At 71.9% G+C, this 114,166-nt stretch carries 100 protein-coding genes, 2 tRNA genes and 1 pseudogene; 76 read left to right on the top strand and 27 right to left on the bottom strand.

Going from position 1 to position 114,166, the window contains the following annotated elements; translation table 11 throughout:
- The first annotated feature begins 101 nt into the window (after nt 1-101).
- Nucleotides 102-578: a hypothetical protein gene (locus tag F8O02_RS04970; protein ID WP_158036141.1), complete on the top strand. Its 477-nt coding sequence runs from the start codon at nt 102-104 to the stop codon at nt 576-578.
- Between the two features lie 543 nt (nt 579-1,121).
- On the opposite strand, the gene F8O02_RS04965 is transcribed toward F8O02_RS04970, so the two are convergent.
- Both F8O02_RS04965 and F8O02_RS04960 read right to left on the bottom strand, forming a co-directional pair.
- Nucleotides 1,122-1,364: a hypothetical protein gene (locus F8O02_RS04965; RefSeq protein ID WP_158036140.1), complete on the bottom strand. Its 243-nt coding sequence runs from the start codon at nt 1,362-1,364 to the stop codon at nt 1,122-1,124.
- Between the two features lie 168 nt (nt 1,365-1,532).
- Nucleotides 1,533-1,604: transfer RNA gene (locus tag F8O02_RS04960), tRNA-Gln, on the bottom strand.
- Between the two features lie 118 nt (nt 1,605-1,722).
- On the opposite strand from F8O02_RS04960, the gene F8O02_RS04955 reads away from it, so the two are divergent.
- Nucleotides 1,723-2,802, top strand: a complete 1,080-nt coding sequence (locus tag F8O02_RS04955) for a 3-methyladenine DNA glycosylase (RefSeq protein WP_225734120.1) — start codon at nt 1,723-1,725, stop codon at nt 2,800-2,802.
- On the opposite strand, the gene F8O02_RS04950 is transcribed toward F8O02_RS04955, so the two are convergent.
- Nucleotides 2,763-3,497 carry a VIT1/CCC1 transporter family protein gene (locus F8O02_RS04950; RefSeq protein ID WP_158036139.1) on the bottom strand — a complete coding sequence of 245 codons (735 nt, stop codon included), beginning with the start codon at nt 3,495-3,497 and terminating at the stop codon, nt 2,763-2,765. The two genes, F8O02_RS04955 and F8O02_RS04950, sit on opposite strands and share 40 nt — an antisense overlap.
- Nucleotides 3,498-3,874: 377 nt before the next feature.
- Here F8O02_RS04950 and F8O02_RS04945 point away from each other — a divergent pair, with 377 nt between their 5' ends.
- The 3 genes from F8O02_RS04945 (at nt 3,875) to F8O02_RS04935 (ending at nt 5,256) form a co-directional block, all read left to right on the top strand.
- Nucleotides 3,875-4,747, top strand: a complete 873-nt coding sequence (locus F8O02_RS04945) for a glycosyltransferase (protein ID WP_158036138.1) — start codon at nt 3,875-3,877, stop codon at nt 4,745-4,747.
- Between the two features lie 56 nt (nt 4,748-4,803).
- On the top strand, nt 4,804-5,082 hold the full coding sequence (locus tag F8O02_RS04940) for a metal-sensitive transcriptional regulator (protein ID WP_158036137.1): 279 nt from the start codon (nt 4,804-4,806) through the stop codon (nt 5,080-5,082).
- 98 nt (nt 5,083-5,180) lie between these two features.
- Nucleotides 5,181-5,256, top strand: a tRNA-Glu gene (locus F8O02_RS04935).
- 168 nt (nt 5,257-5,424) lie between these two features.
- Here the strand turns inward: F8O02_RS04935 and F8O02_RS04930 are convergent.
- Nucleotides 5,425-6,201 carry a potassium channel family protein gene (locus tag F8O02_RS04930; protein ID WP_158036136.1) on the bottom strand — a complete coding sequence of 259 codons (777 nt, stop codon included), beginning with the start codon at nt 6,199-6,201 and terminating at the stop codon, nt 5,425-5,427.
- Between the two features lie 222 nt (nt 6,202-6,423).
- Between F8O02_RS04930 and rarD the strand changes: the two genes are divergently transcribed.
- Complete coding sequence (gene rarD, locus F8O02_RS04925; RefSeq protein WP_179416346.1) at nt 6,424-7,470, top strand: EamA family transporter RarD; 1,047 nt, start codon at nt 6,424-6,426, stop codon at nt 7,468-7,470.
- A 3-nt stretch (nt 7,471-7,473) separates the two neighbouring features.
- Here rarD and F8O02_RS04920 read toward each other — a convergent pair whose 3' ends face one another.
- Nucleotides 7,474-8,994, bottom strand: a complete 1,521-nt coding sequence (locus F8O02_RS04920) for a helix-turn-helix domain-containing protein (protein ID WP_158036134.1) — start codon at nt 8,992-8,994, stop codon at nt 7,474-7,476.
- Nucleotides 8,995-9,172: 178 nt separating this feature from the next.
- Between F8O02_RS04920 and gabT the strand changes: the two genes are divergently transcribed.
- The 3 genes from gabT to F8O02_RS04905 all read left to right on the top strand — a co-directional run bounded on the left by gabT (nt 9,173) and on the right by F8O02_RS04905 (nt 12,985).
- The gene (gabT, locus tag F8O02_RS04915) at nt 9,173-10,519 is read left to right on the top strand and encodes a 4-aminobutyrate--2-oxoglutarate transaminase (RefSeq protein WP_158036133.1); all 1,347 of its coding nucleotides are present in this window, start codon (nt 9,173-9,175) and stop codon (nt 10,517-10,519) included.
- A 488-nt stretch (nt 10,520-11,007) separates the two neighbouring features.
- Nucleotides 11,008-12,606: an amino acid permease gene (locus F8O02_RS04910; RefSeq protein ID WP_158036132.1), complete on the top strand. Its 1,599-nt coding sequence runs from the start codon at nt 11,008-11,010 to the stop codon at nt 12,604-12,606.
- A 10-nt stretch (nt 12,607-12,616) separates the two neighbouring features.
- Nucleotides 12,617-12,985 carry an FKBP-type peptidyl-prolyl cis-trans isomerase gene (locus F8O02_RS04905; protein WP_158036131.1) on the top strand — a complete coding sequence of 123 codons (369 nt, stop codon included), beginning with the start codon at nt 12,617-12,619 and terminating at the stop codon, nt 12,983-12,985.
- A 182-nt stretch (nt 12,986-13,167) separates the two neighbouring features.
- On the opposite strand, the gene F8O02_RS04900 is transcribed toward F8O02_RS04905, so the two are convergent.
- Genes F8O02_RS04900 through F8O02_RS04890 form a run of 3 tightly spaced genes read right to left on the bottom strand, consistent with a single transcriptional unit; the run spans nt 13,168 to nt 15,575 of the window.
- Nucleotides 13,168-13,821 (bottom strand): trimeric intracellular cation channel family protein, encoded by a 654-nt coding sequence (locus tag F8O02_RS04900; protein WP_158036130.1) that lies wholly within the window; start codon nt 13,819-13,821, stop codon nt 13,168-13,170.
- Nucleotides 13,822-14,268, bottom strand: a complete 447-nt coding sequence (sufU, locus tag F8O02_RS04895) for a Fe-S cluster assembly sulfur transfer protein SufU (RefSeq protein WP_158036129.1) — start codon at nt 14,266-14,268, stop codon at nt 13,822-13,824.
- Nucleotides 14,265-15,575: an aminotransferase class V-fold PLP-dependent enzyme gene (locus F8O02_RS04890; RefSeq protein ID WP_158036128.1), complete on the bottom strand. Its 1,311-nt coding sequence runs from the start codon at nt 15,573-15,575 to the stop codon at nt 14,265-14,267. Before F8O02_RS04890 ends, sufU begins: the two co-directional genes overlap by 4 nt.
- A 311-nt stretch (nt 15,576-15,886) precedes the next feature.
- On the opposite strand from F8O02_RS04890, the gene F8O02_RS04885 reads away from it, so the two are divergent.
- The 3 genes from F8O02_RS04885 (at nt 15,887) to F8O02_RS04875 (ending at nt 18,699) form a co-directional block, all read left to right on the top strand.
- On the top strand, nt 15,887-16,795 hold the full coding sequence (locus F8O02_RS04885; RefSeq protein ID WP_158036127.1) for a MetQ/NlpA family ABC transporter substrate-binding protein: 909 nt from the start codon (nt 15,887-15,889) through the stop codon (nt 16,793-16,795).
- A gap of 208 nt (nt 16,796-17,003) precedes the next feature.
- The gene (locus F8O02_RS04880) at nt 17,004-18,032 is read left to right on the top strand and encodes a methionine ABC transporter ATP-binding protein (protein WP_158036126.1); all 1,029 of its coding nucleotides are present in this window, start codon (nt 17,004-17,006) and stop codon (nt 18,030-18,032) included.
- Between the two features lies 1 nt (nt 18,033).
- Nucleotides 18,034-18,699 (top strand): methionine ABC transporter permease, encoded by a 666-nt coding sequence (locus F8O02_RS04875; RefSeq protein WP_158036125.1) that lies wholly within the window; start codon nt 18,034-18,036, stop codon nt 18,697-18,699.
- Nucleotides 18,700-18,715: 16 nt separating this feature from the next.
- Here F8O02_RS04875 and F8O02_RS04870 read toward each other — a convergent pair whose 3' ends face one another.
- Nucleotides 18,716-19,234 carry a Rho termination factor N-terminal domain-containing protein gene (locus F8O02_RS04870; protein WP_158036124.1) on the bottom strand — a complete coding sequence of 173 codons (519 nt, stop codon included), beginning with the start codon at nt 19,232-19,234 and terminating at the stop codon, nt 18,716-18,718.
- A 142-nt stretch (nt 19,235-19,376) separates the two neighbouring features.
- Complete coding sequence (locus F8O02_RS04865) at nt 19,377-20,390, bottom strand: bile acid:sodium symporter family protein (protein WP_158036123.1); 1,014 nt, start codon at nt 20,388-20,390, stop codon at nt 19,377-19,379.
- A gap of 385 nt (nt 20,391-20,775) precedes the next feature.
- Here F8O02_RS04865 and F8O02_RS04860 point away from each other — a divergent pair, with 385 nt between their 5' ends.
- From F8O02_RS04860 to F8O02_RS04850, 3 genes are all read left to right on the top strand, one after another.
- The gene (locus tag F8O02_RS04860) at nt 20,776-21,084 is read left to right on the top strand and encodes a chorismate mutase (protein ID WP_158036122.1); all 309 of its coding nucleotides are present in this window, start codon (nt 20,776-20,778) and stop codon (nt 21,082-21,084) included.
- A gap of 2 nt (nt 21,085-21,086) precedes the next feature.
- Nucleotides 21,087-22,562, top strand: coding sequence for a cardiolipin synthase (gene cls, locus F8O02_RS04855; protein WP_158036121.1), 1,476 nt, complete (start codon nt 21,087-21,089; stop codon nt 22,560-22,562).
- A gap of 237 nt (nt 22,563-22,799) precedes the next feature.
- On the top strand, nt 22,800-24,134 hold the full coding sequence (locus tag F8O02_RS04850) for a cation:dicarboxylate symporter family transporter (protein ID WP_158036120.1): 1,335 nt from the start codon (nt 22,800-22,802) through the stop codon (nt 24,132-24,134).
- Between the two features lie 121 nt (nt 24,135-24,255).
- Here F8O02_RS04850 and poxB read toward each other — a convergent pair whose 3' ends face one another.
- Nucleotides 24,256-25,983: a ubiquinone-dependent pyruvate dehydrogenase gene (gene poxB, locus F8O02_RS04845; RefSeq protein ID WP_158036119.1), complete on the bottom strand. Its 1,728-nt coding sequence runs from the start codon at nt 25,981-25,983 to the stop codon at nt 24,256-24,258.
- 347 nt (nt 25,984-26,330) lie between these two features.
- Here poxB and F8O02_RS04840 point away from each other — a divergent pair, with 347 nt between their 5' ends.
- The 6 genes from F8O02_RS04840 to F8O02_RS04815 all read left to right on the top strand — a co-directional run bounded on the left by F8O02_RS04840 (nt 26,331) and on the right by F8O02_RS04815 (nt 32,505).
- Entirely contained in the window at nt 26,331-27,347 is a 1,017-nt protein-coding gene (locus F8O02_RS04840; RefSeq protein WP_158036118.1) for a TerC family protein, read from the top strand.
- A gap of 174 nt (nt 27,348-27,521) precedes the next feature.
- On the top strand, nt 27,522-29,051 hold the full coding sequence (gene leuC, locus F8O02_RS04835; protein WP_158036117.1) for a 3-isopropylmalate dehydratase large subunit: 1,530 nt from the start codon (nt 27,522-27,524) through the stop codon (nt 29,049-29,051).
- Nucleotides 29,051-29,650 (top strand): 3-isopropylmalate dehydratase small subunit, encoded by a 600-nt coding sequence (gene leuD / locus F8O02_RS04830; protein ID WP_158036116.1) that lies wholly within the window; start codon nt 29,051-29,053, stop codon nt 29,648-29,650. The genes leuC and leuD overlap by 1 nt, the downstream gene beginning before the upstream one ends.
- 1 nt (nt 29,651) lies before the next feature.
- Entirely contained in the window at nt 29,652-30,395 is a 744-nt protein-coding gene (locus F8O02_RS04825) for a lysophospholipid acyltransferase family protein (protein WP_225734119.1), read from the top strand.
- A complete protein-coding gene (locus F8O02_RS04820) occupies nt 30,392-31,420 on the top strand; it encodes an NAD(P)H-dependent glycerol-3-phosphate dehydrogenase (protein WP_158036115.1) in 1,029 nt (342 codons plus the stop codon). Before F8O02_RS04825 ends, F8O02_RS04820 begins: the two co-directional genes overlap by 4 nt.
- Nucleotides 31,417-32,505 (top strand): D-alanine--D-alanine ligase family protein, encoded by a 1,089-nt coding sequence (locus F8O02_RS04815; RefSeq protein ID WP_158036114.1) that lies wholly within the window; start codon nt 31,417-31,419, stop codon nt 32,503-32,505. The genes F8O02_RS04820 and F8O02_RS04815 overlap by 4 nt, the downstream gene beginning before the upstream one ends.
- A gap of 60 nt (nt 32,506-32,565) precedes the next feature.
- On the opposite strand, the gene F8O02_RS04810 is transcribed toward F8O02_RS04815, so the two are convergent.
- Both F8O02_RS04810 and F8O02_RS04805 read right to left on the bottom strand, forming a co-directional pair.
- Nucleotides 32,566-33,066 (bottom strand): DUF3515 family protein, encoded by a 501-nt coding sequence (locus tag F8O02_RS04810; protein ID WP_158036113.1) that lies wholly within the window; start codon nt 33,064-33,066, stop codon nt 32,566-32,568.
- Nucleotides 33,063-33,719: an RsmD family RNA methyltransferase gene (locus F8O02_RS04805; protein ID WP_158036112.1), complete on the bottom strand. Its 657-nt coding sequence runs from the start codon at nt 33,717-33,719 to the stop codon at nt 33,063-33,065. Before F8O02_RS04805 ends, F8O02_RS04810 begins: the two co-directional genes overlap by 4 nt.
- 102 nt (nt 33,720-33,821) lie before the next feature.
- Between F8O02_RS04805 and F8O02_RS04800 the strand changes: the two genes are divergently transcribed.
- From F8O02_RS04800 to acs, 7 genes and pseudogenes are all read left to right on the top strand, one after another.
- Nucleotides 33,822-36,254 carry an ATP-dependent DNA helicase RecG gene (locus F8O02_RS04800; protein WP_179416345.1) on the top strand — a complete coding sequence of 811 codons (2,433 nt, stop codon included), beginning with the start codon at nt 33,822-33,824 and terminating at the stop codon, nt 36,252-36,254.
- A 607-nt stretch (nt 36,255-36,861) separates the two neighbouring features.
- The gene (locus F8O02_RS04795; RefSeq protein WP_158036111.1) at nt 36,862-37,674 is read left to right on the top strand and encodes an ATP-binding cassette domain-containing protein; all 813 of its coding nucleotides are present in this window, start codon (nt 36,862-36,864) and stop codon (nt 37,672-37,674) included.
- Nucleotides 37,675-37,795: 121 nt separating this feature from the next.
- Nucleotides 37,796-40,309, top strand: coding sequence for a YhgE/Pip domain-containing protein (locus F8O02_RS04790; RefSeq protein ID WP_158036110.1), 2,514 nt, complete (start codon nt 37,796-37,798; stop codon nt 40,307-40,309).
- A 235-nt stretch (nt 40,310-40,544) separates the two neighbouring features.
- Complete coding sequence (locus F8O02_RS04785) at nt 40,545-41,201, top strand: TetR/AcrR family transcriptional regulator (RefSeq protein ID WP_158036109.1); 657 nt, start codon at nt 40,545-40,547, stop codon at nt 41,199-41,201.
- Between the two features lie 385 nt (nt 41,202-41,586).
- Nucleotides 41,587-42,051: pseudogene (gene coaD / locus F8O02_RS09190) on the top strand (pantetheine-phosphate adenylyltransferase); the annotation flags it as partial.
- A 230-nt stretch (nt 42,052-42,281) separates the two neighbouring features.
- Nucleotides 42,282-43,520, top strand: a complete 1,239-nt coding sequence (gene dinB / locus F8O02_RS04775) for a DNA polymerase IV (RefSeq protein WP_158036107.1) — start codon at nt 42,282-42,284, stop codon at nt 43,518-43,520.
- Between the two features lie 153 nt (nt 43,521-43,673).
- Nucleotides 43,674-45,686, top strand: a complete 2,013-nt coding sequence (acs, locus tag F8O02_RS04770; protein WP_158036106.1) for an acetate--CoA ligase — start codon at nt 43,674-43,676, stop codon at nt 45,684-45,686.
- 154 nt (nt 45,687-45,840) lie between these two features.
- Here the strand turns inward: acs and F8O02_RS04765 are convergent, their stop codons facing one another.
- The gene (locus tag F8O02_RS04765) at nt 45,841-47,049 is read right to left on the bottom strand and encodes a cobalamin-independent methionine synthase II family protein (RefSeq protein WP_158036105.1); all 1,209 of its coding nucleotides are present in this window, start codon (nt 47,047-47,049) and stop codon (nt 45,841-45,843) included.
- 23 nt (nt 47,050-47,072) lie between these two features.
- Between F8O02_RS04765 and F8O02_RS04760 the strand changes: the two genes are divergently transcribed.
- The 7 genes from F8O02_RS04760 to ftsY all read left to right on the top strand — a co-directional run bounded on the left by F8O02_RS04760 (nt 47,073) and on the right by ftsY (nt 55,680).
- The gene (locus F8O02_RS04760) at nt 47,073-47,630 is read left to right on the top strand and encodes a YceD family protein (RefSeq protein ID WP_158036104.1); all 558 of its coding nucleotides are present in this window, start codon (nt 47,073-47,075) and stop codon (nt 47,628-47,630) included.
- A gap of 6 nt (nt 47,631-47,636) precedes the next feature.
- Nucleotides 47,637-47,840 (top strand): 50S ribosomal protein L32, encoded by a 204-nt coding sequence (gene rpmF / locus F8O02_RS04755; RefSeq protein WP_158036103.1) that lies wholly within the window; start codon nt 47,637-47,639, stop codon nt 47,838-47,840.
- Between the two features lie 7 nt (nt 47,841-47,847).
- Nucleotides 47,848-48,594, top strand: a complete 747-nt coding sequence (rnc, locus tag F8O02_RS04750; RefSeq protein WP_158036102.1) for a ribonuclease III — start codon at nt 47,848-47,850, stop codon at nt 48,592-48,594.
- The gene (locus F8O02_RS04745; RefSeq protein WP_158036101.1) at nt 48,587-49,738 is read left to right on the top strand and encodes a DNA-formamidopyrimidine glycosylase family protein; all 1,152 of its coding nucleotides are present in this window, start codon (nt 48,587-48,589) and stop codon (nt 49,736-49,738) included. The genes rnc and F8O02_RS04745 overlap by 8 nt, the downstream gene beginning before the upstream one ends.
- Entirely contained in the window at nt 49,735-50,955 is a 1,221-nt protein-coding gene (locus F8O02_RS04740) for a TIGR00730 family Rossman fold protein (RefSeq protein ID WP_225734118.1), read from the top strand. Before F8O02_RS04745 ends, F8O02_RS04740 begins: the two co-directional genes overlap by 4 nt.
- A 190-nt stretch (nt 50,956-51,145) precedes the next feature.
- Entirely contained in the window at nt 51,146-54,781 is a 3,636-nt protein-coding gene (smc, locus tag F8O02_RS04735; protein ID WP_158036100.1) for a chromosome segregation protein SMC, read from the top strand.
- Nucleotides 54,778-55,680: a signal recognition particle-docking protein FtsY gene (ftsY, locus tag F8O02_RS04730; RefSeq protein ID WP_158036099.1), complete on the top strand. Its 903-nt coding sequence runs from the start codon at nt 54,778-54,780 to the stop codon at nt 55,678-55,680. Before smc ends, ftsY begins: the two co-directional genes overlap by 4 nt.
- An 88-nt stretch (nt 55,681-55,768) precedes the next feature.
- Here the strand turns inward: ftsY and F8O02_RS04725 are convergent, their stop codons facing one another.
- Nucleotides 55,769-56,701 carry an HhH-GPD family protein gene (locus F8O02_RS04725; protein WP_158036296.1) on the bottom strand — a complete coding sequence of 311 codons (933 nt, stop codon included), beginning with the start codon at nt 56,699-56,701 and terminating at the stop codon, nt 55,769-55,771.
- A 430-nt stretch (nt 56,702-57,131) separates the two neighbouring features.
- Between F8O02_RS04725 and F8O02_RS04720 the strand changes: the two genes are divergently transcribed.
- Both F8O02_RS04720 and ffh read left to right on the top strand, forming a co-directional pair.
- Complete coding sequence (locus tag F8O02_RS04720; protein WP_218859806.1) at nt 57,132-58,172, top strand: 6-phosphofructokinase; 1,041 nt, start codon at nt 57,132-57,134, stop codon at nt 58,170-58,172.
- A 680-nt stretch (nt 58,173-58,852) separates the two neighbouring features.
- The gene (ffh, locus tag F8O02_RS04715; protein ID WP_158036098.1) at nt 58,853-60,463 is read left to right on the top strand and encodes a signal recognition particle protein; all 1,611 of its coding nucleotides are present in this window, start codon (nt 58,853-58,855) and stop codon (nt 60,461-60,463) included.
- A 33-nt stretch (nt 60,464-60,496) separates the two neighbouring features.
- Here the strand turns inward: ffh and F8O02_RS04710 are convergent, their stop codons facing one another.
- Nucleotides 60,497-61,630: a glutamate--cysteine ligase gene (locus tag F8O02_RS04710; RefSeq protein ID WP_158036097.1), complete on the bottom strand. Its 1,134-nt coding sequence runs from the start codon at nt 61,628-61,630 to the stop codon at nt 60,497-60,499.
- Between the two features lie 313 nt (nt 61,631-61,943).
- Here F8O02_RS04710 and rpsP point away from each other — a divergent pair, with 313 nt between their 5' ends.
- The 12 genes from rpsP to F8O02_RS04650 all read left to right on the top strand — a co-directional run bounded on the left by rpsP (nt 61,944) and on the right by F8O02_RS04650 (nt 71,161).
- A complete protein-coding gene (gene rpsP / locus F8O02_RS04705; protein ID WP_158036096.1) occupies nt 61,944-62,348 on the top strand; it encodes a 30S ribosomal protein S16 in 405 nt (134 codons plus the stop codon).
- Between the two features lie 2 nt (nt 62,349-62,350).
- Nucleotides 62,351-62,590, top strand: a complete 240-nt coding sequence (locus F8O02_RS04700; RefSeq protein WP_158036095.1) for a KH domain-containing protein — start codon at nt 62,351-62,353, stop codon at nt 62,588-62,590.
- Nucleotides 62,590-63,207 carry a ribosome maturation factor RimM gene (rimM, locus tag F8O02_RS04695; RefSeq protein WP_158036094.1) on the top strand — a complete coding sequence of 206 codons (618 nt, stop codon included), beginning with the start codon at nt 62,590-62,592 and terminating at the stop codon, nt 63,205-63,207. The genes F8O02_RS04700 and rimM overlap by 1 nt, the downstream gene beginning before the upstream one ends.
- 8 nt (nt 63,208-63,215) lie before the next feature.
- Nucleotides 63,216-63,902 carry a tRNA (guanosine(37)-N1)-methyltransferase TrmD gene (trmD, locus tag F8O02_RS04690; protein ID WP_158036294.1) on the top strand — a complete coding sequence of 229 codons (687 nt, stop codon included), beginning with the start codon at nt 63,216-63,218 and terminating at the stop codon, nt 63,900-63,902.
- Nucleotides 63,903-64,174: 272 nt separating this feature from the next.
- On the top strand, nt 64,175-64,519 hold the full coding sequence (gene rplS, locus F8O02_RS04685) for a 50S ribosomal protein L19 (protein ID WP_158036093.1): 345 nt from the start codon (nt 64,175-64,177) through the stop codon (nt 64,517-64,519).
- A gap of 179 nt (nt 64,520-64,698) precedes the next feature.
- Nucleotides 64,699-65,556 (top strand): signal peptidase I, encoded by an 858-nt coding sequence (gene lepB / locus F8O02_RS04680; protein ID WP_225734117.1) that lies wholly within the window; start codon nt 64,699-64,701, stop codon nt 65,554-65,556.
- Nucleotides 65,553-66,194 carry a ribonuclease HII gene (locus tag F8O02_RS04675; protein ID WP_158036092.1) on the top strand — a complete coding sequence of 214 codons (642 nt, stop codon included), beginning with the start codon at nt 65,553-65,555 and terminating at the stop codon, nt 66,192-66,194. Before lepB ends, F8O02_RS04675 begins: the two co-directional genes overlap by 4 nt.
- 13 nt (nt 66,195-66,207) lie before the next feature.
- The gene (locus tag F8O02_RS04670) at nt 66,208-66,534 is read left to right on the top strand and encodes a DUF2469 family protein (RefSeq protein ID WP_158036091.1); all 327 of its coding nucleotides are present in this window, start codon (nt 66,208-66,210) and stop codon (nt 66,532-66,534) included.
- Between the two features lie 151 nt (nt 66,535-66,685).
- Nucleotides 66,686-67,120, top strand: coding sequence for a YraN family protein (locus tag F8O02_RS04665; RefSeq protein ID WP_158036090.1), 435 nt, complete (start codon nt 66,686-66,688; stop codon nt 67,118-67,120).
- Nucleotides 67,120-68,697 carry a YifB family Mg chelatase-like AAA ATPase gene (locus tag F8O02_RS04660; protein ID WP_158036089.1) on the top strand — a complete coding sequence of 526 codons (1,578 nt, stop codon included), beginning with the start codon at nt 67,120-67,122 and terminating at the stop codon, nt 68,695-68,697. Before F8O02_RS04665 ends, F8O02_RS04660 begins: the two co-directional genes overlap by 1 nt.
- Nucleotides 68,694-69,977, top strand: coding sequence for a DNA-processing protein DprA (dprA, locus tag F8O02_RS04655; RefSeq protein ID WP_158036088.1), 1,284 nt, complete (start codon nt 68,694-68,696; stop codon nt 69,975-69,977). The genes F8O02_RS04660 and dprA overlap by 4 nt, the downstream gene beginning before the upstream one ends.
- A gap of 242 nt (nt 69,978-70,219) precedes the next feature.
- Nucleotides 70,220-71,161 carry a tyrosine recombinase XerC gene (locus F8O02_RS04650; RefSeq protein WP_318655771.1) on the top strand — a complete coding sequence of 314 codons (942 nt, stop codon included), beginning with the start codon at nt 70,220-70,222 and terminating at the stop codon, nt 71,159-71,161.
- A gap of 215 nt (nt 71,162-71,376) precedes the next feature.
- On the opposite strand, the gene F8O02_RS04645 is transcribed toward F8O02_RS04650, so the two are convergent.
- Nucleotides 71,377-72,099, bottom strand: a complete 723-nt coding sequence (locus tag F8O02_RS04645) for a M23 family metallopeptidase (RefSeq protein WP_225734115.1) — start codon at nt 72,097-72,099, stop codon at nt 71,377-71,379.
- Between the two features lie 421 nt (nt 72,100-72,520).
- Here F8O02_RS04645 and rpsB point away from each other — a divergent pair, with 421 nt between their 5' ends.
- The 9 genes from rpsB (at nt 72,521) to F8O02_RS04600 (ending at nt 79,396) form a co-directional block, all read left to right on the top strand.
- The gene (gene rpsB, locus F8O02_RS04640; protein WP_158036086.1) at nt 72,521-73,372 is read left to right on the top strand and encodes a 30S ribosomal protein S2; all 852 of its coding nucleotides are present in this window, start codon (nt 72,521-72,523) and stop codon (nt 73,370-73,372) included.
- A 39-nt stretch (nt 73,373-73,411) separates the two neighbouring features.
- Nucleotides 73,412-74,239: a translation elongation factor Ts gene (tsf, locus tag F8O02_RS04635; RefSeq protein ID WP_158036085.1), complete on the top strand. Its 828-nt coding sequence runs from the start codon at nt 73,412-73,414 to the stop codon at nt 74,237-74,239.
- 98 nt (nt 74,240-74,337) lie between these two features.
- A complete protein-coding gene (pyrH, locus tag F8O02_RS04630) occupies nt 74,338-75,129 on the top strand; it encodes a UMP kinase (RefSeq protein WP_179416344.1) in 792 nt (263 codons plus the stop codon).
- 58 nt (nt 75,130-75,187) lie between these two features.
- Nucleotides 75,188-75,742, top strand: a complete 555-nt coding sequence (gene frr, locus F8O02_RS04625) for a ribosome recycling factor (protein ID WP_158036083.1) — start codon at nt 75,188-75,190, stop codon at nt 75,740-75,742.
- 19 nt (nt 75,743-75,761) lie between these two features.
- Nucleotides 75,762-76,670, top strand: coding sequence for a phosphatidate cytidylyltransferase (locus F8O02_RS04620; protein ID WP_158036082.1), 909 nt, complete (start codon nt 75,762-75,764; stop codon nt 76,668-76,670).
- Between the two features lie 34 nt (nt 76,671-76,704).
- Complete coding sequence (locus tag F8O02_RS04615) at nt 76,705-77,244, top strand: DivIVA domain-containing protein (RefSeq protein ID WP_158036081.1); 540 nt, start codon at nt 76,705-76,707, stop codon at nt 77,242-77,244.
- Between the two features lie 191 nt (nt 77,245-77,435).
- Nucleotides 77,436-78,038, top strand: a complete 603-nt coding sequence (locus F8O02_RS09350) for a transglycosylase family protein (RefSeq protein ID WP_158036080.1) — start codon at nt 77,436-77,438, stop codon at nt 78,036-78,038.
- A complete protein-coding gene (locus F8O02_RS09180) occupies nt 78,035-78,667 on the top strand; it encodes an aggregation-promoting factor C-terminal-like domain-containing protein (RefSeq protein WP_225734114.1) in 633 nt (210 codons plus the stop codon). Before F8O02_RS09350 ends, F8O02_RS09180 begins: the two co-directional genes overlap by 4 nt.
- A 9-nt stretch (nt 78,668-78,676) precedes the next feature.
- A complete protein-coding gene (locus F8O02_RS04600) occupies nt 78,677-79,396 on the top strand; it encodes an alpha/beta hydrolase (protein ID WP_158036079.1) in 720 nt (239 codons plus the stop codon).
- Between the two features lie 94 nt (nt 79,397-79,490).
- On the opposite strand, the gene F8O02_RS04595 is transcribed toward F8O02_RS04600, so the two are convergent.
- Nucleotides 79,491-80,732, bottom strand: a complete 1,242-nt coding sequence (locus tag F8O02_RS04595) for an AI-2E family transporter (RefSeq protein WP_158036078.1) — start codon at nt 80,730-80,732, stop codon at nt 79,491-79,493.
- Between the two features lie 235 nt (nt 80,733-80,967).
- On the opposite strand from F8O02_RS04595, the gene F8O02_RS04590 reads away from it, so the two are divergent.
- The 6 genes from F8O02_RS04590 (at nt 80,968) to F8O02_RS09175 (ending at nt 88,696) form a co-directional block, all read left to right on the top strand.
- Nucleotides 80,968-82,830, top strand: a complete 1,863-nt coding sequence (locus F8O02_RS04590; protein WP_158036077.1) for a hypothetical protein — start codon at nt 80,968-80,970, stop codon at nt 82,828-82,830.
- Nucleotides 82,831-83,751: a tetratricopeptide repeat protein gene (locus F8O02_RS04585; RefSeq protein WP_158036076.1), complete on the top strand. Its 921-nt coding sequence runs from the start codon at nt 82,831-82,833 to the stop codon at nt 83,749-83,751.
- A 16-nt stretch (nt 83,752-83,767) separates the two neighbouring features.
- Nucleotides 83,768-85,000 carry a cysteine desulfurase family protein gene (locus tag F8O02_RS04580; RefSeq protein WP_158036075.1) on the top strand — a complete coding sequence of 411 codons (1,233 nt, stop codon included), beginning with the start codon at nt 83,768-83,770 and terminating at the stop codon, nt 84,998-85,000.
- Nucleotides 85,001-85,231: 231 nt separating this feature from the next.
- Nucleotides 85,232-86,365 (top strand): tRNA 2-thiouridine(34) synthase MnmA, encoded by a 1,134-nt coding sequence (mnmA, locus tag F8O02_RS04575; RefSeq protein WP_158036074.1) that lies wholly within the window; start codon nt 85,232-85,234, stop codon nt 86,363-86,365.
- Nucleotides 86,355-87,680: a M18 family aminopeptidase gene (locus F8O02_RS04570; protein WP_158036073.1), complete on the top strand. Its 1,326-nt coding sequence runs from the start codon at nt 86,355-86,357 to the stop codon at nt 87,678-87,680. Before mnmA ends, F8O02_RS04570 begins: the two co-directional genes overlap by 11 nt.
- Nucleotides 87,677-88,696, top strand: a complete 1,020-nt coding sequence (locus F8O02_RS09175) for an ADP-dependent NAD(P)H-hydrate dehydratase (RefSeq protein ID WP_225734113.1) — start codon at nt 87,677-87,679, stop codon at nt 88,694-88,696. Before F8O02_RS04570 ends, F8O02_RS09175 begins: the two co-directional genes overlap by 4 nt.
- Here F8O02_RS09175 and F8O02_RS04560 read toward each other — a convergent pair.
- The 4 genes from F8O02_RS04560 to aroA form a co-directional block, all read right to left on the bottom strand.
- A complete protein-coding gene (locus tag F8O02_RS04560; RefSeq protein ID WP_158036072.1) occupies nt 88,669-89,865 on the bottom strand; it encodes a DUF4192 family protein in 1,197 nt (398 codons plus the stop codon). The genes F8O02_RS09175 and F8O02_RS04560 overlap by 28 nt on opposite strands.
- A 153-nt stretch (nt 89,866-90,018) precedes the next feature.
- On the bottom strand, nt 90,019-90,804 hold the full coding sequence (locus F8O02_RS04555; protein ID WP_158036071.1) for an inositol monophosphatase family protein: 786 nt from the start codon (nt 90,802-90,804) through the stop codon (nt 90,019-90,021).
- Between the two features lie 151 nt (nt 90,805-90,955).
- A complete protein-coding gene (gene rsgA, locus F8O02_RS04550; protein WP_158036070.1) occupies nt 90,956-91,951 on the bottom strand; it encodes a ribosome small subunit-dependent GTPase A in 996 nt (331 codons plus the stop codon).
- Nucleotides 91,951-93,396: a 3-phosphoshikimate 1-carboxyvinyltransferase gene (aroA, locus tag F8O02_RS04545; protein ID WP_158036069.1), complete on the bottom strand. Its 1,446-nt coding sequence runs from the start codon at nt 93,394-93,396 to the stop codon at nt 91,951-91,953. Before aroA ends, rsgA begins: the two co-directional genes overlap by 1 nt.
- A 140-nt stretch (nt 93,397-93,536) precedes the next feature.
- On the opposite strand from aroA, the gene F8O02_RS04540 reads away from it, so the two are divergent.
- Nucleotides 93,537-94,331, top strand: a complete 795-nt coding sequence (locus tag F8O02_RS04540; RefSeq protein ID WP_404821178.1) for a sigma-70 family RNA polymerase sigma factor — start codon at nt 93,537-93,539, stop codon at nt 94,329-94,331.
- Between the two features lie 2 nt (nt 94,332-94,333).
- Nucleotides 94,334-94,591 carry a zf-HC2 domain-containing protein gene (locus F8O02_RS04535; RefSeq protein ID WP_158036067.1) on the top strand — a complete coding sequence of 86 codons (258 nt, stop codon included), beginning with the start codon at nt 94,334-94,336 and terminating at the stop codon, nt 94,589-94,591.
- A gap of 251 nt (nt 94,592-94,842) precedes the next feature.
- Here F8O02_RS04535 and F8O02_RS04530 read toward each other — a convergent pair whose 3' ends face one another.
- Nucleotides 94,843-98,682 carry a multifunctional oxoglutarate decarboxylase/oxoglutarate dehydrogenase thiamine pyrophosphate-binding subunit/dihydrolipoyllysine-residue succinyltransferase subunit gene (locus tag F8O02_RS04530; protein ID WP_158036066.1) on the bottom strand — a complete coding sequence of 1,280 codons (3,840 nt, stop codon included), beginning with the start codon at nt 98,680-98,682 and terminating at the stop codon, nt 94,843-94,845.
- A 193-nt stretch (nt 98,683-98,875) separates the two neighbouring features.
- Here F8O02_RS04530 and guaB1 point away from each other — a divergent pair, with 193 nt between their 5' ends.
- The 8 genes from guaB1 to F8O02_RS04490 all read left to right on the top strand — a co-directional run bounded on the left by guaB1 (nt 98,876) and on the right by F8O02_RS04490 (nt 107,979).
- Entirely contained in the window at nt 98,876-100,315 is a 1,440-nt protein-coding gene (gene guaB1, locus F8O02_RS04525) for a GMP reductase (RefSeq protein ID WP_158036065.1), read from the top strand.
- A gap of 4 nt (nt 100,316-100,319) precedes the next feature.
- Complete coding sequence (locus tag F8O02_RS04520) at nt 100,320-101,660, top strand: hemolysin family protein (RefSeq protein WP_158036064.1); 1,341 nt, start codon at nt 100,320-100,322, stop codon at nt 101,658-101,660.
- Complete coding sequence (locus F8O02_RS04515) at nt 101,657-102,790, top strand: hemolysin family protein (protein WP_158036063.1); 1,134 nt, start codon at nt 101,657-101,659, stop codon at nt 102,788-102,790. The genes F8O02_RS04520 and F8O02_RS04515 overlap by 4 nt, the downstream gene beginning before the upstream one ends.
- A gap of 107 nt (nt 102,791-102,897) precedes the next feature.
- Nucleotides 102,898-103,191 carry an Asp-tRNA(Asn)/Glu-tRNA(Gln) amidotransferase subunit GatC gene (gene gatC / locus F8O02_RS04510; protein WP_158036062.1) on the top strand — a complete coding sequence of 98 codons (294 nt, stop codon included), beginning with the start codon at nt 102,898-102,900 and terminating at the stop codon, nt 103,189-103,191.
- 87 nt (nt 103,192-103,278) lie between these two features.
- Complete coding sequence (gene gatA / locus F8O02_RS04505) at nt 103,279-104,835, top strand: Asp-tRNA(Asn)/Glu-tRNA(Gln) amidotransferase subunit GatA (protein ID WP_158036061.1); 1,557 nt, start codon at nt 103,279-103,281, stop codon at nt 104,833-104,835.
- A complete protein-coding gene (gene gatB / locus F8O02_RS04500) occupies nt 104,832-106,328 on the top strand; it encodes an Asp-tRNA(Asn)/Glu-tRNA(Gln) amidotransferase subunit GatB (protein WP_158036060.1) in 1,497 nt (498 codons plus the stop codon). Before gatA ends, gatB begins: the two co-directional genes overlap by 4 nt.
- A complete protein-coding gene (locus F8O02_RS04495) occupies nt 106,325-106,990 on the top strand; it encodes an NUDIX hydrolase (RefSeq protein ID WP_158036059.1) in 666 nt (221 codons plus the stop codon). The genes gatB and F8O02_RS04495 overlap by 4 nt, the downstream gene beginning before the upstream one ends.
- 206 nt (nt 106,991-107,196) lie before the next feature.
- On the top strand, nt 107,197-107,979 hold the full coding sequence (locus F8O02_RS04490) for an L-threonylcarbamoyladenylate synthase (RefSeq protein ID WP_158036058.1): 783 nt from the start codon (nt 107,197-107,199) through the stop codon (nt 107,977-107,979).
- 96 nt (nt 107,980-108,075) lie between these two features.
- Here F8O02_RS04490 and F8O02_RS04485 read toward each other — a convergent pair whose 3' ends face one another.
- A complete protein-coding gene (locus tag F8O02_RS04485) occupies nt 108,076-109,344 on the bottom strand; it encodes a class I SAM-dependent methyltransferase (protein ID WP_158036057.1) in 1,269 nt (422 codons plus the stop codon).
- Nucleotides 109,345-109,406: 62 nt separating this feature from the next.
- Between F8O02_RS04485 and F8O02_RS04480 the strand changes: the two genes are divergently transcribed.
- Nucleotides 109,407-110,216: a DsbA family protein gene (locus tag F8O02_RS04480; protein ID WP_158036056.1), complete on the top strand. Its 810-nt coding sequence runs from the start codon at nt 109,407-109,409 to the stop codon at nt 110,214-110,216.
- On the opposite strand, the gene F8O02_RS04475 is transcribed toward F8O02_RS04480, so the two are convergent.
- Entirely contained in the window at nt 110,167-111,012 is an 846-nt protein-coding gene (locus F8O02_RS04475; protein ID WP_158036055.1) for a cytochrome c biogenesis CcdA family protein, read from the bottom strand. The genes F8O02_RS04480 and F8O02_RS04475 overlap by 50 nt on opposite strands.
- A gap of 309 nt (nt 111,013-111,321) precedes the next feature.
- On the opposite strand from F8O02_RS04475, the gene F8O02_RS04470 reads away from it, so the two are divergent.
- On the top strand, nt 111,322-112,524 hold the full coding sequence (locus F8O02_RS04470; RefSeq protein WP_225734112.1) for a DNA recombination protein RmuC: 1,203 nt from the start codon (nt 111,322-111,324) through the stop codon (nt 112,522-112,524).
- A 69-nt stretch (nt 112,525-112,593) separates the two neighbouring features.
- Here the strand turns inward: F8O02_RS04470 and F8O02_RS04465 are convergent, their stop codons facing one another.
- Together F8O02_RS04465 and F8O02_RS04460 are read right to left on the bottom strand one after the other, a co-directional pair.
- Nucleotides 112,594-113,010 carry a thioredoxin family protein gene (locus F8O02_RS04465; RefSeq protein ID WP_158036053.1) on the bottom strand — a complete coding sequence of 139 codons (417 nt, stop codon included), beginning with the start codon at nt 113,008-113,010 and terminating at the stop codon, nt 112,594-112,596.
- A gap of 175 nt (nt 113,011-113,185) precedes the next feature.
- Entirely contained in the window at nt 113,186-114,121 is a 936-nt protein-coding gene (locus F8O02_RS04460) for a patatin-like phospholipase family protein (protein ID WP_158036052.1), read from the bottom strand.
- Between the last annotated feature and the right edge of the window lie 45 nt (nt 114,122-114,166).

Genomic DNA, 114,166 nt, shown 5'->3' with positions numbered 1-114,166 from the left:
CGCAACACCGGTTGATACCGATGTGTATTGGTATGCGGCTGTCTGCCGCGCACAGGTCGGGTGGGGCATTCCGCCCTGCCATGATGAGGAGAGGAGACCCCATGAGGGAGTTCCTGGAGGCCGGACAGGCTTCCACGGCTGCACATCGTCCGTTCGAGCTGAGGCTTGCTGACGGGTCGGAGATCCGTGCGGACACGATCGCCGAGCTGATCGGCGGGATCATCGAGGGGTATGAGGACGCCGGTGACGACACCGACGCCCTTGAGGCCCGGGTGTCGTATGCCGAGGATCATGCGAGCACCATGCAGGGGATCACCCTGTTGGAGCTCGCCAGTGACGGGGCGCAGGAGGGACTGTCAGAGGATGACCGTCTGTTCCTGCTGACGCCGAAGGATCAGCCGGTCGGCGGCCACTATGACGGGCCGGTGGATCTGGTGCTGACGACTACCCATTATGAGCCGTTCACTGATGACGAGCGGCCGACGGGTCGGATCGTGTGGCTTGACCCGGAGACGGAGACGTCGTTCGTGAACACGCTGGCCGCCGCGTCGGGGATGCAGTTCACCACCCGCGAGTAGTTCGCATACAGGGTGTTCATGACACCCGGTGAGCTGTTCGTGTTCTCTGCCGTCGGCGGGGTCGTCGTGAGCGGGGTGCTGTTCCTCGTGTTCTCGGCGTGCGCCGGCGGCCTGCTCGTGCTCGTCCGGGCCTGCTGCAGCACGACCCGTTGCGCTTGCCTCTGCCCACGGTGACGGAGTGGATCCCGTGCTTGGCTGCACATCCGCCAGATATGCCGCTCCGATGCCCGATGCCCGATGCCCGATGCCCGGCGGCTGCGAGCTCGTCGGCGATCAGCCGGTACCTGCACTCACGGATCGTCGGCGTGCACGTCGTATGCGGCGTTGGCCGGGTGGGCGTCGTCCCAGTCCTGCCGTGGCACCGGTGATGCCAGCCATTGGCGGTAGCCCTGTTCCGTGATTCTCAGCGCCCGGCGCGTCACCGCGACCGGCACCCGAACACACACGGGTACCGGTCGCGGCCAGTTCTTGGAGGAGCGGGTAGATCATTCTGGGCGTCTCAGGTTCGCCTGCGAGAGGTACGCTGCCGCCTGGAGCAAGACCTCAGTTCTCATCCAGCTCGCGGATTCGCTTCAACGTTTGCGCGTTCGCTCTCGTGGCCTCGGGGTCACCACCACTGGTGGGCAGGCTGTGAGCTGCCAGCTGGGCTTCACCCCAGGCCTGCAAAGCAGACGTCGAGACACTCGAATCCGCGCACACCTGCTTCTGCGGGATCCCCGACTCGACAAGCCCCACGGCGTCCCGCTCGAACTCATCGCTGAAATGATTCCTCGGCAGGATCAACATCCTCCTGCACGGCCCGAAAGCCAGGCAATCCTCAAGTCGACCAAAGCCGCAGCAGACCCGCCGTTGGCCCCACCGGCGGCGCGTTCCAGACATGAAAAGGCCCCGGGAACATCCGCTCACCGGGGTTTCAAGAACATGAGACGGGCCGCTTCCTGAACAGCCCTGCTGCTGGGGTACCTGGACTCGAACCAAGAATAACGGTACCAGAAACCGTCGTGTTGCCAATTACACCATACCCCAAAGGGTGCCATCGACCGCGTCGCCGTGATCGCTGAACCAAGAAACAACGATAGGCCATTCCGCGGCTGAGCACAACTCATGCGTGTCGCCGCCGTGGCCGCCCGGCTAGGATGACCGCGTGTCCACTCCGCAGCGTCCTGACCGGTCCTCCTCGGCCCATGCGGGCCGGGCCGTGCTCCCGTCGTCGACGAGGGGCCGGGTGACCGGCGTGACGCCCCCTTCGGCCGGTGCCACGGCCGAAGCACACCAGATCGTCACGCCGCGCACGCGGTTCGACGAGATCCGGCTGCCTGCCGCGGTCTGGCAGGCCCGGGCCCGGGCACACCGTGAGCGCGCCGACGCGATGACCGCCGGGTGGCGGGCGCGTCGTGCGACGGGCGAGCGTGACGAGGTGGAGGACTTCCTGTTCACCTACTACTCGTACCGGCCGTCGCTGCTGCGGCGATGGCACCCGGGCGCGGGGGTCGTGCTCAAGGACGCCGCGGGTGCACCGCAGGCCGGCTGGCGCTGGTACCGCACGGACGCGAACGGGGACGTGCGCGTGGACGTGGCCGGCTGGCTCGCGCACCGCGGCGACGCGATCGACTTCATCGCCGGGCTGCTCGCCCGCACGCTCGCCCGGCCGCCCCGGCTCGGCTGCTCGTGCCTGCACGAGTGGGCGATGGTCTATGGGCTCGATCAGGCACAGCAGCGGCACACCCGGCTGCCGCTGCGGCTGGGGCATGCGGAGACCGATCGGGTCGTCGAGCGCAGCCATATCGTCTGCTCGCACTATGACGCGTTCCGGTTCTTCACCCCTGCGGCCCGGCCGCGGAACGCACTGCAGCCGACTCGGGCGGCCCAGCCCGAGCTCGAGCAACCGGGCTGCCTGCACGCGAACATGGATCTCTACAAGTGGGCGATGAAGCTCGGCCCGATCGTCCCGGGCGAGCTGCTGCTCGACACGTTCGCGCTGGCTCGAGAGCTTCGCGACCTCGACATGCAGGCCTCGCCGTACGACGTGCGCCAGTTCGGGCTCGAGCCGGTGGCGGTGGAGACCGTGGCCGGGCGGCGCGAGTTCGCCGAGCGGCAGCAGGCGTTCGCCGATCGGGCGAACACGCTGCGACGGCGGATGCTGGATGCGATCGGGAGGGCGCGGGCTGTGGTCGGCGGGATGGGTCAGGCGGTCTCGACGCCGATGAGCGCGCCGACGATGTAGGTCACCCCGACGGCGATCATGCCGAGCAGCAGCTGGCGCACCGCTCCGCGCAGCCAGCCGCGCCCTGAGACCTTCGCGGCGAGACCGCCGGCGACCAGCAGGCCGACGCAGCCGGCGGCGAGGCCGGTCCACAGCGTCCCCACGCCGAGCAGATAAGGGAGGATCGGCACGATCGCCCCCATCGAGAAGAACAGGAACGACAGCATGCCTGCGGCCACGGGTGAGGGGCGCTCGTCCGGGTCGATGCCGAGCTCCTGCGTGAGATGGATGTGGACGGTGCGAGTCGAGACGCCTGAGCCGTGGATCTCGGCGACGGCCTGGCGGGCGGTCTGCTCGCTCATGCCCATCTGCTGGAACTCGTGGGCGAGCTCCGCCTGCTCGCCGGCGGGATTGCGACGCTGGGCGGCGATCTCGACGGCGACCTCCTTGTCCAGCTGCTCGTTCTGCGACCGCACCGAGGTGAACTCGCCGAGCGCCATCGAGAACGCGCCTGAGAGCAGGCCGCTGACGCCGGTCAGCAGCACCACGTGGTTCGATGCCCCCGCTGCGCCGATCCCGGTGACCAGGCCGATGTTCGACACCAGCCCGTCCATCGCGCCGAACACGGAGGCGCGCAGCCAGCCGCCGCTCACGTTCGCGTGCGTGTGGTCGTAGGTGTGCGGGTCGGCCGGGTCGACCGTCACGTGCTGGGACATCGGGTCTCCTCTCGGATGAAGTGCGACCGCGAGCCCGATCGGCTCGGGGGCAGGCGTTCGTCGTCGCTGTCGGGGGCATCCGATCCCGGGCGCGCTGCGTCGATCCGGGCCACTGTAGAACCGCGTCCGGGGGTCACACCACCGTCGGGATGCCGTTCGAGCGGGGCATCATCGTCGTTCGGGCGGGATGTCTCGATGGTGCGGCTATCCGAACACATCCCGGGCCGAGGGTGGCTGCACGTCGCGCGGTGGGGTGCGTCACGGTGGCGGGCGCGCTCGATCGGAGGTCACGATTGCGTTGCGAAGCGGGGGTGGGGCCCCGTGCGCGCGCCGGATGTCGGTCTATGGTGGGAGGCGACTGATCGAAAGGACTATCCGTGACCGTTGAGGTTGCTGACAGGCTTCCGAGTGTGTCGCTCGTCATTCCCGCGTACAACGAAGAGGAGCGCATCGCCGCCTGCCTCACCGCGGCGACCGAGCAGACGCAGCCGATCGACGAGATCATCGTCGTCGACAACAGCAGCACCGATGACACCGCCGCCATCGTGCGCCGCTTCCAGCGCGAGCACCCGGACGCCTCGGTGCGCCTGATCGCCCAGAATGCGCGGCAGGGGGTCATCCCCACTCGAGACGCCGGGTTTGACGCGGCCCGCGGAGAGGTGATCGGCCGCATTGACGCCGACTCGCTGCTCGCTCCGGAGTGGGCCCGGCACGTGCGGCATCGCTTCCGCGACCAGCACATCGACGCACTGACCGGCCCGGTCATGTACTACGACATGCCCTTCCGCCGCTTCGGGCTGAAGGCCGACGATCGACTGCGGAAGCTGCTGATGCGACTTAACCGTGAGTACCGGTTCGTCTTCGGCAGCAACATGGCTCTGCGGGCGAGCGCCTGGCGGGACATCCGCGACGAGGTCTGCCAGGACGAGGACGACCTCTTCCATGAGGACATCGACCTGTCGATCCACCTGGCCGAGCACCACTTGTTCGTCGGCTACGAGCCGAACATGGTCTGCGGGATCTCGGCTCGTCGGCTCGACGCGCGGTTCCGAGACTACAGCGACTACGTCCAGCGGTTCCGGCGCACCTATCGCGCCCACCGGTGCAACCGGCACCTCGAGACGGTGCCGCAGGCGGTGCTGTACATGATCTACCCGTCGCTGCACGGGCTACGGCATCTGCGCGGCCGGCACGGCGATCAGCCCCTGTGCGCGCTGCCAGAGCGGGTGCCCGTGCTCAGCGGGCGCTAGCCGGGGTCTCGCGATGGAGCGACTCCGCTCGGGAGGCGCCCGCCTAGGATGAGACCATGATCGAGGACATCAAGCGGCGCGCGCTGCACCGGGTGCGGATCCTGGAGGGGCAGCTGCGCGCGATCGAGCGGCAGATCGAGCAGGAGGACTACTGCGTCGACATCGTCACGCAGTCTCTCGCCGTGCAGCGCTCGCTGGCCTCGCTCAACTCTCTGCTCGTCGAGAATCACCTGCGCACCCATGTGCCGCACATGCTGCAGGCCGGGGGAGAGGAGCGCGAGCAGGCGATCGAGGAGCTCGTGCGGCTGTACGGTCTGAAGGGCCGCGGCGACTGAGCCGCGGCGACCGGAGAGGTGCGACACGCCCGAGATCCCACCCCGGATTGCCTGTCTGTGGTGCTCCTGTGTCATACTCAATGAGTTGCGTTCGTCGCGGCCCCATCGTCTAGCGGCCTAGGACATCGCCCTCTCACGGCGGTAACGCGGGTTCAAATCCCGCTGGGGTCACCAACCGGCCTCGTGCTCCACCGAGCACGAGGCCTTCTTCGTGTCCGGGGCGCGCCAGCCCAGCACGTCCGGGCGGTCCCGCCCCGCGGGGCCGGGCGCGCTCGCCGTCACACGCCGGCCGGATGATCATCGTCGCCCGTGCCAGCGTCGGACGGGCGGAGACCGCCGCGATCAGTCCCGAGCGGCCTCTCCGGCGTGGCCGGAGGGCTGCGCGGCGCGTCGCTCGGCGTGGTCGAGTCGCTCCGCCATCCGCTCCTGGACGGTCAGCAGCCGGTCGATGCGCCCCTCCAGCTCGCGGATCTGCGCCCGCGTCGCCGCCTGGTGCGCCTCGTCCGACTCGCGCACCCGGTCGATGATCCAGGAGGCGAGGGTGCCGGTGACGACGCCGATGAGGATGATGCCGCCGGCCATCAGCCCGATCGCGATCAGCCGGCCGTCGAACGTGGCCGGGGCGAGGTCGCCGTAGCCGACGGTCGTGATCGTCACGCACGTCCACCACACGGCGTTGGGGAACGTCTGGATCGACGAGCCCGGCGCCTCGCGCTCCGCGTCGAGGATGGCCAGCGAGCCGACGAGGACCATCATGAGCACGCCGGTGGCCGCGTAGGCGATGATGCGGCCGCGCAGCGTGCGGCCGACGGAGGCCTGCAGCGCGCGCAGCAGCAGGAGCGGCCGCACGAGCCGCAGCGGCTGGAGGACGGGCAGCACGACCAGGGCGAGATCGAACAGGTGGGTGAGGAACCAGTGTCCCCGGGGGCGTGCGAGCCACAGCGAGACCAGGTAGTCGGCGATGAACAGCGCCCAGGCGACGTTCATGACGATTGACGGCACTGTGTCCGCCGCTCCGTGCGGGTCACCGAGCACCTCCCACGCGTAGGCCGCGAGAAAGGCCACGGCGCCCACGACGAGCGGCCAGACGGTGAGCCGGTGCCAGCGTTCGAGCGTCATCCGCCCAATCTACCCGCGTGGGGAGCGGCGGTCGGACGACGATCGAAGCCGCACAGCGGGGGGTGGTGTTTCCGCCGTGTTACAGCGGTGTTACGATCGCTCACGTGCCGCTGGGGACAGTCGCCTCCGGAAGGCTCAGGCGCGCAGTGCGCCGACCGTCGTCCGCCGCCTCGCACGGCACGGAAGGCGGCACTCATCGAGGCCCGTGGGAGGTCTTTCACCGTGCGCGGGAACAGCACCATCGGCGTCATCGCGTCGCTCACCGCATCCGTGCTCTTCGGCGGCATCTCGCTGCTGGCGGGGATGCTCACCGGGCTGACGGCCGAGCAGGTGACCGCATGGCGGGTCGTCTGGGTCGTGCTCGTCGTCGCGCTCGCCTTCACGCTCACCCGCACCTGGGACGAGGTGGGCGTGATCCTGCGTCGGCTCGCCGCCCGGCCGGCGCTCATCGCGGTGCTGCTGGGGTGCGCGGGGATGATGGCGCTGCAGCTGTGGGTGTTCATGTGGGGGCCGATGCACGGACACGCCCTCGACGTCTCCCTCGGCTACTTCCTGATGCCGCTCGTGGTGGTGGGGATCGGGCGGCTCGTGTTCCACGACGAGCTCGACGGCTGGCAGATCGCCGCCATCGTGCTGGCGACCGTCGGCGTCATCGCCGACGTCATCGCCACCCGCAGCCTCGCCTGGCCGACCGCGCTGGTGGGACTCGGGTATCCGGCGTACTTCGCCGTGCGCCGCTGGTTCCGACTGGACGGGATCGCCGTGTTCTGGCTCGAGGTGCTCCTGCTGCTGCCCGCGGGGGCCGCCCTCGTGGCGCAGAGGCCGGTGCTCGCGGTGCTCGCCGCCGTCGGCACCCCCGAGTGGTGGGCGTTCGTCGGGCTCGGCGTGCTCAGTGGCGTGGCGATGCTCAGCTACATCCTCGCCAGCGGCCGGCTGACCCTCACCCTGTTCGGGCTGCTGAGCTATCTGGAGCCGGTGCTCGTGCTCCTCGCGGCCCTGGTGCTCGGCGAGCGGCCGGCACCGACCCAGCTGCTCGTGTTCGCGCCGATCGTCGTGGCGCTCGCGCTGCTCGCGGTCTCCGGGGTGCGCACGCACCGTCGTCTGGCCACGGTGCATGTCCCGGCGGCGGACGAGGTGCCGGGGATGCAGCCGGTGACCGCGCCGATCATGGTCGTCGACCCGCGGCCCCGCACCGGCGCCATCACACTGTCCGAGCCGGGGAGGGCGCGCTCCGGCGCCGACGGCGGCCTCGCAGCGGCCGAGCGCTGACCGTCAGCGCTGGTCGTCGATCGCATTGAGGGCTAGCCAGATCTTCGTGCGGTTCTCGAAGCTGTCCAGATCCATGTCCAGCAGCGTCGCCGCCCTGGCGATCCGGTTGCGCACCGTGTGCCGGTGCACGCCGAGTCGCTGTGCGGTGGCCTCCGCCTGGCCGTTCGTCTGCAGCCACACCCGCAGGGTCTCGCGCAGCTGCGCGCCCTCGGCCCGGCTGCGCTCGTCGAGCGGGGCGAGCAGCTGCGCGGCGATCACGGAGAGCATCGACCCACGCAGCAGGTTGTGCCAGCCGGAGTCGGCGACCGCCTCGTAGCGCACCACCTCGGGGGCGACGGTCGTCTCGGCCACCTGCCGTGCCTCGTCGACGAGCCGGCCGAGCGGAAGCGCGGCGCTCGTCCGCGAGACCCCTGCGCGCACCGCGTGCGAGCGGCACAGGCTCACCGCCTCGGTGAGCCGGGGGCGGGCCGCCACGATGACGGCGCGGTCGTCCAGCATCCCCCAGAACACACCGGGGGTGCGCTGCAGACGATCGAGCTGTCCGACGAGGGGCTCCGGCGGGGTGATGACGTGGATGACGGCGCGCTCCTCGTTCGGGATCCGCTCGTTCCACAGGCGCCGGGCGATGCGGTTCGCGGCGGGCAGGTCCCCGGCCGCGGCGACGCTGATCACCCCGCCGCGCACGGCGTGGCGCTGCAGGGCCAGGATGCGATTGAACTCCAGCGAGATCCCGGCGAACGCGAGCACGGACTGCACCACGTCGAGCTGCACGCCGTCGAGTCGCCCCACCCCGCTGAGGACGAGTAGGCCCGACACACTCGGCGGCGCCCCGATCGTCTGGACGATGAACTCGCTGCCGTCGACGTCCACACGGGCGGCCGAGCGGGTGCCCGTGCGGATCAGCCGGTCGATGGCACCGGAGAGCTCGTGCAGCTGCGTCTCGCCGAGCCGGGTCTGCCGGGAGACGTCGCGCAGCTCGCCGGCGCCGTCGAAGACCGCCACGCCGCAGCCGAGCTGGCTGGAGAGCTCGTCGAGCACCGCGCCGAGATCGCTGGAGCGCATCGCCGCCCGCGAGATCGCCCGCTGCGCGTCGAGGCCCCAGCGCACATGCTGCTGACGTTCCTGCTCCTGCAGATCGTCGACGCTGCGGATGACTTTGATGAACGGCACGTGGTAGGGGATCTCCACCAGCGGCAGCCGATGGTCCGCGCACGCGTGCGCCAGCTCGGGCGGGCACTCCCGCCAGGTGAGCCCGGTGCCGAGGCCCAGCCCGATCAGCTCCCCGTCGCACAGACGGGAGACATAGGCGTCGAAGTCGAAATCCCGGGCCTGGAACTGCGCGCCGTCGGTGAGCAGCAGCTGGCTCGGGGGCAGGAAGCGCATCGGGTCGACGAGGCTGGACGCGTAGACCCAGTCGATCGGTGCATCCAGCCGACGAGTGGTCTCCTCGCCGCTCTCGTCGCCGACGATCACGGTCAGGTCGAGCTCTTTCATGCCGATGAGGCGGCGCAGCGAGACAGACATGGCCAGATTGTACAGTCAGGTTTCGCTGAATGTCCCTCAGGTACATGCGAACCAGGTGGTGTGGCGCCGTACTGTCGGTGCAGGCGAGTCGTCGTCGCACCCGCCCGCGTCCAGGCCCGGCTGCCCCGTTCCCTGCAGCCTCCGACTGGCGGTCATCGTTCGCATGAGGAGAGACACCATGACTGATCAGAGCATCCCCGTCGGCGGCCCGTCGCTGCCGCAGCGGCTGAACCTCGTCACCGAGATCCCCGGCCCGAAGTCCCGCGCCCTGCAGGCACGCAAGGAGGCCGCGGTCAGCGCCGGTGTGGGCGTGATGCTCCCGGCGTACGCGGTCGCCGCGGGCGGCGGCGTGATCGTCGACGTCGACGGCAACAGCCTCATCGACTTCGCCTCCGGCATCGCCGTCACCGGCGTCGGCAACTCGGCCCCGGAGGTCGTGGAGGCCGTCCAGAAGCAGGTCGCCCAGTTCACCCACACCTCGTTCGCCACCGTGCCGTACGAGGGATACGTCGAGGTCTGCGAGCGGCTCAACAAGCTGACCCCCGGTGACTTCGAGAAGCGCACCGCGCTGTTCAACTCGGGCTCCGAGGCCGTCGAGAACGCCGTGAAGTTCGCCCGCAACTACACCGGCAAGGACGCCATCGTCGCCTTCGACCACGCGTTCCACGGCCGCACGAACCTCACCATGGGCCTCACCGCCAAGGCGATGCCCTACAAGCGGCACTTCGGGCCGTTCGCCAACGAGCTGTACCGCGTGCCGGGCTCGTACCCCTACCGTGACGGGCTCACCGGCCCGGAGGCCGCGAAGCGCACGATCTCGATGATCGAGACGCAGATCGGCGCCGACTCCGTCGCCGCGATCCTGCTCGAGCCCATCCAGGGCGAGGGCGGCTTCATCGTGCCGGCCGAGGGCTACATCCCCGCCCTCGTGCAGTGGGCCCACGAGAACGACGTGCTGTTCATCGCCGACGAGGTGCAGGCGGGCATCGCCCGCACCGGGCGCATGTTCGCCATGGAGTACGAGGGTGTCGTGGCCGACCTGGTCACCACGGCCAAGGCGATCGGCGGTGGCCTGCCGCTGTCGGCCGTGACCGGCCGCGCCGAGATCATGGACCACCCGCAGGCCGGCGGCATCGGCGGCACCTACGGTGGCAACCCGGCCGCGGTGGCGGCCTCGGCGGCCACGCTCGACAAGGTCGTGCGCGAGGACCTCGCGTCGCAGGCCCTGCACATCGGCGAGATCATCACCAAGCGGATGACGGAGCTGCAGCAGGCGGATCCGCGCGTCGGCGAGGTGCGCGGGCGCGGCGCCATGCAGGCCATCGAGATCGTCGACCCGGCGACAAGGGAGCCGGACGCGGAGCTGACCGCGAAGGTCGCCGACTACGCGCACAAGCACGGCGTCGTCGTGCTCACCGCGGGCACCTACGGCAACGTGATCCGCTTCCTCACACCGCTCGTCATCTCCGACGAGCTGCTGGAGCAGGGGCTGGCGATCATCGCCGACGGCTTCAAGGCGAACTGACCGGAACGACCTGGCGCGGATGGTCCGGTCTGGGCTGACCGACCGCGTCACCACACACGGGCCCGGTGCGGAGTGGACTCCCGCACCGGGCCCGTTCTCCGTGCGGGTGCGGTCCGGGCGGCCGAGTGACTCGGTTCCGGGGCGGCGTCATCCGGCTGAGACCTTCCCACCCCATCTGCGGGCGCAGGCGCACGGGAGACCCCCGGAGTGGACATTCCGTCCATGGAATGGCCCGTTCGGCCATGGTCGGAAACACGGCGTTCACACCACATGGGCCTAGGCTGGCGCCGATCGCCTCGTTCGAGGATGGCATGACCTGCCCTCCCGAACCCGGTGACCTGCGAGATCGCGTCCCCGGCGCGTCCACTCGCGTGCGCGGCGACCCCGTGGCGGCCATAGCGTCCGGCCGGTGCCCGCGACCGTCGAACCGCTCCCGCGGCGACGCCATGGCGGCGTCATGACCGGGAGACGACCCAGTGAGGAGTCCCATGTCCAGCTCGAAGCCCGACGCGTCGAAGAGCGCGCCCCCGACCGAGACGGTGTTCACCGTCGGCGCCCGCGATCACACCTCGGAGGAGGCCCCGCGGCTCGCGCACACGCTCAAGCCCCGCCACCTGTCGATGATCGCACTCGGCGGCATCATCGGCGCCGGGCTGCTCGTCGCGTCCAGCAGCGCGATCGAGGCCGCCGGACCCGGCGTGCTCATCTCGTACGGTCTCGCCGGCGTCGTCATCGTGCTCGTCATGCGGATGCTCGGCGAGATGGCCTCGGCGAGCCCGGACACCGGGTCGTTCTCCGCCTACGCCACGAAGTTCATCGGCCCCTGGGCGGGGCTGTCGATCGGCTGGCTGTACTGGTGGTTCTGGGTCGTGACCGTGGGCGTGGAGGCCACCGCGGCCTCGAGGATCATCACGAAGTACGTCGACATGCCCCAGTGGGTGCCGGCGCTCGTGCTCACGCTCTTCTTCCTCGGCCTGAACCTCGTGTCGGTCAAGAGCTTCGGCGAGATGGAGTTCTGGTTCGCCGGCATCAAGATCGTCGCGATCTCGCTGTTCATCGTCTTCGGCGTGCTGTTGCTCGCCCACGTCATCCCCAGTGAGCACCAGGGCGTCGACTACGCCGCCGAGGGCGGGCTGCTGCCCAACGGCATCGAGGGCGTGTTCATCGCGCTGCTGCCCGTGATCTTCTCCATGTTCGGCGCCGAGGTGGCCACGGTCGCCGCCGGCGAGTCGGAGAACCCGGCCCACGCCGTCCGCAAGGCCGTCAACACCGTGGTGTGGCGCATCATGCTGTTCTACATCGGCTCGATCGCGATCATCGTGCTGCTGCTGCCGCACAGCGCCGTCGAGGTGGGTGTGAGCCCCTTCGTGAGCGCGCTGACCTACGTGGGCATCCCGGGCACCGATACGATCATGGACATCGTGGTGCTGACCGCCATGCTCTCCACCCTGAACGCGTCGCTGTACACCGCTTCCCGCATGGCGTTCTCGCTGGCCGGCCGCGGCGAGGCCCCGCGCAGCTTCCGCCGGGTGAACGGCCACAACACACCGTACGTCGCGATCCTCGCCTCGGCCAGCGTCGGCCTCATCTCCGTGGTGCTCAACTACGCGATGCCGAAGGCCGTGTTCAACCTGCTGGTGAACTCCACCGGCGCGGTCGCCATCTTCGTGTGGCTCGTGATCGCCGTCTCGGAGCTGCGCAGCCGGAAGATGCTGGCCGCCCAGGGTATCGTGCCCGGCCGTGACCGGGGCACGATCCGCATGTGGGGCTTCCCATGGATCACCTGGCTCGTCATCATCAGCCTCGTCGCCCTGCTCGTGTACATGACGTTCAACCGCGACCCCGAGATCCGCGTGCAGCTGTACCTGAGCCTCGTGGTCGCCGGCGTCTCCGTCGTCGCCGGGGTCATCGTGCAGCGCCGGCAGCACCGGAGCGCGGCCGCCGAGCAGGTCGACCTCGGGGCCGCGGCCGCCGACGAGATCGCCGAGACCGCGGACCCCGGGCTGTACGCCGAGGATCTCGCCGAGGCCGAGGCGGACGCCGCGGAGCGCCACGCGGACGATGCCGCTGACCGCCACGACCGGTAGGCTGGCCGTCATGACCGAACTGACCAGACCAGAGATCGACTTCCCCAGCGGGCCCGCCCCGGACGCGCTCGACATCGAGGACCTCGTCGTCGGCGACGGCGCGGAGGCCACGCCCGGTGCCACCGTCGAGGTGCACTACCTCGGCGTGGGGTGGGAGTCCGGCGAGGAGTTCGACTCCTCCTGGAGCCGCGGCGAGTCGATCACGTTCCCGCTGCGCGGGCTGATCAAGGGGTGGCAGATGGGCATCCCCGGCATGCGGGTCGGCGGGCGCCGGCAGCTCGTGGTGCCGCCGCACCTCGCCTACGGGCCGGCCGGCAGCGGGCATCCGCTCGCCGGACAGACCCTGATCTTCGTGATCGACCTGCTCGACGTGAGGTGATCGTCAGAACGCGCTGACCGGACGGCGCCGCACCCCGGGGTGCGGCGCCGTCCATCGTCTGCACGGGGCCTGCACGGATACCCGGCCGTCGCCTCGTCCGCGTCGTGACATGTGTGCCGCAGCCCGGGCCGCCCGGACCGGGGACATGAGGAGACCATGCGCCGGCGGTCGGGCTCCCGAGCTCAGAGCTCGTCGGCGATCGAAGTGTGCGGCTGCACGCGCAGCCGGGCCTTCGGCAGGCTCCAGCCCCGCCAGATCGCCACCACCCGGATCACGGCGATCGTGAGCACCGCGACGGCGGTCGCGGTCAGGTCGCCCGCGCCGGTCACGTGCAGCGCCCAGTAGACGACCGCGCCGACGAACGACGCGGCCGCGTAGATCTCGCGCACGAGCAGCACCGGCGGCGACTGCGCGACGAGCAGGTCGCGGATGATCTCGCCGGTGACCCCGGTGAGCACCGCGACGATCCAGACGGCCAGTGGGGTCGCGTCCGCCGCGATCGCGGCCTTCGCCCCGATGACCGAGACGATCGCGAGCCCCGCGATGTCAGTCATCTCGAGCAGCCAGCGGGGGATCGCGACGAACCGCACGATCACGAACGCCGTCGTGGCCACGGTGAGCACGGTGGGCAGGATGACCTGGTCGTGCATCCAGTACACCGGGGTGTTGCCGAGCAGTGTCTCGCGCAGTGTCCCGCCGCCCACCGCGCACAGCAGGCCGACGAGCAGGGCGCCGAAGAAGTCGAGCTCCACCCGCGCGGCGGCGAGCACGCCGCTGACGGCGAAGGAGCTGATGCCGACCAGGTAGACGATGCGGATGATCGCGTCCGCGTCCATTCAGGCCTCAGCCCTGTGCAGTGCGTCCTCCAGCGCCACCCAGCCGAGCATCGCGCACTTGACCCGCATCACATATCGACTCACCCCGCCCAGCGCGACGGCGTCGCCGAACCGCTCCGGGTCCGGCTCCTCGGCGCCGCGGGAGTGCATCACCCGCCGGAACTCCGCGATGAGCTCGAGCGCCTCGGCGACGGTGCGTCCCTCGAGCAGGTCGGTCATCAGGGAGGCGCTCGCCATCGAGATCGAGCAGCCGTCCCCCTCCCAGCCGATCGCGGCGATCCTGCCGTCATCGTCGAGCCGCACGCCGAGCGTCAGCTCGTCGCCGCAGGTGGGGTTGACCTGGTGGGAGTGCCCCGACCAGCCTCCCTCGCCGTAGCGGTCGCCGCCGCGGCGCTCCCTGGCCTCCTCGAGGATGACCGTCTGGTAGAGATCCTGCAGCCCGCTCATCGCGCGACCCCGAAGAACCCGCGCACGTCGGCGAGCGCGTTCAGGAACGCGTCCACCTCGGCCTCGGTGCTGTACAGGTACACGCTCGCCCGGGTCGAGGCGGTGACGCCGAAGCGGCGGTGCAGCGGCTGCGCGCAGTGGTGACCGACGCGCACGGCGATGCCGCGGTCGTCGAGGAACTGGCCGACGTCGTGGGCGTGCACGCCGGCCACGTCCACGGCGGCCATGCCCGCGCGCGCCACCCCTGGCCGAGGGCCGAGCAGCCGCACCCCCGGGATCTCGGTGACACCCCGGGCGAGCCGCTGGCCGAGCCGGTGCTCCCACGCGGCGATGCGCGCCATCCCGATGTGCTGCAGGTAGTCGACGGCGGCGCCGAGCCCGACCGCCTGGGCGACCGGCTGCGTGCCCGCCTCGAAGCGGGTGGGGGCCGGCATGAAGTCGGTGCGCTCCATCGTCACGGTCTGGATCATCGACCCGCCTGTGATGAACGGTGGCAGGGCGTCGAACATCTCGCGGCGCCCGTACAGTGCGCCGATGCCGGTGGGGCCGAGCATCTTGTGCCCGCTGAACGCGGCGAAGTCGACGTCGAGCGCGTGCAGGTCGAGCGGCAGGTGCGGGGCCGACTGGCAGGCGTCGAGCACGACGACCGCGCCCGCCGCGCGGCCGAGCCGCACGAGCTCGGCGACCGGGTTGATCGTGCCGAGCACGTTCGACACGTGGGTGAACGCGAGCACGCGGGTGCGCTCGCCGATCAGGTCGCGTGCCGCGGCGAGGTCCAGCTCGCCCTCGTCGGTCAGCGGGATCCACCGCAGCGTCGCGCCGGTGTGCGCGGCGACCTCCTGCCAGGGCACCAGGTTCGCGTGGTGCTCCATCTCGGTGATCACGATCTCGTCGCCCGGGCGCAGCGCGAACCGGCGGGCGGCCTCGCCGCCGCGGCCGGCGGTGGCGTTGATGAAGCCGTACGCGACGACGTTGAGCGCCTCGGTGGCGTTCTTCGTCCAGGCGATCTCGTCGTCATCGGCGCCGACGAACGCCGCGACCCGGTGGCGGGCCGCCTCGAACAGCTCGGTCGACTCGCCGGCGAGCGTGTGGGCGCCACGGTGCACGGCGGCGTTGCGCATCTCGTCGAACTCCTGCACCGCGTCCAGCACGCTGATCGGCCGCTGGCCGGTCGCGCTGGAGTCGAGGTACACGAGCGGCCGGTCGCCGATGCGACGGTCGAGGATGGGGAAATCGTTGCGGATGCGCGAGACCTCGGTCGGGGAGAGAGGCGTGGCGTCGTCGCCGGGCGCGTCGTGATGTGACATGCAGGCTTCCTTCAGTGGTGTACCAGACAAGGATAGGGTGATTCGGGCCCGGTGGCGCGGAATCGATGCCGAGGCGCGTGGGGCCGCGGCCGCGCTGCGGGGCGGTGACCCGGCGGGGTCGGCACGCGTGCGTCGCAGGAGTGCTCTCGGGCAGCGGTCGAGGAGGAAGACCGCCTTCAGCGCCTCGCGCTGTTACCGCGGATGACGTCCCGACTGGCATCGGGGGCCGCCGGGCTGGCACGATGGGGCACGTTGTCCCGCCGCGGAACCCCCGCAGCGGCGACGCAGGTGACAGCGAAAGGGGACCCATCATGAAGATCTCGAAGAGGAAGCTCATCGGACTGGCCGTCGGCGTGCCGCTCATCGGCGCCCTGCTCACCGGCTGCGCGAGCGGATCGGGGCAGTCCGACGCGGAGAAGGGCAGCGAGGGCAATCCCGTGCGCATCGGCGTCGTCGGCGCGAGCGATCCGCAGTGGCCGGCGTTCGAGGACGCGGCGAAGGACGCTGGCATCAGCGTCGACATCATCGACTTCACCGAGTACACGCAGCCGAACCCGGCGCTCGCCGAGGGCGAGCTGGACCTCAATGAGTTCCAGCACATCATCTACCTGGCCAACTACAACGTGCAGAACGACCAGGACCTCACCCCGATCGGCGCGACCGCGATCTACCCGCTCGGCCTGTACTCGAAGCAGTACCAGTCGGTCGACCAGATCCCGGAGGGCGCGACCGTCGCCGTCCCCGCGGACGAGACGAACCGCGCCCGTGCGCTCGGCGTGCTGCAGGACGCCGGGCTGATCACGCTCAGGGGAGACTGGACGGCGGTGACCGACACCCGCGACGTCGATGAGGGCGCCTCGAAGGTCAAGGTGACGGAGCTGTCGGCCGACCAGACCGCCAACAGCCTCGACGACATCGCCGGCGCCGTCGTCAACAACGACTTCCTGAAGAACGCCGGACTCGTCGGCCAGCAGCCGCTCGCGCAGTCTGACGCCGACAGCGAGAGCGCGAAGCCGTACATCAACGTCTGGGTCTCACGCGCCGAGGACAAGGACGACGAGACCTACAACCGTCTGGTGAGCATCTTCCAGGACACCCAGTCGGTGCAGGACGGCCTGCAGGAGGCCAGCGGGAACACCGCCACGCTGCTGAAGACTCCGGCCGACGAGCTGCAGCAGCTGCTCGCCACCACCGAGGATCAGATCCGCTCGCAGCACTGATCGGGCTCACGCATCGGCATCCGCGGTCGATGTGTGGCAGGGTCGAGGGGCGGCGCCGCAGCGTCGCCCCTCGTGCCGTGCGAGGACGGGAGCGTCGCAGCGACGAGGAGGTCGACCGCGGCGACAGCGAACACGACGTGCGGTCGTGGCCGGTCATGACCGCCGGCGCACATGAGGGCGGGCCGGGGAGCAGAAGAGAGGAAACGGGATGTCGATCATCACGCTGGAGCACGTCTCCAAGGCCTATCCGTCCCCGGGGCGGGGCGGTGACCCCGTCACCGCCGTCGACGACGTCTCCGTGGAGATCGCCGAGGGCACCATCACAGCGGTCATCGGCTACTCCGGGGCGGGCAAGAGCACGCTCGTGCGGCTGATCAACGCCCTCGAGCCGGTCACCTCCGGCCGCGTCGTCGTGCGCGGGCAGGAGCTCAGCGCGCTGCCCGAGCGGCAGCTGCGCCGAGCCCGACGCGACATCGGGATGATCTTTCAGCAGTTCAACCTGATGGAGTCGAAGACGGTCTTCCGCAACGTGGAGTTCCCGCTGCGCCTGGCCGGGATTCCGGCGGAGCGTCGGCGGGAGCGGGTGCGGGAGCTGCTCGACTTCGTCGGGCTCGCCGACCGTGCCGACAACCATCCCGACCAGCTCTCCGGCGGGCAGAAGCAGCGGGTGGGCATCGCCCGCGCGCTGGCCACCTCGCCGAGTGTGCTGCTCGCCGACGAGGCGACGAGCGCGCTCGACCCCGAGACGACCCAGGACGTGCTGGAGCTGCTGCGCCGTGTCAACGACGAGCTCGGCGTCACCATGGTCGTCATCACCCACGAGATGGACGTGGTGCGCGCCCTCGCCGACCAGGTCGTCGTCATGGAGCACGGCCGGGTCGTCGAGCAGGGTGACGTCTACCGCGTCCTCTCTGACCCGCGTCAGCCGGTCACCCGGCGGTTCATGCGGACGCTGGTGCGGCCCACGCCGCCGCACGCGGAGTTCGCGGAGCTGCGGCGGCTGCACCCCGGACGGCTGCTCAGCGTGCGCGTGCGCGATGATCACGACGTGCAGGGGCTCGTCGAACGGGTCGCCGGCCGCGAGGGCGTCTGCGCCGAGCTCGTCTACGGCGGGGTGAACACCGTGCAGGGGCGTGGGTTCGGGTATCTGCTCCACGAGCTCACCGGGCCCGCCGACGCGGTCACCCGTGCGGTCGACGAGCTCACCGCGGACGAGTGCATCGAGGAGGTCGCCTGACATGCGCACCACTGACTGGGGAGAGATCATCCCCGACCTGATCGAGAGCACCGGGCAGACGCTCTACATGGTCGTCATCGCGCTGGCGATCGGCGGCGTGCTGGGCCTCGGCGTCGGCCTGCTGCTGTATCTGACCCGGCGCGGCAACCTGCTGGAGAACCGGTTCGTCTTCCAGCTGCTCAACGTGCTGGTGAACTTCTTCCGACCGATCCCGTTCGTCATCCTCATCGCCGCGCTGCAGCCGCTCGCCAGAGCGGTGATCGGCATCGGCATCGGCATCCAGGCGGCGACGTTCACCATGGTGTTCGCCGCGACGTTCGGCATCGCCCGCCTGGTCGAGCAGAATCTCGTCACGGTCAACCCGGGCGTCATCGAGGCGGCCCGGGCGATGGGTGCCGGCCTGCCGCGCATCATCTTCTCCGTGCTCATCCCGGAGGGACTCGGCGCGCTGATCCTGGGGTACACGTACGCGTTCGTCGCGATCGTCGACATGTCGGCCATCGCCGGTGTCGTGGGCGCCGGCGGCCTCGGCAACTATGCGATCCAGTACGGCTACCGTCAGGCGAACCCGACGATCACGTGGGCGACGGTCATCGTCATCGTGCTCATCGTCCAGATCGTCCAGGGGCTCGGCAACTGGCTGGCCCGCCGTCGGCTGCGCCGCTGACCCGGGACGGGGCCGGTCAGCCGAGCAGCTCGATCAGCTGCGCCTTCGTCATCTGCGAGTAGCCGCCCAGCCCGCGCTCGCGGGCGAAGGCGCGCAGCTCGGCGACGGTGCGCGCGGAGAGGTCCGCGGGGCGGTCGGCCGGTGTCGCCGGCTTCGTCGCTCCGCCCCTCGCCCGTTTCGCGGCGCCGGTGCTCGTCCTCCCGGCGGTGTGTGCGGCTCCTGCGCTCTTCGTGCCCGCGCGCTTCCTGCCCGCGTCCGTCTTCGCCGCCTTCCCCGCAGCGCGTTTCGCGGCTCCGCCTGCGGGGGCCGGCGCCTTCGGCGTCGCGACCTCGGGCGTCCTGACCGTGGACCGGGTGTTCAGTCGTTCCTGTGCTCGCTGGGCGAGCAGCTCCAGGGTGTGCTCGAGCTCGCGGGCCTCACGCCGCGCGGACTTGTCAGCCCTGTCGGCCAGTCGCCGCGCCTCCTTGACGGCCTTGCGCGCCTTCTTCAGCGCATCCGTCGCGGCCTGCTCGGCCTTGCTGTGCTTCTTCCCCATGATGCCGCTGCCTTTCTCGACGTGGCGGTCAGGGCCACTCGGCGCTGACAGGGCTGATGCTACCAATGCCGGGTGAACCGCGGGGCCGTGGAACGCGACGACCACGGATGCGCCACCGTCGCCGCGGCCCCCGGCGATGGACTCAGGCCTTCGCCGCCGCGGGAGAGGAAGACATCACGCCCGTCGCCGGGTCGATCCCGTTGCGGTCGTCATGCCGTCGCCACAGCGACGAGAGGACCGAGCCGGAGATGTTGTGCCAGACGCTGAAGAACGTCGAGGGGATCGCGGCGATCGGGGTCGCGGCGAACGCCTTGAGCGCGAGGGTCGCGCCCAGCGCCGAGTCCTGCATGCCGACCTCGAAGGTGATCGCCTTCTGCTGCGCGTAGCCGAAGCCCATCGGGTACACCCGGAACATCATCCGGCTGAACAGCCAGCCGAGCAGGTACCCGAGCAGGTTGTGCAGCATCACCACGGGGAGGAGCAGCGCCGTGTCCGTGGACAGCAGCTTGTCGTGGTTCACGGCGACGACGACACCGATGATGAGCAGGATCGCGATCTGCGAGACGGCGGGCAGCACCGGTGTGACCCGCTCCACGCGGTCGCCGAGGAGGGCGTGCACGACCAGGCCGAGGACGATGGGGACGAGCACCACCTCGAGCGCGCTGAGGAACAGCTGCTTCGTGGGGATCTCGACGTACTGGCTCGCGAGGGTCTGCATGATCAGCGGGATCATCACCGGGGCGAGCAGGGTCGAGAGCAGGCCGATCGACACGTCCAGGGCCACGTCGCCGCGGGAGAGGAAGGACATGACGTTGGAGGACGTGCCCGACGGGCAGCTGCCCACGAGGATCACGCCGACGGCCAGCGCGCCATCGAGCCGGAACACCCAGCAGAGGAGGACGGCGATCAGCGGCATGATCACGAAATGGGCGACGGTGCCGAGGATGACCCCGATCGGCATCCTGATGATGCGCGCGAAATCGTGGACGGTCAGGGTCAGCCCCATGCCGAACAGGACGATGCCGAGCAAGTAGCCGGTGTACGACTTCGCCCACAGGCTCGTGCCGGGGACCAAATAGTTGAAGACCGTCCAGGCGAGGACGATCGCGGTGAACCATTTCGTCAGCCAGGCGCCGAAACGCTCGATGGAGGCCATGGTGATGCTGCTCCTGTGAGAAGAGACGGATGCGGACGGCGATCGCCGTCCGCGAGCCCGGCCGTCCCGGCGGGATCTCCCCGGTCATCGGTCGGTGCATCGGCCCGCCGTGAAGGGGCGAGGGCCGCCAGCGCGTCCTCGGCGGGGAGGAGAGGCGGGCAGAGGACGCGCGACGGCCGGGTTCTTGGCCACGTCGTGCCGTCCGGGCCGACGCCTCACACCGTAGCACCGGGCTCGGCGGGGAGGGAAGAGGGGCGTCGTCTCACCGCCTGCCGGTCCGCGCGATCATGCCCGGGCGGCGGGGCGCCGCCCGACGCGACCCGCCGCCGGGCCGTGTCGGGAGAGCGGAGGGCTGGTGGCCGTCGGGGCCGGCTAGAATGACCCCATGGCCCAAGACGAGGTGGAGATCCCTGAGCGACTGCTGCAGCTGCGCGAGAGCATCGACAATTTCGATGCGGCCTTGGTGCACATCCTCGCCGAGCGGTTCAAGTGCACCAAGGAGGTCGGCGAGCTGAAGGCCCAGCTCGGTCTGCCCGCATCGGACAAGGCTCGCGAGCGGGAGCAGATCGCCCGGCTGAAGGCGCTCGCCGTGGAGTCGAACCTCGACCCGGAGTTCGCCGAGAAGTTCCTCAGCTTCATCATCGCCGAGGTGATCCACCACCACATCGCCGCCGCGTCGCAGCAGACGGAGTGATCATGGCCACGCTCGGCGTCTCCGGCTGGGTGCTGCTCGGCCTGATGGCGCTCGACGTCGTCATCCGCGTCATCGCCCTGCTCGTGGTGCCCCGCAACCGCACGCCGGCGTCAGGCACGGCCTGGCTGCTGACGATCTCGTTCCTGCCGTTCGTGGGCATCCTGCTGTTCCTCGTCATCGGCACGAACCACCTGCCGCGCGAGCGGCGGCTCAAGCAGGAGCTCGCCGCCCGACGCATCGGCGGCCGCTCCCCGTCGTTGCACGTGGAGACCGGGCTCGTCGGCGCGCCCGACTGGTTCACCGAGGTCATCGAGCTCAACCAGCGACTGAGCGGCATGCCTCTCGTCGGCGGCAACCACGTCCACATCCACGAGGACGCAGCCGAGGCGTTCGCGCGCATGGTCGACGACATCGACCGCGCCCGCCATCGCGTGCACGTGCAGTTCTACATCCTCGCGTACGACGAGACGACGGCGCCCCTGTTCGCGGCGCTGCAGCGGGCCGTCGCCCGCGGGGTGAAGGTGCGGGTGCTCATCGACTTCTGGGCCTCCCGGCGCACGGCGGGGTTCCGGCGCACCCGCCGCGAGCTGGAGGCGACGGGGGCCGACTGGACGTACATGCTGCCGCTGGAGCCGCTGCGGGGCCGGTTCCAGCGTCCCGATCTGCGCAACCATCGCAAGATCGTCACGATCGACGGCGAGATCGGCTATACGGGATCCCTCAACCTCATCCACCCGAGCTACCACAAGCGCAAGGCGATCCGCCGCGGCATGCACTGGGTGGATCTCATGGCCCGGTTCGACGGGCCGGCCGTCGCCGAGCTCGACGCGGTGTTCGCCACGGACTGGTTCATCGAGTGCGGCGAGGAGGTGCTCGAGGAGACGCTCACCGAGCGCTTCGCGCGTGACGTCCACGAGCTGCGCGGGCCGGTGCACTGCCAGATCGTCGCCAGCGGGCCCGGGTACGCGAACGAGTCGAATCTCAAGATGTTCCTCGCCCTGCTGTACCACGCGCGCACGTCGGTGCAGATCGTCAGCCCTTACTTCGTGCCCAACGAGGCGATGCTGTACGCGCTGACGAACATCACGGCGCGCGGGGTGCGGGTGGACCTGTACGTGTCGGAGATCGCCGACCAGTTCCTCGTGCAGCATGCGCAGAGCTCGTACTACGAGCAGCTGCTGCGCATGGGCGTGCACATCTGGCGGTACCGGGCGCCGAACCTGCTGCACACGAAGTACGTCGTCGTCGACCAGCTCGTCTCGGCGCTGGGGTCGAGCAACATGGACATGCGCTCGTTCACGCTGAACATGGAGGTCACGGTGCTGCTGTACGGGGAGGGTCCCGCCGACGCGCTGGAGCGCATCGCGAAGGACTACCGGGCGAACAGCACGCAGCTGACCATGGAGGAGTGGCGGCAGCGGTCGGTGCCGCAGACGATCGCCGACAACCTCTGCCGGCTGACCTCGTCGCTGCAGTAGCACGGTCTCGCCGCACGGCTGGGCGAGGGAGGACGTGACTGGGCGGGGGATGTACGACGTGGCCGGGGCGTCGTCGACCGGTGCCGGCGGGATGACCGCGCAGCGCGTACGACTTCGACTTGCGTCAGACGCGACTCGGCGCTATAATCCAGCAGTTCGCCGCAGTGCTGCCGGGACCGGCCGTCATGCGACGGGCGCCATCCCGAAAACGCACCACTTCGATGAAGAAGGACAGCAATGGCGAGCTCAGCAGTGACCTCAGCATCCCCCGCGCCATCATCCACGACGCCCAAGAAGAAGCGATCGAGTTTCTGGCTCTACGCGCTGGTCATCGCCGCGGCGGTGCTCGGCGTGATCTTCGGCTTCATCTTCCCGCACCAGGCCGTCAGCCTGAAGATCCTCGCGACCGGGTTCGTCAACCTGATCAAGATGCTCATCGTGCCGATCATCTTCACCACGATCGTGCTGGGCATCGGCTCGATCGCCAAGGCGGCCACGGTCGGCAAGATCGGCGGTCTCGCGCTGCTGTACTTCATCATCATGTCGTTCGTCGCACTGGTGATCGGCCTGACCGTCGGCAACATTATCAAGCCCGGCGAGGGTCTCGACATTGGCGAGATGCTCAACAGCGGCTCGAGCAGCGCATCGAGTGACACCGGCACGATCCAGGACTTCGTGCTCGGCATCATCCCGGACAGTCTCTTCGCCCCGTTCACCGACGGCGAGGTCATCTCGGGTCTGTTCGTCGCGCTGCTCGTCGGCTTCGCCGTGCAGGGCATGGGCGAGAAGGCGCAGCCGGTGCTGAAGGTCGTCGAGTATCTGCAGAAGATCGTCTTCCGCATCCTGAACATGATCATGTGGGTCGCCCCGATCGGCGCCTTCGGCGGCATGGCCGCGCTCATCGGTGCGACCGGCTGGGGCGGCCTCGGCAGTCTCATCGCCGTCATGGTCGGCTTCTACATCACCTGCGCCCTGTTCGTGTTCCTCGTGCTCGGCGCGATCCTGTACGCCTTCACCCGCGTCAACGTGTTCAAGTTCCTGGGATACCTCGGCAAGGAGTTCCTGCTGATCCTCGCGACGAGCTCTTCCGAGACCGCGCTGCCGCGGCTGATCGCCAAGATGGAGCACATCGGTGTCGACAAGGCCGTGGTGGGCATCACTGTGCCGACCGGCTACTCGTTCAACCTCGACGGCACGGCCATCTACCTGACCATGTCGTCGCTGTTCATCGCGGACGCGATGGGCACGCCCATGAGCATCGGCGAGCAGATCGGCCTGCTGCTGTTCATGATGATCGCCTCGAAGGGCGCGGCGGGGGTCTCCGGTGCCGGCATCGCGACGCTGACCGCCGGTCTGCAGGCCGCGCGCCCCGATCTGGCCCAGGGCACCAGCATCGTGCTCGGCATCGACCGGTTCATGTCCGAGGCCCGCGCGCTGACGAACTTCGCCGGCAACGCGATCGCCACGCTGCTCGTGGGCACCTGGACGAAGGAGGTCGACCGCGACCGCGTCACCAAGGTGCTCGCCGGCGAGCTGCCTTTCGACGAGGCGAGGTTCGAGGGCGGCGAGTGACGCCTGCTGCTGCCGTGACCTCGGTCGCGGCATGAGCGAGGGCCCCACCGGGTGAACCGGCGGGGCCCTCGTCGTGTGCGTGTGAGTGCGTCGGGCTCGAACCGCCCGGGCCCGGGCTGGCTCAGAACAGCTGACGCCAGTTCGTGCGCGTCAGATCGAGCAGCTCGTCACCGCGGCCGGACATCACCGTGCGCAGCGCGTACAGCGCGAAGCCCTTCACCTGCTTCGCCTCGATCGCCGGCGGCATCGAGAGCTCCTGCCGGGTGGTGACCACGTCGACCAGGGCGGGGCCGTCGTGCTGCAGCGCCGCCTCGAGTGCGGGGCGCAGTTGGCTCGGCCGGTCCACACGCAGGCCGAGGATGCCGGCGCCCTCGGCGAGCTGCGCGAAGTCCGGGTTCGTCATGCCCGTGCCGAAGTTGACGAAGCCGGCCGCCTTCATCTCGAGTTCCACGAAGTTCAGCGAGCTGTTGTCGAACACGACGACCTTCACCGGCAGCCGCTCTTGATTCAGCGTCAGCAGGTCGCCGAGCAGCATCGTCAGCCCGCCGTCGCCGCTGAGCGTGATCACCTGCCGGTCCGGGGCAGCGCTCTGCACGCCGATCGCCTGCGGGATCGCATTGGCCATCGACCCGTGCGTGAACGAGCCGATCAGCCGGCGTCGGCCGTTCATGGTCAGGTAGCGGGCGGCCCACACCACCGGCGAGCCGACGTCGGGCAGGAACACCGCGTCGTCGTCCGCGAGCTCGTCGAGCACTCGCGTGACATGCTGCGGATGCAGCGGGCCCTCGTCGCGCCGGCCGGGCTGGGCCAGATCGTCGAGCCGCTCGCGCGTGCGGGCGTAGTGGCGGCGGGAGTCCTCGAGATGAGCGCGGTCGGTGTGACGGTGAAGCAGCGGCAGCAGCGCCCGGATCGTGTCGCCGGTGTCGCCGACGAGGCCGATGTCCACCGGGGTGCGCCGGCCGATCTGCTCGCCGCGCACGTCCACCTGGATGATCGTGGCGTCCTTCGGATAGAACTGCTGGTACGGGAAGTCGGTGCCGAGCACGAGCAGCACGTCGGCCGCGTCGATCGCCCGGTACCCCGAGGCGAAGCCGAGCAGGCCCGTCATGCCCACGTCGAACGGGTTGTCGTACTCGATGAACTCCTTGCCGCGCAGGGCGTGCACGATCGGCGCGGCGAGCGTGTCGGCCAGGCGGATCAGCTCGTCGTGCGCGCCCTGCACGCCGGCTCCGGCCAGGATCGTCACCCGCCGGGCCCCGTTGAGCACGTCGGCGGTTCGGGCGAGCTCGTCGTCGGACGGGCGGATCACCGGATGCGCTCGCGTCACCGTGGCGACGCGGTCATCGACGGCCTCGGCGAGGGCGACGTCCCCGGGGATGACGAGCACGGCGACGCCACGGCGCTCGATGGCCTCGCGCATCGCGATCTCCAGCAGCCGGGGCATCTGGGCGGGGGAGGAGACGAGCTCGGCGTACACGCTGCACTCCCGGAACAGTTCCTGCGGGTGTGTCTCCTGGAAGTAGCCGCTGCCGATCTCCTCGCTGGGGATGTGCGCGGCGATCGCGAGCACGGGCACGCGCGAGCGGTTCGCGTCGAACAGGCCGTTGATCAGATGCAGGTTGCCTGGGCCGCACGAGCCCGCGCACACGGCGATCTCGCCGGTGATCTGCGCCTCGGCGCCGGCGGCGTATGCGGCCGACTCCTCGTGGCGCACTTGCACCCAGCGGATGCGGCCGTCGCGGCGGATGGCGTCGGTGACGCCGTTGAGCGAGTCGCCGGCGAGTCCGTAGACGCGTCGCACCCCGTTGTGGTGCAGCATCTCGATCATGTTCTGGGCGACGGTGGTCATGGTGCCTCCTCGGAGCGGGCGGGTCGGGGAGGCCTGCTCCGAGGCCGACTATAGGGAGAAGTCGTGTGGTCTGACCACTTTGCCCGACAGATGTATGCGACTGGTGCACGACTGGTGCGCCAGACGCCTCCGTCCGGCGCGTCACCCCGGGCCAGTGCGCCGCGACGTCACGCGGCGGCGGGATGCTAGAGTGTCACCTCAGCGAAGGGGAGTATCCCGCCAGCCCGCGGTCGTCAGTACGTCGGATTCCTCCGGCCGGTCCGGGTGCGCGCTGCAGGCGCGTGGGAGAGACTTTCGGGCCGCCGGCGACGCCGACGGATCACCGACCCTTCGAGAGGAATCCTTCGATGCAGCCATTACCCGTCGCCTTCGAGATCGGCTCGACGATCGCCCTGCTGCTCGTGCTCGTGTTCGACATCCTCCTCGTCGTCAAACGCCCGCACGTGCCGTCGATGAAGGAGGCGAGCTTGTGGGTCGGGTTCTACGTGGCGCTGGCCCTGGCCTTCGCCGGCGTGCTGTTCGTCATCGGGGACGCCACCCACGGCAGCGAGTTCATCGCCGGCTGGCTCACCGAGTACTCGCTGAGCATCGACAACCTGTTCGTGTTCGTGATCATCATGTCGCGCTTCGGGGTGCCGCGGAGGTATCAGCAGGAGGTGCTGATGTTCGGCATCCTCGTCGCGCTGGCGCTGCGCGGCGTGTTCATCCTGCTCGGCGCGCAGATCCTCGAGCGCTGGAGCTTCGTGTTCTACCTGTTCGGCGCCTACCTCGTGTACACGGCGATCAAGCAGGCCTTCGGGTCTGAGGATGAGGGCGAGGGGGAGGACAACGGCTTCATCCGGATGCTGCGCCGCCGGGTGCGCATGACCGACCAGTTCGACGGCTCCCGGCTGCGCACCACGATCGACGGCCAGCGGTACTGGACCCCCATGCTCATGGTGTTCCTCGCGATCGGCACGACCGACCTGCTGTTCGCCTTCGACTCGATCCCGGCGATCTTCGGCATCACCCAGAACGCGTTCCTCGTGTTCGCGACGAACGTGTTCGCCCTGATGGGGCTGCGCCAGCTGTACTTCCTGCTCGGCGGACTGCTCGACAAGCTCGAGTACCTCAAGTACGGCATCGCGTTCATCCTCGGGTTCATCGGCGTCAAGCTCGTGCTGCACGCGATGCACGTCAACGAGCTGCCGTTCGTCAACGGCGGCGAGCCGATCGCCTGGGCGCCGGACATCAGCACGGTCGCCTCGCTCGTCGTCATCGTCGCGTCCATGGGCGTGGCCACGGTCGCCAGCCTGATCAAGGTGCGCCGCGACCGGCTGGCCGCCGGTGAGGACCTGCCGCACCCGGGTGCTGCGGAGCGGTGACCGGGTGCGGCCGGCGGTCTGAGTGGCGGCCGCCGGCGGTGGTAGAATCAGAGACCATGCACTGCCGTCGACTCCTCCTTCGTCGCCGCGGCGAGCTCCTGTCCTGACAGATCGGCCTCGCCGCGGAGTCGCGCCACGGTCTGCCGTCGACAGGAGAGAGGCACCCAGAGGATCATGTCCGCAACCAACGCACCACAGCACGCACCCGCAACCGCGTTCGCCGATCGCCCCCGCACCCTCGCCGAGAAGCTCTGGGATGCCCACGTCGTCCGTCGCGGCGAGAACGGCGGGCCCGACCTGCTGTACATCGACCTGCACCTGCTGCACGAGGTGACCAGTCCCCAGGCGTTCGACGGGCTGCGCCTGGGCGGCCGCCGCGTCCGCCGCCCCGACCTCACGATCGCCACCGAGGATCACAACACCCCGACCGACCACATCGACCAGCCGATCGCCGACCCCGTCAGCCGGCTGCAGATCGAGACCCTGCGCCGCAACGCGAAGGAGTTCGGCATCCGGCTGCACTCGCTCGGCGACCGCGAGCAGGGCATCGTCCACGTCGTCGGGCCCCAGCTGGGCCTGACCATGCCGGGGCTGACGATCGTGTGCGGCGACTCGCACACCTCCACCCATGGGGCGTTTGGATCGATCGGTCTGGGCATCGGCACCAGCGAGGTCGAGCACGTGCTCGCCACGCAGACCCTCGCGCTCAAACCGTTCAAGACGATGGCCGTCGAGGTCGAGGGCACGCTGCGCCCGGGGGTGACGCCCAAGGACATCATCCTCGCCGTCATCGCCCGCATCGGCACCGGCGGCGCCCAGGGGCACATCATCGAATACCGTGGGTCGGCCATCCGCGCCCTGTCGATGGAGGGGCGCATGACCATCTGCAACATGTCGATCGAGGCAGGCGCCCGGGCCGGCATGGTCGCGCCCGACGAGACGACCTTCGCATACGTCAAGGGGCGGCCGCACGCCCCCCGCGGCGCGGACTGGGATGCGGCGGTCGCCTACTGGCGCACGCTGCACACCGATGACGGTGCGGAGTTCGACCGGGTCGTGCGCATCGACGCCGACCGGCTCGAGCCGTTCGTCACCTGGGGCACGAACCCCGGTCAGGGCGTGCCGCTGTCGGCGACCGTGCCCGACCCCGAGGCGATCGCCGACGAGAACGACCGGGCCACGGCCCGCCGTGCCCTCGAGTACATGGACCTACGGCCGGGCACGCCGATGCGTGACATCGCCGTCGACACGGTGTTCATCGGATCGTGCACGAACGGCCGCATCGAGGATCTGCGCCAGGCCGCCTCGGTCATGGCCGGCCGGCATCGGGCGGACGGCGTGCGCGTCATGGTCGTGCCCGGTTCGGCCCGGGTGCGCGCTCAGGCCGAGGCGGAGGGCCTCGACCGGGTGTTCGAGGCGTTCGGCGCCGAGTGGCGGCACGCCGGCTGCTCGATGTGCCTCGGCATGAACCCCGACCAGCTGCAGCCCGGCCAGCGCTCGGCATCGACCTCGAACCGCAACTTCGAGGGACGCCAGGGGCGCGGCGGCCGCACCCACCTGGTCTCGCCGCTGGTCGCCGCCGCCACGGCGGTGCGCGGCACCCTCTCATCGCCGGCCGATCTCGGCATGACCGCCGTCGAGCTCGTCGGCAGTCGGGGCTTCCACCCGGCGTCCGCGTCGAACCCCGAGAAGGAGGCCCGCTGATGGAGCGGTTCACGACGATGAGCGCGGTGATCGCGCCGCTGCATCGCTCGAACGTCGACACCGATCAGATCCTGCCCGCGAAATACCTCAAGCGCGTCACGAAGAGCGGCTTCGAGGATGCGCTGTTCGAGCGGTGGCGGCAGGATCCCGACTTCGTGCTCAACGATCCCCGGTTCGCCCCGGCGCGCATCCTCGTCGCCGGCCCCGACTTCGGCACGGGGTCGTCGCGCGAGCACGCCGTGTGGGCGCTGCATGATTACGGGTTCCGCGCGGTGTTCTCGCCGCGATTCGGCGACATCTTCCGCGGCAACGCGGGCAAGCAGGGTCTGCTCGCCGGCGTGCTCGACGAGACGCAGGTGGAGCGGGTGTGGGCGCTCGTCGACGAGCGCCCCGGCCGCGAGGGCACCGTCGATCTCGAGCGTCGGGTGCTCATCGTCGGCGACGAGGAGTTCTCCTTCCAGATCGACGACGACGTGCGGCATCGCCTGCTCGAGGGGCTCGACGACGTCTCGCTGACGCTGCAGCACGAGGACGCGATCAGCGCTTACGAGGCCGGACGGGCCGCCTGGCGGCCCCGCACCCTGTCGGCGAGGTCGTGACGTGAACCAGCCTTCCCCCGCATCCCCCGCCTCGTCGCCCGCCCGCCGTGACCGCAGCGAGTTCGGCCCGCTGGCTCGGGGCGTCGCCGCCGTCGTCGTGCCGCTGACCAAGGTGCTCGCGCGCAGCGAGTTCCGCGACGTCGACCGGCTGCCCGACGGGCCGTTCATCCTCGCGGCCAATCACATCACCAAGCTCGACCCGCTGCTGATGATTCGCTTCATGTGGGAGGCCGGCCGCATGCCCCACTTCCTGGCCAAGGAGCAGCTGTTCCACATCCCCGTGGTCGGCTGGGTGATGCGGCACGGCGAGCAGATCCCCGTCGATCGGCACGCCCACGGCGGTGACTCGCTGCGCAACGCCCGCGCGTGGCTCGAACGCGGTCAGACCGTGCAGATCTACCCCGAGGGCACGCTCACCCGCGACCCCGACCTGTGGCCGATGCGCGGCAAGAGCGGGGCGGTGCGGCTGGCACAGGCGACCGGCTGCCCGATCGTGCCCGTCGCCCAGTGGGGCGCGCAGGAGATCCTGCCCCGCTATGGGAAGGGGCTGCACATCCTGCCGCGCAAGCGGTTCGTCGTCCAGGTCGGCGACCCGATCCCGGCGTCGCGGTACGCGGATCTGCACAACTCCGCCGACTACGCGCGGGCGACCGCCGAGCTCATGGGCGAGATCACCGCACTGCTCGAGACGCTGCGCGGGCCGCGCCCCGACCGCCCCACCGCCGACACGGAGGGGGCACGATGACCCGGGCGGCCGTGATCGGCGCGGGGTCGTGGGGCACCACCTTCGCGAAGGTGCTCGCCGACGCCGGGTGCGAGACCACCGTGCTCGCCCGTCGCCGCGAGATCGCCACCGGCATCCAGGTGCGCCACGCCAACGACGACTACCTGCCGGGCACGGTGCTGCCGGCCAGCCTGCACGCCACGACCGACCCGGCCCGGGCGCTCGCCGGCGCCGAGCTGGTGTGCCTGTCGGTTCCCTCGCAGCGGCTGCGGTCGGTGCTCGCCGGGGTGCGCGACGCGCTGCCGCGGGATGCGGTGATCATGAGCCTGATCAAGGGGCTCGAACGGGGCACGCAGCTGCGCATGAGCGAGGTCGTCATCGGCGAGCTCGGCTGGGCGCCGGAGCGGGTGGCCGTGCTCTCCGGGCCGAACATCGCCCGCGAGATCGCCGCCGAGCAGCCGGCCGCGGCCGCCGTGGCGAGCGCCGACGGCGCGCTGGCCGAGCGGATCGCCGCCTGCGTCACCAACCGCTACTTCAGCGCGTTCGCCAACGACGACGTGATCGGCACCGAGTACGGGGGCGTGCTCAAGAACCTCATCGCCCTCGCGGTCGGCATCGTCAGCGGGGTCGGCTACGGGGAGAACACGAAGGCGGCGATCATCACCCGCGGCCTCGACGAGATCAGCCGCTTCGCGGTCGCGCTGGGCGGTCACCCTGACACGATGACCGGCCTCGCCGGGCTCGGCGACCTGATCGCCACCTGCGAGTCGACCCTCTCGCGCAATCACACGGCCGGGCGCCTGCTCGGCGAGGGGCATCCGCTGGACGAGGTGGTGCGGCGGATGCAGCAGACGGCCGAGGGCATCGGCTCGGTGCGCCCGGTGCTCGACCTCGCCCGCGAGCACGGCGTCGACATGCCGATCGTCTCGCAGGTGTCGCTCGTGCTCGAAGGCAGAATGAACCCAGCGGATCTCACGGTGCACATCGCACCGCGCAACGAGGATGTCCTGACCGACGCCAGGGCGGGAGGAGGACGGCAGCGATGACGAGGACCAGGGTCGCCGTGGTGTTCGGCGGGCGCTCCAGCGAGCACGCGATCAGCGTGGCCACCGCCGGCGGCGTGCTCGGCGCGATCGATCGCGACCGGTACGACGTCGTGCCCGTGGGCATCACCGCCCGGGGCCGGTTCGTGCTGCAGCCGGACGCCCCCGACCGGTTCCAGCTCGCTGACGGCGTGCTGCCGGAGCTCGCCCCCTCCGACACCGAGGTGGTCTGGCCCAGCGGCGGCTCGCACGAGCTGCGCGCGGTCACACCCGAGGGCGGGCTGCGCCCGCTCGGGCGGGTCGACGTGGTGCTGCCGCTGCTGCACGGGCCGTTCGGCGAGGATGGCACGATCCAGGGTCTGCTGGCGATGTCCGGGTTGCCGTACGTCGGCTCCGGGGTGATGGCCTCCGCACTCGGCACCGACAAGGAGTTCACGAAGACGGTGCTCGGCGCCGCGGGGATCGCCGTCGGCCGGTACGCGGTCGTGCATCGCGACGACGACCGTCTCGCGATCGACGACCGCATCGCCCCACTCGGCTGGCCGGTGTTCGTCAAACCGGCCCGCGCCGGGTCGAGCGTCGGCGTGTCGCGGGTCACCCGGCCCGAGGAGCTGGACGAGGCGCTGCGCGTCGCGTTCGCCGAGGATGACAAGGCACTCGTCGAGGCGGCGGTGGACGGCCGGGAGATCGAGATGGCCGTGCTCGGCTCGCGTTCCGGGTCGGGGGTGCGGGTCTCCGCCGTGGCCGGCGAGATCGTCGTCGACGGCGACGGGTTCTACGACTTCGACGCGAAATACCTGGCCGACAGCCCGGCCCGCACGGTGTGCCCGGCCGACGTGACCGATGCCGAGCTCGCCGAGCTGCGCGACGTCGCCCGCCGCGCGTTCGAGGCGCTGGAGTGCTCGGGACTCGCCCGGGTCGACGTGTTCCTCACCGCGCATGGCGTCGTGGTCAACGAGATCAACACGATCCCCGGGTTCACCCCGATCTCCATGTTCCCGATGCTGTGGGAGGCCAGTGGCCTGCACTATCGGGAGCTCATCACCGACCTGATCGAGCAGGCGCTGGAGCACGAGCCGCTGCGCTGAGTGGGGGGTGACGGCCCGGTCGGCGCGTGCGTCTCAGGGATGCCGGGTGAGCCGCCGCCGTCACGTGCACCGCCTCGTCGCCGGGATCGCGCCCACCGCGTCCGCGAGATCGTTGAGCACCGTGTTGCCGTTGACCGCGTCCCCGTCGACGACGAGCTGCACCGCGGGATCGCGACCGTACGAGGTGAACCGGTAGGTCGGGGCGGACGAGTCATCGACGAGCCAGTCGACGTCACCGACCGTGATGCACGTCTGCGAGCTGACCAGCGGGGCCGACACCCCGCAGGTGATGATCGCGCTCGCAGGGGTGCCCCAGGCTCCGGTGGCCTGGGCGTTCGTGCTGCGGCGGCCGGCACCGGCGACCGCTCCCGGCAGTCGGGCCGACATCGCGGCGCAGGCGGGGGAGGCGGCGTCCTCGGCCGGCTGCAGCGACACCGTCGGCGCGCAGGCGGCGAGTCCCGCCCCGGCCGACACCGCGAGCAGCGCGGCGATCGTCCGATGGCCCGCGGCACGACGGCCCGCGCCGTGACGGTCCGCGACAGGTTGCGACGGTGCGGTCATCGGGGCGGCTCCGCGTCATGCGGGTGGTCTTCGCCGCATGCCCGGCCGGCGTCCGCTGCCGTCTCCGTGCCGGGTCGGGCGTCGGAGTCCGGGCCCTCGGCGAACCACAGCACCGTCTCGCCGTAACGGCGTCGCTCCCCGGGGGCGTACTCCGCCGGCCAGACGAGATCGGGGGAGCGGACGCTGCGCTCGACGACCACGTCCGCCCGCGGCGCCAGGTGGGGCAGCAGCATCCGCAGCTCGTCGGTCAGCCGCTCGCCGGGCACGGCGTAGGGCGGGTCGACCAGGACGAGGTCGAAGTCGTCCGCCGGCGGTGAGGTGAGCCAGGCGGTCACGGGCTGCTCGACGACCGTGCACCGCACGGCGCGTCCCCGGCAGGCCGCCGTCACCGCGGCCGCGTTCGCGCGGGCGACCGCCGCCGCCCGGCGCGCGTGCTCGACGGCGACGAGCACGTCAGCGCCGCGGGAGACGGCCTCGAGCCCCAGTGCGGCCGAGCCCGCATACAGGTCGAGCACGTGCATGCCCTCGAGATCCAGCCGGGCGGCGAGGCGGGAGAACATCGCCTCGCGCGTGCGCTCGGTGGTGGGGCGGGTGCGCGAGTCGGGCGTGCGCAGCGCGAGCCCGCCGGCGTCGCCGGCGATCAGACGGGTCATGGGCTCCATTCTGCCATCGGGCGGTCGGCGACAGCAGAGCCGACGTGAGGCCGCCGCTGGTCTCGGCGGAGGGGTGTCGGCGGGCGCCCCTAGACTTGGAGCATGCCCGCCGCACCCGAACGCCCTGCCGACGCCCTTGCGGCGCCGCTCGAGCGCGTGCTCGGGGCGAAGACCGCGAAGGCCCTGCATCGCGCGTTCGGCCTGCACACCGCCGGAGACCTGCTGTGGCACCTGCCGCGGCGGTACGCCCACCGCGGCGAGCTCACCCCGATCCACTCCCTGCAGCTCGAGGCGCAGGTGACGATCGTCGCCGAGGTCGTCGAGACCCACGAGCGAAGCATGCACTCCCGGCGCGGCACGATCACCGAGGCGCGCATCACCGACGGTCACGGGTTCGTCACGCTCACGTTCTTCAACCAGCCGTGGCGGGCCCAGGAGCTCGCACCCGGCCGGCGCGGTGTGTTCGCCGGCCGCATCAGCGCCTATCGCGGGTCGCTGCAGCTGGCCCACCCTGACTACGAGCTCTTCCCGGAGACGCCCGAGGACGCGGGCGCCCCCGTCGATGCGGAGGCCGCCCGCCGCGCCGGCGACTGGGCCACCCGGCCGATTCCGATCTACCCGGCCACGGCATCCCTGCCCAGCTGGCGCATCGCCCAGGCGGTCGGCATCGTGCTCGACGGGCTCGGGCCGCTGCCGGAGGTCGTGCCCGCCGGTCTGCGCGACCGCCGCGACCTGCTCGGCCGCTCCGCCGCATTCGAGGCCGTGCACCGGCCCTCCGACGACGACGAGCGCGACCGCGGGCTGCGCACGCTGCGCTACGAGGAGGCGTTCGTGCTGCAGGTCGCCCTGCACCGTCAGCGGCAGGCGATCGCATCCGTCGCTGCCGAGGCGTATCCGAGGGTGCCGGGCGGCATGCTCGACCGGTTCGACGACGGCCTGCCGTTCCCACTCACCGACGGTCAGCGGGAGATCGGTGAGACGATCGCGCGCGAGCTCGCCGGCACGCATCCGATGAACCGTCTGCTACAGGGCGAGGTGGGCTCCGGCAAGACCCTCGTGGCGCTGCGAGCGATGCTGCAGGTCGCCGACGCCGGGGCCCAGGCCGTGCTCATCGCCCCCACCGAGGTGCTCGCTGCCCAGCACATCGCGAGCCTGCATGCGATGCTCGGCCACGAGCTGTGGCAGCGGCTCATGCCCCAGCTGATCACCGGCAGCCTGCCGGCCAAGGAGCGTCGGCACGCGGCGCTCGCGGTCGCCGCCGGCCAGGCACGGCTGGTGGTCGGCACCCACGCGCTGCTGAGCGACACCACCCAGTTCGAGCATCTGGGTCTCGTCGTCATCGACGAGCAGCACCGCTTCGGCGTCGAGCAGCGGGAGGCGCTGCGTGCGAAGGGCACCGGCAGCCCGCACGTGCTCATGCTCACCGCCACGCCCATCCCGCGCACGGTCGCCATGACGGTGTTCGGCGACCTCGACATCTCCTCGCTGCATGAGCTGCCCGCCGGCCGCCGGCCCGTGTCGAGCTTCGTGGTGCCAGCCGCGGAACGGCCGCACTGGCTCGAGCGCGCCTGGCAGCGGCTGGCCGAGGAGGTCGCGAAGGGACGCCAGGGGTATGTCGTCGTCCCCGCGATCGGCGACGAGGACGCGGCGGGTGAGGGCGCCGCTGTGAGGGGCACCGTTGCGAGGGATGCCGCTTGGCGGGGTGCCGCCGGGTCCGGTGCGGCGTCCGCCGGGCCGGCGGGTCGGTGGACGGTCGAGTCGGCGGTGCACACGCTGGCGGACAATCCGGCGACCGCGCACCTGCGCGTCGCGGCGCTGCACGGGCGGATGAAGGCCGAGGAGCGCGCGCGGATCATGCGTGACTACCTTGAGCGCCGGCTCGATGTGCTCGTCGCGACCACCGTCATCGAGGTCGGCGTGAACGTGCCCAACGCGAGCATCATACTCGTGCTCGACGCCGATCGGCTCGGCGTCGCCCAGCTGCACCAGCTGCGCGGCCGGGTTGGGCGCGGGGAGCATCCCTCGCTGGCCTTGTTCGTCACGGACGCCGAGGAGGGCTCGCCCGCACGCGCTCGGGTCGAGGCGGTCGCCGCCACGAACGACGGGTTCGAGCTGGCCGAGCTGGACCTCGGTCTGCGACATGAGGGTGACGTGCTCGGCGCCTCGCAGTCGGGGCGACGGTCACATCTGCACGCACTGCAGGTCGTGCGCGACCGCAGGATCATCACGTGGGCTCACGATGACGTGGCCGATCTGGTGGCGCGCGCCGAGGCCGCGGCGGTGGGGTCGGATGCTGTGGCCGGTGCAGGTGCCGGTTCGGGTGGGGGCACGGGTGCGGGTGCTGATCCTGCGGGCGGTGCAGGCACGGACGGTGACGCTGCTTCGACGTCCGGTACCGCATCCACTCGTGTCGGTCAGGTGCGGTCTGAGCATCCGGTGCGGCACGCTCGTCTGGCAGAGACGCAGGCCGCCCTCGACGCCGAGGTCGCCCGTGTGCTCGCCGGTCTCGACGAGGGGTATCTCGGTGCGGCCTGAGCCGTACGGTTCGTTTCGAATAATCCGCAGCGGCTCGACCGTTGACTTCAGATACACCTTCTGTCGGGCTTGGGATGCGCCCTCTGCCCGGGTGCGGGTCGTTCGGTCCGCCGGCAGGATCGGTCGTCTGCCCGCCAACGTGGGCACGCATGCCGGTTGTGCCGGGGTCCTGCGCACGGATGCGGGCAGGGCGCACGGCATGCGTGCGAATCGCCAAACGGCGGATGACAGAACGTTCGTGAGAGGCCGATGACGTGAGCGGCTGTCGGCGTGTCAGGGGAAGCGCAGCAGCCATGGGGTTCGGCCGCCGCAGCGGAGACCAGCAGCAGTGGCGGCCTGCGACAGAGCTGGCTGCCACGGCAGAAGCGGGGCGAGTCGTCGGTGGTCCAGGGCGCAGGGCACGCCATTCCTTCGGGAATGAGTTGACTGACTGTTCAGTTCAGATTACATTGAGCAGTTGTACTGACCGTTCAGTCAGCATGCTGGGCACTGGGCACTGGGCACTGACTGGTCGTCCGGAGGAGGGCGTCCGTGACGAGTGCAGGGCATCGACTGGGCGGACAGCGGACACTGGCCACACAAGACAGGATCTCGAAGGAGTCGCGACATGAGCAGCACGCAGACCGCACCGGGAGCGCACGCCGCGCCGACCGGCGCCCCGGTCGTCGTCGATCTCGGCAGTGGGATGGCACCCGGCTCCGCGGCGCCGTCCGCACGGGCGGGTGCCACGGGCGTCCCCGCGGGCGAGTCGATCGTGCGGATCGCCGGCGCGGAGGTGCACGGCCCCCGCGGGGTGGTGTTCGGCCCGCTGGATGCGGTGTCCGCCACGCCGGTGACCGTCGTCGTTGGCGAGCGGGGCAGCGGTCGCACCTCACTGCTGCTCGCGCTGAGCGGCCGGATGCGGCTGAGGCACGGCGATCTGAGTGTCCTCGGCGTCTCGTCGAAGCAGGATCTCACCGGGCTGCGACGGCAGAGTGCGATCGCCGGGTTTGCCGGGATGGATGACCTCGAGGGGTCGGTCGACGTCATCGACTCGGTGCGCGAGCGCATCGCCATCGAGAGCGCCTGGTACGCGTTCGCCCCGCGACTGACCGACGAGGACGTGCATGCCCGGCTCGCCCCCGTGTTCGGGAACGTGCCGGTGCCGCATGCGCGCACGGTCAACCACTCGCTCAGCGAGCGGCAGGAGCACCTGCTGCGCATCGCGCTGGCGCTGGAGTCGCGTCCCCGTGTGCTTGTCATGGACGACCTCGACGCGATCAAGAACCCGGTGCACCGCCGTTCGGTCGCCGAGCGGCTCGCCGCCCTGGTCGCCGGCGGGCTGACCGTCATCGTCGGCAGCGCCGATCCCGGCGTCGTCGAGCTGTTCCCCGCAGGGCTCGCCACCACCGTCCACCTGCCGTCGCACACGGAAGGGTAGCCGGCGGGCCCGGAGCCCCGGAGCGGCGCCGGCCACCAGGCCGCGGCGACCGTACGGGGCGGGGCCGTTGCAGCGTCCTCATCACACTCGCAGAACCCACGAATCCCAAGGAATCATCGACATGTCCGTCTTCTCGCCAGGCACCGAGCTGAAGCGCATGACCCGGGGCAGGCTGCCCAAGGTCGCGCTCGTCGTGCTGCTGTTCATCCCGCTGATCTACGGGGCGCTGTACCTGTGGGCGTTCTGGGCGCCGACCGACCGCATGAGCGATCTGCCCGTCGCTCTCGTCAACGAGGATCAGGCCGCCACCGCGAGCGACGGCACCGAGGTCTCGGCCGGCGACGACCTGGTCGACACACTGCTCGACCGCCGCGATCTCGACTGGCACCTCACCGACGCGGATGACGCGCAGGACGGCATGAGCAACGGCGGCTACTACTTCGCCGTGACGATCCCCGAGGACTTCTCGCAGCGGATCGCCTCGCTCGACACCGACGCGCAGACCGCCGAGATCGAGGTCGACTACAACGACACCAACAGCTTCCTGGCCGACACACTGGGCAAGCAGGCGATGAAGCAGGTGCGCGACACGCTCGCCGAGACCGTCTCGCAGGAGCAGGCGGACAAGGTGCTCGTGGGCGTGAACAAGCTCAGCGATGGCATCCGCGACGCCGCCGACGCGGCCGACGAGGTCAATGACGGCGCCCAGCAGCTCAAGGATGGCAACACCCAGCTCGCCGACGGCGCCACCACGCTCACCGCGGGCCTCGGCGATCTGGCCGACGGCACCGCCTCGCTCGCGGACGGCGCGGGGCAGGTGGCGCAGGGCGCGCAGACCGCGCAGAACGGGTCGCAGCAGCTCGCAGCCGGCGCGGGCCAGCTGAGCAGCGGAGCGGCACAGGCCAGCTCCGGGGTGGCTGCGCTGCAGAGTGGGGCGACTGCGTTCGCGAGCGGGATGTCGACGGAGAGCCAGGGGCTGGCGCAGCTGAACCAGAAGGTGAACGGCGAGGCCTCGACCGAGGCCTCGAACATGCCGGTCTGGCAGGCGGCGCAGGAGTTGTCCGACGGGGCCTCGAAAGTCAGCTCGGGGGTCAATACGCTGTCAGAGACGTTGGAGACTCAGCGGAAGACGCTGCAGGACAACCCGGATCTGCAGAAGGCCGACGAGGCGATCACGCAGGCGAGGAAGCAGATCCACTCGACGAATCCGGATTTCCCGGTGGAGCCGAACAAGGACATGTCTGGCCTGTCCGACCAGTCTGACCTGATCTCGGCGCTGGTTACGATTCCCGACACCGAGATCCCGCAGGCGAACAAGATCAGCCTGCTCGAGGCGATCGAGGCGACGGGGAAGGCGAACAGCGCCATCGCAACGCTGCAGCAGGCCGATGCGGGGATCACCACCGTCCAGCCCGGACAGACCAGCTCGTTGAAGGACGGTGCCAACGGGCTCGCCGAAGGCGCCGCTGCGCTGCAGCGAGCCACCGGCTCTCAGGCCACCGACCCCGAGGCCTGCACCGCCGCGGTCTCCTCGGCAGAGAATGCCGGTAGCACACCGAAGCTCACCGACACCGTGTGCGCACTGAGCAACGGGGCGGCCACGCTGAACGCCAGCTTCGGCACCAAGACCGACACCAGCTCTGACACCCTGCTCGGCGGCATCAACCAGCTGGCCTCCGGCACCACGCAGCTGGCCGCGGGCAGCGACACGCTGGCGACGAACCTCAACCAGCTCGTCGCCGGCCTCGGCACGCTCTCCGACGGCTCGTCGCAGGTCGCCTCCGGCGCCGACCAGCTGAACACTGGCGCCGAGAGCGCCGAGTCCGGCTCGGCCCAGCTCGCCGACGGGGCCCAGCAGGCCTCCGACGGGGCCACCCAGCTCGCCGACGGCACGCAGGAGTTCAGCGACACCGTCAGCGACGGCGCCGCCGAGGCCCCGGACTACTCCGACGGTCAGACGCAGAGCATGTCCGAGACGATCGCCAACGCCGTGTCGCTGGCCGAGACGACCCATAACGCCGTGCAGGGCTTCGGCGAGGGCTTCGCCCCGTTCTTCATCGCCCTGGCCACGTTCGTCGGCGCGCTGATCACCTGGCTGATCCTGCGGCCGCTGCCGAGCCGGCCGCTGGCGGTGGGCGCCTCCGGCCTGCGGACGGTGCTCAACGGGTTCGTGCCCGCCAGCGTCCTCGGGCTCGGGCAGGTCATCATCATGCTCGCCGTGCTCGTCTGGGGCATCGGGGTGCGGCCGACGCATCCGATCGCGATGGCGCTGTTCGTGCTGCTGACGACGTTCGCGTTCCTGACGTTCCAGCAGATGCTCATCATCGTCTTCGGCTCCGCGCCGGGTCGCGTGGTGGCGCTCGTGCTGCTGATGTTCCAGCTGTCGAGCTCGGGCGGCACATACCCGGTGGAGACGACGCCGAAGTTCTTCTGGTGGATCCACCCGTACATGCCCGCCAGCTACGTCGTCGACGGATTGCGGCCGCTGATCGGTGGCGGCGTCGACGGCCGGTTCTGGGTCGCGCTGGTGTTCATGAGCGGCCTGTTCCTGATCAGCCTGCTGATCAGCGCGATCGCCGCCCAGGCCCAGCGCGTGTGGACCGTCGGCCGGCTGCACCCGGAGATCACCATCTGATCCCCGGCCGCGTGCCCGGAGAGCATCCCGCGGCGCGCTGCGACACCGGGCACGTGGGGCGCGGCCCAGGCCGGAGCGAGGGGAGACTCCGCCCAGCTCGGGAGAGCGTGTCATCCCGGGCGCGTTCCGGGCCGGGATGACGAGGCTCCTCCCGACCCGGGGAACAAGGTGCGGTGGGAAGATCGAAGTGGACGACCGCCGCCGGAGCAGACCGGCGGCAGAGGGGAAGCGAGCGATGACGAGGCAGGCGGCGACATCCGCCAGAACGGGCGGACGTGGCGCACGCACACGCGAGCGCATCGTCGAGGCCGCGGTCGAGGTCGCGGCGCGGCGGGGCATCACCGGTGCGTCGATGGACGAGATCGCGGAGGTCGCTCAGGTCGCCAAGGGCAGCCTGTACTACAACTTCGCCTCGAAGGACGCGATCTTCGAGGAGGTGCTGCAGGCCGGCTTCCAGCGGCTGGACGACGCACTCGGCGCCGCCGGGGACGGCGTCTCCGGCCGGGCCCGGCTGCGCGCCGTGACCGAGACGACACTGCGGGTGCTCCATGACAACCCGGACCTCGCCCGCATCATGGCCGCCGAGGTGTTCCGCACCGACCGGCCGTGGGGACAGGTGCTCGCCCCGGTGCGCACCTCGCTCATCGTCCGATACCGGGACGCCCTGCGCTCTGCCGCACTCGAGATCTCGGCGGAGGAGGGCGGAGCTGACGTCGCGGCGATCGAGGCGCACGTCGGCGAGCTCGCCGGCGCCGGGCTCTTCGGTGCGATCGCCGTCGCCGGCCTCGACTGGCTGCTCTTCCACCCGGACAACACGCTGGCGGAGGTCTCCGGACAGATCCTCATGCTCGCCCACCTCGGCGTCGTCCCGCCGACCCGGCACGCGGCCTGAGCGGGGTGAGCGGCGGTCCGCCCGGGACGAGCGTTGTCTGAGCCGGGCCCGAGCGGCAGTCCGAGCTGCGCGCCTCAGCGGCCTGCAGCGGCGCGTCTTCGCGCTGTGGAGTGCAGAGGCCTGTGCAGCATCGCGCTCCCGGAGCCGGTGGCAACGCCTCTGATGAAGGTGCCATGACGGACCAACGCACGTGACGGGGGACGCAGCCGACATGGGGAGACGCGATCGTCAGGACAGGGGAGGAGATCGCCACGTCGGTGTGAGTCGCCGCTGTGGCAGGGGACGAGACCGTCACGACAGGGTGCGCGACCGCGGCAACAGGGTGCGCGACCGCCACGACAGAGGCCCACCCCGCGTCGCCCACGGGGGGGGATAGGCTGTTCGCATGACCGCGATCGCCGTCTGCCCCGGCTCCTTCGACCCCGTGACCCGCGGGCACATGGACGTGTTCGCCAAGACGAGCCGCATGTTCGACCAGGTCATCGCGCTGGTCGTCCACAATCCGAAGAAGAACCCGGCGTTCTCGCTCGATCGTCGGGCCCAGCTGCTGCGGGCGTCGCTCGACGAGGTCGGGCTGAACCAGGTGGCCGTCGACACCCTCGCTGAAGGGCTGCTCGTCGACTACTGCACGGATCACGGCGCCGATGTGCTCGTCAAAGGCATCCGCGGCGACCTGGACGTCAGCTACGAGACCCCGATGGCGATCGTCAACCGCAACCTCGCCGCCGTCGAGACGGTCTTCGTGCTGCCCGAGCCGGAGCACTCCCATGTCTCGAGTTCGCTCGTGCGCACGCTCGCGGGCTTCGGCGGCGACATCTCCCCGTACGTGCCGGGTCCCGTCGTCCGCGCGTACTCCGAGGCGGGCATGATCGGCCACCGTGACACGCGCGGCGTCGGCGCGCACCTCCCCACCGGGACGATCCCACGCGTCCCCGGCCCCGGCGAGCGGCCGGGGGATGCGGTGGCCGGCACCGTCACGCCGGCCCCAGCCACGTCGAGCACGGCCCAGCCCAGCCCCGACCCGTCGCCTCTGGGCACCAGCGCCACCGCCGCCCAGCCCGACCCGGGCACCCCCGCACCATGAGCAGGCAGGACGGCTCGCACCGCCGGGTGAGCGACCCGGCGCACGACGACGGCACCGCGACCATCCTGCACATCGACATGGACGCCTTCTTCGCCAGCGTCGAGCTGCTCGCCCGCCCCGAGCTCGTGGGCCGCCCCGTGATCGTCGCCCACGACGGGCCCCGCTCCATCGTGACGACCGCGACGTACGAGGCCCGCCGTCACGGCGTCCACTCGGCCATGCCGCTCGCGCAGGCCCGCCGACTGTGCCCCCGGGCGGTCGTCATCGAGCCGCACCATGAGCGTTACGGGCACGCCTCTCGCACAGTGATGGCGATCCTCGGACGGTTCACCCCGCTCATCGAGCAGGTCAGCGTCGATGAGGCGTTCCTGGACGTCTCCGGCGCCACCCGCCTGTTCGGCGCCGCCGGCGCGATCGGCGCCCGCATCCGCGCCGAGGTGCGAGTGGAGACGGGGCTGGTGTGCTCGGTCGGCGCCGCGACCACGAAGTTCGTCGCGAAGCTCGCCAGCGGCATGGCCAAGCCCGACGGGCTGCTCGTCGTCAACCGCGACGAGACCCGGGCGCTGCTCGACCCGCTGCCGATCGGGGCGCTGCCCGGCGTCGGCGCTCGCACGCAGGAGCGCCTGCGCGGCCTCGGCCTCGTCACCGTCGCCGACGTGCGCACCACGGCCCCGCAGACGATCACCCGGGTCGTCGGCGACGCCGCGGGACGTCGCCTGATCGACCTCGCCCACGGGCGCGACCGCCGGGCCGTCACCCCGCGCCGCGAGGAGAAGTCCATCGGGCACGAGCGCACGTTCCCCGCCGACCTCGACCCCGTGGCCGACGCGGACCAGCTGCGCGCGGCGCTGCTCGACCTGGCCGAGCGCACCTGCGCCCGCGCCCGGCGGCACGGCGTGCTCGGACGCACGGTCGCGATCAAGGTTCGTGATGCCGCGTTCCACACGGTCACCCGCTCGCAGACACTCGTCGCGCCCACCCAGACCGGGCGGACGGTCTTCACCACCGCCTGGCGGCTGTACGAGCAGTCCGGCATGGCCGACCGGCCCGTGCGGCTGATCGGGGTGCGGCTCGAACAGCTCACCGGCGACGTCGCCGGCGCGCTGTGGAGCGACGACGTCGAGTGGCAGGCGACCGACCGGGCGGTGGACGCGGTGGCCGAGCGGTTCGGCGCCGGGGCCGTCCGCCCCGCCCGGCTCCTCCGTGGCGGGGACGCGGCCGCCGGGGCCCGCTGACCGGGCGACGGCGCCAGGACGCCCGCCGCACATGCGGTACGCTTGCCGCACGATGTGACGGGCCATGGGACCCGGTGGCAACGGCGCCGCCGGATGCCGCTCGCCGCACCGCCACCACGCGCATCCGCGCGACGCACTCAATGAGGAGGGCACATGACCGAACCCACCGCACGGACGGTGCAGATCACCCGTCCGGCCATCACCGACCAGCACGGGGTCATCGAGAGTCATCACCTGCCGGAGGCGCACGAGTACGCACCCACCCAGGCGTTCCGCGCGCAGACGAACGTGCATGGGGAGATCTACGCGCAGGCCGCCGACTTCGAGGCGTTCTGGGCTGAGCAGGCCCGCACCCTCGCCTGGCGCCGGCCGTTCACCCGCGTGCTCGACTGGCGGCCGCCCCACGCCGAGTGGTTCTCCGACGGCGAGCTGAACGCGTGCGAGAATGCGCTCGACCGTCACGTCGCCGCCGGTCTCGGCGACCGCGTCGCCATTCACTGGGAGGGCGAGCCCGGCGACACCCGGGCCGTCACCTACGGCGAGCTGCTCGACACGGTGAAGCGGCTGGCGAACGTGCTCGAGGGGCTCGGCATCCGGGCCGGCGACCGGGTCGCCATCCACATGCCGATGATCCCGGAGACGGTCGCCGCGATGCTCGCCTGCGCCCGTATCGGCGCCGTCCACTCCGTCGTCTTCGGGGGATTCAGCGCCGAGAGTCTGCGCGCCCGCATCGACGACGCCGGGGCCCGGCTCGTCATCACCGCCGACGGCGGGTTCCGCAAGGGGCGGGTCTCACCGCTCAAGCCCACCGTCGACCGGGCACTCGCCCTGCATCCCGACCGGCCGTCGTCGGTCGAGCACGTGCTCGTCGTGCGCCGCGGCCGCAACGAGATCGACTGGGTGGAGGGCCGCGACCTGTGGTGGCATGAGGAGGTGCCGTTCGCCTCGCCGATGCACGAGGCGCCGGCGCTGCCCGCCGAGCATCCGCTGTTCATCCTGTACACGTCCGGCACCACGGGACGACCGAAGGGCGTGCTGCACACCACCGGCGGGTATCTGGCACAGGCGGCGTTCACCCACCGCACGGTGTTCGACCTGAAGCCCGACACCGATGTCTACTGGTGCACCGCCGACGTCGGCTGGATCACCGGGCACACGTATCTCGCCTACGCGCCGCTCGTCAACGCCGCCACCCAGGTCATGTACGAGGGTACCCCGGACACTCCCGACTGGAGCCGGTGGTGGCGCATCGTCGAGCGGTACGGCGTGACCATCCTGTACACCGCCCCGACCGCCATCCGCGCCGCGATGAAGGTCGGCCGCCAGGTGCCGCAGGGGCATGACCTGAGCAGTCTCCGCGTGCTCGGCAGCGTGGGCGAGCCGATCAACCCGGAGGCGTGGCTGTGGTACCGCGAGATCATCGGCGGCGGCCGGGCGCCCATCGTCGACACGTGGTGGCAGACCGAGACCGGGGCGATCATGGCCTCGCCGCTGCCCGGGGTGACCACGCTCAAGCCCGGCAGTGCCCAGCGTCCCGTGCCCGGGGTGAGTCTCGCGGTCGTCGACGACAGCGGCCGGCCCGTTCCAGCCGGCGAGGGAGGTCTGCTCGTCGCCGACCGGCCGTGGCCGTCGATGCTGCGGGGCGTGTGGGACGACGAGCAGCGCTACCGCGACACGTACTGGTCGGTGTTCGGCGACCGGTACTTCGCCGGTGACGGCGCCCGTCTCGACGAGGATGGCGACCTGTGGCTGCTCGGCCGCGTCGATGACGTGATGAACGTCTCCGGCCACCGGCTCTCCACCGCAGAGATCGAGTCGGCCCTCGTCGCCCACCACGCGGTCGCCGAGGCGGCCGTGGTCGGCGCGCCGGACCCGGACACCGGGCAGGCGGTCGTCGCGTTCGTGGTGCTCAAGCGCAACCAGCACCTGGTCGAGCTGCAGGACGCTCCGGCCGAGCTGCGTGCGCACGTCGCCGCGACGATCGGCGCGATCGCCCGCCCGAAGGCCGTGCACGTGGTGCCCGATCTGCCGAAGACCCGGTCGGGCAAGATCATCCGACGGGTGCTCGCCGCGCTCGCATCAGGTGCGGAGGTGGGGGACCTGACGACCGTCTCCGACCCGTCCGTGATCGACACGATCCGGGGGATCATCGCCGCCGACGGGTGAGTGGTGACAGGGTGCGGGGACAGGCGAAGGGGATGCGGGCGTGAACCCGCGTCCCCCTCGCCTGTGTGCCGGCCGATGCGCAGGCGACGGCTCGGCCACGGGCGGAGAGCTCGAGGTCGGGCGTGCGCTCAGGGATCGATGCCGGGGCGAGCGGTCAGAAGAGCCGCTCGGTGGCGATCCGCGCGCCCTCGGCGAGCGACTGGAGCTTCGCCCAGGCGATGTGCGGGTGGACGCGCCCGCCCAGCCCGCAGTCGGTCGAGGCGATCACGTTCTCGCGGCCGACGAGCCCGGCGAACCGCTCGATGCGCTGGGCGACGAGCTCGGGGTGCTCCACGACGTTCGTGGCGTGGCTGACCACACCGGGCAGGATCATCTTGCCGTCGGGCAGCCTGTGATCGCGCCAGACGGTCCACTCATGCTCGTGGCGGGCGTTGGCGGCCTCGAAGCTGTAGCCGCCGACGTTCGCCTCGAGCACCAGGTCGATCAGGTGCCGGAACTCGAGGTCGGTAGTGTGCGGGCCGTGCCATGACCCCCAGCAGATGTGCAGGCGCACACGATCCTGGTCGAGCCCCTCGAGGGCGTGGTTGAGCGCCTCGATGCGGGTGCGGGTGAACGCGACGTAATCAGCGACGCTCGGCTCCGGGGTGATCTGGTCGAAGTTCTCGGCGATCGAGGGGTCGTCGATCTGCAGGGTCAGCCCGGCGTCGAGGATCGCCTTGTACTCTTCGTGCAGCACGTCCGCCCACGCCCAGATGAACTCCTCCTCTGAGGCGTAGTGGTCGTTGGTGATGCGGGCGGCCGAGCCGGGGGAGAGCGCGGTGATGAAACCGTCATCGTAGCCGGAGGTGTCCAGCGCGGCCCGGAAGTTGGCGAGGTCACGGGCCACCTGGCCCTGTCCGACGTAGTGGATCGGGCCGGAGGCCTTCGGGAACGGGTTGCGCTTCTTCGGCTTCGTGTAGATGCCGCTCTCCGGGTCGGCGTACGCGTCGGCGAAGACCGTGCGGTCGCGCCGGTGAGCGAAGCCGGTCAGCCGGATGTGTCCCGGGGTGGACTGCACGTCGGCGGTGAACGCGTCGCCGCGATCGTCGATCTCGAGCCCGTCGACGCGGTCGAAGATGTACGACCACCAGGCGCCGTAGTCGACCGCGCAGGCCATCGACTTTCCGTACTCGCCGTCGCCGGGGATGCTGAGCCCCACCTCGCGCTGGTGGGCCACGACCTCGCCGACGCCGTCGGCGAGCAGGCGGTCGAAGTCGGGCACCTCCTCGCCGTCGACCCGACGGGAGTAAGCGTCGATCAGGGTCTCGGTGCGGGGCAGGCTGCCCGCGGTCGTCGTCTGGATGAAGGAGTCGCTGTGTTGCACGACGGGCAGTCTATGCTTGGGACATGCCGAATCCCTACCTCGTGAACGTTCATGACCTCGTTGGCCGCCCCGGCGAGATGCGCACGGTCGAGCTGACTCTGCCGGCCGAGGCGGATCTGGCGATCGGTCTGGCCCGGGTGGAGGAAGGCAGCCCCATCGCCGCGAAGCTGCGCCTCGAGTCCATGCATGAGGGCGTGCTCGTCACCGGGCACCTCTCGTATCGGGTCACCGGGGCCTCGGCGCGCACGCTCGAGCCGCTCGAGTGGGCCGACGAGGTCGACTTCAGCGACCTGTTCGCGTATCCTGATTCGGAAGCAGCCTCGAACCGCGACGACGGCGATGGTGATGTGCAGGTGCTGCGCAACGAACACGCAGACCTCCGCCAGAGCGTCCGCGACGCGATCGTGTTGCAGCTCCCCTTCACTCCGGTGGGGGACGAGCCTGCTGCCGAGATCTACTCCGTCGGGGAGCCGATCGAGCCCGACACGGACGAGATCGACCCGAGATGGGCGGATCTGAGTAGACTGGCTCAGTTGCAGCATGACGCGCAGGCGTCGCATGCCGACTCAGAGAAGGAATGATCGATCATGGCAGTCCCCAAGCGCAAGCTCTCCCGCGCCAACACCCACTCGCGCCGCTCGCAGTGGAAGGCGAAGGTGCCCACCCTCGTCAAGACCGTCGAGAACGGCAAGGTCGTCTACAGCCTGCCGCACCGCGCGAAGGTCGTCGAGGACGCCGCCGGCACCCCGCTGTACTACGAGTACAAGGGCCGCCGGATCGCCGACGCCTGAATCGGCGTTGGCTCACACCACCGGTGAGCCGATCGGCGAGGCCGAGCGGGCCGACCTGCTCGCCCGGCTCGGCACGTCGATCGACGAGCCGTATCTGACCCGTGCCCTGACGCACCGCTCGTATGCGTTCGAGCACGGTGGCCTGCCTACCAATGAACGGCTGGAGTTCCTCGGCGACTCTGTGCTCGGTCTGGTGGCCACGGATCTGCTCTTCCACGAGTTCCCGGATCTCTCCGAGGGCGAGCTCTCCCGCCGTCGCGCCGCGATCGTGAGCACGAACGCGCTGTCGTTCATCGCCGAGCAGCGCGAGATCGGCGGCTTCCTGCTGCTCGGGCACGGCGAGGAGCTCACCGGCGGGCATCACAAGGCGTCGCTGCTGGCCGACATGGTCGAGTCGCTCATCGGCGCCTGCTACCTCACCGGAGGCCTCGAGGCCGCCCGGCCCTTCGTGCTGAACCTGCTCTCGCCGCTGATCACGCGGGTGGACACGCTCGCCGCACGCATGGATCCGAAGACGACCCTGCAGGAGGCCGTCGCCGACCGCGGGCTCGACGCGCCGGTGTACGAGGTCACCTCGACCGGTCCCGACCACGACCGCCACTGGTCGGCCACAGTCACCTGCGGCGGGCGCGTGCACGCCCGCGGCGAGGGCACTAGCAAGAAGCAGGCCGAGATGGCCGCCGCGTTCAACGCGTGGAAGGGCCTGGTCGACCTCGACCTGGCCCGGGCGAATCCGCCCCGTGCGGATGCCTGAGCTGCCCGAGGTCGAGACCATCCGTCGCGGCCTCGCCCGGCTCGGCTGGCCGCGGCGCGTTCGGTCGGTCACCGTGCTCGACCCCCGGTCGCTCCGTCGGCACCCGGGCGGCCCGGAGGACTTCGCGCAGACCCTCACCGGCACCCTCCTGCACACCCCGCGACGGCGCGGCAAGTTCCTCTGGCTGCCCGCCGACACGGTGCCGGCGGATGCCGGGACTCCCCGGCCGGGGACGCCGACCGGGCGTCAGCCGTCCGTCGGAGCGCCCCGGGCAGACGCCGCACCCGCACCCGGCGGGTCCACCGCATGCCTGCTCGCTCACCTCGGCATGAGCGGCCAGCTGCTCTCGGACGCTCCGCCGCACCGCCACGATCGCATCCGCATCACGCTCGGCCCCGTCGAGGGCGCCTCAGAGCCCACGGTGGACGAGACCGGGGACGATCTGCCGAGCTCACCGGCGGTCGGCCCGGCCGAGTCGTCCCCGGGCACCACCCGCGTCGTCGCGACCGGTGCATCCGTCGTTCAGACGGTCACCCTCGTCTTCCGTGACCAGCGGCTGTTCGGCTCGCTCGCCATCGACACGCTGCAGTCGGACGCGTTCCGGCTGCGCACGGGGCCGCACGCGATCCCCGCCCAGGTCGCGCACATCGCCCCCGACCCGCTCGAGCCGGGCGCCGACCCGCGGGCCCAGGCCGCCCGGCTGCGCAGGCACCGCTCGGCGATCAAGCGGGTGCTGCTCGACCAGACGGTCGTCAGCGGCATCGGTAACATCTACGCCGACGAGTCGCTGTGGGCGGCCCGGGTGCATCCCGAGCAGCAGGCCGGCACCCTGGGGCCGCGCGTCGCGGTGCGCCTCATGCGCGCCGTCGCCGAGGTGATGCGCCGGGCGATCACCGCCGGCGGCACGAGCATCGACGAGCAGTACCGGCATGTCAACGGGGCGTCCGGCTGGTTCGACGTGGAGCTGGCAGCCTATGGGCGCACGGGGCGGCCCTGCCCTCGCTGCGGCACACCCATCCGCCGCGGTGCGTTCCTGAACCGCTCGTCGCACTGGTGCCCGCGGTGCCAGCGCCTGCGCAGACCGGCGAGGGAGCAGGCCGGGCGGCACAGGACATCCCGCACACGAGAGGAGACCACGGCATGACCGAGCGGAACGAGCACACGGCGCGCCCGGGGCGGGAGCGGCAGCCCGCGCAGCCGGGAGCGACCCCCGACCAGACGGCGCCTGCCGGGCCCGGGGCGCGTCCCGCGGCGCCTGCCGCGTCTGGGGGGCTCGCCGCGTCTGGGTCGCCCGAGCCGGCGCCGACGATGCGGGGGATCGACGCCGTGGCGGTGTACTGCGGGTCGAGCGCCGGCGACGACCCGGCGTTCGCCCGGGCCGCGGACTCGGTCGGCCGCATCCTCGCCGAGCACGGGGTCACCCTCGTCTACGGCGGCGGCAGCGTGGGGCTCATGCGCCGGGTCGCCGACGCCGCGCTCGCGGCCGGCGGACGCGTCCACGGGGTGATCACCCGCGAGCTCGCCGACCGGGAGATTGCACACCCGGACCTGACCGAGCTGGAGATCGTCGACACGATGGCCCAGCGCAAGGCCCGCATGTCGGCGCTCGCCGACGCGTTCCTCGCCCTGCCCGGCGGCAGCGGCACGCTCGAGGAGATCTTCGAGCAGTGGACGTGGTCGCAGATCGGCCTGCATGACAAGCCGTGCGCGTTCCTCGACGTGAACGGCTACTACACGCCCCTGCGGGCCTTCCTCGGCAGTGCGGTCGACCACGGGTTCATCCGCGCCGCGTACGTCGACACGCTGCGGTTCGCGTCCACCGTGGCCGAGGCCCTCGCCGGGTTCCGCGCCTTCGTCGCCCCCGAGCGCAAATGGGCCCGCAGCGGTCGGTCCGGTGAGCAGGTGCTGCGCATCGCCGCCCTCGTGCTCAACGACCCGGACGGGCGCACCCTGCTCGTGCGCAAGCGCGGCACGAGCGGGTTCATGCAGTGCGGCGGCAAGCTCGAGCCCGGCGAGACCCCGCGGCAGGCACTCGTGCGCGAGGTCGCCGAGGAGCTGGGCCTGCGGCTCGACCCGGACGCCGTCGAACATCTGGGCCGGTTCCGCGCCGTCGCGCTCAACGAGCCGGACACGCATGTGGACGCCGACGCGTTCTTCCTCGCCGCCGACCGGGCCGTGTGCGCGGGGCTCCAGCCCGACCGCGAGATCGCCGAGCTCGTCTGGCTCGATCCCGTCACGACGGTCACCGGCGGCGAGCCCGAGGTCGAGATCGCCCCGCTCAGCGCGGAGACGCTCATGCCGATCGCGGCGGCGCGGGCCGCGCGCGCCCGGCGCGCCCGGGCGGACGTGACCCGGGCCTGACCGGCCCGGCACGACCATCCCGCACGGCCTGGTCCGGTCGCTTGGACCGTCCGGACCGCGCCGTGCGGAGTCCGGACGCGTCGCTCGATGAGCCCGCCGGCGGACGCGGGTGCGACGTCCGCCGGTCACGGTACGCTGGGGACGGCCCGGCGAGGGCCCGGAGAGACCGGCAGAGAGGCGAGCTGACGACGTGTATGTGAAGACCTTGACCCTCAAGGGGTTCAAGTCGTTCGCGCACACGACCACCTTCGAGTTCGAACCCGGCGTCACCGCCGTGGTCGGCCCGAACGGCTCGGGCAAGTCGAACATCGTCGACGCGCTGGCCTGGGTGATGGGCGAGCAGGGCGCCAAGACCCTGCGCGGCGGCAAGATGGAGGACGTCATCTTCGCCGGCACCGCCCAGCGGGGCCCGCTCGGCCGCGCCCAGGTCGAGCTCACCATCGACAACACCGACGGCACGCTGCCCATCGAGTACACCGAGGTGACGATCTCGCGCACCCTGTTCCGCAGCGGCGGCAGCGAGTACGCGATCAACGGGGAGTCGTGCCGGCTCCTCGACGTCCAGGAGCTGCTGAGCGACACCGGGCTCGGCCGTGAGATGCACGTCATCGTCGGGCAGGGCCAGCTCGACCAGGTGCTGCGGGCCACGCCCGAGGAACGCCGCGGGTTCGTCGAGGAGGCCGCCGGCATCCTCAAGCACCGCCGCCGCAAGGAGCGCACCATGCGCAAGCTGCAGGCGATGGAGGCGAACCTGCAGCGGGTGAGCGACCTGACCGGCGAGCTGCGCCGCCAGCTCAAGCCGCTGGGCCGGCAGGCCGAGATCGCCCGCTCCGCCCAGCACATCCAGGCCGAGGCCCGCGACGCCCGGTCGCGTCTGCTGGCCGCCGAGCTCGTCGCCCTCGACCGCGATCTGGCGGAGCTGGCCGCGCAGCGCGCCGACCTCGAACATCAGCAGGCGGCGCTGCGGGAGCGCATCGACGCGGCCAGGGCACGCCAGACCGAGCTGGAGGCGACCACGGCCTCCGACGAGCTGGACGCCGCCCGCACGACGGTGCGCCGGCTCGAGTCCGTCGCCGAGCGGCTGCGCTCGCTGGACACGCTCGTCGAGCAGCGCATCGCGCTGCTCGCGGTCGTTCCGCAGACCCTCGACATCGACGTGGCCGGCCGATCGGCCCAGGCCGATGCCGCCGAGCGCGAGGCCGCCGCACTCGAGGCGCGCTGCGCCGAGCAGGAGGGCACGCTCGACCGCGCCAGGGCCGAGACCCAGGCGGCGTTCGAGGCCGTGCAGGCGGTCGACGTGCAGGCGGCCGAGCAGCGCCAGCGGGCCCAGGCCCGCGAGCGACGGCACACCGCGCTCGCCGGCGCCGTCGAGGTCGCCGAGGGACGCGTCGCCACGGCCGAGCGGCAGGTGCAGACCCAGCGTGAGGCGGTGGCCGCTGCCGCCGACCGACAGCGCCAGGCCGTCGCCGCACTGCCCGAGACGGAGCAGGCGACGGCAGACCCGGCCGGTGCCGGCACCGGGCGCGGCCCGGGGGAGCCCGCGGCGGACGCCTCGCCCACCGCCGGTCTCGACCGGGCGCATCGAGAGGCCAGCGACGCGCTGGAGCGGGCGGAGCGCGTGGTGGCCGACCTGCGTGACCGACTCGCATCCGCCCGCTCGGCCGCCGACGCCCACGCCGCGCGCGCCGCCGCCCTCGCCCAGGCGCTCGAGGTGCGCGACGGCACCGCCGCGATCATCGCCGAGCATCCCGAGGGCGTGCTCGGCCGTGCCGCCGACGCGCTGCAGGTGACCGGCGGGCACGAGGCCGCCGTCTCCGCCGCGCTCGGCGACCTGGCCGACGCCCTGCTCGTCGACACACCCGAGCACGGGGCCCGCGCGATCGCCCGGGCCCGAGCCGACGCCCTCGGCCGGGTCACCGGCGTGATCGCCGGCACCGAGGACGCCGATGCGGCCGCGTCCGCCGCGACCGAGGCTAGCGCCGCGGCCCCGGAGCCGGGGATCACCCTGCCCGCCGGTGCCGTGCTCGCCGCGGACATCGTCACCGGCCCGCCCGGACTCGTCGCCCTGCTCGCCCGCACCGTGATCGTCGCCGCCGCCGACCCGGACGCCGCCGCGCGCACGCTGGCCGCCCTGCCGGCCGGCGACTGGCGCGTGGTGACCGCATCCGGCGACGTCATCGGCCGCTCGGCCGTCGTCGGCGGTGGAGACCCCGGCGCGTCACGACTGCAGCTGATCGCCCGACGGGACGAGGCGCTCGCGGCCGAGGAGGACGAGCGGGCCGGAGAAGCGGGCCTCGTCGCCGCCCTGCACGATGCAGAGGCCCGCCGGGATGTGGCGCGACAGACACGGGACGAGGCGCTGGCCGCTCTGCGCGCGGCGGACGCCGCGGCCGCACAGGAGGCGAGACGACTGGCGACGCTGCGCGCCCGGGCCGAGGCCGCCCGCGCCGAGCATGCGCGGACCCGCAGCCGGCTCGACGATCTCGAGCGCGACCTCGCAGCCGCCCGGGACGCCCAGACCGAGGCGCAGGAGCGACTCGAGACGTTCGAGGCCGAGCCCGCGCCGGAGGAGCGTCCGATCGACCGTCAGCCCGACGTCGACGCGCTCGAGGCCGCCCGCGCCGCCGAGATGGGCGTGCGCATCGAGGTCGAGACCCTCCGCGAGCGCGCCCGCGGCGAGCGCGCCCGGGCCGCGCAGCTGCGCGAGGAGGTCGCCCGCGCCCGACAGCAGGCCGAGCGTCAGGCCCGGGAGCAGGCGCGTCGGCGCGTGCAGTTGGAGGAGGCGGAGCGCGTCCGCCGGCTCGTGCCCCCGGTGGTCGCGCACCTGCACGGCACGCTCGACGAGGCCCGGTTGCGCGTCGCCCAGGCGGAGGTCGCCCGCAGCCGTCAGCACGGCCGGCTGCGCGAGGTGCGTGAGACCGTCACCGCGCTGGAGCACGAGACCGCGCTGCTCGCCGAGCGCGCCCACGGGCTCGAGCTGCGCGAGCACGAGCAGCGCGTGCGCCGCGACACCGCCGCCGAACGCGTCCGCGCCGAGCTCGACGTGGCCCTGGACGTGCTCGTCGCCGAGTACGGGCCCGACGTGCCCGTGCCCGTCACCGGTGACTGGGCCGAGGTCGACGAGGGCGTCGAGACGGTGCCGTTCGACCGCGACCAGCAGCGACTGCGGCTGGAGAAGGCCGAGCGGGCGCTGCGCCGGCTGGGGCGCGTGAACCCGCTCGCGCTTGAGGAGTACGCCGCGCTGGAGGCGCGTTACACTCACATGAACGACCAGCTGACCGACCTGCGTCGCACCCGTGAGGAGCTCATCGCGATCAGCGACTCGCTCGACGAGCGGATGTCGACGATCTTCACCGAGGCGTTCGCCGACACCCGGCAGGCGTTCGACCGCATCCTGCCGGTGCTGTTCCCGGGCGGGCGCGGGCGGCTGACCCTCACCGACCCGGAGCACCCGCTCACCACGGGCATCGACCTGCACATCCGGCCCGCGGGCAAGCGCATCGAGCGGCTGTCGCTGCTCAGCGGCGGGGAGCGGTCGCTGGCCGCGATCGCGCTGCTCGTGGCGATCTTCATCGCCCGGCCGAGTCCCTTCTACATCATGGACGAGGTCGAGGCCGCCCTCGACGACGCGAATCTGGGACGCCTGTTGAGCGTGTTCGCGATGCTGCGGAAGGACTCGCAGCTGATCCTCATCACCCATCAGAAGCGCACGATGGAGATCGCCGACGCGCTGTATGGTGTGTCGATGCGGCAGGACGGTGTGTCGGCGGTGGTCGGCCAGCGCATGGAGCGCGACGACGGGCGCGCGGAGAGGAACGACGAATGAGCAAGTGGTCGCTGCGAGGCAGCCTGCGCACCCTGTTCCACGGGGCCAGGCCCATCGACGAGGAGAGCTGGGAGAACCTCGAGGAAAATCTCATCCTCGGCGACTTCGGCGCCGACGCCTCCGAGTCGATCGTCGCCGCCGTGCGCGCGAGCGTGGAGCGGCTGAACGTCGCCGACGAGCGGGAGCTGCGCGGCATCCTGCGCGACGAGCTGGCCGAGCGGCTGGCCGCCAACGACCCGACTCTTATGCTCAAACGGCCGCAGGATCCCGAGACCGGCCGGCTGCTGCCCGCCGTCGTGCTCGTGGTGGGCGTCAACGGCGTGGGCAAGACGACCACGATCGGCAAGCTCGCCCGGTTCCTGACCCGGATGCGGCGCACCATCGTCATCGGCGCCGCCGACACCTTCCGCGCCGCCGCCGTCGAGCAGGTCGCCACCTGGGGCGAGCGCGCCGGGGCCGAGGTCGTCCGACCGCAGCAGGCGGGGCAGGATCCCGCGTCCGTCGCCTACCAGGCCGTGCAGCGGGGCATCGACACCGACGCCGACGTCGTGATCATCGACACGGCCGGCCGCCTGCAGACGAAGGCGGGGCTGATGGACGAGCTGACGAAGATCCGTCGGGTCGTCGAGAAGCTCGCACCGGTCGCCGAGGTGCTGCTCGTGCTCGACGCCACGACCGGCCAGAACGGGCTGAGCCAGGCGCAGGCGTTCATCGACCACGCCGGGGTCACCGGCATCGTGCTGACGAAGATCGACGGCTCGGCGAAGGGCGGGTTCGTCGTGGGCGTGCAGCAGACCACGGGCATCTCGGTGAAGCTGCTCGGGTTCGGGGAGGGCATCGACGACCTCGCCGCGTTCAACGCCAACACGTTCGCCCAGGAGCTCGTCGGTCGCGACTGAACGGGCTGCGCTCCCACATCGCGACCGCGGCCCCGGCCGTTCACCGTGGTGTCCGGCCGTGCGGGGTGGATGCGTCCGCGTCGCCGGGTCAGGGCAGCCGCCAGCAGGGGTGGGGCTCGTCAGCGCCGTCTCCCGGCCGCGCCCCGGATGGCCGGGTCTGGGACGCCTCGGCGGCCTCCGCACGCACGGCGAGGCCGTCGCGCACCAGAGAGGCGAGCGCCCGGCGGGCCTGGGTCGCGTCCGGGGCACCGGCGATGAGGGCGTCCTCGGTCAGCGGCGTCGTCGCCGCGCGCAGTCGGGCCATGATGCGTCCCCGGGCCTGCCGGTCGCTGCCCTCATAGCGCGCCTGCCTGCGGGCGGGGCGGGATGTCGTCGCTGGCCGGCCGAGCAGCAGCCACCGGCACCGATCGGTGATCGGGCAGCGGTCGCAGGCGGGCGTGCGCGCCGTGCACACGAGCGCCCCGAGCTCCATGATCGCCCAGGTGAACTGGCGGGCCCGCCCGGCGTCGCGGGGCAGCACCCGGGCCATGGCGGCGAGGTCGCGGCGCGCGTTCGGCGGCCCGGGCGCGGCCACACCGTCCACCGCCCGGGCGAGCACCCGGCGGATGTTCGTGTCGACGACCGGATGCCGCTGGCCGAACGCGAACACGAGCACCGCGCGCGCCGTGTAGTTTCCCACGCCGCGCAGGGCGAGCAGCGCGTCGAGGTCGTCGGGGACGCGTCCGCCGTGTCGTTCGACGATCTGCAGGGCGGCGGCGTGCAGCCAGACCGCGCGTCGAGGATAGCCGAGACGACCCCAGGCGCGGATCGCGTCCCCGGCCAGGGCGGCCGCGAGATCGGCCGGGGTGGGCCAGGCGTCCAGCCAGGCGTGCCAGCGGGGCAGCACACGGTCGACCTGCGTCTGCTGCAGCATGAACTCGCTGACGAGCACGCCCCACGGGGTCGCATCGGGGGCACGCCAGGGCAGGTCGCGGCGTGCGGCCAGGTACCAGGGGAGGAGCGGGCCGGCGAGGTCGGGCACGGTGGTGGCCGCGGCGGATGGGGTCACGTCGTCGGGGCGAGGGTCGGGCACGCGACGATGGTACGCCCGGGCGGGTGCCGGGCGCGGGGGGTCGCGCGGCTGGCGTCCGCGCATGACCGCCGGACATCTGCGCGTCGCACGCGATTGCTAGGATGACGCCGATTCCACGGGTGGCAGGCCCGCCGGATGCCGGGACGACGAAGGGGAGACGATGACCGCTGACGCAGCACCGCAGGATGGATCGCAGGGTGTGGGCCAGCCGGCATCGCAGGGGATGACGCAGTCCGGCTCGCCGGCGGCGTCCCAGACCGGTGCGCGGGCCGACCCGCATGCCTGGCCACGGGGCGTGCGGCCGGCCGAGGCGTCAGCGGGTTCGCCGGTCCGGGCGGGCGAGGGACGATTCCAGCCGCTGCCGACCGACCCGGTCGACATGGCACGGGTGCCGCGCCGCATCGGCATCCTCACCTCCGGCGGCGACTGCCCGGGGCTCAACGCGGTCATCCGCGGCGCGGTGCTCAAGGGCACCGAGGTGTACGGCCAGGAGTTCGTGGGCTTCCGCGACGGCTGGCGGGGGATGATCGAGGCCGACTTCATGTCGCTCGACCGCACCAGCGTCCGCGGACTCGCGAAGGAGGGCGGCACGATCCTCGGCACGAGCCGGATCGGCCCCTACCGCACGCCGGAGGGCCAGCCCGACCGGATCCTCGCGACGCTCGCGCGCAACGGCATCGACGGGGTCATCGCGATCGGCGGCGACGGCACGATGCGCGCGGCCCACCTGTTGCACGCTGATGGCATCCCGATCGTCGGCGTGCCGAAGACGATCGACAACGACCTGGACGGCACCGACTACTCGTTCGGGTTCGACACGGCCGTCTCGGTCGCCACCGAGGCGATCGACCGACTGCGCACCACGGGCAACGCGAATCACCGGTGCATGATCCTCGAGGTGATGGGCCGCCATGCCGGTTGGATCGCCCTGCACGCGGGCACCGCCGGGGGCGCGCACGCGATCCTGATCCCGGAGCATCCGGAGTCGCTCGAGCAGATCTGCGCGTGGGTGACCTCCGTGCACGAGCGCGGCCGCTCGCCCATGATCGTCGTCGCCGAGGGGTTCACCCTGCCGGGGATGACTGAGGCGCACTCCGACAGGGGCCTCGACGGGTTCGGCCGCCCCCGACTCGGCGGCATCGCCGAGGTGCTCGCCCCGATGATCGCCGAGCGCACGGGCATCGAGACGCGTGCCACCGTGCTGGGGCACATCCAGCGCGGCGGCGTGCCCACCTCGTTCGACCGCGTGCTGGCCACCAGACTGGGCATCGACGTCATCGAGCTCGTCGCTCGGCGGCAGTGGGGGCGGATGGTCGCGCTGCGCGGCACGGACATCGTCAGCGTCGCCCTCGCCGAGCTGCAGGAGACGAAGTCGGTGCCGCCCGAGCGCTACCACGAGGTGCGCGTGCTCTTCGGGTGAGCGAGCCCGGTCTGGCGGTGATGCCGGCGGATTCGTTCCCGGGCCGCTCTTCGCACGGAGCGGTGCGGGGAGGCATGTGACTCTCTCGTGCGACGCCGCCGTGCTGGGCCGAGTGCCGCGGAGACGGGGAGGCACGCCCGGGAGTCGGGGCTCAGACGTCGAATCCAGCGCTGTGTGTTCGGAGCGCTGTGCGTGAGATCGCGGATGCGTGCGTCTCCTGCGGCCCCGAGAGCGTGGCCAGTGGCTCCTGACCAGTGGTCGGCTGTCGCCGTCACGCGGCTTCGGGCGTGTGCGGCAGCGGCCATCCCCAGTCGCCGCACTGCGGCACCCGGCCACCTCGAGAACGTCCTCCGGCCGTCTCGAGAACGTCGTCGTTCGGCCTTCCCGAAAACGTGACGCCGGATGTCTTGTGCTTCCCCTGCGGTTCTCCGCATCGAGAGCGCGTCTCTGCATCGAGAGCGCGGGAATGGGGTCTGCGTCGTCGGGGTCGCGCGGATGCACGTGTCTGGTCCGTTGCGGTGCGGTGCTCTGCGACCTCGGTGTCGGATACGTGCGGGATCGCGATGGGGATGCGCCAGGTGTGCAGGAATGCGATCTCGGCGTCGTTCTCGCAATGCCAACCGCACCGCCCGCGCCCCGCACTCCGTCTCGAGGAGCGGTCAGGTAGACTCGCACGCAGTATGGCTACTTTCTCGAACCTCTCCGAACGGCTGGTCAAGACCTTCGCCCACCTGCGGACGAAGGGGAAGCTCTCCCCAGCCGACGTCGATGCCACCGTCCGCGAGATCCGTCGGGCGCTGCTGGATGCGGACGTCGCCCTGACCGTGGTCAAGGCATTCACCGCCCGGGTGCGCGAGCGGGCGCTCTCCGACGAGGTCAACCAGGCGCTCAACCCTGCCCAGCAGGTCGTCAAGATCGTCGACGAGGAGCTCGTCGCGATCCTCGGCGGAGAGACCCGGCACCTGCGGTTCGCCAAGCAGCCGCCGACGGTCATCATGCTCGCCGGCCTTCAGGGCGCAGGCAAGACGACTTTCGCCGGCAAGCTCGCCCTGCGGCTGCGCGGGGAGGGACACACGCCGATCCTCGTGGCGGCCGACCTGCAGCGTCCCAACGCCGTCGGCCAGCTGCAGGTGGTCGGCGAGCAGGCCGGGGTGTCGGTGTACGCGCCGGAGCCCGGCAACGGCGTCGGCGATCCGGTCAAGGTGGCCAAGGCGTCCATCCGATACGCGCGGGACAAGCAGCACGACGTGGTCATCGTCGACACGGCCGGGCGCACCGGCGTCGACGAGCAGATGATGAAGCAGGCCGCGGCGATCCGGAAGGCCATCGACCCGGACGAGGTGCTGTTCGTCATCGACGCGATGATCGGCCAGGACGCGGTCGCCACGGCCAAGGCGTTCGACGAGGGAGTGGACTTCACCGGCGTGGTGCTCTCGAAGCTCGACGGCGACACCCGCGGCGGCGCGGCGCTGTCGGTGGTGAGCGTCACCGGCAAGCCGATCCTGTTCGCGTCCACCGGCGAGCGGCTCGAGGATCTCGAGGTGTTCCACCCCGAGCGGCAGGCCCGGCGCATCCTCGACATGGGCGACGTGCTCACCCTCATCGAGCAGGCGCAGAAGGCCTTCGACGAGGAGGAGGCCCGCAAGGTCGCCGACAAGATCGCCCGCGAGGCGTTCACCCTCGACGACTTCCTCAAGCAGATGCAGCAGATCAAGAAGCTCGGCTCGATGAAGAAGCTTCTGGGGATGCTGCCGGGCGCGGCCGGCATGCGGCAGCAGATCGAGCAGTTCGACGATTCGCTGCTCACCCGCACCGAGGCGATCATCCAGTCGATGACGAAGGCCGAACGGGACAACCCGAGGATCCTCAACGGGTCGCGCCGGCTGCGCATCGCGAACGGCTCGGGCACCACCGTCAGCGAGGTCAACCAGCTCGTCCAGCGGTTCGAGCAGGCGGCGAAGATGATGAAGTCCGTCGCCCGCGGCGGGATGCCGAGCATCCCCGGCATGGGATCGCTCGGCCACGGCGGCCGGAAGGCGAAGGGCGGCAAGAAGGGCAAGGCCCGTGCGAAGAGCGGCAACCCCGCCAAGCGCGCCCAGGAGGAGGCCGCGCTGCGCGAGCGTCAGGAGCGCGCCCGCCGGCAGGCGCTCGAGCAGGCCGCCGAGGCGATGACCTCCGGAGGTTCCGCGTTCGGCGCCACTGGGCAGGGCGAGGCGCCGAACGGCGCTGCGCGCATCGACCCCGACCAGACGATCGGCCTCGGCGGACTCGGCGACATCTTCAAGCGCTGAGCCGGGCGTCCGCCGGACGCATCCGGGTCGTGCTCACGCGGCGAGCGGACGGCCCGCGGCGAACTCGGCGACCAACGCGTCCACCACGGCGGGCAGGCTTCCGCTCGCCCGCACGGCCACCCGCTGCTGGCGCTGGTAGCTCGCGCCCGCGGCGAGCACGTCCGGGACCAGGGCCAGCTCGGCGGCGCAGCCGAGTGAGGCGGCCACCGGTTCGAGCCGGGCGACCTCCAGCCGGATCTGCTCGACGACGGGGGCCTCGGCGAGATCCGGGCCGGTGATGATCTCGGCGGCGAGGCCGTAGCGGCTCGCTCGCCACTTGTTCTCCGCGATGACCCAGTCGGGCAGCGGCGTGATCGTCTCGCCGGCGTCGAGCCGCCGGGAGAGATCGGTGACCGCCGACTGCACGAACGCGGTGAGCGCGGCCACCTCGGTCAGCGTCGGCACTCCGTCGCACACCCGGTTCTCGACGGTGCCGAACCGCGGGGCGGGGCGGACGTCCCAGCGCACCTCGTCGACCCCGCCGATGACGCCGGTGCGGACCATCCCGTCGATGATCGTCTCGAAGCCGGCCCAGCCGTCCACGCACATCGGCAGTCCGGCGGTGGGCAGCTGGCGGAAGAGCATCGCCCGGTTCGACGCGTACCCGGTGTTGACCCCCTGCCACCAGGGGCTCGACGCGCTCAGCGCGAGCAGGTGGGGCAGCAGGCTCAGCATGCCGTGCATCACCGGGATCGCCTTGTCCACCCGGTCGAGGCCGACGTGCACGTGCAGCCCGTAGATCGCCATGAGACGTCCCCACCACTGCGTGCGGTCGATCAGCTGACGGTAGCGCTCGCTGTGCCGAAAGGGCTGGACGGCGTCCGCGAATGGGTGCGTGCCCGCGCACAGCACGCCGAGGCCGAGGGCGTCCGCAGCGTCGAGCACCGCACGGCGGACCCGGTCGATCTCCGCGACCGCGCTGGCGACGGTCTCGTGCACGCCGGTGACGATCTCGACGGTGTTCTCGAGCAGCTCGTGATCGAGCCGGGCGCCCTCGGGGGTGCCCGCGAGGGCGCGGTGCACCTCGTCGGCACGGGCGGTCGGCTGCCGGGTCTCGCGGTCGACGAGCAGCACCTCCCACTCCACGCCGAGAGTGGAGGGCCGCGATGCCGCGAAGTCGATGCGCATGCGGTCAGCGTACCGGAGACGACCGTCGGGATGTCCGCCGGTTGGGAACTGTTCGCAACGCGCCACGGGGCGCCTCGACCGCGGATCCGGCCGCCGCGCGCCGCGGACGCTCGCCGTGCGGAACAGTGTGCAACGCGCCGGGCCTCCGGGGCGGGTGCGCATGATGGCGCCCGATGTGGCAGAATAGGGCGTCGGTAACCCGTGTGCCCGGCGGACCCTCTCATCCGGCGTGCGCGCGATCAGTCCAGAGCTTTTCGCCATGCGACCCCACAGGCATGGCCGGGTTCGAACAACGAGTGAGTTCAGGAGCAACGTGTCTGTCAAAATCCGTCTGAAGCGTGTCGGCAAGGTTCATGCGCCGCAGTACCGCGTGGTCGTCGCGGACGCGCACACCAAGCGCGACGGCCGCGTCATCGAGGAGATCGGCCGCTACGTGCCGACCGCCGATCCGTCGGTCATCGAGATCGACTCCGAGCGCGTGCAGTACTGGCTGTCCGTCGGCGCCCAGCCGAGCGAGACGCTGCTGTCGCTGCTCAAGCTGACCGGCGACTGGCAGCGCTTCAAGGGCGACAAGGACGCCAAGAGCACCGTGAAGCCGCAGGAGCCCAAGGCTCCCTTCGAGCGCGACCCGAAGAAGAAGTCGGTCATCCTGCCCAAGACCGAGACGAAGAAGGCCGCGCCGGCCACTGACGCCGACGAGACCCCGGCCGAGGCGTGACCATGCTGCAGCAGGCCGTCGATCACCTGGTGCGAGGCATCGTCAGCGAGCCTGACGACGTGCTCGTCGAGGAGCGCCGCGCGGGTCGGCAGGACGTCATCGACGTCCGTGTCGCGCCCGCGGATCTCGGCCGGGTGATCGGCCGGTCCGGCCGCACGGCCCAGGCGCTGCGCACGGTGGTGGACGCACTGGCCGACGGCCGTCGCGTCCGCGTCAACATCGTCGACACCGACGCGGCCTGATGCTGCAGCTGCGCATCGCCCGTCTGACGAAGCCGCACGGACTCAAGGGCGGGCTGAAGGTCGAGCTGTACACCGACGACCCCGCGCACCGGATGGTGCCGGGGGCCGTCTTCAATCTGCAGGTGCCGGAGGACTCCCCGTGGCACGGGCGCACGATCACCCTGCGCGAGCTGCGCTGGTACAACCAGACGCGTCCGGTCGCGTTCTTCGAGGAGATCCAGGACCGCACCGCGGCGGAGTCGATCGCCCGCGCGATCCTCACCATCGACCATGACGAGCGCGAGCTGCCCGACGAGCCGGACGCCTGGTACGACCACCAGCTGATCGGGCTGCGTGTCGTCGCGGGCGAGCACACGCTCGGCACCGTCACACGCGTCGACCATCTGCCGGCGCAGGATCTGCTCGCGATCACCCCGCCCACCGGCGGCGACGAGGTGCTGCTGCCGCTCGTGCGCCAGTTCGTCACCGGCGTCGACCTGACCGCGCGCACGCTGTCAGTCACCCCGCCCGGCGGGCTGTTCGAGCGTGCCGACGACGGCGAGGCCGCGGCCGAGACCGTGCCCGCCGCCGAGGTCGCCGAGGTGCTCGAGCACGTCCCCGACGAGGCCGAGGCATGACCGCCCGGCTGCGTCTCGACGTCATCACCATCTTCCCGGAGTACTTCGAGGCGCTGCGCGTCTCGCTCGTCGGGCGGGCCATCGAGCACGGCATCATCGACCTGCACGTGCATGACCTGCGCGACCACACCCATGACGTGCATCGCACCGTCGACGACACCCCGTACGGCGGGGGAGCGGGCATGGTCATGCGGCCCGAGCCCTGGGGCGAGGCGCTCGACGCGGTGCTCGACGGCGCCGACGACGACCCGCTCGTGCTGTTCACGACGCCGGCCGGACGCGTGTTCTCACAGGATGCCGCGGTGCACCTGTCAGGCGAGCGGCACCTCGTCTTCTGCTGCGGCCGCTACGAGGGCATCGACCAACGGGTCGTCGACTACGCGGCGTCGCGCTGGCGGACGGGCGAGCTGAGCATCGGCGACTACGTGCTCAACGGCGGCGAGGTCGCCGTCCTCGTGGTGGTCGAGGCGGTCGCCCGGCTGCTGCCGGGGGTGATCGGCAACCCCGAGTCGCTCGTGGAGGAGTCGCACAACGCGCGGCTGCTGGAGCATCCCAGCTTCACGAAGCCGCGCGTGTGGCGCGGCCTCGAGGTGCCCGAGGTGCTGCTCAGCGGCGATCACGGCCGCATCGCCGCGTGGCGGCAGCAGGCCGGGCTCGAGCGCACCCGGCGGATGCGCCCCGACCTGCTCGGCTGAGCCGTCCGCGTCCCGTGCGCCGGCTCGCGCCGATCCCGCCGCCCGTCGGCAGCCATCGCACCCCTCCTGCGTCGGTCTGCGCCGAAGACCGCCAGACGTCGTCATCGTGGCGGTCAGCATCCAGGGCGTAGGTTTGCATCAGCGGCATCTGCTGTGAGAGAATCGTCGACTGTGTCATCGGCCATGTCTCTGCCGCAGGGGAGCGAAGGCCGACTGCGAACATCCATCATCACAAGCGCCTGACCCGCGGCAGGTGCGGGAAGCGAATCACCATGAGCAACACGCTGGACCAGATCGACGCCGCGTCGCTGAAGAGCGACATCCCGGACTTCCGTCCCGGTGACACCGTCCGCGTGCACGTGAACATCGTGGAGGGCAGCCGCAGCCGCATCCAGGTGTTCCAGGGCATCGTGATCAAGCGCCAGGGCGCCGGCGTGCGCGAGACCTTCACCGTGCGCAAGATCTCGTTCCAGGTGGGCGTGGAGCGCACCTTCCCGGTGCACTCCCCGGTCATCGATCACATCGAGGTCGTCTCGCGCGGCGACGTGCGGCGCGCGAAGCTGTACTACCTGCGCAGCCTGCGCGGCAAGGCGGCGAAGATCCGCGAGAAGCGCTGAGTCGACGCAGCACGATGAACGGCCAGCGGCCGCCCGAGGACGGCGGTCGCTGGCCGTTCGCGTGTCCGCGATCGTGACCGGATCGATACCCGCGCCCGTCGCACGCGCGCGGGACGACGGGGAAGAATGAGATGCGGCGCGCCGGGACCCGGTGCGCCCCGGGAGGCTCGAGGAACGACATGACGGCTGAGGACGGACGGCAGCGGCCGGCGTCGACCGACGACGTGATGGGGGAGGCCGACGTCGCAGGCCAGCCCTCGTCTGATGGCGACCACGGCGAGGCCGCCGGTGGCGGAGCGGGGGTCCGCGGCGCCGCGGACGCCCCGCGGCGCGAGCCGCGCGGCGCGTTCCTGCGCACGCTGCGGGATCTCGCGATCATCGTCGTCATCGCGCTGGCGCTCTCGACGCTGCTGCGCACGTTCGTGGTGCGCACCTTCTCGATCCCCTCGGGGTCGATGGAGCAGACGCTGCAGGTCGGCGACCGCGTGCTCGTCAACCGGATGCAGCCGAACCCCTTCGGGCTCAGCCGCGGCGACGTCGTCGTGTTCAGAGACCCGGGCGGGTGGCTGTCCACGCCGCCCGGCGCGTCGCAGGGCTGGAGCCTCGGTCGCGGCGTGCAGGACGCGCTGACCTTCGTCGGCCTCGGCGACTCCGACTCCCAGCAGTACCTGATCAAGCGCGTCATCGGCGTCGAGGGCGACCACGTCGTGTGCAGCCGGGTCGGCGGCACGATCACCGTCAACGACGTCGAGCTCGACGAGAGCGCGTACGTCAACCCCGGCAATGCGTCGTGCGCGCGCACCTTCGACGTCACAGTGCCCGCTGACTCGATCTGGGTGATGGGCGACAACCGCGGCAACTCCCGCGACTCCAGCGCCCACACGAGCGATCCCGGCCACGGGACGGTGCCCGTCGACGATGTCGTGGGCCGCGCGTTCGTGGTCTCCTGGCCCGCCTCGCGGTGGCAGGGGCTCGACGCGCACCCCGAGGTGTTCGCCGACGTGCCCGACCGCTCCGACCTCTACGAGGACGAGTGACCGTCGCCGATCCCACGCTTGATCTGGAGCGGGAGCTGCTCGACGCGGGCGCGGACGTCGTGGTCGGCTGCGACGAGGTGGGGCGCGGCGCACTGGCCGGCCCGGTCGCGGTCGGCGCGGCCGCGGTGACCGCGCGCACCGGCGTCTGGCCCGCGGGGCTGCGCGACTCGAAGATGCTCACCGACCGTCGTCGCCACGCCCTCGTCGCCCCGTTGCGCGCGTGGGCGGTCGGCTGGCGCGTCGCCGCGGTCGACAGCGCCCGCATCGACGCGGAGGGCATCGTCGCCTGCCTGCGCGCGGCTGCCGTGGACGCGGTCACGGGCGTGCTCGCCGGCCTGTCCCGGGACGCCCGGGTCGCCGTCATCCTCGACGGCACGGCCGACTGGCTCTCCGAAGGGCTCGCCGGCGAGCGGGACGTCATGGTGCGGGTGCGCGCGAAGGCGGACCGCGACTGCGCGAGCGTGGCCGCGGCCAGCGTCCTCGCGAAGGTGTGGCGCGACGATCTGATGGTCGAGCTGGCGGTCGCGCACCCCGGGTACGGCTGGGAGCACAATCGCGGGTACGGCAGCGCCCAGCATCGGGCGGCGATCACCCGGCTCGGGCCGAGCCCCCTGCACCGGCGCACGTGGCTGCACTAGAGTGAGAGGCCGTATGGATCCCCAGGACTTCGATGACTACGAACGCGACGCTGAGCTCGCACTGTATCGCGAGTACCGCGATGTCGTGCACATGTTCAAGTACGTCGTGGAGACCGAGCGCCGCTTCTACCTCGCCAACGAGGTCACGATGGAGCGTCGTGACGTCGGCAGCGACTTCTACATCGAGCTGAACCTCGGTGACGTGTGGGTCTGGGACATCTACCGGTCGGATCGCTTCGCCAAGCGCGTGCGGGTGCTCACCTACAAGGACGTCAACGTCGAGGAGCTCGCCGCCCACGACCTCGAGCTGCCGAGCGAGCTGTCGATCGACGAGCCGTGAGCCTGACGGTCCCGGTCGCCGCCGGCATCCGCCCGTGCTGCCGGTGATCTCGCGGCTCCGCGTTCGGCACAGCGCGTCGACCCGGGTCGTGCTCTCCACATCCCGCTGACCGCGGTGGCTCCGCGCACGCCCGTCCGGCGATCCTGCCGGCATGACCACGACAGACACCACCACGTCCCAGCCGCCGGCCGCCGCCTCGCCGCCGCCCGATCCGACCACGTCCCGGGCCGGCGGCCCCCGCGTCGCTCTCGGCCCGCGCGGCGAGGAGCACGCCGCCCACTGGCTGCGCGACATCGGCTATGAGATCCTCGACCGCAACTGGCGCAGCGGGCGGGAGGGCGAGATCGACATCATCGCCCGCGACGGCGACTGCCTCGTGTTCGTCGAGGTCAAGACGCGCGCCGGGACGCGCCATGGCACCCCGTTCGAGGCGATCGACGACCGCAAGCGCCGACGCCTGCGCCGGCTGATCGGCCGCTGGCTGCAGCAGCGAGAGACCGCCTGGCCAGGCCCCGTGCGGCTGGACGCGATCGGCGTGCGCCTGCTGACCGACGGGCTCGTCATCGAGCATCGGCGGGGTGTGTGATGGCGCTCGGCACGAGCCGCAGCGTGGCGCTGCAGGGCGTCGACGGCGTCGTCATCGACGTCGAGGCGGATGTCAGCTCCGGCCTGCCGGCGACCCGGATCATCGGGCTGGCCGACACCGCCGTCGCACAGGCAGAGCACCGGGTGCGCGTCGCGATGGGCAACAGCGGCCTGCAGTACCCGGACACCCGGCTGACGGTCAATCTCGCCCCGACCGATCTGCCCAAGCACGGTGCGATGCACGATCTCGCGATCGCGGCGGCGGTCCTCGCCGCGCAGGGCGCGCTCTCCCGGAGTGGCGCCCGTGAGACGGTCGTGCTCGGCGAGCTCGGTCTCGACGGTCGCGTGCTGCCCGTGCCGGGCGTGCTGCCGGCCCTGCTCGCCGCGCGGGCGGGCGGTCGCACCCGGGCCGTGGTGCCGGCCGCGAACCTGGCCGAGGCGCGGCTCGTCTCCGGGGTCGACGTGGCCGGCGTCCACGACCTGGCCGAACTCATCGGCCGCCTCGGCGGCGACCTCGGCGGCGTCCGACGCCCGCCGCGCGACCGGGGCGCACCCGGCGGCGTTCTCGACCCGGGCGGCGGGACGGCGGACGTCGATCCGAGGGTCGGGTGGCATGAGGTCCCGCCGGATCTCGCGACCGTGCGCGGCCAGCCGGAGGCCGTGGAGGCGCTCGTGGTCGCCGCCGCCGGCCGTCACCACCTGCTACTCGAGGGCAGTCCCGGGGCGGGGAAGTCCCTGCTCGCCCAGACGCTGCCCGGCATCCTGCCGCCGCTCGACCGCGACCGGGCGCTGGAGGCCACCGCGGTGCGCTCCATCACCTCGCCGGGTGGGGTGCGCGGGCTCGTCGACCGGCCGCCGTTCGAGGCCCCGCACCACAGCCTCACCATGGCGGCGCTCATCGGCGGCGGCACCGGGCTGCGGCCGGGGCTCGTGTCGCTGAGCGCCCATGGCGTGCTCTTCCTGGACGAGGCGCCCGAATTCCGCTCCAGGGTGCTCGATGCGCTGCGCCAGTGCCTGGAGACGGGCACGATCACCCTGCACCGCGGCGGCCGGCAGGCACGGCTGCCAGCCGACTTCCAGCTCGTCGCGGCGATGAACCCCTGCCCGTGCGGGCGGGCGCTCGAACCGGACGGCTCCTGCTCGTGCACTCCGGCGCAGCGCATGCGCTACACCGCCCGGCTGAGTGGCCCGCTGCTCGACCGCATCGACCTGCGGGTCACCGTCGGCCGGGTGCGCGCCCGCGACGTCCTCGCAGCCGACCGCGCCGAGCTGGACAGCGCCCGGGCGCTGCGCCGGGTCGTCGCCGCCCGCCGGCGCGCCGTGGATCGACTCGCCCCGCACGGGCTCGACGTCAACGGTCGGGTGCCGGGAGCGGTGCTGCGCGGAGCCCTGCGACTCGGGCCCGCGACGACCGCGACGCTCGACCGGGCCCTTGACCACGGCCTGCTCAGCCTGCGCGGCTACGATCGGGTGCTGCGCGCCGCCTGGACGCTCGCCGACCTCGACGAGGTCGACCGGCCGCATGCGGAGCACCTTGCCCGGGCGCTGCGCTGGCGTGGCGTGGAGGCGATCGCATGAGCCCGTCGTCCCCGTCCACTGCTCGGATCCTCCTCGACCGCTTCGCCGCGTGGCATCGCCTCACCCCGCCGGAGCGCGCCGACGTGGAGACCGCGCTCGCCGGGCTGCACCCGGGGGCCGAGCACGACCCCGAGCGCGCCGCGGAGCTGCTCGCCCGGGTGTGGTGGTCGTTCCTCGTCGAGCCCGGCGACGGTGTGGCCGGCGCGCTCATCGCCGAGGCCGGGGCCGTCGCCGCTCTGCTGGCCGTGCTCGCCGCGCTGCCGACCCCAGACGCCCTGCCCGACATGACCCCCGCGGCCTCGATCCGCGGCACCCTGCCGGGCGTGCCCACACCGGATGCGACGCGGGCGCTGGCCCGCTGGCGGCCCCGGTTCGGCGATCGGGGCCTCGTCGGCGCGCTGCGCTCGGCGGCGAGCCTGCACCTGCGCGTGCTCCTGCCCGGCGACGACGCCTGGCCCCGCCGTGTCGCCGACCTCGGCGAGCATGGGCCGGTGTGCCTGTGGACGCTCGGCCGGGCCGAGCTGCTTGACCGGCCGCGGGTCGGCGCGCTCGTCGGCTCGCGTGCCGCGACCCCGTACGGGCTGCAGGTCACCGCCGACATCGCCGAGGCCTGGTGTCGGCAGGGCTTCACCGTGCTCTCCGGCGGCGCGTACGGCGTCGACCGCCAGGCCCACCGCACCGCGCTCGCGGTCGGTGGCGACACCGTCGCCGTGCTCGCCGGCGGACTCGACCGGCTCTATCCGGCCGGCAACGAGCCGCTGCTGCGCGAGATCGCCGAACGCGGCTGCCTCGTCGCCGAGCAGCCGCCGGGTACCGCGCCGACCCGCTGGCGATTCCTGCAGCGGAACAGGTTGATCGCCTCGCTCGCGGCCGTGGTCGTCGTCACAGAGGCGGGGCATCGCTCCGGGGCGCTCAACACGGCCCGGCATGCCGCCCAGCTCGGCCGGCCGATCGGCGCCGTGCCCGGGTCCGTGGTCTCCGGCTCATCCGCCGGGGCGAACCGGATCATCCGCGACGGCATCGCCCAGCTGGTCGCCACCGGAGACGAGGCCCTCGGCATGCTCGCCCTGCAACCGGAGCTCGAGCCCTCGCCGGTCGCCGGGCTGCGCGCCGAGCTCGTGCGCCTGCACGACGCGCTGCACCCGCGGCAGCCGGCCCCGACCGCGGCGCTCGCGGCGCGCGCGGGTCTCGCCGAGACGACCGTCTCCGCCGGGCTCGGGGAGCTCGAGCTGCTCGGCCTCGCCGTCAGGACGGGGGACGGACGCTGGCGACGGGGATGACGGATGTCTGGAGCCCGGAGACGAGACCGCGCGCCGCCCGGCCGTCCTGGCCATTCGGCCGGTCGGACATCTCGCCTCAGAATGCCCGACCGCGAGGTGGCATGCTGGGGAGCATGGAGTCAGGAGCCAGGTTGCACACCCCCGACGCACCTACCGAGGGCGTGTCGGACTGGAAGGAGGCGAAGCCGGCGCCAGACGCCGCAGGACGACCGCAGAGAGATGCGGAACAGCCATTGGCCGGTGTGGTCGACGCGTTCGTGCGGGCCCAGACGGCCCGGGGGCTTTCCCCGCGGACCGTGCGCGCCTATGGGGTGGACCTGCGCGATCTCGTCGGCTGGTGCGTGCGGTCCGCCGGCGCGGCGGACGCTGCCACGCCGCCGACCATCGCAACGCTCTCGCACGCCGTGCTGCGCGCCTGGCTCGGTGACGGGGCGGAGCGGGGGCTCGCCCGCACGACGCTCTCCCGTCGCGCCACCGTCGCGCGGATGTTCGGCCGCTGGCTGCTCGAACAGGGGCTCGTCACGATCGACCCGGCCGCCCGGCTCGCCGTGCCCAGGCACGGCCGGCAGCTGCCCGTCGTCCACGGGCGGGGCACGATGCGCCGGCTGCTGGACGCCGCTGACGCACAGGCCTGCGCGCCGCGCTCTGCCGCCGACCCGCGGCCGGACCCGGTCGCCCAGCGCGACGCCGCGATGCTCGAGGTGCTCTACGCCTCAGCGCTGCGCGTCTCCGAGCTCGCCACCTTGGAGCTCGGCGCGATCGACCATGACCGGGGCATGCTGCGCGTGATCGGCAAGGGCGACCGTGAGCGCGTGGTTCCTGTCGGCGACCCGGCGCTGGCCGCGCTTGACCGCTATCTGGCCACGGGGCGCCCCGAGCTGCTCGGACGGCGGCGGGACGGCCGGTCGACCGCGCGGGTGTTCCTCGGCGCGCGGGGCGGGGCGATCGACGTGCGCACCGTGCGGCGCGTGGTTACGGAGGCGCTGTCCCGGGTCGGCGCCCGGCCGGCCGGCCCGCACTCCTTCCGGCACACGGCGGCGACCCATCTGCTCGACGGCGGCGCCGACCTGCGCGCGGTGCAGACGATACTGGGGCATGCGAGCATCGGCACGACGCAGATCTACACGCATGTCTCCATGGAACGGATGACCCAGGCGTATCTGCAGGCGCATCCGCGGGCCTAAGGGGCGCCCCGGGGTGCTGCACGGCTGGGGTGCAGCACGTCCGGGGGAGCGCACAACCTTGCAGTGCGGTGCAGGACTCGGCCCGTCCGCGCAGGGCGTCCCCGAACCGCTGCTCTGTCGTGGCCGCCGGAGTCCATCCGTGCAGGACGTCCCCGAGCCAGCTGTCGGCCGTGCCGGGATCCCCGGGCCCGGCCGCGCGTCCACGTGGCGTGTCCTCAAGGCAGTGGCAGCAGGACGGAGGGCACCGCGCCCTCGATGAGCAGCACCGGGTCGTGGTAGTCCTCGCCGTGTCGGGCGCCGAGGTGCAGGCAGCGATCCGCGCAGTGCGGGCCGGCGACCACATGACCGATCACCTGTCCTCGGCGCACGGCGTCGCCGGCGGTGACGGCCGGCTCGACCGCCTCGTGACTGGATCGCCAGCCGCCTTCGTGTGACACGGTGACGACCGGTCGGTCGACGACCCGGCCGGCGAAGGTGACCGTGCCGTCCGCGACGGCGAGCACCGCGTCTCCCGCGGCCGCGGCGAGATCGACCCCGCGGTGGCCGGCGCCATAGCGATGCGGGGGCGCGCGGAACGCCTCTATGACGGAGGGCCGGGCGACCGGCCAGGACCAGCACGGCAGCTCCACGCACGGGGCGGGGGAGGGCAGCCCCGGGGGCGCGCTCGCCGTGGACCGCGCGGATGCGACGGGCGCCTCCACCGGCGTGGCGGTCAGCGGGGCGGCGGGCGTCGCCACGGGCAGGAGGCCGGTCAGCAGGGCGTCGAGCGTCCGGAACGGCTGGCCGACCTGGTCTGCGGAGGCCGCGGTGCGGGCCGCCGGCTGCTCCGCCGTCATGGCGGATGCGTGCGGCGAGGCCCGCGTCGATGACACGGTGAGCGGCAGCAGCGTGACGAGGAGGACGAGCGGGACGAGGAGACGGGGCGGGGCGCGGTGCATGCCGACAGCACAGCATCCCCCGTGCGCGTCGACCAGCACGCATGGTCGCCTGTGGACGGACGCGGCCACGTGTGCCGGCTGTGTCGCGTCCGCACGCGAGGGCGCCGGCGGCGATCCGAAGACGCTCGCATGGTCGCGCTCGCGGATCGACCTGCGGGACGCGCGCAGCGGAGCGGGGACGTCGGCTCGTGCAGGCACGTCCCCGCGGCGCGGCGGGGCGCGAAGCACGTCGTCGGGTGGGCTATGCTTGACGCAGCGGTGGCCCCCGGGCCGCCGACTTCGCGTGCTCATCAAGCGTCGTCATCCCGACGGTCCGCCTCGGCGGTGGGATGGCGCGTGGGCACCAGGACGGACGCTGACCGGCGTCCGTGACAACCGTGAGAGGCGCGGGACGACCCGCGCAGAACAGGAGAACACGGCCATGGCCGTTGTCACCATCCGCCAGCTGCTCGACGCCGGCGTGCACTTCGGACACCAGACCCGGCGCTGGAACCCGAAGGTCAAGCCTTTCATCTTCACCGAGCGCTCCGGCATCTACATCATCGATCTGCAGAAGTCTCTCGGTTACATCGACCGCGCGTACGACTTCGTGAAGGAGACCGTCGCCCACGGCGGCACGATCCTCTTCGTCGGCACCAAGAAGCAGGCTCAGGAGGCCATCGCCGAGCAGGCCCAGCGCGTCGGCCAGCCGTACATCAACCACCGCTGGCTCGGCGGCCTGCTCACGAACTTCTCGACGGTGCACCGTCGTCTGCAGCGGCTCAAGGAGCTCGAGGAGCTCGACTTCGACGACGTGGCCGGCTCGGGCCACACCAAGAAGGAGCTGCTCATCCTCAAGCGTGAGAAGGACAAGCTCGAGCGCACGCTGGGCGGCATCCGCAACCTCGACAAGACCCCGTCTGCGCTGTGGGTCGTCGACGCCAACAAGGAGCACCTGGCCGTGCAGGAGGCCAAGAAGCTCGGCATCCCCGTCGTGGCCATCCTCGACACGAACATCGATCCCGATGACATCGCGTACCCGATCCCGGGCAACGACGACGCCATCCGCTCGGTCTCGCTGCTGACCCGCATCATCGGCGACGCGTGCGCCGCCGGGCTGATGGAGCGGCACAGCGCAGCCCAGGACTCCGGCGAGCAGGCCGAGCCGATGGCCGAGTGGGAGCGCGAGCTGCTGGCGCAGGGGCAGGCTGACGCCCCGGCCGACGCGAAGCCCGCGGAGGCGGCGCCCGCGGAGGCGAAGCCCGCCGAGGCGACCGCACCGGCCGCCGAGTGAACCCACTTCACAGCGAGACAGCGAGAGAGACGGAAGAACATGGCAAAGTACACCGCTGCTGACGTCAAGGCCCTGCGCGAGCGCACGGGCTCGGGCATGATGGACTGCAAGAAGGCGCTCGACGAGGCCGAGGGCGACGTCGACAAGGCCATCGAGCTGCTGCGTGTCAAGGGGCTGAAGGGCGTGGCCAAGCGCTCCGGCCGCACCACGACCAACGGCCTGGTGGCCGCGAAGGTCGACGGCCGGCACGCGTACCTCATCGAGCTCGACTGCGAGACCGACTTCGTCGCGAAGAACGAGCGGTTCATCGAGCTGGCCGAGCAGATCCTCACCGCGGTCGCCGAGGTCGGCGCCTCGGACGAGCAGGCCGCACTGGGCGCACCCGTCGAGGGCAAGAACGTCGAGGATCTCATCACCGACGTCAGCTCGATCATCGGCGAGAAGATCGTGCTGCGCCGCGTTGCGAACCTCGAGGGCGAGCGGTTCGCGGTCTACCTGCACCGCACGAACCCGGATCTGCCCCCGCAGGTCGGCGTGGTCGTCGCGTACACTGGCGACGACTCGGAGACGGCGCACTCGATCGCGCAGCACATCGCCTTCGCCGACCCGAAGTACCTCACCCGCGAGGAGGTGCCCGCCGACCAGGTCGAGAACGAGCGGCGCATCGCCGAGGAGACCTCGCGCAACGAGGGCAAGCCCGAGAAGGCGATCCCGCGCATCGTCGAGGGCCGCGTGAACGGCTTCTTCAAGACGATCGTGCTGCCCGACCAGGAGTACGCGCGCGATCACAAGCTGTCAATCGCGCAGGTGCTCAAGGATGCCGGCCTGACGGTCTCGGCATTCGTCCGCTACCGCGTGGGCAACTGATCACCGCGGTGGCCCGGTCGATCCGACCGGGCCACCGTCGTGCTCCGCGCGTCTGAGACCGGTGTGCGCACGGAGCATGTCCGTTCGGCCTCGGGCCGATGTACCAGTCCGCACGCCGTCCGGCGCGTGAACGACGACCTCGGGCCGACCCCGGCCCGCGAAAGGAGTGCGTGGTGATCGAACGACGTCGCAGAGTGCTGCTCAAACTCTCCGGAGAGGCCTTCGGCGGCGGCTCGCTCGGAGTGAACCCCGACGTGGTCTCGGCCATCGCCCGGCAGATCGCGATCGCCTCGCGCACGGTCGAGGTCGCCATCGTCGTCGGCGGTGGCAACTTCTTCCGGGGCGCCGAGCTCTCCCGCAGCGGCATGGACCGCGCCCGGGCCGACTACATGGGCATGCTCGGCACCATGATGAACGCCCTGGCGTTGCAGGACTTCCTGCAGCAGGCGGGGGTGGACACCCGGGTGCAGTCGGCCATCCAGATGACCCAGGTCGCCGAGTCCTACATCCCGCTGCGCGCCATCCGCCACCTCGAGAAGGGCCGCGTCGTCGTCTTCGGGGCCGGGGCGGGGCTGCCGTACTTCTCGACCGACACCGTCTCCGCCCAGCGCGCGCTGGAGATCCGCTGCGACGAGGTGCTGTTCGCGAAGAACGGGGTCGATGGCGTGTACACGGCCGACCCGAAGGTTGACCCGACGGCTGAGCGAATCGACGCGATCACCTACAACGATGCGCTCGTCCGCGGTCTGAAGGTCGTCGACTCCACCGCGTTCAGTCTGTGCATGGACAACGCCATGCCGATGCGGGTGTTCGGCATGGATGACAAGGAGAACATCGCCCGCGCGATCCTCGGGGCCGACATCGGCACCCGGGTGCGCGCCGAGGTCTGACCCGGTCGAGGCGCGGGCGTCAGCCGGCGCCGGACCACCCCGCTGCAAGGAGAGAGAAATGATCAAGGACATCATCGATGAGACCCATCAGCGGATGGCGAAGGCTGTGGAGGTCGCCCGTGACGAGTTCGCTCAGGTGCGCACGGGCCGGGCGAACCCCGCGCTCTTCCAGAACATTCCGGTCGAGTATTACGGCACACCGACCCCCCTCAATCAGCTGGCCTCGGTTCAGAACATCGAGGCGCGCACGCTGCTGATCTCCCCGTATGACAAATCGGCGCTGCATGAGATCGAGAAGGCGATCCGCGATCAGCCCAACCTCGGGGTCAACCCGACCAACGACGGCGACGTCATCCGTGTCACCCTGCCCGAGCTGACCGAGGAGCGGCGACACGAGTATGTGCGGCTCGTCCGGCAGAAGGCCGAGGAGGCCCGGGTGGTCGTGCGCAGTCTGCGGCGGAAGGCCAACGACGACTTCGACGCTCTCAAGGGGGAGATCGGCGACGACGAGATCGCTCGCGGTGAGAAGGAGATCGACGCGCTCACCAAGGAGCACGTCGAGCAGATCGACGCCTCGCTGAAGCGCAAGGAGAGCGAGCTCCTCGAGGTCTGAGGGGGGCGGAGGCGACGACATGGTGAAGCGGAGGCGAGCGGACGAGCGGCACCAGCAGGTGCGGCAGCTGATCGATCAGGTCGAACAGGCCAACGAGCAGCTCGAGCAGCGTGCGGGGCGCAACCTGCCGCTCGCGATCGGCATGGGGCTCCTGCTCGGGGCGATCGTCCTCGGGGCGATCCTCATCTCCACCGAGGCCTTCGTCGTCTTGGCCATGCTCGTCACGGGTGTCGCCGCGGCGGAGATCGCGCATGCCCTCGCGAACCGGGGACTGCGGCCCTCCGCCGTGCTCACCGGCATCCTCGCCGGGGTGCTGCCCGGCGTCGCCTGGTGGGCGGGAGGGATGGCCCTGCTCTTCGTGCTCGTGGCGGTCGTCCTCCTCGGCGCGCTCGCCGGAGCGGTCGTCAGCCGTCTGCGGGGGGCGCCGGTGGGCCCGGGTGCCCTGTGGTCGGCGCTCATCATCCTGGTCGTCGGGGGCTGCCTCGGCACGGTCGGACTCACCGTCACGTTGCCGGACGGTCTGGCCTGGCTGCTCGTGGTGCTCATCTCCGTCGTGTCGAACGACACCGGTGCATACGCGCTCGGCGTGCTGGTGGGGCGTCACCCGCTGGCTCCCCGGATCAGTCCCAAGAAGACTTGGGAGGGACAGCTCGGTGCGCTGGTCAGCTCGACGATCGCGGCCTGCATCTCGGTGCCGCTGCTGACCGGGGCACCGTGGTGGTGGGGTCTCGTGCTCGGGCCGCTGACCACGATCACCGCGACCACGGGTGATCTGGTCGAGTCCACTATCAAGCGCTGGCTCGGGGTGAAGGACATGAGCCGGTGGATCCCGGGGCACGGTGGGGTGATGGACCGACTGGACGCCGTCGTCCCCTCCGTGCCACTGGCCCTGCTGATCGCGTGGTGGGCCGGAGTGGCGCTCGTGTGAGCGTGCACGCGCGGTCTGGCAGAATGGGGGTGTGATGACGGTTTTCGAACGAGTTCCGAAGCGGCGGCGCGGGTACGACATCGACCAGGTCGACGACCTGCTCGAGCGCGCTCGAGTGGCGTATGACACCGGTGGGGGGGATATCACCGCCGAGACCGTGCGCACCGCGGCGTTCGACCTGGTCCGCGAGGGCTATGACCCCAAGGCCGTCGACGCGGCGCTCGACCGGCTGGAGGAAGCCTTCGCCATGCGCGAGCGCGACGAGGCGATCGCCGCCATGGGCGAGGGGGAATGGCAGGAGCTCGCCCGCGACCAGGCTCGGGTCGTCGTCGCACGGCTGCTGCGGCAGGAGGGACATCGGTTCCGGCGGGCCGGGATCTTCGGCGTCGGGTACAACCGTCACCAGGTGGATCGTCTGGGCGACCGCATCGTCGCCTACTTTCGCACCGGCGAACCGCTGGCGATCGAGGAGGTGCGCGACGCCGTGTTCGCCCGTCAGGGGAACGGCTACTCGGAGCGTCAGGTCGACGCCCTGCTCGACCGCACGGTCGAGATCATGCTCGCGGTGGGGTGATTCGTGGCCGAGTGCCGCGTTCTCCGCACGGGGGATGCAGCCGTCGCGATGCCTGGCCGGGGTCCGACCCGGGCCCCGTGGCAGCAGCCGCTCTGTTCGCCCCCAGAAGTCGAGCCAGCGTATGCGGCGTCCGCCCGCACGGTGTCGCGGGTTCGAGTCTCGGCACGCTTTCCGGTAGACTCTCGTTCGATATGGCATTCCTGAAGACCCCAGCAGTCCTGCTCGCCGGTGCCGTCGCCTTCACCGTGGTGAGCGCCGGGGCCCACAGCGCCACCGCCCTGGACGGCTCGGACGCCCAGGCCGATGACGGCCGTGTTGTCGCCGTGACCCAGACGCCGGCCACCTCGCTCGGGCGGCAGTCCCTTCCCGGCCAGACGACGGTCGGGCTCAGCGCGACGGCGACCGCGATGACGATGACGGACGAGCCGGTCGGGGCGGAGACCCCGGTCGTGCCTGTCGTCCGCGTCGACGCGTCGAGCCAGGCGGAGCAGGGCGCCCAGACCGCCGAGCCAGCCGAGCCGACGACGGGCGCCGTCGCGGCCGTCGCCGATGGCTCGGTCTGGGATCGGCTCGCGCAGTGCGAGTCCGGGGGCGACTGGAGCATCCGCGGAGGCAGCTTCTCCGGCGGCCTCCAGTTCACCAACAGCACCTGGCAGGCGATGGGCGGCGGCGCGTACGGCGCCACCGCGGCGGATGCGACGCGCGAGCAGCAGATCGCCGTCGCACAGAGTCTGCAGACGACGAGCGGCTGGGGGCAGTGGCCTGCCTGCAGCAGGAAGCTGGGACTGCGATGAGCGTTCACATCTGGCCTCGGTTCGTCCAGTTGTCGAGCGTGGGCGCCGCCGGCGCCCTGCTCTTCGTGGCGGTGGGCGGCGCGAACACGGCCTACGCCGACGAGGTCGCGCAGATCACAGAGCAGGTCAGCGAGCAGACCCAGCAGCCGCCGAGCCCGCAGCTGCTGCAGGTCGCGCAGACCGCGGTCGCCGTGCAGGCGGCGCAGGGCGACGCGCTCGTGAGCGCGGACACGCCCGTCCCGGTCGCCGTGTCCACCACTGATGCCGACACCTCCGGGGCGGCCGCGACCGCCGGCGCGACGCCGGCCCCCGCCGTCGTTGCGAACCCCACCGGGGCGCAGGCGGTCGCCTGGGAGCAGGTGCAGGCGCGCGGCTGGGGAGCCGACCAGTTCGCCTGTCTCGTCAGTCTCTGGAACAAGGAGTCCGGCTGGCGGGTGAACGCCGCGAACGCCAGCTCGGGCGCGTACGGCATCCCGCAGGCGCTGCCGGGCAGCAAGATGGCCTCGGCCGGCGCGGACTGGCAGACGAACGCGGCCACCCAGATCACCTGGGGCCTCGGCTACATCGCCGGGCGCTACAGCACCCCGTGCGGCGCCTGGACGCACTCGCAGTCGACGGGCTGGTACTGACCGACCGCGATGGAGATCCGCGCGAACACCCGCCTGCCACGGCGGGCCGAGGACGTGACGCTGCACACTGCTGACGGGCTCGCGCTCGTCGGCGAGCTCGCCCTGCCCGAGAGACGTCCTCTGGTGGCGACGCTCGTCACGTTCCATCCGCTGCCCACGCAGGGCGGTTTCATGGACTCCCACCTGCTGCGCAAGGCGGCCTGGCGACTGCCCGCACTGGCCGATCTGGCCGTGCTGCGCTTCAACACCCGCGGCACGTCGAGTCCGCGCGGCACGAGCGAGGGCGCGTTCGACGGCGGGGTGGGCGAACGCCTCGACCTCGCCGCGGCCATGGACTTCGTGGCGGAGCGGGCGCTGCCGCATCCCTGGCAGGTCGGCTGGTCCTTCGGCACGGAGCTCGTGCTGGAGTACGGGCTGGACCATCCCGCCGACGGTGCCATCCTGTTGTCTCCACCGCTGCACCGCACCACCGAGGCCCAGCTGGCGCGCTGGCACGGCAGCGGCCGTCCGCTCGTGGTGCTCGTGCCCGAGCTCGACGACTTCCTCCGCCCCGACGAGGCTCGCCGCCGGTTCGCGGTCGTGCCTGAGGCCCGCGTCATCGCCATGCCCGGGTGTCGACACCTGTGGGTGGGGGAGCGGCAGACACGGGAGGCGCTCACCGAGATCGTGCGCGCCGTGCGGCCGCAGGCGCTGCCGCTGCCGACCGAGTGGCCCGTCCCCGAGGGGTGACCACCGCGGACGGCCCGTGTGCCGGTGCCCGGTGACCGCATCCCGTATCTCGTGGGTCGGGGGGACGCCCGGGCAGTCGGCGGGTGACGCGCGGCTAGCGCTGATCCTGCCGGGGGATCCAGATCTCCTGGATGAGCAGGATGACGGATGCAGCGGTCGGGATCGACAGCAGCGCGCCGAACACACCCAGCAGTGACCCGCCGAGGAGCGCGGCGATCACCACGACGACTCCCGGGATGGGCACGGCCCGGTTGACGATGCGCGGCGTGAGCACGTATGCCTCGATCTGCATGTACACGAGGTAGTAGACGAGGATGAACAGCGCCGGCCACAGGTTGATGTCCGTGGGGTCGGCGAGCACCTGGGTGACCACGGTCATGAGCGTCGTGAGTGTCGCGGCCGACAGCGAGCCGACCAGGGGCAGCAGCGCGAGCAGGAAGATCACCACCGCGAGCACCTCGCGGAACCGTACGCCGAGGATCGACATCGCGATGTACGCGCACACGGCGTTGATCAGCGCGATGATCGTCTGCGACACCACGTACTTGCCGACGTTCTCGAACACCCGGTTGCTCAGCCGGGTGGCGCGCACGCGCTTCGAGGCGGGCATCAGCGAGATCAGCCCACGCTTGAGCCCCTGCAGCGACACCATGAAGTACAGCGTGAGCACGACGATGATCACCGTCGCGGAGAGCGCGGTGGTCACACCGGCGCCGAAGCTCATCAGCCCGCCGGCCAGCTGCAGCACGTTCGAGGGGTTCGAGATGTACGTCTGCGCGCTGTCCAGCCAGGCGGTCATGCTGCCGCCGAGCTGCTCGTTGACCTGCTGGAACCATTCCTGGTGGGAGATCACGTCGGCGAGCACCGGGGCGTTGGCCACGGCGTCCTCGACCTGCTGGTTGATCGCGGGGATCATCAGGAAGACCACACCCACGATGACGCCGACGAACACCAGGAACACGACCAGCACGGCGAGTCCCCGGGGCAGGTGCATCCGCATCAGCGCGCGGACGATCGGGTCGAGCCCCAGTGCGAGGAACAGCGCCGCGCCGATGTAGGTGATGATGAGCGCGCTGCTGGAGATCATCCCGCCGATGAGGAGGGCGGTGAGCACGCCGAGGGTGCCGATCAGGCCGATCACGAAGCTGTTGTCGGAGCTCAGTGCCAGGTTGAGTCGGCGCGGTCCGCTGCGTGGCTGCGCGTCGGCGGGTGGGGCCTCGGGCGCGGCGGAGGCGGGGCGTGTCGGTTCGGGCACCTGATCGACGTCCGGGATCGGTGCCGTGGCCGCCGACGAGGCGTCGGACGGCCTGGGTGATGCGGTGTCATCGGGCAGCATGTTCCTCAATCCCTCCGGTCACGGGCGGGTGCCGTCGCGCGACCGCTCTCAGCGTACCGACACCCCGGATGTGAAGTCGACCCGCTGCGGGCGCGCGGAGGGCGCCCGAAGCCCGTCACGACCGACACCCCGCGGGAGCGACCCGCTGCGGGCGCGCGGAGGGCGCCCGTCGCGGTTTCCGCATCCGCGTCGCGATGCTCTAGGGTCTTATGGGAAGAACTGGAGGGCCCCAATCTTGCGTTTCTACACCGCCGTGGTGATGTTCGCCGTCTCGGCGCTGGCGCTGATCATCGGCTTCGGGCAGCAGACGATCTGGCGTCCGCCGTCGGAGATCATCGAGACCCCGGCGATCAGCGAGCAGGGCTCCGCCGACGCGCCGCTGACCGTGATCGACGGCACGGTGCTCGACCAGCACGACGGCAAGGCCACGGTGCGCGTCAGCGGCACCGACCGTGCCTTCGCCGCGGTCGGCCCCTCCGACGACGTGGACGCCTGGGTGGCCGACGCACAGGTCAACCGGGTGAGCACCGAGGGCCGCGACCTGACCGTGTCCGCGTCGGGTGACGAGGCGACGGTGCCGGATCCCGCGGGCTCCGACCTGTGGACGTCCGAGCAGAGCGGCAGCGGGACGCTCACCATGGAGGTCGACTCCAGCTCCAGCACCTCGGTGATCATCGCCAGCGACGGGACGCATCCCGCACCCGCCGACGTGACCGTGACCTGGCCGAACATCAACCCCACCCCGTGGGTGCGCCCGCTGCAGGTGATCGGCTATCTGCTGCTGCTCGGCGGGTTCGTCCTGCTGCTCATCGACCGCTTCGCCGACCGGCGCGGGCCGCGACGTCGCTCGCACCGGCGCCGGCGGCTGGGGCGGGGCGGCGCCGAGGCCGTCGACGTGCGGGAGTCCGTGGCCGGTGCGGAGGACGCGGAGGCGCCGCGTCCCGCCGACACGACGGACGGTGACGCCGATGCCCCGGGGCAGGGCGGCTCCGGGACGGATGACGCCGCGGGGTCCGCCCTCGCCAATCCAGATCGGTCCCGGCCGGAGGCGTCGCCCCGTTCGAGCCGGTCCACGCGCAGCATGCGTCGCCCCGGTCGTCTGGCGGCGCTGCTCGCGGTCGCCATCTCCTCGGCACTCGCGGTGACCGGCTGCGCCTCCGGGGCGTCCGACACCGAGTCGGAGAGCGCGACGGCGCCGTCCGACGACACAGTGTCGACCACGCCCGTGCTCAAGGCGCACTTCCAGACGATCCTCGACGAGGTGGCGCAGGTCGCCGACCAGGCCGACGCCTCGCTCGACGGCGACCTGCTGGCGACCCGCTTCGCCGGCGAAGCGCTCTCCGCACGGCAGGGCGCCTACACGATCAAGGCGAAGTATGGTGAAGCCACCCTTCCGGATCGCGTTGTCTCGTCGCCCATGTCGGTGTTCCTGCCGCCGACCTCGGCGGACTTCCCGCGCACCGTGATGGTGGCCGTCGAGGACGATCAGGCGGAGGGGCAGCCGAAGCGGCTGATGGTGCTGCGCCAGGACTCGCCGCGGGAGAACTACAAGGTGGTGTCGATCATCAGCCACCTCTTCGCCGGTGTGCCGGATCTGCCCAGCGAGCTGGTCGGCACCACGATGCTCGGCGACGACCAGCTGAGCATCCCGGCGAGCCAGGCGGGTACCCGGTACAGCGACATCCTGCTCAACGGCGATTCGAGCCAATTCGCGACCGAGTTCACCGCGGACGAGTTCCTCACCACCCGGCGTGAGAAGGTCACGCAGCAGCGGGACAAGCTCGGCGAGGACGGGAAGCTCGACGTGAGCTATCCGGCCGGGGCGACCGAGCCGATCGCCCTCGCCACCGCGGACGGCGACGGGCTCGTCTTCGTCAGTCTGGACGAGACGTGGGACGTCCGCCCGGCGAAGGAGAACGGGGTGATCAAGGATCTGCCGGCGCTCGACGCGGCGATGATCGGGGCGTCGGAGACGAAGAAGGGACTGGAGCGCACGTACAGCACGATGCTCGTGTTCAGCGTGCCCAAGGACGCCGGTGGCCAGGCGCAGCTCGTCGGCTACTCCTGGCAGCAGGCGTCGGTGAAGGAGCTGGAGTAAGTGACCGAGAGCACACAGGGGCAGGGGCGTCATCTGCCCGTCGACATGCACGGGGCCGTGAGCCTCGACCAGACGTCGTCCTCCGCAGGCGGAGCCGGGCGGCAGGCGCCGGATGACGCCGTCCGCGCCGCCCTCGTCGTGGACCTGACCGAGCAGAACTTCGCCGAGACGATCGAGCGCAGCGCGCACACGCCGCTGCTGCTCGCGCTGGTCAGCGGCACCGGTCAGGACGACGCCCTGGTCGACACGCTCACAGACCTGACAGTCGCTCGCCGCGGCCGGCTGCTGCTCGCGATCGCCGACGCCTCGCGGCATCCCCAGATCGCCCGGGCGCTGCAGGCCCGTGCCCTGCCGACGACGCTCGCCGTCATCGCCGGCCAGCCCATCCCGCTGTTCGAGGGGATGCCTGCCGCGGCCCAGATCGAGCCCGTGATCGATCAGGTGCTGCAGCTGGCCGCCCAGCAGGGGATCATCGAGGTCGTCGACGTGCCAGAGGAGGCTCCGGCGGAGGATGCCGCGCCGACCCTCACCCCGGAGCAGCAGGCCGCGCAGGACGCTCTCGACCAGGGGCGTCCCGCGGAGGCGGAGCAGCGATTCCAGCGCATCCTCGACACCACGCCGAAGGACGCGATCGCCCATCACGGTCTGCTGCTCGCCCAGCTCGTGCAGCGTGTGGAGGCGCATGAGGCCCAGGCCGACGCGGCCGACCCCGTGGACCGGGCGCTCGCCGAGGCGGACCGGCTGTGGCTCGGCGGGGACGCCGCCGCATCCTTCGACCGCCTGCTGCGCCCGGAGCTGTGGGGCGATCCGGGCCGGCGCGGCGACCTGCAGGCGCGGCTGATCGCCCTGTTCGACCTCACCGGCAACGGGGAGCCCGCGGTCAACGCCGCCCGCACCCGCATGGCCAGCCTGCTGTTCTGAGTCGGGGCCGTCCGGAATGACCGACTCGGTGCCCGAGCGCCCGTCGTCGCGGCGGGCGGGGACCGACCACTACCTCGACCACGCGGCGACCACGCCGATGCTGCCTCAGGCGCTCGACGCCTGGGTCGCCGTGGCGCGCGACGTGGGCAACCCCGCCTCCGTGCACGCGGCGGGCCAGCGCGCCCGGGCGCTTGTGGAGGAGGGCCGGGCCCGGGTCGCGGCGTCCGCGGGCGCGGATCCGGCCGAGGTCGTGTTCACCTCCGGTGGCACCGAGTCGGTCAACACCGCGATCAAGGGCATCCACTGGTGGCGCGACACCGCCGGCGACCACCCGGTGATCGTGCTGCCCGAGGCCGAGCACCGGGCGAGCGAGGCCGCCGCGACCTGGCTGGCGCAGCGGCAGGGCGCCGAGCTGCAGCGGGTGCCCGTCGACCGCGCCGGCCGCGTCGACCTCGACCGGCTGGAGCGCATCCTCGACGCCAGCGGCGACCGGGTGTCGCTCGTCTCCCTGCTCGCCGCGAACAACGAGGTCGGCACGATCCAGCCGGTGCGACAGGTCGTCCGGCTCGCCGCCGCGCATGGCGTGCCGGTGCATGTCGACGCGGTGTCCGCCTACGGGCAGATCCCGGTCGACCTGCACGGCTGGGGCGCGGCCGCGGTCAGCGTCGCCGCCCACAAGATCGGCGGGCCGATGGGTGTCGGTGCGCTGTTGCTGCGCCGGGACGTCACCCCGGTGCCGCTGCTGCACGGCGGCGGGCAGGAGCGTCGGGTGCGCAGTGGCACGCTCGATGTGCCCGGCATCGCCGCGTTCGGTGTGGCGGCCGAGCATGCGGAGACCACGCGCACCGACCGGGCGCGGGCCACGGCCGTCCTGCGCGACCGGCTCATCGCGGGCATCGAACGGGAGGTGCCGGACGCGATCGTCACCGGCGCCCGTGGCGACGAGCGGCTGCCCGGTAACGTCCACGCCGTCTTCCCGGGATGCGAGGGCGACTCGCTGCTGTTCCTGCTGGACGCAGCGGGGGTGCGCGCATCCACCGGCGCCGCCTGCAGCGCGGCGATCCCGCAGCCGAGCGACGTGCTGCGCGCGATGGGGTTCGACGCCGCGGACGCCCGCTCGGCGCTGCGGTTCACCCTCGGCGAGCGGACCACGGCGGCCGATGTGGACGCGGTGCTCGCGGTGCTGCCCGAGGTGGTCGCCCGCGCCCGCCGGGCCGGCATGAGCGCACGGCGGCCCACCCGGTTCTAAGCAGCGCCCGGCGCCGTTCCGCCGGTTTCCGCGCCGCCTGGCACGGCCGGGGCGAGATCCGCGCGAGCGGCACGGAGGAGGAGCGGCCCGCTCCATCGCGCGCCGCGGGGCGGCGCCCGTGCGAGCGGCAGGGCGACGCGCGGCCCGCGCCGACGCGTGCGGCCGGGGCTCGCGTCCCGGGGCACGCGACGACCGCGCGACTACACTGAGGCGGGACGGAAGGCGGAGGACATGCGGGTGCTCGCGGCGATGAGCGGCGGAGTCGACTCCTCGGTGGCCGCGGCGCGGATGGTCGGTGCCGGCCACGAGGTCGTCGGCGTGCACCTGGCGCTCTCCCGCGCCCGGGGGACGCTGCGCCAGGGCTCCCGCGGCTGCTGCACGATCGAGGACGCAACCGACGCCCAGCGGGTGTGTGCACGCCTCGGCATCCCGTTCTACGTGTGGGACTTCTCCGAGCGGTTCCGCGAGGACGTCGTCGGCGACTTCATCGCCGAGTACGCGGCCGGCCGCACCCCCAACCCGTGCCTGCGGTGCAACGAGCGGATCAAGTTCGCCGCGCTGCTGGAGAAGGCGCTCGCGCTGGGATTCGACGCGGTGTGCACCGGGCACTACGCCCGCGTTGTGACCGGGCCGGACGGGCCTGAGCTGCACCGCGCCGCGGCCTGGGCGAAGGACCAGTCGTACGTGCTGGGCGTGCTCACCGGTGAGCAGCTGGAGCACGCGATCTTCCCGCTGGGTGACACCCCCTCCAAGCGGCTCGTGCGCGAGGAGGCGGCCCGACGCGGGCTCGAGACCGCGAGCAAGCCCGACAGCTACGACATCTGCTTCATTCCCGACGGCGACACCGCCGGCTGGCTGGGGGAGCACCTCGGCTCCGCCCGGGGCGACATCGTCGATCGCGAGGGCCGGGTGCTCGGTCACCACGAGGGCGCGCACCGCTACACCGTCGGCCAGCGGCGCGGGCTGCACATCGGCCGGCCCGCCCCGGACGGGCGGCCCCGGTACGTGCTCGAGGTGCGACCGGTGACCCACCAGGTGGTCGTCGGCCCGCGCGAGGCACTCGCCGTGCGCGAGCTCGCGGGCCGACGTCACTCGTGGGCGGGGCGTCCCCCGGCGGCGGTGCGAACGGGACTGGACGTGGACGTGCAGGTGCGCGCGCACGGCGACCCGGTGCCCGCACGCGTGCGCGTGGATGACGGCGAGGTCATCGTGCGCCTGCGCGACCCGCTGGTCAGCGTGGCCCCCGGGCAGTCCGCCGTGCTCTACCTGGGCGACCGGGTGCTCGGCCAGTGCACCATCGACCGGACCACGCCCGCGGACGCCCCCGCGGTGCCATCCCCGAGAGGATCGACCCATGAGTCATGACGACGCCGGACGCATCGCCTTCATCGACGGGCTGCGCACGTTCCTGACCCAGACGCCGACGTCGTACCACGTCGCCGACGTCGTGTCCCGGCGCCTCGTCGGCGCCGGGTTCATCCGGCTGGCGGAGCGTGACGCCTGGCCCGCGGAGCCGGGGCGTTACGTCGTCGTCCGCGACGGCGCGGTCATCGCCTGGGTCGTGCCCCGCGGCGCCGCCGCGACTGCGCCGGTGCGGATCATCGGCGCGCACACCGACTCGCCGATGCTGCGGCTGAAGGATCTGGCCACGGACGACGCGGACGGCTGGCGTCGGCTGGGCGTCGAGATCTACGGCGGGGCGCTGCTGCCGACCTGGCTCGACCGCGACCTCGCCATCGCCGGGCGGGTGTTCGATCGCACCGGTCGTCCGCACCTCGTGCGCACCGGTCCGATCGCGCGGGTGCCGAGCCTGGCCATCCATCTCGACCGCGGGCAGAACGACGATCTGCGGCTCGACCGGCAGCGCGATCTGCAGCCGGTGCTCGGCGCGACGACCGACGACCCGGATCTCGATGTCGCCGCGCTCGTGGCCAGCCGGGCCGGCCTCGAGCCCGGTGACCTCGCCGGCGGGGATCTCTTCCTCGTCGACACCCAGCCGCCCCAGCTGCTCGGCGCCCGGGAGGAGCTGCTCGCCGCCGGCCGGCTCGACAACCTCAGCTCGGTGTACGCCGGGCTCGCCGCCCTGCTCGCGATCGCGGGTGGCGTTCGCGGCGAGCGGCTCGTCGACACGGCCGACTACGTGACCGTGCTCGCCGCCTTCGACCACGAGGAGGTCGGCTCCGGCACCCGCTCCGGAGCTGCCGGTCCGCTGCTCGAGCAGGTGCTCGTGCGCGTCGCCGGGCAGCTCGGCGCCGACGAGGAGCAGCGCCTGCGGGCCTGGGCTGACTCCTGGGTGCTCTCCGCCGACGCCGGGCATCTCACCCATCCGAACCGGCCCGACCGGCATGATCCGGCCCGGCATCCGCTCCCCGGCCGCGGGCCGCTGCTCAAGGTCAATGCGAACCAGCGGTACGCCAGCGACGGCGCCGGGGCCGCCCTGTGGCACGGGCTCGCCCGGGCCGCCGGCGTCGCCGTGCAGACCTTCGTGTCGAACAACGCCGTGCCCTGCGGCACGACGATCGGGCCGATCACGGCGACCAGGCTCGGCATGCGCACCGTCGACGTGGGCGTCGGTCTGTTGTCGATGCACTCGATCCGCGAGCTGTGCCATGTCGGCGACCTGCGCGCCCTGTCGCAGATCATGGCCGCGTTCGCCCTGTCCGCGGAGGAGGCGGCGTGACCACCGTCATCGATCCCGTCACCGGCTCGCCCCGGCCCCGGCTGTGGACGGCCGTGGACACGGCGGTGACCTATCGCTGGCCCACCGCCGGAGACCACAAGTACTCGCGGGGCGTGCTGGGACTCATCACCGGGTCGCCCCGGTTCCCGGGCGCCGGAGTGCTCAGCACGCTCGGCGCGCTGGGCACTGGCGTCGGCATGGTGCGCCATCTCGGCGCCGATGCGGTGCAGCAGCGGGTGCTCGACCGGGCGCCCGAGGTCGTGACCGCTCCCGGCCGCACCGACGCGTACGCGATCGGCTCGGGCACGCCCGAGCTCGATCCTGCCGCGGCCGCCGATGACGAGCTGGGCAGCCGGATGCTCGAGGTGCTCGCGGGAACGGCACCCGTCGTGGTCGACGCGGGCGCGCTCGCGCTGCTCACCCCGGAGCGGCTCGCCCGGCCGCACCGCTTCATCCTCACCCCGCACGCCGGCGAGTTCGCCCGGCTCGCCACCCGGCTCGGCATCGAGGTCACGTTGCCGGACGCACATCATGGCGCGCCCCATCATGGCGCCGAGGAGACGGGAGCGCCGGAGCCGGCCGACTCGGCCGCCGCCTCCGGGCGTCTCGGCTCCCAGAGGGCGGACTCGGTCGACGAGCCGGACGCCGCGGTGCAGGCGCGGGGGGCCGCCGCCGCGGCCATGGCGCGGGCGACCGGCTGCACCGTGCTGCTCAAGGGTGCCATCACGATCGTCACGGACGGCTCCCGCAGCGTCATCGTCACGACCGGCACGCCTTGGCACGCGACGGCCGGCACCGGGGACGTGCTGACCGGCGTCATCGGCGCGGTGCTCGCGGGCGCCGCGGCCGACGGCGATCCCGACCTGCTCGCGGTCGCCGCGAGCGGCGCCTGGCTGCATGGTCGGGCCGGTGCCGTCGCCCGGGGGCCCTTCACCATCGGGCAGCTGGCCGCCAGTCTCCCGGAGGCCGTCCGCGGCATCGCCCCGCATCAGGACGCCCCGGCGTCGCTCGACTGAGTCGATGCCGGGGCGGGGTCGCCGGACTCCGCGGTGGTGGCCCACTGGGGTAGGAGCCCCTCCGCGCTCTCCCAGCCGAACAGCAGCACGAGCAGCAGGTCCGGTCGGCGGCGACGGATCGGGGCGACGAGGCGCTCAGCCACGCTGCTCACCCCCAGCGCCCACCAGAGCCAGGCGAGCATCGCCACCAGCTCATCCCGCCGGCCGCCGGCCACCCGGCCGAGCGCGAGCCGCAGCACCTCCGTGGCCCGGTGCAGCCGACCGCGATCCGGCGGGGTCACGACGAGTCCCTGCAGCAGGAAGGCGAGCGGCTCGTCGAGGATGCGCTCGATCACCGGCATGAGCGCAGGGCCGCGCACCGCCATGCCGCCCAGCCGCTGCCGGGCCTGCACGATCGCATCCGGACCGAAGGCGAGCCCCAGGAGCAGCATCTCCCGCAGCACGTCCACCCCGGCGACCACGGCGAGATCGACCACCAGACGCTGCAGGCGCGGATCGGACTCCGGGAACGCGCCCGCCTGGCGGCCGAGCCGCTCGAGCAGATCCAGCAGGTCGACCTCGCAGGCGCGCTCCGCATCCTGCAGACGCAGCCGCGCGGGCAGCCGGCGTTCCCGCTCGACGACGGCGGCGCCGGTGCGCTCGGCCCAGTCCGGATCCGCCGCGGGCGGCACGCCGGCGTCGTCAAGATCCGTCACCGCGTGATCGATCGCGAGCATCGCGTCGAGTCGCATCGGCTCCTGCTCGATCAACGCGAGCGGCCGCCCCTCGACCGGCACACCGGGGTCGAGGAAGCTGCCCCAGCCGTCGGCGGCGATGAAGCACGAGTCGAGCAGGCGCACACCCGCGGCCGAGAGGGCCTCGGCGATCGCCTTGTGCAGCGAGCGGTGGGGATGCCCGTCGGTCTCCGTGCATCGCAGCGGCGTGCACGCCACGGGCATGACGCCGGTCACCTCGGGCAGCCGGGCGAGCAGGTCGAGGACGACGCGGGCCAGCTCGCGATCGGTGCGGGCGTCGCCCGGCACGGGCAGGTCAACGCGGAAGCAGCCGCGACTGCGGCGGCCGGCGAACAGCACCACGACCAGGTCACGACGGGGCGTGAACCCGGCGAGCGCGGGCAGGGCGGCGAGCAGCTGGGCGGAGGACGATGGGCGGAGCACGGTGGTCTTCATGCCCCGAGTCTGTCGTCGCGGCGCCTCGTCCGGGGCGCCCCGGACGCTCCTGTGCAGAGGACGGTCGGTGCCACGCCCCTGTGCACAGCCGGCGGATGCGGGGCACAGCCTGCCGGGGAACGGGCACGTTTCCGGCGCCCCGACGCCGGCGACTCAGTTCGAGAGGATCCCCAGCGCCGCCTCGTGCAGCCGGCCGTTCGTCGCCAGCGCCGTGCCCGACCAGATGCCGGGTGTGCCATCCATCGCACTGAAACGGCCCCCGGCCTCGCGGACGATCACGTCGAGCGCCGCCATGTCGTAGGGCTTCAGGTCGGGCTCGGCGACGACGTCCATCGAGCCGTCGGCGACGAGCATGTACGGCAGGAAGTCGCCGAACATCCGCTGCCGGTGCGTCGCATCGAGCAGGTCGATCGCCCGGTCGCGGGCGTCGACGAGATCCCACTGGTCAAGGCTGCCGACGCTCGCGAACGCATCGGCGATCGACCCCACGGTCGACACGTGCAGCGGCTCGGGCGCGCCCTGGCCGAACACGCCGACCGCACCGGACCCCTCCGCAGCCCACCAGCGGCGGCACAGCAGCGGCGCGCTCACCACCCCCGCGACCGGCACGCCGTCGACGGCGAGGGCGATGAGCGTCGCCCAGATCGGCACGCCGCGGAAGTAGTTGCCGGTGCCGTCGATCGGGTCGATGATCCAGCAGCGGCCGGGCTGCCGCTCGCCGCCGTACTCCTCGCCGTACACGGTGTCGCCGGGGCGGCGCTCCGCGACGAGCTCGCGCAGTCGGCGCTCGCAGGCGAGATCCGCGTCGGTCACCTCGGAGTCGTCGGCCTTCTGTCGCACGTCGAGGTCGGTGCTGCGGAAACGGGCGGTGGTGATCGCATCGGCGGCGTCGGCGAGCTCGAGGGCGAGGCGGAGATCCTGATCCAGTGAGAACGGCATGTCCCCCAGCGTAGCCCGGTCGGAGGAGGGCGCTCGTCGCCCGGTCGGAGCGTCGGGACTGGGAGCTGACGCCAGCACGCGGCCGAGGTCGAGGTCGGCCGAGCCCTGCCGTTCGATCGGCGTGTCCGTCGCTCGGCTGGCCTCGCGCCGCTCAGCGTGCCTCGCCGGCGAGCCCCCGCAGCATCCGCACGAGCGAGCGGACGCGGGCGCGCCGGCCCTCTGGCACGCGCGCGGCGAGTGCCTCGGCGTCGAGGTCGCCGAGCGGCGTGCGCAGCACGTCGGGCACGATCGCCTCGAGGTCGGGGAACGCGGCGAGCACCCGCTCCGGGCGCACGTGGCCGAGCCCGAACGAGCGCACGCCCGGGGTGTCGACGAGCCAGCCGCCGTCGTCAACCGGCACCGCCAGCGCAGACGAGGACGTGTGCCGGCCGCGTCCGGTGACCGCGTTGACGTGGCCGGTCGAGCGCTCGGCGTCGGGGGCGACCGCGTTGAGCAGGGTCGACTTGCCCACGCCGGAGTGACCGACGAGCGCCACCACCCGGCCCCGGGCGAGGTCGCGCACCGGGGCGGCAGCGGAGCCGCCGGCGCTCTCGATCACGGGGACGTCGAGGCCGGACAGGTGCGTGCGCACCGGGGCGGCGGCGGCCAGATCGGTCTTCGTGACGACCACCACCGGGTCGATCCCCGCGTCGAGCGCCGCGACCACACACCGGTCGATGAACCCCAGGCTCGGGTCGGGGCTCGCCGCAGCGACCACGACGAGCAGGGTGTCGGCGTTGGCCACGACCACCCGCTCCACCTGGTCGGCGTCGTCCGCGCTGCGGCGCAGCACGGTGCGGCGGGGCTCGACGCGCACGATCCGGGCGAGCGTGCCGGCGGCGCCGGTGAGGTCGCCGACGAGGTCCACCCGGTCGCCGACGACGATCCGCTCGCGATGCAGCTCGCGGGCCCGGGCCGCGGTCACCGTCGGGCCCGCACCGTCGAGGCGCACCCGGTAGCGGCCCCGGTCGACCGTGGTCACCATGCCGGGGCGGGCGTCGGCATGGGCGGGGCGCCGCTTCGTGCGCGGCCGGTTCGCCTTCGGGTTCGGCCTGACCCGGACGTCCGACTCGTCCCAGTCTGCCCAGTCGCCGGGCGAGGCCGGCATCAGCGCGCCTCGACGGGCACGTCGGCGAGCCCGGTCGGCTCGGGGTCGATCAGTCGGGCCCACATCCGGGCGAAGCCGGGCAGCGTCTTCGCCGTGGCCTGGATGTCATCCACGCGCACCTCGGGCACGACGAGGCCGATGACCGCACCGGCCGTGGCCATGCGGTGGTCGGCGAACGCCTTCCACTCGCCGCCGTGCAGCACGGCGGGGGCGATGACGAGCCCGTCGTCGGTCTGGTGCACGTCGCCGCCCAGCGCGTGCAGATCGCTCTCCAATGCGGCGAGGCGGTCGGTCTCGTGCCCGCGCAGGTGCGCGATGCCGCGCAGGGTGGTGGGGGAATCGGCCAGCGCGGCCACGGCGGCGATGGTGGGCGCCAGCTCGCCGGCCGCGGAGAGGTCCAGATCCGCGCCGTGTACGGGCCCGTCGCCGTGCACGGTCAGCGTCCCGTCGACGAGCTCGCTGCGCGCGCCGAACGCGCCGAGCAGCTCGGGCAGCAGCGCCCCGACCTGTGTGGTGTGGGCCGGCCAGTCGGGCACCGCCACGCTGCCGCCGGTCACCAGCGCCGCGGCGAGGAACGGGGCGGCGTTCGACAGATCCGGCTCGAGCCGCACGTCGGCGCCGGCGATCGATTGCTCGGGCACCCGCCAGGCGGTCGGCCCTGCGCGATGCACGGTCACCCCGTGCTCGGCGAGGGTGGCGACGGTCATCTCGATGTGCGGCAGGCTCGGCAGCGTGCCGCCCACGTGCTCGATGACGGTGTCGCCCTCGTACCGGGCCGCGGCGAGCAGCAGGCCCGAGACGAACTGACTGGAGGCGGAGGCGTCGATGCGCACGTGGCCGGCGCGGATGCGTCCCTCGCCGTGGACGGTGAACGGCAGGCGGCCGCGGCCATCGTCGGCGACGGTGACGCCGAGCTGGCGCAGCCCCTCGATGAGCGGGCCCATCGGCCGCCTCCGGGCCTGCGCGTCGCCGTCGAACCCGACCGGGCCCAGAGCGAGGGCGGCGACCGGGGGCACGAAGCGCATGACGGTGCCGGCCAGACCGCAGTCGATCGAGACCGCGCCGCGGAACGTCTCGGCGGGGATGACCAGCAGATCTCCGGTGTCGGGGTCGGAGGCCGGGTCGGAGGCCGGCGCGAGCCCCGCGGGCAGCGCCCCGGGCAGTGTCGTCGCGACCGCAGGCGGCGGCTCGAGCGGCTCGATCCGCGTGCCCAGCCGGCGCAGTGCCTCGATCATGAGGGCGGTGTCGCGGGAGTGCAGCGGCGTGTGCAGCGTCGAGGGGCCGCTGGCCAGGGCGGCGAGCAGCAGTTCGCGGTTGGTCAGCGACTTCGAGCCCGGCACGGTCACGGTGCCGTGCACAGGATGCTCGGGGGTGGGCGCGACCCAGGCGCGGGCGGGCGGGACGGCCGCGCGGTCGCCGGTCCTGGAATAGCCACGAATCTGCATCTCGTTAAGTCTAAGTGTTCAGGGGCGTCGCGGTGGCCTGACGGTCGCCGTCGTGCGCGCCCGGAGGAGAGGACGTGGGCATGGCGGTCATGACGCTGGAGCGGACGGGACGGGCGGCATCCCCCGGGCCGGTAGGATCGATGGTGATGACAGCCCCCAGCGACCCCGGTGACTCCGGAACCGACAGCACGACGGCCGAGCAGCGCGCGGACGCCCGACGTGACCTGTTCGAGCGGCAGGCACTGCCCCTGCTCGACCAGCTCTACGGCGTGGCGATGCGGATGACCCGCAACCCCGCGGACGCCCAGGATCTCGTGCAGGAGACCTACGCGAAGGCGTACCAGGCGTTCGACTCCTTCCGCCAGGGCACGAACCTCAAGGCCTGGATGTACCGCATCCTGACGAACACGTACATCAACACGTATCGCAAGAAGCAGCGCACCAAGGGCACGCAGAGCATCGACGCGCTCGAGGAATGGCAGATGGGCGGCGCCGAGTCGGCGACCGCGACGAGCGCGCAGTCCGCCGAGATCGAGGCGCTCGACCGCATGCCCGACTCGCAGGTGAAGCGGGCCCTGCAGGAGCTGCCGGAGGACTTCCGGCTAGCGGTGCTCCTGGCCGACGTCGAAGGATTCTCCTACAAGGAGATCGCCGAGCTGATGAAGACTCCGATCGGCACGGTCATGTCCCGGTTGCACCGCGGCCGGCGGATGCTGCGCTCCGAGCTCGCCGAGTACGCCAGGGAGCGCGGCATGACGATCCCCGAGCCGCGCCGCCGCACACGCCGGGCGAAGCCGGCGGCAGCCACGCCGGACGCACCCGCGGGCACGGGATCGGATGACGCCGGCGGCGGCCCCGCCGAGGTCGCCGCGGCCGCCGGCGCGCGGGAGGCGTCGACGCCGGGCGCACCCGCGGCAGGGAAGGGAGAGCGGTGACCATGGACACGTCACGACAGCAGGACTGCGGCTGCGGGCATGTACGCGAGGTGCTCGAGGAGTACGTGCATGCCGAGCTCGACTCCCGGGAGCGCGCGGCGCTCGACGCGCACCTGCGCTCCTGCCCCGAGTGCACGAACGCGCACCGGCTGAGCCTCACCCTGACCTCGGTGATCGTGCGCGGATGCCGCGAGCAGGCGCCGATCGAGCTGCGGCGGCGGGTGATCGCCCGCATCGAGACGATGCGGGACGTGCCGTAGCGTCCATCGCCGGCCGGACGCGGCCGCGTCCCCGGGCATGCCGCGAACGCTGACGGGACGCCCGGTCATCGCCCGGTCTGCGTGCGCCAGCCGCATGCGTCGCGGCCGCGCGGATCGCCCGCCGGCGCCGCGCATCGTCCGCGTGTGCACGTGCTCGGCACACGCGGCCGCGCCTGCAGCACTGACGAGACGGCTCGGGCCGGCTCCCCGACGTGGGGGAGCCGGCCCGAGCCGTCTCGTGCTGAGAAGGGTCAGTCGAGCGCCTTCGCGATCAGCTCGGCCTCCTGCCGCTTGTGCCGGCCCTGCGTGCCGGCCGCGGGCACGGCCGCCGCAGGACGTGACGCGACCCGGATCGTGCGACCGTCGAGGAACGGTGGCAGGTGCAGCGCCAGGAACGGCCAGGCGCCCTGGTTCTCGGGCTCGTCCTGGGCGAACACGAGCTCGGCGTCCCCCGGATACTGGGCGAGCGTCTCGCGCAGCTCGTCACCGGGCAGCGGGTAGTACTGCTCCAGCCGCACCAGGGCCACCGTCTCGTCGCCCGACTTCGTGAGGTTCGCCAGCAGCTCCCAGTAGAGGCGGCCGCTCACGATGACCACGCGACGCACCTTCGACCGGTCGATCTGACGAGTCTCGTCGAGCACGGGACGGAAGGCGCCCTGGGTGAAGTCCTCCACCGGGCTCACCGCCGTCTTCAGGCGCAGCATCTGCTTCGGCGTGATCGCGATGAGCGGATGCTTCGGCCGGGTGAACGCCTGGCGGCGCAGCAGGTGGAAGTGCGACGCGGGCGTCGAGGGCTGGGCGACGATCAGGTTGTCCTCGGCGGCGAGCGAGAGGTAACGCTCGATGCGCGCCGAGGAGTGATCCGGCCCCTGCCCCTCGTAGCCGTGGGGGAGGAGCATGACCAGGCCGGAGCGCTGGCCCCACTTCTGCTCGGCGGAGCTGATGAACTCGTCGATGACGGTCTGGGCGCCGTCGGCGAAGTCGCCGAACTGGGCCTCCCAGATCGTCAGCGCCTTCGTGTTCTCCACGGAGTAACCGTACTCGAAGCCGAGCACGCCGAACTCGCTCAGCAGCGAGTCGTAGATCCAGAAGCGAGCCTGCTCCTCGGCGAGGTTCAGCAGCGGGAACCACTCCTGACCGTTCTGCTGGTCGTGGAGCACCGCGTGGCGCTGCACGAACGTGCCGCGGCGGGAGTCCTGACCGGTGAACCGGACCGGCACGCCCTGCACGAGCAGCGACCCGAGGGCGAGCAGCTCGCCGAACGCCCAGTCGATGTGCCCGTTGCGAGACATGTCATAGCGCTTCTGCAGCACCTTCTTCAGCTTGCGGTGCACGGTGAAGCCCTCGGGCACGGCCATGTGCGCGTCGCCGATGCGCTCGACGAGCGCGCGCGGGATCGCCGTCGCCCGCGGCAGCTGCGGCTCGATCGCCGTCGCCGCCTCGTGCTGCTGCGCCTCGGGCAGCTGGATGTCGCTGATGGCCCGGGCGGTGGCCCCGCCCGGCGCCTTCGGGACGGACGCGGACTGCGACTGGGCCTCGTGAGTCTCGGCGAACGCGCGCTCCAGCTCGGCGTGGAAGTTCGCGTTCGCGGTGTCGTACTCGTCCTGCGTGATGTCACCGCGGCCGACCAGCGCCGAGGTGTACAGCGCGCGCACCGAGCGCTTCGACTCGATGATGCCGTACATTAGCGGCTGGGTCATCGACGGGTCGTCGCCCTCGTTGTGCCCGCGGCGACGGTAGCCGACCAGGTCGATGAGCACGTCGCAGTGGAACCGCTGGCGGTATCGGAAGGCGAGATCGGCCACGCGCACGACGGCCTCGGGGTCGTCGCCGTTGACGTGGAAGATCGGCGCCTGGATGGTGCGGCCCACATCGGTCGGGTAGACCGACGAGCGGCCGTCGTACGGTTTCGTGGTGAAGCCGATCTGGTTGTTGACGATCACGTGGACCGTGCCGCCCGTGCGGTAGCCGCGCAGCTGCGACATCTGCAGGGTCTCGTAGACCGAGCCCTGGCCGGAGAACGCGGCGTCGCCGTGGACGAGCACGGGCAGGACGCTGAACGACCTGCCGGGCAGCTGGTCCTGCTTGGCGCGCACGATGCCCTCGAGCACGGTGTTGACCACCTCGAGGTGCGATGGGTTGGCGGCCAGGTACACCTTGATGTCGCGACCGTCGGTGCTGTGGAACACGCCCTCGGTGCCGAGGTGGTACTTCACGTCGCCGGAGCCGGTCTGCTGCGGCTGGGTGCCCTCGAACTCGCGGAAGACCTGCGCGTACGTCTTGCCGGCGATGTTCGTCAGCACGTTGAGCCGCCCGCGGTGGGCCATGCCGATGCCGGCCTCGTCCATGCCCTCGGCCGCCGCGTCCTGCAGCAGCTCGTCGAGCAGCGGGATGAGCGACTCGCTGCCCTCGAGGGAGAAGCGCTTCTGCCCGACGAACTTCGTCTGCAGGAACGTCTCGAACGCCTCGGCCTGGTTGAGCCGGTCAAGGATGTGCAGCTGGCGGTCGTGCCCGGGCTTCTCATACGGGCGCTCCAGCTGGTCCTGCAGCCACAGGCGCTGCTCCGGATCCTGGATGTGCATGTACTCGACGCCCACGGTACGGCAGTAGCTGTCGCGCAGCTGCCCGAGGATCTCGCGCAGCGTCGCCGTGGGCTTTCCGGTGATGCCGCCGGTGACGAACTGGCGGTCGAGGTCCCAGTGCGACAGGCCGTGGTTGAGGATGTCCAGGTCGGGATGCCGGCGCTGGTGGTACTCGAGCGGGTCGGTGTTGGCGATCAGGTGGCCGCGCACACGGTAGGCGTGGATGAGCTGCTGGACGCGGGCGGCGCGGTCGACCTCGTCGGCCGGGTTGATCGCCACGTCCTGCACCCAGCGCACGGGCTCGTACGGCAGGCGCAGCGACTCGAAGATCTCGTCGTAGAAGTCGTGGTCGCCGAGCAGCAGCTCGTGCACGATCTTCAGGAACTGTCCCGAGCCGGCGCCCTGGATCACCCGGTGGTCGTACGTCGACGTGAGGGTGATGACCTTCGAGATGCCGAGGCGGGCGATCGTCTCGGCGCTCATGCCCTGGTACTCGGCGGGGTAGTTCAGCGCGCCGGCGCCGATGATCGTGCCCTGGCCCTTCATCAGGCGGGGCACCGAGTGCACGGTGCCGATGCCGCCAGGGTTCGTCAGCGAGATCGTCACGCCGCTGAAGTCGTCCGCGGTCAGCTTGTTCGCGCGGGCGCGCTGGACGATGTCGTCATACGCTGCGAGGAACTGCTCGAAGTCGAGCTCCTCGGCCCGCTTGATGCCGGGGACGAGCAGGGCGCGCGTGCCGTCCTTCTTCGGCACGTCGACGGCGATGCCCAGGTTGATGTGCGGCGGGCGGACGACGCTCGGCTTGCCGTCCACGACGTCGTAGTACACGTTCTGGCTGGGGAAGGCCTTGAGCGCCTTGACCAGTGCCCAGCCGATCAGCTCGGTGAACGACACCTTGCCGCCGAGCGAGCGGCGCAGGTGGTTGTTGATGACGATCCGGTTGTCGATGAGCACCTTGGCCGGGATGGTGCGCACGCTCGTGGCGGTCGGGACGCTGGTCGACTCGTCCATGTTGCGTGCGAGCGCCCGGGCCATGCCGCGCAGCGGGGTGGCCTCCGGCCTCGCCGGGGGCTCCTCGGGCGCCGGGGCCGGCACCGGGTGGGCGAGCTGGGTGTTGCGATCCGCGGGGATCGGCGTCGGGGCCGGCGCGAAGCTCGTCGTGCGGGCCACCGGCAGATCGCCGACGATCGGGATGGAGGCGGTGGGGAACGGGGAGGCCGTGGGCAGCTGCGAGCGCACGGGCGGCACCGGGCCGGGGTGCGGGGTGCGATGCTCGGCCTCCTCGTGCGGGACGGGGCTGTCGGACTGCGCGGGCGTCGCCGCGGCGGGGGTGCTCGTCGGGGCGGAGGCGACACGGGCCTGACGCGCCGCGTACTCCTTCAGCACGGGCAGCCACTCCTTGTCGACACTCGCCGGGTCCTTCTGATACTGCTCGTACGCCTGCTCGACGAGCCATTGATTGGCGCCGAACTCCTGGGGGTCGAAGCTGCCTGATCCGCTGCTGGCCAAGACGATCGCCTCTCTTCATCGAAATGCTGACTTGGAACAGCCTAGCGGCATGTCGAGGGGTCCCCCGACCAGCGCCGGGTCATTCTGCGACACCTGTCGGCGAGTGGCGTCGGGGTGACCCGGCCGACGTGTCATCCCCGGTGCACAAAGGCGTCCGGCCGTGATGTCGCGGGCATGCACTACCGTGGAGATCATGCACTTCCATGGCTCGCAGCCTCAGTATGACCTCACCTACTCCGACGTGTTCCTCATCCCGTCGCGCAGCGCGGTGGGCTCCCGACTGCGGGTGGATCTCTCCACCGATGACGTGACGGGCATGCGCACGCCGATCGTCGCGGCGAACATGAACGCGGTCACCGGGCCCCGGCTGGCGTCCACCATGGCCCGGCGCGGCGGGCTCGCGGTGCTGCCGCAGGACATGGACCAGGCGGCGCTGCTGCGCTCGGTCGCCGCGGTGAAGGACGCCTCGCCCCGGTTCGCCGCCCCGTTCCTGGTCGACGCGGACATGACCGTGCAGCAGGCGCGGCGGGTGCTGCCGCCGGCAGTGGGGCACGGCCTCGTGGTGCGCGACGCGTCCGGGGGGTTCCTCGGGGTCATCGACGCGACCGTGCTCGGCCGGGCGCTCGACGACGCGCTGCTGGGCGACCTTGTCCACGGCGAGCAGCCCGTCCTCCAGGTCGCCGACATACCCGACGACGAGACCCTCTTCCAGCGGCTGTTCGACGAGGGGCTGGAGTTCGCCGTCGTGCTCGACGGTGATCGCGTGCTGGGCACGACGAGCCCGAAGTCGGCGATGCGCAGCACTGTCTACCGGCCCGCCCTCGACGCGGCGGGGCGACTGCGGGTGGCCGCGGCGATCGGCATCAACGGCGATGTCGAGGCCCGCGCCCGGGCGTTCATCGACGCCGGGGTCGACGTCATCGTCGTCGACACCGCGCACGGCCACCAGGAGCGGATGCTCGAGGCGCTGCGCCGCGTCCGCTCGGTGTCGGTCGATCACCCCGTGGTCGCCGGCAACGTCGTCACGGCACAGGGCGTCGAGGATCTCGTCGGCGCCGGCGCGAACATCGTCAAGGTGGGCGTCGGCCCCGGCGCGATGTGCACGACCCGCATGATGACCGCGGTGGGGCGACCCCAGTTCTCCGCCGTGCTCGAGACGGCCGCGGCCGCCCGCGCCCTCGGCGCCGGCGTGTGGGCGGACGGCGGCGTGCGGTACCCCCGCGACGTCGCCCTCGCCCTCGCGGCCGGCGGCAGCGCGGTGATGATCGGCTCCTGGCTGGCCGGCACGATCGAGTCGCCCGGGATCATCGAACGCGACGCGAGCGGGCGGCTGTACAAGCGCAACTACGGCATGGCCTCCTCGAAGGCGGTCGCCGGCCGGTTCGCCCGGCTGTCGCCGCTGGAGCGTGCGCGCAAGGCGATCTTCTCCGAGGGGATCAGCGACTCCAGACTGTACCTGGACCCGATGAGTCCCTCGGTGGAGGACATCCTCGACCAGATCACCGCCGGGGTGCGGTCGGCGTGCACGTACGCCGGCGCGGGGGATCTCGCGACGTTCCGGGAGCGGGCGACGGTCGGCATCCAGTCCGCCGCGGGATACGAAGAGGGCCGGGCCCTGCCCGAGAGCTGGTGAGAGGGTGAGCGACTGGGCACTGCTGCTGATCGGTCTGGCACTGACCGCCGGGACGGGCATGTTCGTCGCGTCCGAGTTCACCCTGGTGAACATGGACCGCGCCGAGCTCGAGGCCCGGCGCGACCGCGGCCAGAAGGGGCTCGACCGGCTCATCGGCGCGCTGCGGCACACGTCCACCCACCTCTCCAGCGCGCAGCTGGGCATCACCCTGACCACGCTGCTCTCCGGGTACACGCTGGAGCCGGCGCTGTCCGGCTTCCTCGACCCGCTGCTGGTCGACCTGCACCTGCCCGAGCCGGTCGCGGCGACCGTCACCGGCATCCTCGCCGTGCTCGTGGCCACCGTGCTGTCGATGCTCTTCGGCGAGCTCGTGCCCAAGAACCTGGCGCTGGCCCGGCCGCTCGCCGTCGCGCGGGTCGTGATCCCGCCGCAGCTGCTGTTCACCACGATCTTCAAGCCGGCGGTCGTCGTGCTCAACGACACCAGCAACCTCGTGCTGCACGGCCTCGGCATCGAGCCGCAGGAGGAGCTCTCCTCCGCCCGCAGCGCCGAGGAGCTCGCCTCGCTCGTGAAGCGGGCCGCGCTCGCCGGCAGCCTCGACCGGCAGACGGCGACGCTGCTGACCAAGACGCTCGACTTCTCCGAGCTGACCGCCGGCGACGTGATGACGCCCCGCCCCGGGGTCGAGGCCGTCGAGGCCGACCAGACCGCGCAGGACGTCATCGCGCTCGCCCGGCGCACCGGCCACTCCCGTTTCCCGGTGATCGGCCGCGACGGCGACGATGTGCTCGGCCAGGTGCACGTCAAGCAGGCGGTGGGGGTGCCTCGCGACCGGCGCGTGACGACCCGGGCGCGCGATCTCGTCGTCCCCGTGGCCCGTGTGCCCGAGACGATGCCACTGGACGCCCTGCTCGGCGAGCTGCGCACGCGCAGCCTCCAGCTGGCGGTCGTGGTCGATGAGTACGGCGGCACCGCCGGCGTCGTCACCCTGGAGGACCTCGTCGAGGAGCTCGTCGGCGACGTCGAGGACGAGCACGACCGGTTGCGGCTCGGCGTCGTCCGCCTGCGCAGCGGCGGCTGGCTGCTGCCGGGACTGCTGCGCTCGGACGAGATGGCCGAGCAGGTGCAGGTGGGCTTCCCCGAGGACAGCGCGTACGACACCCTCGGCGGGTTCGTGATGCAGCGGCTGGGACGCATCCCGAAGGTGGGCAGCGTGGTCGAGGAGCCCGGTGTGGGGACGTTCGTCGTCACCGGCATGGACGGCCGGCGGGTGGATCGGGTGCGCTTCGCCCCAGCACCCCTGGTCGACCGGGCCGCCCGGGAGCAGGCGGAGGAGGAGTCATGAGCGACTGGGCCGGCATCCTGTGGCTGTTCGTGCTGCTGCTCGGCAACGCCTTCTTCGTGGGCGCCGAGTTCGCGGTGGTCACCGCCAGGCGCTCGCAGATCGAGCCGCTCGCGGAGCGAGGCTCCCGGCGCGCGCGCACCGCGCTGTGGGCGATGGAGCACGCGACGCTCATGCTCGCCGCGACCCAGCTGGGCATCACGATCTGCTCGCTGCTGATCCTCAACGTCTCCGAGCCGGCGATCCACCACCTGCTCGAGGTGCCGCTGGGGTGGCTCGGGCTCGGCGAGTCAGCCACGGCGACCGCCGCGTTCGTGATCACCGTGCTGCTCGTGTCGTTCCTGCACGTGGTGTTCGGCGAGATGGTGCCGAAGAACATCGCCTTCTCGATGCCGGACAGGGCCGTGCTGCTGCTCGCCCCGCCCCTGGTCGGCTTCGACCGCGTGTTCAAGCCGGTCATCTGGGCGCTCAACCGCGGGGCCGACCTCGTGCTCATCATGTTCGGCATCCGGCCGCAGCACGCGGCGAGCACGGCGTACACGCTCGACCAGGTGGCCACGATCGTCGCCGAGTCCACGAAGGAGGGCACCCTCGACGACCCTGCCGGCACGCTCGGCAACACGTTCGAGTTCACCGAGAAGCGCGCCGCCGACGTGGCCGTGCCGCTGCGGCGGCTGCGGACGCTGCCCGAGGGCGTCACCCCGGAGCAGGTCGAGGACGCGGTGGGCGAGTTCGGCTTCTCGCGATACCCGGTGACCGGTCCGGCCGGGACGCTCATCGGCTACATCCATCTGAAGGACGTGCTCGACCTGCCGCCCTCGCGGTACGCGGAGCCGGTGCCGCACAGCCGCATCCGCCAGCTGATCACGATCGCCGCGTCCACCGAGCTGGAGGACGCGCTGACGACGATGCAGCGGCAGGGCGCCCACGTGGCCCGGGTCTCCGATGACATCGGGCACGTCGTCGGCGCGCTGTTCTTCGAGGACATCATCGAGGTGCTCGTCGGCGAGGTCCACGACGCCACCCAGCATGACGAGGCCGGGGCGGCCGCGGATGTGACTGGCGACGCCTCCGGCGGGGGAGCAGTCGAGAGCGGTGGGAAGGCCACCGGCGACGAGGCGCCGGGAGTCTGATCGGGGCTCTCGCGAGGGGTGTCGGGAGAGAACGGATGTCGCCGGACCGGTGACGGCACGGGTGCGCCACCGGTCCGCGGTCGGACCCGGCGGGTAGACTGTCGGCCATGGCTGAAATCTCTCGCGACGAGGTCGCCCATCTGGCGATGCTCTCCCGAATCGCGCTGACCGACGAGGAGCTCGACGAGCTCACCCCCCAGCTGGAGCAGATCCTCGAGGCGGTGGCGACCGTCAACGAGGTCGCCACGCCCGATGTCCCGGCGACGAGTCATCCGATCCCGCTGACGAACGTCTTCCGCCCCGACGAGCCGGGCGAGACGCTCACCCCGGATCAGGCGCTCGGTGACGCCCCGGACCGCGAGGGCGATTACTTCCGGGTGCCCTCGATCCTGGGCGACTGAGCACTCGGGCGTCGGCCTGACGGACAGGTCGACGACCACAGACAACCTGACAGACCTGACAGTCCTGACAGACAGAGAACGGATGAGATGACCGATCCGACCAGACTTCCGGCTACTGAGCTCGCCGCGCGCCTCGCGTCCGGCGAGATCTCCTCGGTGGAGGCGACCCAGGCGCACCTGGAGCGCATCGCCGCGGTGGAGGGCGAGGTGCACGCCTTCCTGCACGTCAACGGCGAGCAGGCGCTCGCCACGGCCGCCGGCATCGACCGTCGCCGCGCCGCGGGCGAGCCGCTGGGCCCCCTCGCGGGTGTGCCCGTGGCGGTCAAGGACGTGCTGACCACGCGTGACGAGCCGACGACCTCCGGGTCGCGCATCCTCGAGGGCTGGGTGCCCCCGTACGACGCGACCGCGGTGGCCCGGCTGCGTGCCGCCGACGCCGTGATCGTCGGCAAGACGAACATGGACGAGTTCGCGATGGGCTCCTCGACCGAGCACTCGGCGTACGGCCCGACCCACAACCCGTGGGATCTCGACCGCATCCCCGGCGGCTCCGGCGGCGGCTCCGCCGCGGCGGTCGCCGCCTTCGAGGCGCCGCTCGCGCTCGGCAGCGACACCGGCGGCTCGATCCGTCAGCCGGCCGCCGTCACCGGCACCGTCGGGGTGAAGCCCACCTACGGCGGGGTCTCCCGCTGGGGGGCGATCGCGCTGGCCTCGTCGCTCGACCAGATCGGCCCGGTCGCCCGCAACGTCCGTGACACCGCTCTCGTGCACGACGTGATCAAGGGGCACGACCCGAAGGACTCCACGAGCCTCGACCGCGACTGGCCGTCGTTTCTCGACGCCGCGCGCGGCGGCCGTGGCGGCGCCGGACTGCGCGGGCTGCGGGTCGGTGTGATCCGCGAGCTCAACCAGCCGGGGTTCCAGCCCGGTGTGCGGGCGCGCTTCGATGAGGCGATCGCCCTGCTCGCTGACGCCGGCGCCGAGATCGTCGAGGTCTCGTGTCCGAACATCGCCTACGCGGTCGCCGCCTACTACCTGGTGCTGCCTGCTGAGGCCTCCAGCAATCTGGCCCGCTTCGACGGCGTGCGCTACGGGCTGCGACGGATGCCCGAGGGGCGCCGCCCGGACGTCGAGGGCATGATGGCCGCCACCCGCGAGGCGGGCTTCGGCCCCGAGGTCAAGCGCCGCATCATCCTCGGCACCTACGCGCTGAGCGCTGGCTACTACGACCAGTTCTACGGCAAGGCGCAGAAGGTGCGCACGCTCATCCAGCGCGATTTCGTCGCTGCGTTCGAGCAGGCCGACGTGCTCGTCTCGCCGACCTCGCCGACCACCGCGTTCCGGCTCGGTGAGAAGGTGAACGACCCGCTCGCGATGTACCTTAACGACGTCACCACGATCCCCGCGAACCTCGCCGGCATCCCCGCGATCAGTCAGCCGATCGGCCTCGCCGAGGAGGACGGCCTGCCGGTCGGGCTGCAGACGTTCGGCCCGGTGTTCGAGGACGCCCGGCTGTACGCCTTCGCCGGCGCACTGGAGGCGCTGCTGGAGGACCGCTGGGGCGGCCCGATCATCGACCGCGCCCCCGCGCTGGGCGCCGCCACGGGCCGGGACGCGCACGATGCGGAAGGAGCGACGCGATGAGCGCTGAACTCATGGACTATGACGAGGCGGTCAAGCGCTTTGAGCCGGTGCTCGGCTTCGAGGTGCACGTCGAGCTGAACACGCGCACCAAGATGTTCACCTGGGCGCCCAACGAGTTCGGCGACGGGCCGAACACGAACGTCACCCCGCTGTGCCTCGGGCTGCCGGGGACGCTGCCGACGGTCAACGCGCAGGCGATCACCGACTCGATCCGGCTGGGTCTCGCGCTCGGCTGCGAGATCGCCGAGGTGTGCCGTTTCGCGCGCAAGCACTACTTCTACCCGGATCTGCCGAAGGCCTACCAGATCTCGCAATACGACGAGCCGATCGCCTTCGACGGCGCCGTCGAGGTCGAGCTCGAGGACGGCACGATGGTCACCGTGCCGATCGAGCGGGCCCACATGGAGGAGGACGCTGGCAAGCTCACTCACCAGGGCGGATCCGGCCGCATCCAGGGCGCGACCTCGTCGCTCGTCGACTACAACCGCGCCGGCGTGCCGCTCGTCGAGATCGTCACCCGGCCGATCATGGGCACCGAGGCTCGGGCCCCCGAGGTGGGGCGTCAGTACGTGGGCGCGATCCGTGACATCGTCAAGGCGCTCGGCATCTCCGACGCCCGGATGGACCAGGGGTCGATCCGCTGCGACGCGAACGTCTCGATCCGGCCGCGCGGCCAGCAGGAGCTCGGCACGCGCACCGAGACGAAGAACATCAACTCGCTGCGCTCCGTGGAGCGGGCCGTGCGCTACGAGATCCAGCGTCAGGCGGCCGTCCTCGCGGCCGGCGGCAGCATCACCCAGGAAACCCGCCACTGGCAGGAGGCCGCCGGGGTGACGATCTCTGGGCGCCCGAAGAGCGACGCCGACGACTACCGCTACATGCCCGAGCCGGATCTGCTGCCGGTCGTCACCCCGCGCGAGCGGGTCGAGGAGCTGCGTGCGACCCTGCCGGAGCAGCCGGTTGCCCGTCGTCGCCGGTTGAGAGCCGAGTGGGCGCTCGGCGACCGGGAGTTCCAGGACATCGTCAATGCCGACCTCCTCGACGAGGTCGAGCAGACGGTGCATGCCGGCGCGACCGCACAGGCGGCGCGCAAGTGGTGGATCGGTGAGATCACCCGTCTCGCCAACGCCCGCGAGACGACCGTCGCCGAGCTCGGGGTGACGCCCGCCGACGTCGCCGAGCTCGAGGCGCTCGTCGCCGAGGGCACGCTCACCGACCGGCTCGCCCGCCAGGCGCTCGAGGGCGTCGTCGCCGGCGAGGGGTCGCCCCGGGAAGTCGTCGCCGCCCGCGGGCTCGCGGTTGTCTCCGATGACGGCGCGCTCACCGCGGCGATCGACGAGGCGTTCGCCGCGCAGCCCGAGGTGCTCGCCAAGATCCAGGCCGGAAAGGTGCAGGCCGCCGGCGCCATCATCGGCGCCGTGATGAAGGCCATGCACGGTCAGGCCGACGCGAAGCGGGTGCGCGAGCTCATCCTCGACCGGGCGCAGCAGTGACGGGTCGCAGACAGGACGGCCGGGCGCAGCTCGACCGGCCTGTCCCCGGGCGCTGGGAGCGGCGGGACGAGGCGGCCGGCACCCCGGCGCGGTGGCTGCCGGCGAACGCCCACCGGGTGCCGCCGCAGGGCCGCCGTGTCTTCCACGGCGTGATCTTCGACACGTACCAGTGGCCGCAGCAGTTGTATGACGGCAGCATCGCGACCTTCGAGATGCTGCGCCGCCACGACACCGTCATCACGATCGGTCTCACCGACGACGGGCGGGTCGTGACCGTCGACGAGGAGCAGCCGAGCGGGATCGTCCGTCACGGCGGGGTCTCCGCCGGCGGCGTCGAGCCGACCGACGCATCCGTGCTCGACGCGGCGAAACGCGAGACCCGCGAGGAGACGGGGTACGCGTTCCGCAACTGGCGGCTGCTCGAGGTGCGTCAGCCGGAGACGAAGATCGAGTGGTTCGTCCACGTGTTCGTCGCCACCGGCGTCATCGACGTCGCCGAGCAGCACCTCGACGCGGGGGAGCGGATCAGCGTGCACCTGATGCCCTACGACGAGTACGTCGCCCAGGCCCACTACAGCCACCGGCAGGCGCTGCTGCGCTTCGTCGACGTCGACCAGTTGCGCGCCTGGGTCGGCGAGGGCGAGCGGGTCACCCTCGACTGAGGGGCGTCGGCGTCGCTCCCGGGCTGTGCCGGGCACCGACTAGACTGGATGCTCGTGCGGCCCGCGGCACAACACGCTCGGGCCGTCGGGGCACGGCCTGGCATGGAGTCGTGGCCGTCCGAGCTCGACGCGAACCCGCGTCCACCATGCGTCACAGCCTCGGGTGCGCCCGGAGGCGGAACCACACCAACACGAATGAAGGCGAGATGAACGACACCAAGACGATCCACTGGGACGGCGGCGTGCAGCAGGAGGGCCTCGACATTCTCCTCGGCGACGGCGGCATGATCGTGAGCCCGACGAAGGTCGGGTACATCATCATGACCTCGGACGGCCAGGGGCTCGAGCGGAAGTTCGAGGCCAAACAGCGCAACCGCAACAAGCCCGGTGTCGTGCTCTGCGGATCGATGGAGCAGCTCAAGGCGCTCGCCCGCATGACCCCCGAGATCGAGGCGTACTACCAGCAGCACTGGGATGAGGACATCCTGATGGGCTGCATCCTGCCCTGGCGCGACGACGCCGCTGAGCGCTTCCTCGTCGACGAGCACGAGCGCGAGCTCGCCCGTGACCGTCGAGGCACCAGCTGCTTCGTCATCCGCTTCGGCACCCCCGGCGAGCAGATCGCCGCCGAGCTGTGGAAGCACGGGAGGCTCGCCTTCGCGAGCTCCGCGAATCCCTCCGGCAAGGGCAATCGCGGCCGGGTCGAGGGCATCGGCGAGCGCATCGCCTCGCGCGCCGACCTCATCGTCGAGGCTGACGACTACGTCCACTCGATCCAGCCGAACGAGACCGAGGAGACCCGCTACGAGCAGGGCGTGATGGTCTCGATGGTCGACGCCGACGGCAACCTGGTGCCCGAGCAGCACGGCGAGCGGTCGATCACCCCGTGCCCGGTGCTGATCCGCCGGGGCGTCTACCTCGACCGCATCCTGCAGATCCTCGCCCAGCACTTCAACAGCTGGGACTACCGGCACGGCCAGTACTACTGATCCGCTCATGGGTCGGCGCCCCTGAGATCTACCGGGCAGTGGGACGAGCCGACCCGGTGGATCCCGACCGTGCCGTCCAGCGCCCCGGCCGCCGTCTCACGGCGCCGGGGCGCTGTGCCGTCGCTCGGTGAGTGTGACGGTGAACTTCGGGGTGCGGGTGACCTGCGTCGTCGGGCCGACCAGCCGCTCGAGCGCCGGCCGGTGATGCAGGTGCGAGTTGAAGACGGTGAGCAGCACCCCGCCGGGCCGCAGCGTGCGGGCGGCGTCGGCGAACATCGCGTGGGCGACGCCGGTGTGCACCGCGGCCCCGACGTGGAAGGGCGGGTTGCACACGACGAGGTCCACGGACGCGTCTGGCTGGTCGTGCAACAGCAGGTCCCGGCGCACGGTGACCCGCTCGGCCACCCTGTTCGCCCGCGCCGTGGCGCGTGTGGACGCGACGGCCGAGCGGGACTGATCGGTCGCCACGACCGCGAGCCCGGGTGCGCTGCGGGCGAGTTCCACGGCGATGAGGCCCGATCCGCAGCCGAGGTCGACCGCGACGGGCGCGTGCCCGGCCTCCGTCGCGCGGGCGACCGCGGCGCGGGCCGCGGCGGCGACATGGGGGAGCGCCGCCCGGGTGCCGATGTCCAGCGTGGCGCCGGCGAACGTCCCCGGCCAGGCGCGCACCGCGAGCGGGGCGATCGCCGTGCCGTCCGGATGGACGCCGGGCGCCACCGTGCCGGCGTCCGGTGCGGGAGCCTCCGGCGCATCGAGCGAGCCCGAGGCGGTCAGCGCGGCGCGGAGGGTGGCGCCCGGGATCGCGGATGCGGCGCGCGGTCCGGTGGCCACGAGCAGCCGGGACTTCCCGCGGGCCAGCGTCGCCCGCACCGTCTCATGGTGCCCGGCGAGCACGTCGGTCATCGCATGGGTCATGTGCTTGACGCGGGCGCCGGCGAGCACGGTCTGATCGGCCGGGGCGTCGGCGATGAGCAGTGCGTCGAGCAGGTCGAGCAGCTCGAGGGATCGCGGCAGCTGCATCAGCACGAGGGCGGCGCCGCCCAGCTCGTCCGCGGCGACCTGCCGCCAGCGGGCGGCGAGCCCTGTCCGCCCCGCGTTCTCGGCTAGGGCGTGCTCGGCGACCAGGGCGTCCTGCCACACGCGCACGTCGGTCGCCCCGAGGGTCGCGGCGCCGAGCGCGAGCGCGCCGTGCGTGTCGTCCACGACGAGCACGGGGCGATCGGGGGCGGCGGTGATCCGCGGCGCGGCTGCGGCGAGCAGGTAGCGGTCGGTCGCGTCCACGGCGACGAGCTCGCGGGCCTCGATGTCGGGGTGGCGGCGCAGGCGCGGCAGCAGCGTGTCGAGCGGCTGGGGGAGGTCGAGCATGCCTCGAGCCTAGTCGTGACATACCCAGCAGGGTATCGGTCGGGCTGGTAGGGTCGAGCGTCATGGGGAACAGCACGAGACGCACCACCAGCACGACCACGCCGCAGGGCTCCGGCGCCAGCGGCGCGCGGCAGGGGCAGCGTCCCCAGCAGCAGATCGCCGCGCTGCGCACCCGGCTGCGGCGCGCGCACATGGCGAACCTCGTGCTCGTCGTGATCGTGCTCCTGCTCGTGGTCGTCATCGTCGCCCAGCAGGATCGGACCACCACCGCGTCGGCCGGGGCGAGCGCCTCGCCCAGCGGGGTGCTCTCCGATCAGGTCGCCCGGGCCGACGCCGACGACCCGCGGGCGATCGGCGACATCGACGCGCCGGTGACGATCGTCGAGTGGACCGATCTGCGCTGCCCGTACTGCGCCTCGTTCGCGAACCAGACGCTGCCGACGCTCCTCACACGGTACGTGGAGACCGGGCAGGTGCGCATCGAGTTCCACGACGTGGCCTACTTCGGCGACGAATCCGTGGACGCCGCGGTCGCGGCCCGCGCCGCCGGTGAGCAGGGCCGCTACGTGGCGTACCTCGAGACGTTGTACGCCGCGGCGCCCGAGACGGGGCATCCCGACATGCCGCGCGAGAAGCTCGTGGGCTTCGCCGAGCAGGCGGGCGTGCCCGACATCTCGGCGTTCACCGCTGCGCTCGACCGCGATGACCTGCGGCAGGCGGTCGAGGATGACACCACCGCGGCGAACAGTCTGGGCATCACCGGCGTGCCATTCTTCGTCATCGGCGACGACACGCTCAGTGGCGCCCAGTCCTCGGACACGTTCACGAAGACGATCGAGACCCAGCTGCAGGACGCGGAGGACGCCGCCTGAGTCGGCGGCGCACGAGCCAGCCTGCGGCGAGGACGGCGACGGCCACCGTGACCGCGAGCCAGTCGGGCACCCCCGTCGACCAGGCCCCGAGCGTCGACTCCAGCCGGGCCTGGTCGTCGACGCCGAGCACACCGCCCAGCGAGGTGGTGCCCGCGGTGGCGAGCATGAGCACGCCGATCGCCACGGTGAGCAGACCCCCGACGATGCTCGTCCATGCGTTGCGCCAGCGCCCGATGACGAGCTCGCGCGGGCGGACCAGCCAGCGTGCGGCCGGCATCCACCGCCACACCAGCGACAGCAGCACGAGTGGGACGACCATGCCCGCGGCGAACACGACGAGCAGCAGCGCGCCGTACAGGGCGCTACCGCCGTACGCGGCCATCGCGAGCACCGCGCCGAGCAGCGGCCCCGTGCACACGCCGGCGAGTCCGTAGACGGTGCCGAGCAGGTACACGGAGAGCGCCGACTCCGGGGAGTCCGCGCCGGTCTCGCCGCGCAGCAGCGCCGGCATCGGCACGCCCAGCGCCATGAGCGCACCCAGAATGATCACGGCGATCGAAAGCACCGCGATGATCACGTCCCGGTGCACGGTGAAGAATGCGCCGACGGTGCCGGCGAGCAGGCCCAGCGGCACGAGCGTGGTCAGCAGCCCCAGATAGAACAGCCCTGTCATCGCCAGCAGTCGACCCGGGCGGGTGAAGGCGTAGGCGAAGAACGCCGGAAGCAGCATCACCGAGCAGGGGCTCAGCAGTGTGAGCACGCCGCCGAGCAGCGCGCCGGTCAGGCCGAGTTCCATCAGTCCTCTTTCTTTCGTGGATGCCACACGGGCCACGTGCGGGCGGGTCTCGCGCGTGCGGGGCCGTCACCACGGCCCGGGAACTTCCGTGCGACCACGGTCGCGGTGTCTCGCGCGGGCGGGGCCGTCACGCAGTCACCAACGGTAGCAGCGGAGCGCGGTCGGGACGTCGCAGGGTCGCGCTAGCGTTGGCCGTGCGGTGAGTCGGCCGAGACGCCATGCCGCAGACCGGCCGCCGGGCCGGGCGGTGTCCCGCTCGACGTACCGTGCTGGTGGGCCGGCCGATGACCGAGGCGAATGGAGGAGTCCGTGGAGATCCTGGTGGTGGTGCTGGTCGTGATCGACCTGCTCCTGGCGGCGGTGACGCTGGGAGTCGTGCTGCGCGAGCGGCGACCGGGCGGGGGGACGGGATCGGACGCGTCCGGCGCCGGGGTGCGCGAGGCTGTTGACGCGCTGCGCCCTGATCTGTACGCCCAGCAGTCGGCGATCGGGGAGCGACTCGCCCAATCCGCCGGGCTCATGGACCAGCGCCTGCAGAGTCTCACCGAGTCGCTGGGTCTCGAACTGGCCCGGCTGCGGCAGGACAACGCCCAGCAGCTCGACCGGATGCGCGCCACGGTCGACGAGCGGCTGCACAGCACGCTGGAGCACCGGCTGGGGGAGTCCTTCCGCACGGTGAGCGAGCGGCTCGAGCAGGTGCAGCAGGGGCTGGGGGAGATGCACTCGCTCGCCGCGGACGTCGGCGGGCTCAAACGGGTGCTCACGAATGTGAAGAATCGCGGCGGCCTCGGCGAGCTGCAGCTGGAGCGCCAGCTCGCCGACTGCCTCACCCCGGACCAGTACGCGACGGAGGTGGTGATCCGACCGGGCTCGGCCGAGCGAGTCGAGTTCGCCCTGCGACTGCCCGGCGGTGACGATCACCGGCCCGTGTGGCTGCCGATCGACTCGAAGTTCCCCCAAGAGGACTACGAGCGGCTGCTCGCCGCGCAGGAGGCCGGGGACCAGGCGGCCGCTGACCGAGCCGGACGTGAGCTGGAGCGAGCCGTTCGCGTCCAGGCTCGGCGCATCTCCGAGAAGTACGTCGTCCCGCCATACAGCACCGACTTCGCGATCATGTACCTGCCCACCGAGGGCCTGTTCGCCGAGGTGCTGCGTCGTCCGGGGCTCGTCAGCGACCTGCAGTCGAGCCTGCGGGTGCTCGTCAGCGGGCCCACGACGCTCATGGCCCTGCTCAATAGCCTGCAGATGGGGTTTCGCACGCTCGCGATCGAGCAGCGCACCGCCGAGGTGTGGGAAGTGCTTGCCCAGGCGAAGACCGAGTTCGCCCGGTACGGCCAGGTCTGGGAACGCCTCGCCCGGCAGCTGCAGACCGCGCAGAACACGGTCGAGGAGGTCGGCCGGCGCACCCGTGCGGTGCAGCGAAGGCTCAGAGACGTCGAGGCCGGGCCGGACGATGCCCTCACCGGCCCTGAGGCGGGCACGGCTTCGAGCGGCCCGAGCGCACGGGACTGAGCCGACCCCGCTGCCTGCCGCAACACACGCTTGAACGAGCGGCCCGAGCGCACGGGGCTGAGCCTGCGGTCAGGAGCGGTGCTGCTCGTCAGATCTGGCCGTGGCCGAGGCCGAGGCAGAGGACGCCGCACGTGCGGTGGCACGCTCCTGACGCACCGCGTCCATGTCGAGGCCCTGCACCCGCCGCACGATCTCCCTCAGCGCGCCGAGCCCGAGCGCCCCGGCCTGCGCGAGCACGGGGACGCGCTCGCGGAACACGACGAGCGTCGGGATCGAGGCGATGCCGAACGCCCGCGCGAGCCCGGGCTCGCGATCGACGTCGATGCGGCCGAAGCCGATCTCGGGATGCTCTGCGGCCACGGCCGCGAACACCGGCGCGAACGCCCGGCACGGCCCGCACCAGCGGGCCCACAGATCGAGCAGCACGATGTCGTGGGCGGCCAGCAGCTCGGGCAGCGTCTTCTCAGTCACGTCTGTGGGGGCCATCCCACCGGTATACCCCGTCACCCGGATGATGGCCAGACGCCGGCGGGGGAATGACGCGGTGCGTGGCGCCCGTGACGCACGGGCCAGGACATCTGTGCCCGGGCGCTGAGACTCGCCCGACGGAGAGCCAGCTGCCCTCAGCGGCTCGCACAGACCGGGCCGCCGCCCCGCCGTCTCAGTCGAGGCCGACGAACCGGCGGATCGCCGGCAGCTCGCGCCGGATCTGCGCCGCCCCATCTTCATACGACCGGCGCAGTCGGCGCACGTCGCGCTCCTGGTTGCTCGTGATGTGGCCGGTCGGCGCGAACACGTAGGCACGCCCCTGCCGCTCGAGGTCGAACACGCGGGCGCGCATCCGGTTGTAGCGGGCCGGCCGGGCCTCCAGCGCGGCAGGCACCGCGGGCAGGTCGGGGAATGCCCGCCGGGCGATCCGGCCGGCGCGGAAGGGACCCTTCGCGTAGCCGCGGGGCCGAGAGAGCACGATGACGAACCGCTCGAAACCCGCGTCCTCGGCGGCGTCGAGGGCGATACCGCCATCGGGTCCCATCGCCCCGTCGACGTACGTGGCCCCGTCGATGTGCACCGGAGGCATGAACACCGGCATGGTGGACGACGCCTGCACCTTCGTGAGCAGGTCGTCGAGGTCGGCGATGTCGTCGCGTCCCCACCACACCTCGACGCCGTCGTCGGCGCGAAACGCCCCGATGCGGAAGTCCGCAGGGTTGTCGTGGAGCGTCGCCCAGTCGAGCGGCAGCGCCTCGCCGGGTCGTGACGTGTGATGGTAGATGTACTCCGCGTTGAACATCCCCTCGCCGCGCAGCCAGGTGCGCAGGCCGCCGAGGTTCGGGTCGGCACCGAACTCCACGAACGAGCGGCGTGAGCGCAGCGGATCGCGCGAGAGGTAGTTGACGGTGTGCGAGCTGCCCGCGGAGATGCCCGCGACCCAGCCGAAGTTTAGCCCCGCCTCCACGAACGCGCCCACGACCGGGGCGGTGCACGATGCGCGCATCCCGCCGCCCTCGAAGATCAGTGCGGTGTCGGTGATGTTCGGCGCGGGCGCTCTGCCCGCTCGAGCGCGGTCTGTCGCAGGGTGCGATGCAGGTGCTGACATGTCACTGACCTCGTGTTCCACTGATCGTCTCCATCCGGGTGTGCT

The organism is Pseudoclavibacter caeni (assembly GCF_008831125.1).
GTDB lineage: Bacteria > Actinomycetota > Actinomycetes > Actinomycetales > Microbacteriaceae > Pseudoclavibacter_A > Pseudoclavibacter_A caeni.
Note: the sequence above shows the minus strand (reverse complement) of the source record. Positions and strands in the feature narration are given on the sequence as shown.

Coding starts and splice junctions, on each gene's coding strand:
- F8O02_RS04970 (WP_158036141.1), top strand. CDS start 102: ATGAGGGAGTTCCTGGAGGCCGGACAGGCTTCCACGGCTGCACATCGT.
- F8O02_RS04965 (WP_158036140.1), bottom strand. CDS start 1,364: ATGTTGATCCTGCCGAGGAATCATTTCAGCGATGAGTTCGAGCGGGAC.
- F8O02_RS04950 (WP_158036139.1), bottom strand. CDS start 3,497: ATGTCCCAGCACGTGACGGTCGACCCGGCCGACCCGCACACCTACGAC.
- F8O02_RS04940 (WP_158036137.1), top strand. CDS start 4,804: ATGATCGAGGACATCAAGCGGCGCGCGCTGCACCGGGTGCGGATCCTG.
- F8O02_RS04930 (WP_158036136.1), bottom strand. CDS start 6,201: ATGACGCTCGAACGCTGGCACCGGCTCACCGTCTGGCCGCTCGTCGTG.
- F8O02_RS04920 (WP_158036134.1), bottom strand. CDS start 8,994: ATGTCTGTCTCGCTGCGCCGCCTCATCGGCATGAAAGAGCTCGACCTG.
- gabT (WP_158036133.1), top strand. CDS start 9,173: ATGACTGATCAGAGCATCCCCGTCGGCGGCCCGTCGCTGCCGCAGCGG.
- F8O02_RS04910 (WP_158036132.1), top strand. CDS start 11,008: ATGTCCAGCTCGAAGCCCGACGCGTCGAAGAGCGCGCCCCCGACCGAG.
- F8O02_RS04905 (WP_158036131.1), top strand. CDS start 12,617: ATGACCGAACTGACCAGACCAGAGATCGACTTCCCCAGCGGGCCCGCC.
- F8O02_RS04900 (WP_158036130.1), bottom strand. CDS start 13,821: ATGGACGCGGACGCGATCATCCGCATCGTCTACCTGGTCGGCATCAGC.
- sufU (WP_158036129.1), bottom strand. CDS start 14,268: ATGAGCGGGCTGCAGGATCTCTACCAGACGGTCATCCTCGAGGAGGCC.
- F8O02_RS04890 (WP_158036128.1), bottom strand. CDS start 15,575: ATGTCACATCACGACGCGCCCGGCGACGACGCCACGCCTCTCTCCCCG.
- F8O02_RS04885 (WP_158036127.1), top strand. CDS start 15,887: ATGAAGATCTCGAAGAGGAAGCTCATCGGACTGGCCGTCGGCGTGCCG.
- F8O02_RS04880 (WP_158036126.1), top strand. CDS start 17,004: ATGTCGATCATCACGCTGGAGCACGTCTCCAAGGCCTATCCGTCCCCG.
- F8O02_RS04875 (WP_158036125.1), top strand. CDS start 18,034: ATGCGCACCACTGACTGGGGAGAGATCATCCCCGACCTGATCGAGAGC.
- F8O02_RS04870 (WP_158036124.1), bottom strand. CDS start 19,234: ATGGGGAAGAAGCACAGCAAGGCCGAGCAGGCCGCGACGGATGCGCTG.
- F8O02_RS04865 (WP_158036123.1), bottom strand. CDS start 20,390: ATGGCCTCCATCGAGCGTTTCGGCGCCTGGCTGACGAAATGGTTCACC.
- F8O02_RS04860 (WP_158036122.1), top strand. CDS start 20,776: ATGGCCCAAGACGAGGTGGAGATCCCTGAGCGACTGCTGCAGCTGCGC.
- cls (WP_158036121.1), top strand. CDS start 21,087: ATGGCCACGCTCGGCGTCTCCGGCTGGGTGCTGCTCGGCCTGATGGCG.
- F8O02_RS04850 (WP_158036120.1), top strand. CDS start 22,800: ATGGCGAGCTCAGCAGTGACCTCAGCATCCCCCGCGCCATCATCCACG.
- poxB (WP_158036119.1), bottom strand. CDS start 25,983: ATGACCACCGTCGCCCAGAACATGATCGAGATGCTGCACCACAACGGG.
- F8O02_RS04840 (WP_158036118.1), top strand. CDS start 26,331: ATGCAGCCATTACCCGTCGCCTTCGAGATCGGCTCGACGATCGCCCTG.
- leuC (WP_158036117.1), top strand. CDS start 27,522: ATGTCCGCAACCAACGCACCACAGCACGCACCCGCAACCGCGTTCGCC.
- leuD (WP_158036116.1), top strand. CDS start 29,051: ATGGAGCGGTTCACGACGATGAGCGCGGTGATCGCGCCGCTGCATCGC.
- F8O02_RS04820 (WP_158036115.1), top strand. CDS start 30,392: ATGACCCGGGCGGCCGTGATCGGCGCGGGGTCGTGGGGCACCACCTTC.
- F8O02_RS04815 (WP_158036114.1), top strand. CDS start 31,417: ATGACGAGGACCAGGGTCGCCGTGGTGTTCGGCGGGCGCTCCAGCGAG.
- F8O02_RS04810 (WP_158036113.1), bottom strand. CDS start 33,066: ATGACCGCACCGTCGCAACCTGTCGCGGACCGTCACGGCGCGGGCCGT.
- F8O02_RS04805 (WP_158036112.1), bottom strand. CDS start 33,719: ATGACCCGTCTGATCGCCGGCGACGCCGGCGGGCTCGCGCTGCGCACG.
- F8O02_RS04800 (WP_179416345.1), top strand. CDS start 33,822: ATGCCCGCCGCACCCGAACGCCCTGCCGACGCCCTTGCGGCGCCGCTC.
- F8O02_RS04795 (WP_158036111.1), top strand. CDS start 36,862: ATGAGCAGCACGCAGACCGCACCGGGAGCGCACGCCGCGCCGACCGGC.
- F8O02_RS04790 (WP_158036110.1), top strand. CDS start 37,796: ATGTCCGTCTTCTCGCCAGGCACCGAGCTGAAGCGCATGACCCGGGGC.
- F8O02_RS04785 (WP_158036109.1), top strand. CDS start 40,545: ATGACGAGGCAGGCGGCGACATCCGCCAGAACGGGCGGACGTGGCGCA.
- dinB (WP_158036107.1), top strand. CDS start 42,282: ATGAGCAGGCAGGACGGCTCGCACCGCCGGGTGAGCGACCCGGCGCAC.
- acs (WP_158036106.1), top strand. CDS start 43,674: ATGACCGAACCCACCGCACGGACGGTGCAGATCACCCGTCCGGCCATC.
- F8O02_RS04760 (WP_158036104.1), top strand. CDS start 47,073: ATGCCGAATCCCTACCTCGTGAACGTTCATGACCTCGTTGGCCGCCCC.
- rpmF (WP_158036103.1), top strand. CDS start 47,637: ATGGCAGTCCCCAAGCGCAAGCTCTCCCGCGCCAACACCCACTCGCGC.
- F8O02_RS04745 (WP_158036101.1), top strand. CDS start 48,587: ATGCCTGAGCTGCCCGAGGTCGAGACCATCCGTCGCGGCCTCGCCCGG.
- F8O02_RS04740 (WP_225734118.1), top strand. CDS start 49,735: ATGACCGAGCGGAACGAGCACACGGCGCGCCCGGGGCGGGAGCGGCAG.
- ftsY (WP_158036099.1), top strand. CDS start 54,778: ATGAGCAAGTGGTCGCTGCGAGGCAGCCTGCGCACCCTGTTCCACGGG.
- F8O02_RS04720 (WP_218859806.1), top strand. CDS start 57,132: ATGGCACGGGTGCCGCGCCGCATCGGCATCCTCACCTCCGGCGGCGAC.
- ffh (WP_158036098.1), top strand. CDS start 58,853: ATGGCTACTTTCTCGAACCTCTCCGAACGGCTGGTCAAGACCTTCGCC.
- F8O02_RS04710 (WP_158036097.1), bottom strand. CDS start 61,630: ATGCGCATCGACTTCGCGGCATCGCGGCCCTCCACTCTCGGCGTGGAG.
- F8O02_RS04700 (WP_158036095.1), top strand. CDS start 62,351: ATGCTGCAGCAGGCCGTCGATCACCTGGTGCGAGGCATCGTCAGCGAG.
- rimM (WP_158036094.1), top strand. CDS start 62,590: ATGCTGCAGCTGCGCATCGCCCGTCTGACGAAGCCGCACGGACTCAAG.
- rplS (WP_158036093.1), top strand. CDS start 64,175: ATGAGCAACACGCTGGACCAGATCGACGCCGCGTCGCTGAAGAGCGAC.
- lepB (WP_225734117.1), top strand. CDS start 64,699: ATGACGGCTGAGGACGGACGGCAGCGGCCGGCGTCGACCGACGACGTG.
- F8O02_RS04670 (WP_158036091.1), top strand. CDS start 66,208: ATGGATCCCCAGGACTTCGATGACTACGAACGCGACGCTGAGCTCGCA.
- F8O02_RS04665 (WP_158036090.1), top strand. CDS start 66,686: ATGACCACGACAGACACCACCACGTCCCAGCCGCCGGCCGCCGCCTCG.
- F8O02_RS04660 (WP_158036089.1), top strand. CDS start 67,120: ATGGCGCTCGGCACGAGCCGCAGCGTGGCGCTGCAGGGCGTCGACGGC.
- dprA (WP_158036088.1), top strand. CDS start 68,694: ATGAGCCCGTCGTCCCCGTCCACTGCTCGGATCCTCCTCGACCGCTTC.
- F8O02_RS04645 (WP_225734115.1), bottom strand. CDS start 72,099: ATGCACCGCGCCCCGCCCCGTCTCCTCGTCCCGCTCGTCCTCCTCGTC.
- rpsB (WP_158036086.1), top strand. CDS start 72,521: ATGGCCGTTGTCACCATCCGCCAGCTGCTCGACGCCGGCGTGCACTTC.
- tsf (WP_158036085.1), top strand. CDS start 73,412: ATGGCAAAGTACACCGCTGCTGACGTCAAGGCCCTGCGCGAGCGCACG.
- pyrH (WP_179416344.1), top strand. CDS start 74,338: ATGTACCAGTCCGCACGCCGTCCGGCGCGTGAACGACGACCTCGGGCC.
- frr (WP_158036083.1), top strand. CDS start 75,188: ATGATCAAGGACATCATCGATGAGACCCATCAGCGGATGGCGAAGGCT.
- F8O02_RS04620 (WP_158036082.1), top strand. CDS start 75,762: ATGGTGAAGCGGAGGCGAGCGGACGAGCGGCACCAGCAGGTGCGGCAG.
- F8O02_RS04615 (WP_158036081.1), top strand. CDS start 76,705: ATGACGGTTTTCGAACGAGTTCCGAAGCGGCGGCGCGGGTACGACATC.
- F8O02_RS09350 (WP_158036080.1), top strand. CDS start 77,436: ATGGCATTCCTGAAGACCCCAGCAGTCCTGCTCGCCGGTGCCGTCGCC.
- F8O02_RS09180 (WP_225734114.1), top strand. CDS start 78,035: ATGAGCGTTCACATCTGGCCTCGGTTCGTCCAGTTGTCGAGCGTGGGC.
- F8O02_RS04600 (WP_158036079.1), top strand. CDS start 78,677: ATGGAGATCCGCGCGAACACCCGCCTGCCACGGCGGGCCGAGGACGTG.
- F8O02_RS04595 (WP_158036078.1), bottom strand. CDS start 80,732: ATGCTGCCCGATGACACCGCATCACCCAGGCCGTCCGACGCCTCGTCG.
- F8O02_RS04580 (WP_158036075.1), top strand. CDS start 83,768: ATGACCGACTCGGTGCCCGAGCGCCCGTCGTCGCGGCGGGCGGGGACC.
- mnmA (WP_158036074.1), top strand. CDS start 85,232: ATGCGGGTGCTCGCGGCGATGAGCGGCGGAGTCGACTCCTCGGTGGCC.
- F8O02_RS04570 (WP_158036073.1), top strand. CDS start 86,355: ATGAGTCATGACGACGCCGGACGCATCGCCTTCATCGACGGGCTGCGC.
- F8O02_RS04560 (WP_158036072.1), bottom strand. CDS start 89,865: ATGAAGACCACCGTGCTCCGCCCATCGTCCTCCGCCCAGCTGCTCGCC.
- F8O02_RS04555 (WP_158036071.1), bottom strand. CDS start 90,804: ATGCCGTTCTCACTGGATCAGGATCTCCGCCTCGCCCTCGAGCTCGCC.
- rsgA (WP_158036070.1), bottom strand. CDS start 91,951: ATGCCGGCCTCGCCCGGCGACTGGGCAGACTGGGACGAGTCGGACGTC.
- aroA (WP_158036069.1), bottom strand. CDS start 93,396: ATGCAGATTCGTGGCTATTCCAGGACCGGCGACCGCGCGGCCGTCCCG.
- F8O02_RS04540 (WP_404821178.1), top strand. CDS start 93,537: ATGGTGATGACAGCCCCCAGCGACCCCGGTGACTCCGGAACCGACAGC.
- F8O02_RS04535 (WP_158036067.1), top strand. CDS start 94,334: ATGGACACGTCACGACAGCAGGACTGCGGCTGCGGGCATGTACGCGAG.
- guaB1 (WP_158036065.1), top strand. CDS start 98,876: ATGCACTTCCATGGCTCGCAGCCTCAGTATGACCTCACCTACTCCGAC.
- F8O02_RS04515 (WP_158036063.1), top strand. CDS start 101,657: ATGAGCGACTGGGCCGGCATCCTGTGGCTGTTCGTGCTGCTGCTCGGC.
- gatC (WP_158036062.1), top strand. CDS start 102,898: ATGGCTGAAATCTCTCGCGACGAGGTCGCCCATCTGGCGATGCTCTCC.
- gatA (WP_158036061.1), top strand. CDS start 103,279: ATGACCGATCCGACCAGACTTCCGGCTACTGAGCTCGCCGCGCGCCTC.
- gatB (WP_158036060.1), top strand. CDS start 104,832: ATGAGCGCTGAACTCATGGACTATGACGAGGCGGTCAAGCGCTTTGAG.
- F8O02_RS04490 (WP_158036058.1), top strand. CDS start 107,197: ATGAACGACACCAAGACGATCCACTGGGACGGCGGCGTGCAGCAGGAG.
- F8O02_RS04485 (WP_158036057.1), bottom strand. CDS start 109,344: ATGCTCGACCTCCCCCAGCCGCTCGACACGCTGCTGCCGCGCCTGCGC.
- F8O02_RS04480 (WP_158036056.1), top strand. CDS start 109,407: ATGGGGAACAGCACGAGACGCACCACCAGCACGACCACGCCGCAGGGC.
- F8O02_RS04475 (WP_158036055.1), bottom strand. CDS start 111,012: ATGGAACTCGGCCTGACCGGCGCGCTGCTCGGCGGCGTGCTCACACTG.
- F8O02_RS04465 (WP_158036053.1), bottom strand. CDS start 113,010: ATGGCCCCCACAGACGTGACTGAGAAGACGCTGCCCGAGCTGCTGGCC.
- F8O02_RS04460 (WP_158036052.1), bottom strand. CDS start 114,121: ATGTCAGCACCTGCATCGCACCCTGCGACAGACCGCGCTCGAGCGGGC.